88 protein-coding genes and 1 pseudogene (2 of these 89 running past the window's edge) are annotated in these 115,343 nt (G+C 66.0%); 44 read left to right on the top strand and 45 right to left on the bottom strand.

The features are described 5' to 3' along the window. On the bottom strand, positions 1–770 hold the 5' portion of the coding sequence (locus KA712_03140; GenBank protein MCG5051932.1) for a hypothetical protein. Its footprint begins 229 nt before the window's first position; 770 of the gene's 999 nt are visible here — the first part of the coding sequence; its start codon is at positions 768–770; the stop codon falls past the left edge of the window. A 309-nt stretch (positions 771–1,079) separates the two neighbouring features. Here KA712_03140 and KA712_03135 point away from each other — a divergent pair, with 309 nt between their 5' ends. Further along, a complete protein-coding gene (locus tag KA712_03135; protein MCG5051931.1) occupies positions 1,080–1,688 on the top strand; it encodes a sigma-70 family RNA polymerase sigma factor in 609 nt (202 codons plus the stop codon). Next, the gene (locus KA712_03130) at positions 1,685–2,845 is read left to right on the top strand and encodes a hypothetical protein (GenBank protein ID MCG5051930.1); all 1,161 of its coding nucleotides are present in this window, start codon (positions 1,685–1,687) and stop codon (positions 2,843–2,845) included. The genes KA712_03135 and KA712_03130 overlap by 4 nt, the downstream gene beginning before the upstream one ends. Here KA712_03130 and KA712_03125 read toward each other — a convergent pair. Next, positions 2,829–4,376 (bottom strand): glycosyltransferase, encoded by a 1,548-nt coding sequence (locus tag KA712_03125; protein ID MCG5051929.1) that lies wholly within the window; start codon positions 4,374–4,376, stop codon positions 2,829–2,831. The two genes, KA712_03130 and KA712_03125, sit on opposite strands and share 17 nt — an antisense overlap. A 12-nt stretch (positions 4,377–4,388) precedes the next feature. Beyond that, positions 4,389–6,017, bottom strand: coding sequence for an L-glutamate gamma-semialdehyde dehydrogenase (gene pruA / locus KA712_03120; protein ID MCG5051928.1), 1,629 nt, complete (start codon positions 6,015–6,017; stop codon positions 4,389–4,391). 84 nt (positions 6,018–6,101) lie between these two features. On the opposite strand from pruA, the gene KA712_03115 reads away from it, so the two are divergent. Both KA712_03115 and KA712_03110 read left to right on the top strand, forming a co-directional pair. Then, positions 6,102–7,157, top strand: coding sequence for a glycosyltransferase (locus tag KA712_03115; protein ID MCG5051927.1), 1,056 nt, complete (start codon positions 6,102–6,104; stop codon positions 7,155–7,157). 146 nt (positions 7,158–7,303) lie between these two features. Further along, the gene (locus tag KA712_03110; GenBank protein ID MCG5051926.1) at positions 7,304–8,869 is read left to right on the top strand and encodes an STAS domain-containing protein; all 1,566 of its coding nucleotides are present in this window, start codon (positions 7,304–7,306) and stop codon (positions 8,867–8,869) included. Positions 8,870–8,875: 6 nt separating this feature from the next. Here the strand turns inward: KA712_03110 and KA712_03105 are convergent, their stop codons facing one another. Next, positions 8,876–9,160 carry a DUF962 domain-containing protein gene (locus KA712_03105; protein ID MCG5051925.1) on the bottom strand — a complete coding sequence of 95 codons (285 nt, stop codon included), beginning with the start codon at positions 9,158–9,160 and terminating at the stop codon, positions 8,876–8,878. A 140-nt stretch (positions 9,161–9,300) separates the two neighbouring features. On the opposite strand from KA712_03105, the gene KA712_03100 reads away from it, so the two are divergent. Next, positions 9,301–10,464: a hypothetical protein gene (locus KA712_03100; protein MCG5051924.1), complete on the top strand. Its 1,164-nt coding sequence runs from the start codon at positions 9,301–9,303 to the stop codon at positions 10,462–10,464. 99 nt (positions 10,465–10,563) lie between these two features. Here the strand turns inward: KA712_03100 and groL are convergent, their stop codons facing one another. After that, a complete protein-coding gene (gene groL / locus KA712_03095) occupies positions 10,564–12,186 on the bottom strand; it encodes a chaperonin GroEL (GenBank protein ID MCG5051923.1) in 1,623 nt (540 codons plus the stop codon). A gap of 38 nt (positions 12,187–12,224) precedes the next feature. After that, a complete protein-coding gene (gene groES, locus KA712_03090) occupies positions 12,225–12,515 on the bottom strand; it encodes a co-chaperone GroES (GenBank protein ID MCG5051922.1) in 291 nt (96 codons plus the stop codon). 267 nt (positions 12,516–12,782) lie between these two features. On the opposite strand from groES, the gene KA712_03085 reads away from it, so the two are divergent. Both KA712_03085 and KA712_03080 read left to right on the top strand, forming a co-directional pair. Beyond that, positions 12,783–13,367 carry a hypothetical protein gene (locus KA712_03085; GenBank protein MCG5051921.1) on the top strand — a complete coding sequence of 195 codons (585 nt, stop codon included), beginning with the start codon at positions 12,783–12,785 and terminating at the stop codon, positions 13,365–13,367. Positions 13,368–13,415: 48 nt separating this feature from the next. Next, positions 13,416–14,102 carry a hypothetical protein gene (locus tag KA712_03080; GenBank protein ID MCG5051920.1) on the top strand — a complete coding sequence of 229 codons (687 nt, stop codon included), beginning with the start codon at positions 13,416–13,418 and terminating at the stop codon, positions 14,100–14,102. A 31-nt stretch (positions 14,103–14,133) separates the two neighbouring features. Here the strand turns inward: KA712_03080 and KA712_03075 are convergent, their stop codons facing one another. The 8 genes from KA712_03075 to KA712_03040 all read right to left on the bottom strand — a co-directional run bounded on the left by KA712_03075 (position 14,134) and on the right by KA712_03040 (position 23,876). Continuing rightward, positions 14,134–15,648, bottom strand: a complete 1,515-nt coding sequence (locus tag KA712_03075) for a hypothetical protein (protein ID MCG5051919.1) — start codon at positions 15,646–15,648, stop codon at positions 14,134–14,136. Positions 15,649–15,949: 301 nt separating this feature from the next. After that, positions 15,950–16,798 carry a pantoate--beta-alanine ligase gene (panC, locus tag KA712_03070; GenBank protein ID MCG5051918.1) on the bottom strand — a complete coding sequence of 283 codons (849 nt, stop codon included), beginning with the start codon at positions 16,796–16,798 and terminating at the stop codon, positions 15,950–15,952. Next, positions 16,795–17,637: a 3-methyl-2-oxobutanoate hydroxymethyltransferase gene (gene panB / locus KA712_03065; GenBank protein MCG5051917.1), complete on the bottom strand. Its 843-nt coding sequence runs from the start codon at positions 17,635–17,637 to the stop codon at positions 16,795–16,797. Before panB ends, panC begins: the two co-directional genes overlap by 4 nt. A 1-nt stretch (position 17,638) precedes the next feature. Continuing rightward, entirely contained in the window at positions 17,639–18,277 is a 639-nt protein-coding gene (locus KA712_03060; GenBank protein ID MCG5051916.1) for a deoxynucleoside kinase, read from the bottom strand. Between the two features lie 53 nt (positions 18,278–18,330). After that, positions 18,331–18,597: a hypothetical protein gene (locus KA712_03055; GenBank protein ID MCG5051915.1), complete on the bottom strand. Its 267-nt coding sequence runs from the start codon at positions 18,595–18,597 to the stop codon at positions 18,331–18,333. Positions 18,598–18,664: 67 nt separating this feature from the next. Continuing rightward, positions 18,665–20,566 (bottom strand): type IIA DNA topoisomerase subunit B, encoded by a 1,902-nt coding sequence (locus KA712_03050; GenBank protein MCG5051914.1) that lies wholly within the window; start codon positions 20,564–20,566, stop codon positions 18,665–18,667. Next, positions 20,566–22,974, bottom strand: coding sequence for a DNA topoisomerase IV subunit A (gene parC, locus KA712_03045; protein ID MCG5051913.1), 2,409 nt, complete (start codon positions 22,972–22,974; stop codon positions 20,566–20,568). Before parC ends, KA712_03050 begins: the two co-directional genes overlap by 1 nt. A gap of 143 nt (positions 22,975–23,117) precedes the next feature. Further along, positions 23,118–23,876, bottom strand: coding sequence for a DUF882 domain-containing protein (locus tag KA712_03040; protein MCG5051912.1), 759 nt, complete (start codon positions 23,874–23,876; stop codon positions 23,118–23,120). Between the two features lie 277 nt (positions 23,877–24,153). Here KA712_03040 and lspA point away from each other — a divergent pair, with 277 nt between their 5' ends. Beyond that, positions 24,154–24,675 carry a signal peptidase II gene (gene lspA / locus KA712_03035; GenBank protein ID MCG5051911.1) on the top strand — a complete coding sequence of 174 codons (522 nt, stop codon included), beginning with the start codon at positions 24,154–24,156 and terminating at the stop codon, positions 24,673–24,675. Between the two features lie 24 nt (positions 24,676–24,699). Beyond that, positions 24,700–25,668, top strand: a complete 969-nt coding sequence (locus KA712_03030; protein MCG5051910.1) for a prolipoprotein diacylglyceryl transferase — start codon at positions 24,700–24,702, stop codon at positions 25,666–25,668. A gap of 9 nt (positions 25,669–25,677) precedes the next feature. Here the strand turns inward: KA712_03030 and KA712_03025 are convergent, their stop codons facing one another. The 4 genes from KA712_03025 to KA712_03010 are packed head-to-tail and all read right to left on the bottom strand — an operon-like array spanning position 25,678 to position 29,849. After that, on the bottom strand, positions 25,678–26,991 hold the full coding sequence (locus KA712_03025) for an anthranilate synthase component I family protein (protein ID MCG5051909.1): 1,314 nt from the start codon (positions 26,989–26,991) through the stop codon (positions 25,678–25,680). Next, positions 26,988–27,551, bottom strand: a complete 564-nt coding sequence (gene pgsA, locus KA712_03020) for a CDP-diacylglycerol--glycerol-3-phosphate 3-phosphatidyltransferase (GenBank protein MCG5051908.1) — start codon at positions 27,549–27,551, stop codon at positions 26,988–26,990. The genes KA712_03025 and pgsA overlap by 4 nt, the downstream gene beginning before the upstream one ends. Then, positions 27,505–28,950 (bottom strand): AIM24 family protein, encoded by a 1,446-nt coding sequence (locus KA712_03015; GenBank protein MCG5051907.1) that lies wholly within the window; start codon positions 28,948–28,950, stop codon positions 27,505–27,507. Before KA712_03015 ends, pgsA begins: the two co-directional genes overlap by 47 nt. After that, positions 28,947–29,849, bottom strand: a complete 903-nt coding sequence (locus KA712_03010) for a lytic transglycosylase domain-containing protein (GenBank protein ID MCG5051906.1) — start codon at positions 29,847–29,849, stop codon at positions 28,947–28,949. The genes KA712_03015 and KA712_03010 overlap by 4 nt, the downstream gene beginning before the upstream one ends. Positions 29,850–29,889: 40 nt before the next feature. On the opposite strand from KA712_03010, the gene nadB reads away from it, so the two are divergent. Then, a complete protein-coding gene (gene nadB, locus KA712_03005) occupies positions 29,890–31,602 on the top strand; it encodes an L-aspartate oxidase (GenBank protein MCG5051905.1) in 1,713 nt (570 codons plus the stop codon). A 23-nt stretch (positions 31,603–31,625) separates the two neighbouring features. Here the strand turns inward: nadB and serB are convergent, their stop codons facing one another. From serB to KA712_02990, 3 genes are read right to left on the bottom strand one after another with little or no spacing between them, the layout of a single operon-like run. Further along, positions 31,626–32,816: a phosphoserine phosphatase SerB gene (serB, locus tag KA712_03000; GenBank protein MCG5051904.1), complete on the bottom strand. Its 1,191-nt coding sequence runs from the start codon at positions 32,814–32,816 to the stop codon at positions 31,626–31,628. Between the two features lie 52 nt (positions 32,817–32,868). Next, complete coding sequence (locus tag KA712_02995; GenBank protein ID MCG5051903.1) at positions 32,869–34,041, bottom strand: TRAM domain-containing protein; 1,173 nt, start codon at positions 34,039–34,041, stop codon at positions 32,869–32,871. A 4-nt stretch (positions 34,042–34,045) separates the two neighbouring features. Beyond that, positions 34,046–37,687: a hypothetical protein gene (locus KA712_02990; GenBank protein ID MCG5051902.1), complete on the bottom strand. Its 3,642-nt coding sequence runs from the start codon at positions 37,685–37,687 to the stop codon at positions 34,046–34,048. 683 nt (positions 37,688–38,370) lie between these two features. On the opposite strand from KA712_02990, the gene KA712_02985 reads away from it, so the two are divergent. The 7 genes from KA712_02985 (at position 38,371) to KA712_02955 (ending at position 43,240) form a co-directional block, all read left to right on the top strand. Then, positions 38,371–38,865 (top strand): CarD family transcriptional regulator, encoded by a 495-nt coding sequence (locus KA712_02985; GenBank protein MCG5051901.1) that lies wholly within the window; start codon positions 38,371–38,373, stop codon positions 38,863–38,865. 85 nt (positions 38,866–38,950) lie between these two features. Then, the gene (locus tag KA712_02980; GenBank protein MCG5051900.1) at positions 38,951–39,484 is read left to right on the top strand and encodes a macro domain-containing protein; all 534 of its coding nucleotides are present in this window, start codon (positions 38,951–38,953) and stop codon (positions 39,482–39,484) included. A 116-nt stretch (positions 39,485–39,600) separates the two neighbouring features. Beyond that, the gene (locus tag KA712_02975) at positions 39,601–40,422 is read left to right on the top strand and encodes an electron transfer flavoprotein subunit beta/FixA family protein (protein MCG5051899.1); all 822 of its coding nucleotides are present in this window, start codon (positions 39,601–39,603) and stop codon (positions 40,420–40,422) included. A 10-nt stretch (positions 40,423–40,432) separates the two neighbouring features. Continuing rightward, the gene (locus KA712_02970; protein ID MCG5051898.1) at positions 40,433–41,392 is read left to right on the top strand and encodes an electron transfer flavoprotein subunit alpha/FixB family protein; all 960 of its coding nucleotides are present in this window, start codon (positions 40,433–40,435) and stop codon (positions 41,390–41,392) included. 54 nt (positions 41,393–41,446) lie between these two features. Further along, a complete protein-coding gene (locus KA712_02965; protein ID MCG5051897.1) occupies positions 41,447–41,695 on the top strand; it encodes a hypothetical protein in 249 nt (82 codons plus the stop codon). 257 nt (positions 41,696–41,952) lie between these two features. After that, the gene (locus tag KA712_02960) at positions 41,953–42,198 is read left to right on the top strand and encodes a PqqD family protein (GenBank protein ID MCG5051896.1); all 246 of its coding nucleotides are present in this window, start codon (positions 41,953–41,955) and stop codon (positions 42,196–42,198) included. A gap of 124 nt (positions 42,199–42,322) precedes the next feature. Next, positions 42,323–43,240, top strand: coding sequence for a PqqD family protein (locus KA712_02955; protein MCG5051895.1), 918 nt, complete (start codon positions 42,323–42,325; stop codon positions 43,238–43,240). Between the two features lie 8 nt (positions 43,241–43,248). On the opposite strand, the gene KA712_02950 is transcribed toward KA712_02955, so the two are convergent. The 3 genes from KA712_02950 to KA712_02940 form a co-directional block, all read right to left on the bottom strand. Next, the gene (locus tag KA712_02950) at positions 43,249–43,614 is read right to left on the bottom strand and encodes a hypothetical protein (protein ID MCG5051894.1); all 366 of its coding nucleotides are present in this window, start codon (positions 43,612–43,614) and stop codon (positions 43,249–43,251) included. Between the two features lie 217 nt (positions 43,615–43,831). Further along, positions 43,832–44,188, bottom strand: coding sequence for a hypothetical protein (locus KA712_02945; protein MCG5051893.1), 357 nt, complete (start codon positions 44,186–44,188; stop codon positions 43,832–43,834). 1,385 nt (positions 44,189–45,573) lie between these two features. Continuing rightward, positions 45,574–49,638: a hypothetical protein gene (locus KA712_02940; GenBank protein ID MCG5051892.1), complete on the bottom strand. Its 4,065-nt coding sequence runs from the start codon at positions 49,636–49,638 to the stop codon at positions 45,574–45,576. Between the two features lie 240 nt (positions 49,639–49,878). Here KA712_02940 and KA712_02935 point away from each other — a divergent pair, with 240 nt between their 5' ends. From KA712_02935 to KA712_02920, 4 genes are read left to right on the top strand one after another with little or no spacing between them, the layout of a single operon-like run. Then, positions 49,879–50,808 (top strand): MoxR family ATPase, encoded by a 930-nt coding sequence (locus tag KA712_02935; protein ID MCG5051891.1) that lies wholly within the window; start codon positions 49,879–49,881, stop codon positions 50,806–50,808. 15 nt (positions 50,809–50,823) lie between these two features. Next, positions 50,824–51,975, top strand: coding sequence for a DUF58 domain-containing protein (locus KA712_02930; protein ID MCG5051890.1), 1,152 nt, complete (start codon positions 50,824–50,826; stop codon positions 51,973–51,975). After that, positions 51,972–54,251 carry a DUF3488 and transglutaminase-like domain-containing protein gene (locus KA712_02925; protein ID MCG5051889.1) on the top strand — a complete coding sequence of 760 codons (2,280 nt, stop codon included), beginning with the start codon at positions 51,972–51,974 and terminating at the stop codon, positions 54,249–54,251. Before KA712_02930 ends, KA712_02925 begins: the two co-directional genes overlap by 4 nt. A gap of 50 nt (positions 54,252–54,301) precedes the next feature. Beyond that, positions 54,302–55,606 carry a hypothetical protein gene (locus tag KA712_02920; protein ID MCG5051888.1) on the top strand — a complete coding sequence of 435 codons (1,305 nt, stop codon included), beginning with the start codon at positions 54,302–54,304 and terminating at the stop codon, positions 55,604–55,606. A gap of 31 nt (positions 55,607–55,637) precedes the next feature. Here KA712_02920 and KA712_02915 read toward each other — a convergent pair whose 3' ends face one another. After that, a complete protein-coding gene (locus KA712_02915) occupies positions 55,638–56,306 on the bottom strand; it encodes an energy transducer TonB (GenBank protein ID MCG5051887.1) in 669 nt (222 codons plus the stop codon). Between the two features lie 1,373 nt (positions 56,307–57,679). On the opposite strand from KA712_02915, the gene KA712_02910 reads away from it, so the two are divergent. From KA712_02910 to KA712_02900, 3 genes are all read left to right on the top strand, one after another. After that, positions 57,680–57,790: a hypothetical protein gene (locus tag KA712_02910; protein MCG5051886.1), complete on the top strand. Its 111-nt coding sequence runs from the start codon at positions 57,680–57,682 to the stop codon at positions 57,788–57,790. 213 nt (positions 57,791–58,003) lie between these two features. Further along, complete coding sequence (locus KA712_02905) at positions 58,004–58,957, top strand: tRNA-dihydrouridine synthase (GenBank protein MCG5051885.1); 954 nt, start codon at positions 58,004–58,006, stop codon at positions 58,955–58,957. Between the two features lie 15 nt (positions 58,958–58,972). Further along, complete coding sequence (locus KA712_02900; protein ID MCG5051884.1) at positions 58,973–59,491, top strand: hypothetical protein; 519 nt, start codon at positions 58,973–58,975, stop codon at positions 59,489–59,491. 15 nt (positions 59,492–59,506) lie between these two features. On the opposite strand, the gene KA712_02895 is transcribed toward KA712_02900, so the two are convergent. Genes KA712_02895 through KA712_02875 form a run of 5 tightly spaced genes read right to left on the bottom strand, consistent with a single transcriptional unit; the run spans position 59,507 to position 64,813 of the window. After that, positions 59,507–60,994, bottom strand: a complete 1,488-nt coding sequence (locus KA712_02895; GenBank protein MCG5051883.1) for a hypothetical protein — start codon at positions 60,992–60,994, stop codon at positions 59,507–59,509. Continuing rightward, a complete protein-coding gene (locus KA712_02890) occupies positions 60,976–62,589 on the bottom strand; it encodes a hypothetical protein (GenBank protein MCG5051882.1) in 1,614 nt (537 codons plus the stop codon). The genes KA712_02895 and KA712_02890 overlap by 19 nt, the downstream gene beginning before the upstream one ends. Continuing rightward, positions 62,586–63,962 carry a PKD domain-containing protein gene (locus tag KA712_02885; protein MCG5051881.1) on the bottom strand — a complete coding sequence of 459 codons (1,377 nt, stop codon included), beginning with the start codon at positions 63,960–63,962 and terminating at the stop codon, positions 62,586–62,588. The genes KA712_02890 and KA712_02885 overlap by 4 nt, the downstream gene beginning before the upstream one ends. Positions 63,963–63,968: 6 nt before the next feature. Continuing rightward, positions 63,969–64,277 (bottom strand): NADH-quinone oxidoreductase subunit K, encoded by a 309-nt coding sequence (locus KA712_02880; protein ID MCG5051880.1) that lies wholly within the window; start codon positions 64,275–64,277, stop codon positions 63,969–63,971. After that, on the bottom strand, positions 64,277–64,813 hold the full coding sequence (locus KA712_02875; protein ID MCG5051879.1) for an NADH-quinone oxidoreductase subunit J: 537 nt from the start codon (positions 64,811–64,813) through the stop codon (positions 64,277–64,279). The genes KA712_02880 and KA712_02875 overlap by 1 nt, the downstream gene beginning before the upstream one ends. A gap of 90 nt (positions 64,814–64,903) precedes the next feature. On the opposite strand from KA712_02875, the gene KA712_02870 reads away from it, so the two are divergent. The 7 genes and pseudogenes from KA712_02870 (at position 64,904) to KA712_02840 (ending at position 71,758) form a co-directional block, all read left to right on the top strand. Then, entirely contained in the window at positions 64,904–65,521 is a 618-nt protein-coding gene (locus tag KA712_02870) for a hypothetical protein (GenBank protein MCG5051878.1), read from the top strand. After that, positions 65,518–66,387 (top strand): annotated as a pseudogene (locus KA712_02865) (GMC family oxidoreductase N-terminal domain-containing protein). The gene KA712_02870 and the pseudogene KA712_02865 overlap by 4 nt, the downstream one beginning before the upstream one ends. A 265-nt stretch (positions 66,388–66,652) precedes the next feature. Then, entirely contained in the window at positions 66,653–67,075 is a 423-nt protein-coding gene (locus KA712_02860) for a GMC family oxidoreductase (GenBank protein MCG5051877.1), read from the top strand. Between the two features lie 96 nt (positions 67,076–67,171). Next, positions 67,172–68,773 (top strand): type IV pilus twitching motility protein PilT, encoded by a 1,602-nt coding sequence (locus KA712_02855; protein ID MCG5051876.1) that lies wholly within the window; start codon positions 67,172–67,174, stop codon positions 68,771–68,773. Positions 68,774–68,905: 132 nt separating this feature from the next. Next, the gene (locus KA712_02850) at positions 68,906–70,252 is read left to right on the top strand and encodes a sigma-54 dependent transcriptional regulator (protein ID MCG5051875.1); all 1,347 of its coding nucleotides are present in this window, start codon (positions 68,906–68,908) and stop codon (positions 70,250–70,252) included. Positions 70,253–70,485: 233 nt separating this feature from the next. Further along, on the top strand, positions 70,486–71,403 hold the full coding sequence (fliA, locus tag KA712_02845; GenBank protein ID MCG5051874.1) for an RNA polymerase sigma factor FliA: 918 nt from the start codon (positions 70,486–70,488) through the stop codon (positions 71,401–71,403). Positions 71,404–71,545: 142 nt separating this feature from the next. Then, positions 71,546–71,758, top strand: a complete 213-nt coding sequence (locus KA712_02840; protein ID MCG5051873.1) for a flagellar biosynthesis anti-sigma factor FlgM — start codon at positions 71,546–71,548, stop codon at positions 71,756–71,758. Positions 71,759–71,786: 28 nt separating this feature from the next. Here the strand turns inward: KA712_02840 and KA712_02835 are convergent, their stop codons facing one another. From KA712_02835 to KA712_02815, 5 genes are all read right to left on the bottom strand, one after another. Further along, complete coding sequence (locus KA712_02835; GenBank protein ID MCG5051872.1) at positions 71,787–72,413, bottom strand: hypothetical protein; 627 nt, start codon at positions 72,411–72,413, stop codon at positions 71,787–71,789. Positions 72,414–72,430: 17 nt separating this feature from the next. Next, the gene (locus KA712_02830) at positions 72,431–73,654 is read right to left on the bottom strand and encodes a sensor domain-containing diguanylate cyclase (GenBank protein MCG5051871.1); all 1,224 of its coding nucleotides are present in this window, start codon (positions 73,652–73,654) and stop codon (positions 72,431–72,433) included. Between the two features lie 53 nt (positions 73,655–73,707). After that, positions 73,708–74,832, bottom strand: coding sequence for a P1 family peptidase (locus tag KA712_02825; protein ID MCG5051870.1), 1,125 nt, complete (start codon positions 74,830–74,832; stop codon positions 73,708–73,710). Then, the gene (locus tag KA712_02820; GenBank protein ID MCG5051869.1) at positions 74,829–76,970 is read right to left on the bottom strand and encodes an ATP-grasp domain-containing protein; all 2,142 of its coding nucleotides are present in this window, start codon (positions 76,968–76,970) and stop codon (positions 74,829–74,831) included. Before KA712_02820 ends, KA712_02825 begins: the two co-directional genes overlap by 4 nt. 87 nt (positions 76,971–77,057) lie before the next feature. After that, entirely contained in the window at positions 77,058–78,821 is a 1,764-nt protein-coding gene (locus KA712_02815; GenBank protein MCG5051868.1) for a response regulator, read from the bottom strand. 219 nt (positions 78,822–79,040) lie between these two features. Here KA712_02815 and KA712_02810 point away from each other — a divergent pair, with 219 nt between their 5' ends. After that, positions 79,041–79,874, top strand: a complete 834-nt coding sequence (locus tag KA712_02810; GenBank protein MCG5051867.1) for a hypothetical protein — start codon at positions 79,041–79,043, stop codon at positions 79,872–79,874. Positions 79,875–79,877: 3 nt separating this feature from the next. Here KA712_02810 and KA712_02805 read toward each other — a convergent pair whose 3' ends face one another. Further along, positions 79,878–80,888 carry an alkaline phosphatase gene (locus KA712_02805; protein MCG5051866.1) on the bottom strand — a complete coding sequence of 337 codons (1,011 nt, stop codon included), beginning with the start codon at positions 80,886–80,888 and terminating at the stop codon, positions 79,878–79,880. Between the two features lie 253 nt (positions 80,889–81,141). Here KA712_02805 and KA712_02800 point away from each other — a divergent pair, with 253 nt between their 5' ends. The 3 genes from KA712_02800 to KA712_02790 are packed head-to-tail and all read left to right on the top strand — an operon-like array spanning position 81,142 to position 85,360. Beyond that, positions 81,142–82,533, top strand: coding sequence for a PQQ-binding-like beta-propeller repeat protein (locus KA712_02800; GenBank protein ID MCG5051865.1), 1,392 nt, complete (start codon positions 81,142–81,144; stop codon positions 82,531–82,533). Then, positions 82,530–84,752, top strand: coding sequence for a ribonuclease R (gene rnr / locus KA712_02795; GenBank protein ID MCG5051864.1), 2,223 nt, complete (start codon positions 82,530–82,532; stop codon positions 84,750–84,752). The genes KA712_02800 and rnr overlap by 4 nt, the downstream gene beginning before the upstream one ends. A gap of 2 nt (positions 84,753–84,754) precedes the next feature. Beyond that, positions 84,755–85,360 carry an SCP2 sterol-binding domain-containing protein gene (locus KA712_02790; protein MCG5051863.1) on the top strand — a complete coding sequence of 202 codons (606 nt, stop codon included), beginning with the start codon at positions 84,755–84,757 and terminating at the stop codon, positions 85,358–85,360. A gap of 13 nt (positions 85,361–85,373) precedes the next feature. Here the strand turns inward: KA712_02790 and KA712_02785 are convergent, their stop codons facing one another. The 5 genes from KA712_02785 to KA712_02765 all read right to left on the bottom strand — a co-directional run bounded on the left by KA712_02785 (position 85,374) and on the right by KA712_02765 (position 95,798). Then, complete coding sequence (locus KA712_02785) at positions 85,374–85,880, bottom strand: hypothetical protein (GenBank protein MCG5051862.1); 507 nt, start codon at positions 85,878–85,880, stop codon at positions 85,374–85,376. Positions 85,881–86,054: 174 nt separating this feature from the next. Continuing rightward, a complete protein-coding gene (locus KA712_02780) occupies positions 86,055–87,536 on the bottom strand; it encodes a PAS domain-containing sensor histidine kinase (protein ID MCG5051861.1) in 1,482 nt (493 codons plus the stop codon). A gap of 95 nt (positions 87,537–87,631) precedes the next feature. After that, a complete protein-coding gene (locus tag KA712_02775) occupies positions 87,632–90,322 on the bottom strand; it encodes a serine/threonine protein kinase (GenBank protein MCG5051860.1) in 2,691 nt (896 codons plus the stop codon). A 68-nt stretch (positions 90,323–90,390) separates the two neighbouring features. Beyond that, positions 90,391–93,285 (bottom strand): protein kinase, encoded by a 2,895-nt coding sequence (locus tag KA712_02770; protein MCG5051859.1) that lies wholly within the window; start codon positions 93,283–93,285, stop codon positions 90,391–90,393. 215 nt (positions 93,286–93,500) lie between these two features. Then, complete coding sequence (locus KA712_02765) at positions 93,501–95,798, bottom strand: GspE/PulE family protein (protein MCG5051858.1); 2,298 nt, start codon at positions 95,796–95,798, stop codon at positions 93,501–93,503. A 161-nt stretch (positions 95,799–95,959) separates the two neighbouring features. Between KA712_02765 and KA712_02760 the strand changes: the two genes are divergently transcribed. From KA712_02760 to KA712_02740, 5 genes are all read left to right on the top strand, one after another. Continuing rightward, positions 95,960–97,144 (top strand): DUF4388 domain-containing protein, encoded by a 1,185-nt coding sequence (locus KA712_02760; GenBank protein ID MCG5051857.1) that lies wholly within the window; start codon positions 95,960–95,962, stop codon positions 97,142–97,144. Then, complete coding sequence (locus KA712_02755; GenBank protein ID MCG5051856.1) at positions 97,144–97,626, top strand: chemotaxis protein CheW; 483 nt, start codon at positions 97,144–97,146, stop codon at positions 97,624–97,626. The genes KA712_02760 and KA712_02755 overlap by 1 nt, the downstream gene beginning before the upstream one ends. Beyond that, the gene (locus KA712_02750; GenBank protein ID MCG5051855.1) at positions 97,623–98,702 is read left to right on the top strand and encodes a hypothetical protein; all 1,080 of its coding nucleotides are present in this window, start codon (positions 97,623–97,625) and stop codon (positions 98,700–98,702) included. Before KA712_02755 ends, KA712_02750 begins: the two co-directional genes overlap by 4 nt. Positions 98,703–98,705: 3 nt before the next feature. After that, positions 98,706–100,934: a response regulator gene (locus KA712_02745; GenBank protein ID MCG5051854.1), complete on the top strand. Its 2,229-nt coding sequence runs from the start codon at positions 98,706–98,708 to the stop codon at positions 100,932–100,934. Between the two features lie 189 nt (positions 100,935–101,123). Beyond that, a complete protein-coding gene (locus KA712_02740) occupies positions 101,124–101,897 on the top strand; it encodes a hypothetical protein (GenBank protein MCG5051853.1) in 774 nt (257 codons plus the stop codon). Between the two features lie 140 nt (positions 101,898–102,037). Here KA712_02740 and KA712_02735 read toward each other — a convergent pair whose 3' ends face one another. Continuing rightward, a complete protein-coding gene (locus tag KA712_02735; protein ID MCG5051852.1) occupies positions 102,038–103,354 on the bottom strand; it encodes a hypothetical protein in 1,317 nt (438 codons plus the stop codon). A 1,222-nt stretch (positions 103,355–104,576) separates the two neighbouring features. Between KA712_02735 and KA712_02730 the strand changes: the two genes are divergently transcribed. Further along, positions 104,577–105,650, top strand: coding sequence for a hypothetical protein (locus KA712_02730; GenBank protein ID MCG5051851.1), 1,074 nt, complete (start codon positions 104,577–104,579; stop codon positions 105,648–105,650). Positions 105,651–106,649: 999 nt separating this feature from the next. Next, positions 106,650–107,114, top strand: coding sequence for a hypothetical protein (locus tag KA712_02725; protein ID MCG5051850.1), 465 nt, complete (start codon positions 106,650–106,652; stop codon positions 107,112–107,114). 369 nt (positions 107,115–107,483) lie between these two features. On the opposite strand, the gene KA712_02720 is transcribed toward KA712_02725, so the two are convergent. After that, positions 107,484–111,896: an RHS domain-containing protein gene (locus tag KA712_02720; GenBank protein ID MCG5051849.1), complete on the bottom strand. Its 4,413-nt coding sequence runs from the start codon at positions 111,894–111,896 to the stop codon at positions 107,484–107,486. Further along, complete coding sequence (locus KA712_02715; protein MCG5051848.1) at positions 111,896–112,075, bottom strand: hypothetical protein; 180 nt, start codon at positions 112,073–112,075, stop codon at positions 111,896–111,898. Before KA712_02715 ends, KA712_02720 begins: the two co-directional genes overlap by 1 nt. Positions 112,076–112,489: 414 nt before the next feature. Between KA712_02715 and KA712_02710 the strand changes: the two genes are divergently transcribed. Both KA712_02710 and KA712_02705 read left to right on the top strand, forming a co-directional pair. Next, positions 112,490–113,266 (top strand): hypothetical protein, encoded by a 777-nt coding sequence (locus tag KA712_02710; GenBank protein ID MCG5051847.1) that lies wholly within the window; start codon positions 112,490–112,492, stop codon positions 113,264–113,266. A 100-nt stretch (positions 113,267–113,366) separates the two neighbouring features. Further along, on the top strand, positions 113,367–114,275 hold the full coding sequence (locus KA712_02705) for a hypothetical protein (GenBank protein MCG5051846.1): 909 nt from the start codon (positions 113,367–113,369) through the stop codon (positions 114,273–114,275). Between the two features lie 116 nt (positions 114,276–114,391). On the opposite strand, the gene KA712_02700 is transcribed toward KA712_02705, so the two are convergent. Next, a protein-coding gene (locus KA712_02700) for a DUF1552 domain-containing protein (GenBank protein MCG5051845.1) crosses the window boundary here: on the bottom strand, positions 114,392–115,343 show its 3' portion. It continues 452 nt past the right edge of the window; only the last 952 of its 1,404 coding nucleotides appear in the window; its start codon lies off the right edge, out of view; it ends in the stop codon at positions 114,392–114,394.

The raw sequence follows: 115,343 nt of genomic DNA, 5'->3' as shown, positions 1-115,343 counted from the left end.
GGATCACCGGGACGTACGCGGATGTTGAGACCACCCTCTTTCGTCGTGAGCTTCGGCTCGACCTGCCGCACGTACTTGGTGCCGCAGGTCCGATCCAGAACCTTGTGGGCCGCAACTTTGTTGATGGCCGTGTCGGCGATGGCCTGCGCGCTCGACAGGTCCATACCCGGATCGCCCCCCTCCTCGTAGACGTCGGGGCAATCGTATTTGTCATCTGTGCCCGGGTTGATGGGCTTGTAGTTGGGACAGCGTGGCCCCGTGATGTGGCACCCGGAGAGCGCGCAGCTCTTCTTGAAGATGGGTTGCACCTTCAAATAGTCTGCGTCGAAGTTCTTCCCCTTTTTCGGATCCAGCTGCCCGCTGTCCTTCGGGCCCGGGCCCGAACCACCCTGGCCACTCGAGCCTGCAACCGCTCCGCCCGTACCGGCTCCTGCGGTTCCGCCGGCGCCGGCCTGGCCGCTCGCGCCCCCCTCCGCGCTGCTTCCGCCAGCGCCTGCCGTGGCGCCGCCTTGGCCTCCCTCGGCTTCGGCCCCGGCGGTCCCTCCCGCCGCCTGGCCGCCGCTTCCACCCTTGCCCCCGGAGCCGCCTTTACCCGCGCCCGCTTGTCCGCCTTCGCCGCCGCCCGTGCCCCCCGCTTCGCTCTCGCCTCCCATGGCGCCCATTTCGTCGTCGTCGTCGCCCTCGTCGTTGGTGGTGCCCTGGGCACACGCGACGTAAAGCCCCAGAGCGGCAACGCCAACGAACATCAGGCGTTGAGAGCGAAACAACATGCGTTCACGAACCATCCGAACCTCCAGGACGAAGCCGCCTTGGCCCCGCGGAAGCGAAAACCGAGACGAAACGTGACTCCTCCCCCGCGATCAGGGCGGGGTAAGACCCTAAATTAATCACATAGGAAATACCGTAGTCAAAGCCAGAGTGGGACCGATGCCTCACCCTCCTCGGCAACGCGAAACGCTAACGCGCCGCGCTTCCGCAGCCCAGCTCCCCTCCCCCCGCCCGGCCCGCCTGGCATCTCCCCGGATTTCATCGGGAATCCTTTTTTGATCCCGAAGCCGCCACCTGCGGTCTAATGGCCAATGAACGTGGCGGTGCGCGAAGACTCAGCCCAGGAAGGGATGGTCGATGCCGACTGGCTCAGTCGGTGTCGAGCCGGCGACAAAGTCGCCTGGCGCCAGCTCTATGACCTGCATGCGCCCCTCGTCTACCGTCTTTGCCGGCGCATGGGTTTGTCGGACGAAAGAACCGCCGATGTCTGCCAGGACGTCTTCATGCGCGTGTACCGCAACCTCGGCCGCTTCCGCGGTGACGCTCAGTTTTCCACCTGGCTTTACCGCATCGCCATCAACGAAGTGTCCCGGACTCAGCGCGAAGGCGGTGTGCGCCGCATGCTGCTCAGCCTCGTCGGCCACGAAGTGCAGGACACCGATCCCGATCCTGGCCCTGAACGCCGGGCACAGGCATCAGAAGCAGCCGAGGTTCTCGAGCAGATCCTCGCGCGCATGAAACCAAAAAAACGCTCGGTGTTCGTGCTGTACGAACTCGAAGACCTTACGACAGAGGAGATCGCGCACGTGCTTGGTTGTGGAGTGGAGACGGTGAAGTCGCGGTTGCGGCACGCACGGGCCGAGTTCGATCGCTTGCACAAGCAGCGCAGCCTGATCCTGGTCAAGGGGGGCCGCGCGTGAAGCTCACCCCCGCCGACCGGCCAGGCCGGCCCGAACACAATCCCCCCCGCCTCAAGGACGCAGGTCCCGATGCGCAGAGGGCCTTGCTGAACGCACCGCCTCCGGTGATGCCGCCTCACCTCGAGGCGTGCGTGCGCATGCGCGTCGAGAGCGGTATGCGCACGAGGCGGTTCACGCTGAACCTGACGCGCCTGGCACTTGCAGCGTCGGTCATGCTGCTCACGGGAGGTGCCTTGGCCTATGGCGTGGTCACCGTCCAGGGCTTTCGCCTGCGGGCAGAGGGGCCTCGCCCTCACCTTGCGCCCCGCCCCAGAGCGCCAGCCCCGCCTCACGTGGTCGAAATCGAACCAGCCCCCGCTCCCACCCCGGCGGCGACCGAGCCCCCGGCCGCGCCCGAGGGTCCCCGCGTGCCCCGGCGCCGGCCGCGGGCCGAGGTGCCTGCCGGGCGGCTCGCTTTGTTGACCCCGCCCGTCGGGCCGGCCGCCCCCGCCCCCGCCCCCGCCCCCTCGCCCGTCAAGGCGCCTGGACTTAGCTTTGGCGAGCTGCTCATGCAAAGCGAAGCCCCGCCCCCCCTGGAGCCCCGCAACGAGCCCGAGGCCACGCGCCTCGTGCCGAAGCCAGGGCGGCTTCTGGTGAACTGGGCCGGCCGCCGCGGCGTGAGCCTCGACGTGTTGGACCTTTCGGGGCAGGGCGATGGCTTGGCCCGCATCGTGGGCCACGTCAACCGCACGCGCTTGGCCGTCGAGATCCGCCGCGGGCTCATCGTCGGCAAGATCGGCGATGAACCCGTCAACATTTGGCTCAAGGGCGAGGAGCGCGCCGACGGCTCCATCGCAGGCCACACGGTGAGCATCAATGTCGCTCCCGTGAAAAACGGCTATCTGCTCCGAGGGACCCTGCCTGGTCACACGGCACGCCTGGAAGAGCGCAAGGGCCTGCTGCGCTGGTACCCGGGCTGCGAAAGGCCGCTCGTGGCCACCGCCGCCGGCGTTTACCAGGGTACCTGCACGGAAGGCCGGACGGCATCGGTGGTGGTTCCCCCCGCGATTCGGCAATTGCCCCCGCTCGCCCGGCTCGTGATGCTGGCCCTGGTGCTCACCGAGCGGGATCCCGTGTTCGACGAGAAAGATCCGCAGCTCTTCAACGCACGGCCCTGAACGTCCGCGGACCTAAGAGGGGTTCGGGCACGGCGGCTTCGTTCTGCCGCGCCAGCACCGCGAACGATTCGGCCTGAGCGTGCGCGCCTTGCGACGCCAGCACGGCCGCAAGTCTGCCAAGCGGCACACTCCAGCGGGGCGCCAGGCGCGCCGCGTGCTTGAAGGCTTCGAGCGCCCCCGCGACCTGTCCAGCATCGAAGCGGGCATCCCCCAAGTCGATCCACACCGAAAGCGACGTCGAAGCCCCTCGGGCCAGCCCTTCGAGACGAGCGAGACGGGTCTCGGGCTCGAACAAGGCCAGATAACGAGCGGCGGTCCCTTCGGAGGGAAGCAACGCCTCGGCCGCGCGCAGAGCCGGAAGGGCCGCCGGCGTCTGTTCGCGATCCTGGCTCGTGACGAGAGCTTCGTAGACCAGCCGTTCGTAAGCCGAAAAGCCCAAACGCACATGGTTGCCGTTCGGCTCGGCGCCTGGCCACGCGCACGCGTCCTCGAAGAGGTTGTCGGAAGGGCGAGCCGGCGCCCCCGAGGCCCACAAGCCCTCGTAGAAGGCCAGGCGCGCGTCGACGTTCTGGGACATGAGCCGCTGCGTGCTCACATAGCGGTAGGCGGACCGCGCCACTTCCCCGCGGGCCTTGGGGTCCTGGTGCAAGGCTGAAAGAATCGTCAGCAGATCGCCCGTGTCGCGAAACCCAAAACCCGTCAAACCCTCCGTGAGGGCGGCTTCGTAGGGCGCCAAGCGCTGCACCACCGGCACCGCGCCGTGGGCGGCGTACTCGAGCAGCTTCACGTCCGAGCGGCATCGGTTGAAGCCCGTGTCCATCAAGGGCGCCACCCCCACGTCCAGCGTCTGCAGGAACGCCGTGTAGCGCTCCATGGGCCCCGGAGGCACCCAGTGCAGCTGCGCCTCGGGACAAGCCGCGAACACGGGGCGAAGCTGCGGGTCGGCCATGACGGCCAGCCGCACGTCGGGGCGCTGCTTCACCCAGGCCCCGAGGGGGCCCGCCACGGCTGCCAGATCGTCACGGTGGCCCACGGAGCCCCCCCAGCCCACCACCAAGCCCTGCGCTGGCCGTGGCGAAAGCGGTGGCAATGGGCCTGGCAGATGATTCGGGAACACCAGGTGGCGGCCGTTCAGATAGCCATACCGTGCCGCCAACGCCGCTGACGAGAACTGAAGCGCATCGCAGCTGGCCGCAAGCAGCCGCAACAGCCGACGGTTTTCCGCGTTCGAGAAGAACGCGTAGAGCGGGTTGGCCGGCTGCACGAAGGCCACATCGTCGTTGAGCTCGAACACGGTGGGGCGCCCTTCGGCCCGCCGGGCGGCGACGAGGGGCAAGAGGTCCGGATCACATGACATGTTGAGCACCAGCACGTCGGCGCGCAGACACAGCTCACGCGCCTTTTGGTGCAGGAAGTTCGTCTCCACCACGCGCGCGCCGGCCGCAGCGAGCGCCAGGCCTGGCAGATGCGTTCGGTAGAACCAGTCCCCGGTGCGGCTATCGTGAGGCGACTCGACGAAGGCAACGATCATGCGGCGGAGGCCTCAAGGCGCTTGCATGAAGGGGTACCGATAGTCGCGTGGCGGGTCGAAGGTCTCCTTCACCGCGCGCGGTGCCACCCAGCGCAGCAGGTTGTGCGCACTGCCCGCCTTGTCATCGGTTCCAGAGGCCCGTGCCCCCCCAAAAGGTTGCTGCCCCACGACGGCACCCGTCGGCTTGTCGTTGATATAAAGGTTTCCCGCCGCGAAGGTGAGCGCCTGGCATGCGTGCGCGATCGCCTCTCGATCGCGCGCGAAGATGGCACCCGTCAACCCATAGGGCGACGTGCGATCCACGAGGGTCAACACATCACCGTAACGAGCTTCGTCGTAGACGAACACGGTGAAAAGCGGCCCAAAGAACTCTTCCGTCATGAAGCGCGACGTGGGGTTGTCGCTCAGCAAGACCGTGGGCGGAACGAACCAGCCCACGTCGCCTTCGCTCTTGCCCTCTGTCAACACCTCGATTTCAGGGTCGGCCTGCGCATCGGCGAGCACGCCGGACAGGCGCTCGAAAGCGGTTTGTTTGATGACCGCGCCCATGAAGTTTTCATGGTCGCAAACGTCCCCCATGCGCAAACCTGCGACCGTATCGATCAGGCGATCTCGCAGGCGCGCCCACAAACCCTTCGGCAGGTACACCCGAGAGACCGCGGAGCACTTCTGCCCCTGATACTCGAACGCGCCCCGCACGATCGCGGTCAATAGAGCGTCCTCGTCCGCCGAGGCATGTGCCACGATGAAGCCCTTGCCACCCGTTTCTCCCACGATGCGAGGAAAACCGCGATACCCATAAAGGTTCTCGGCCACCGCTTTCCACAAACTCTGAAACACCGGTGTCGACCCCGTGAAGTGTAACCCCGCGAAGCGGGCGTCCTTCACGAGAGGAGGCACCACGTCAGGTCCGTGACCCGGCAAGAAGTTGATCACACCGGGAGGCAGGCCCGCTTCGGCCAAGATCTCCATGATGACGTGGGCCGAGAGCGTTTGGCTCTCTGCCGGCTTCCACACCACCGTATTGCCCATCATGGCGGGAGCGGTGGGAAGATTGGCCGCGATGGATGTGAAGTTGAAGGGCGTCAGCGCCAGCACGAAGCCTTCGAGCGGACGCATCTGCAGACGGTTCCACGTGCCAGGAGCGCTTTCGGGTTGCTCCTCGTAAAGCCGCGCCGCGAACTCGGCATTGAAGCGCCAGAAGTCCACCGTTTCGCACGCGGCATCGATCTCGGCCTGGTGACAAGTCTTGGATTGCCCCAGCATGGTGGTGGCGTTGAGCCACGCGCGGTGGCGCCCCGCCAGCAGCTCGGCGGCCTTGAGGAACACGGCCAGCCGATCCTCCCAGCGCATGGCTTGCCAGCCCCGCCGGGCCTCCTCCGCCGCCGCAAGCGCCGCGTGCACCTCGGGCACGCCGGCTGCGTGGAAATGTGCGAGCGTGTGGCCGTGGTCGTGAGGCATGACCACCGGCACGAGACGCCCCGTGATCACGGGCTTGCCCCCGATGAGGCATGGGATCTCGCGCGGGGCCGCGGCGACGCGGGCTAGCGCCGCGGACAGGGCCGCACGTTCCGGCGTACCTGGCGCATAGCTCGACACGGGTTCGTTCTGCGGCTTCGGCACCCTTGCGATGGTCTCCATGTCGCCTCCTCTTCGTGAGAATACCTCGGAACCGCGTCCACGGCGTTCCGCGCGACGAGGCCCGTTCACTGGTATCGTGGACACATGGCACCCTCGGCTGCCAAGGACGACGTCGCCCCCACCCCGCTGCGCGTGTTTTACGTATCGCAGACGCATCCAAGCCACGCTCGGGCTGCGCTCGACTACGGGCAAATCATCAGCACGCACCACGAGGTGGTCGCCGAACCCGAACAGGCCGACGTGGCCGTGTTCCACATCGAACCTCACGCGGTGGCCGCAGCGTTGCGGGAGTACCCTGCGTTGCTCGGTTGTCACCGCATCGGGTATTTCGTTTGGGAGGCCAGCGACCTGCCCGCGGCCTACGTACCGGTGATGCGCCTCGTTCACGAGGTATGGACACCCTCGCAGTACTGCGTGAACGTGTTCGCGCGCCACCATGCCCAGGTCTGGAAGGTGCCGCACGTGGCCGCGCGTCCGCCCGTGTCCCGCGACACCGCCACAGTGGTGCGCCAGGCGCTCGGCCACGATCCCGCGCAGCTCACCCTACTCGCCATCTCGAAGCCTGCCGATCCCCGCAAAAACACTGCCCAAATCCTGAGGGTGTTTCCCCGGGTCCGCGCGCAGCTTCCCAACGTTCGGCTCATCGTCAAGAACCTGCGCCCCGAGCCGCTCGAGCGTGCCCTCGCAAGCCCCGGCGTCACCTTCGTCGAACAAGCCATCCCCGATCCGGAAATGACGGCCCTGCTGCAAATGGCCAGTGTCCTCGTCAGCGCCCACCACGCGGAAGGCTGGGGCTTCAACGTCTCGGACGCGATGTCGCTGGGCGTGCCGGTGGTCGCCACGGCCTACTCGGGCAATCTCGAGTTCACGAGCGACGAGACCGCCTTTGCCATTCCCGCGACGGAGGAGCCGATCCGCCCCGAGGATCGCTTCGGACTCTTCGACGGCTCGATGAAGTGGGGCTATGTGTCGGACGACGCCCTCACGGACCAGCTTTTGGCAGCCTGTCGCGCCGTCACCGAGGGCCGCGCGGCACAACGGGCGGCCCGCGCCCGTCAAACTGTAGAAGCGTTCTCTCTTCCCAACGTGGCAGCCGTGACGCTCGAGCGTCTCTCGGCGGTTTCTGCCCGGAGACGCTGAGGCCGAGACCGGTGGCCGGAGTGTGACGGGTCCACCTCGCGGCCCCTCTCGTTTGCGCTGGCCGTCCTCTTGCACAGACAAGTCTGCATGGGCCGGTTCGCAGGACGTGCCAGGTACGACGGTCTCGGGCCGCCGGTGGGGGGAACATGAAAGCCGAAACGCGCATGAGCCAGATGCGTGCATGGGCCTCCGACTTTCCAGCGTCGGTGGTGGTGTTTCTCGTAGCACTGCCACTTTGTATGGGCATCGCGGTGGCCTCTGGGGTGCCTCCGGCCCTCGGCCTCCTCACAGGGATCGTCGGAGGCCTCGTGGTGGGGGCCCTGGGCGGAGCGCCTCTACAGGTCAGCGGCCCCGCAGCGGGGCTCACCGTCCTGGTGTGGGATATCGTGCAGCGCTATGGGCTGGGCGCGCTCGGCCCCCTCGTTCTCCTTGCAGGCGCGCTCCAGATCGGAGCCGCCCTCCTGCGCGGAGGCCGCTGGTTTCAAGCCGTGCCGGCCTCGGTGATACACGGCATGCTCGCCGGCATCGGCGTGCTCATCGTGGCCAGCCAGTTCCACGTCATGGTGGACGACGCGCCGAGTGGCAGTGGGCTCGACAACCTCGTCAGCATCCCCGTCGCGATGTGGAAGGCAGTCTTTCCCGCAGACGGAACGCCGCACCAGATGGCGGCCGCGATAGGTTTGGAGACGATCGTGGTGATCTCGCTCTGGTCTCGCTTCGCCCGCGGGCGGTGGAAAGTGCTACCCCCGGCTCTCGTAGGTGTCGTGATGGCCACGCTGACGGCGCACCTTTGGGACCTGCCGATCGCGCGGGTCGCCGTTCCCGACAGCCTCGCAGGTTCGGCCAACTGGATCAGCCTGGCAGGCGCCCTCGAGGTGCTGCGGCAGCCCGCGGCGATCGGAGAGGCAGTGGCCTTGGCCCTCATCGCCTCCGCGGAGACTCTGCTGTGCGCCACCGCCGTGGACCGCATGCACAATGGCCCCCGCACCCACTACGACCGCGAACTCGGCGCTCAAGGACTGGGCAACATCCTCTGCGGCGTACTGGGAGCCCTGCCCATGACGGGGGTGATCGTGCGCAGCTCGGCCAACGTGCAGGCGGGCGGAAAGACGCGCGCTTCGGCCATCATGCACGGGCTGTGGCTGCTGGGCCTCGTGTGGCTGGCCCCCGGTTTGTTGCGCTACATCCCCGTGGCCAGCTTGGCGGCGGTGCTCGTGTTCACGGGGTTCAAGCTGATGAACCTGGCGGTGTTGCGAAGCCTGCGCAAATACGGCCGCTCCGAGGTAGCCATCTATCTGGGGACGGTGATCGCCATCATCGTGACGGATCTCCTGAAAGGGATTCTCTTTGGCCTGGTGTTGGCGCTCGCCAAGCTGCTGTGGCGGTTCAGCCATCTGCGTGTGCAGATGCGAGACGACCACGACAAAGGGCGCACGGTGGTGCAACTGACCGGGGCCGCCACCTTCTTGAGCCTGCCGAACCTCGCTGCGGCCCTGCAGAAGGTGCCCGAGGGGCGCAAAGTCGAGGTGCACGTCGAAGCGCTCGACTACATCGATCATGCCTGTCTCGAAGCCCTCGCAGAGTGGGAGAAACAACATCGGGCCCGCGGGGGGCAGGCTTCCATCAATTGGAAGGATCTCGAGTTCCGATATCGGGAACGCAAACCCGCCGCGGCGCCGCCGCGATGGGGAGAACGCCCGGCCTCATCCTAGAAGCTTCTAGGAGCGCTTCGTCCAGCCTTGAATCTTGTCCCAGGTCTTCTGCCCCTGGGCAACCGTCCACAGGGCCGCCACGGGGACCTGCTTCCAGCTCTTGAGGCAGGTGTCATTGCCCTCGATGAACACATGGCTGAGGTATTGGAGCGCCCAGCCCACGGCCAGCGTGGCCACCGACCAGCGCAACGAAACGAAGGCCACCGGCACCGCTGCGCCCATCAGGGGCAACGCCACGAGGTGCGCGAGGCGCGTGCCGCGACGTCGATGTGCCGCATCGTAAACCCTCAAAAACGATCCATATCCGCCCGCCGCCAAGCTCTTGCCTCCAGGTTCGGGCAGAATAGCGCGCTTTTGCCGACTTGCCTCGCACCGTGAAGCGCGGCGCGTCTGCGTCAAGGCCGGCCTTCGGGCTTCCGATGAGTTCTGACGTGAAACGCATCGGCATCCGCGTCGGCATCTCCATGGGCGCCCTGTGGCTGGGCATCGCCTGCTTCGGCGACACCGACAAACTGTTTTCCGGGCGCCTGGCCCAACAAACCACCGCAGTGGGCGGGGCCGAGACACAGGTGAGCCTGGGACGCGGGCGGGACCGTGTGGAGTTGCTCATTCCCGCAGAGGCGCTTACCACCCGGGCCGAGGTGCAGCTGAGCGTCGTCTCCGGCACCGTGCGACGCGGACGCTACCCCGTTACCGACACCGCCCTGCTGGTCGAGCCCCAGGGCCTTGCCTTTGCACGCCCTGCGCGGCTTCGGCAATTGGTACCGCCACCTCCCCTCGGCCGCCGCTACCGTACGGTGGTCGTGCCGGATGGCGGCGCCAGCTTCATCGCCAAAGGGCTGGCACGTCGTCTGGGCGGAGCCACCGCCGAAACGGAAGGCCACGAGCCCTGGGAGAGCGATTGCGAAGGCTCGGGCCTCTGGGGTCTGGCGCTCGAAGAGCCTGGTGACGAAGGCTCTGGCTCACCCATCGATGCCGGCGCGCCCGACGCCGTTGCCCCCGGCGTTCCCGCCTGCAAGCCTGCCACCTCAGAGGGCTGCAGCGCCACCGAAAGCTGCGTGGTCTCCTGTGTCAATGGTGAGGCCACGAACCGATGCGCGGCGGCTGGCCTCAAACAGCCGGGCGCGCTGTGCAGTGGGGCCGAAGACTGTGCGCCGGGCTCCGTTTGTCAGGCCAGCACGTGCGGCGTCAAGATCTGCCGCCGGTACTGCGATGCCGACGACCAGTGTCCGCAAAACACCCGCTGTGCATTGCAACTGACCTGCAGCACACCCGTCGCCAGCCCCCGCCTTTGCTCTCAAGCCTGCGATCCCCGGGGCACCGCCCGCACGGGCTGCGCGGAGGGCCTGCGCTGTCTGCTCTTCCCCGGGGAGATCACCACGTGCGGCTGCGTGTCTCCGCAAAGCTTCGGAGTCGACGGCGCCGCCTGCACCACCACGGGCAACTGCGCCCCGGGGTTCGTTTGCATCAACACCGGCAGCCCCGTGTGCCGACCGGTCTGCCGGCTGGACGAGCCCACCACGTGCACGGCAGGCCGAACGTGCCAAAAGCTCATTGCGCCCGCGTATCAAGTGTTCGGCGCGTGCGCACCGTGAGTGCCCCCACATACGACGAAGGGGACGAAACCGATTGGCTTCGTCCCCTCGTCGTTCAGGCCGCGTGCGCGGCCTCAGGCCTCACGAGGCCCGTGGAGCTCAGTGTTCGTGACCACCGCCGCCTGCGGCGGGAGCCTCTTCATGCTTGGGCCGCTCGGCGATGAGGGCCTCCGTGGTGATGAGCAGCGAAGACACCGAAGCCGAGTTCTGCAGCGCAGAGCGGACCACCTTGGTCGGGTCGATGACGCCGGCCTCGATGAGATCCTCGAAGGTGTCGGTGGCGGCGTTGTAGCCGAAGCCACCCTTGCCTTCCTTCACCCGCTGCACGATGATGCTGCCTTCCTTGCCCGCGTTGGCGGCGATCTGGCGGCAGGGTTCCTCGATGGCGCGACGGATGATGTTCACACCCACGCGCTCCTCGTCGGTCAGGTCCTCGAGCTTCTCGAGGTCCTTGACGCAGCGAACCAGCGCCACGCCGCCGCCGGGCACGATGCCTTCTTCCACGGCCGCACGGGTCGCGTTGAGGGCGTCTTCCACGCGCGCCTTCTTCTCCTTCATCTCCGTCTCGGTGGCAGCGCCCACCTTGATGACGGCCACGCCGCCCACCAGCTTGGCCAGACGCTCCTGCAGCTTCTCGCGATCGTAGTCGCTGGAGGTCTCTTCGATCTGGGCGCGGATCTGCTTGCAGCGGCCCTCGATGTCGGGCTTCTTGCCCGCGCCATCGACGATCGTGGTGTTGTCCTTGTCCACCTTGAGGCTCTTGGCGCGCCCCAGCTCCTTGAGCGTGAGGTTCTCGAGCTTGAGCCCCAGATCCTCGGTGACGGCCTGACCGCCCGTCAGGATGGCGATGTCCTTCAGCATCTCCTTGCGGCGATCGCCAAAGCCAGGCGCCTTCACGGCGCACACCTGCAAGGTGCCCCGCAGCTTGTTCACCACCAAAGTGGCCAGGGCTTCACCCTCGACCTCTTCAGCGATGATCATGAGGGGACGACCGGAACGCGCCACCTGCTCGAGCAAGGGCAAGAGGTCCTTCATGTTCGAGATGCGCTTTTCATGGATGAGGATGTAGGGATCCTCCATGCGCACTTCCATGCGGTCCGTGTCGGTCACGAAGTAGGGCGAGAGGTAGCCACGATCGAACTGCATGCCTTCGACCACGTCGAGCGTGGTCTCCATCGACTTGGCCTCTTCGATGGTGATGACGCCTTCTTTGCCCACCTTCTCCATCGCGTCGGCGATGAGGCCACCGATGTACTCGTCGCCGTTGGCGCTGATCGTGCCAACCTGGGCGATGTCCTTGTGGCCCTTCGTGGGCTTGGACAGCTTCTTGAGGCTTTCGACGATCTTGCCCACGGCCTTGTCGATGCCGCGCTTGAGGTCCATCGGATTGTGACCGGCGGCCACCATCTTCGAGCCCTCACGGAAGATCGCCTGCGCCAGCACCGTGGCGGTGGTGGTGCCGTCACCTGCCACGTCGGAGGTCTTCGAGGCGACCTCTTTCACCATCTGGGCGCCCAGGTTCTGGAAGCGGTCTTCGAGCTCGATCTCTTTGGCGACGGTCACGCCGTCTTTCGTCACCGTGGGGCTGCCCCACGACTTCTCGATGACCACGTTGCGGCCCCGCGGCCCGAGGGTCGCCTTGACCGTGTCGGCCAGGATGTTTACGCCGGCCAGGATCTGCTCGCGACCCTTGGCGTCGAAAAGAATGTCTTTAGCTGCCATGTTGGTATCTCCAGGTAGGTTGGGGTTGCGATCGCGGCTTACTTCTCGATGACGCCGAGGACCTCGTCCTCGCGCAGAATCAAGTGCTCGACGCCGTCGATCTTGATCTCGTTGCCGCTGTACTTGCCGAAGAGGATGCGGTCGCCCTTCTTCACTTCCAGCTTCCGCAGATCACCGCCATCGGTGACTTTGCCGTTGCCGACGGCCACCACCTCGCCTTCGGCGGGCTTTTCCTTGGCCGAATCGGGAATGATGATCCCGCCCTTGGTCTTCTCTTCCTCAGCAACGCGACGGACCAGAACGCGGTCATACAAAGGCCGAACTTTCATCTTATTTTCCTCCGGTTGGGCAAGGCCCGTTAGCACTCGGGCCGGCAGACTGCCAACGAGGAACGATAACCACAACCCTGCGCGTGTCAACCGCTTGGCCGGCCAGCGCTGGCACTCCAGACCTGCTCCTGCCAATTGTTTCTAGACAGTATCCATCTGATATCATTCAAGTTTTCTTGTCGTTTGGGCGATCTTTGTTTCAGACTTTAGGGGACAAGGAGGTGTGGGCCAGGGAGCCACGCCAGGACGAGCCAAGGAGGCAAGCTGATGGAAATCCGCGATTCGCTGGAGAGTTTTTTTCACGCGCACATCGACAGGGCCATGAAGCACGAGGGGGTTTCGGCCGACCCGATGACCGAGCACTACCTGGTTGTGCTGCTCACGGGATTCGCTGCCGCCCCGATCGATGACAAACCCCTCGCGCTCAAAATGCTGGGCACGCTGGATCTGGCGCCCCGGCAGCGGCGCGATCAGCTTCGAGACATCGGCGACACCTCTCTTTACGTCTCGGGATTTTGGGCGGAGAGCCTGCAACGAGGCCCCGTGGACGTGGACTACTACATCGGGATCGGTGAGTCCGCCTACGGACAGCTGGCCCACCGCACGCCGCTTGCGGCAGGTGATCCCTTCGTCAAGGTGTTTGCGGACCTTGCGATCAACTTCCCGCGCTTCGTGCGGGTGCTCGCGGCGATCAGCGAGATGGTCAACACGGAGGCCGGGCCCAAAGACATCGTTCGCCTTTACGAGCGGTGGACCCGGACGGGTAGCCGCTGGGCCCGCAACCGCCTGGCGAAGCTCGGCGTCTCTCTGCCGGACCGGGCGAACGTCGGTGCGGCCGCGAAGTTGCAGTGAAAGGGTGCCTCGCGCGGCTCACCCGCGCGCAACGAAAGGAGTTCACTCGTGCCTCATACGCTCGCGCCGAATGGGTCTGTCATCGGACGTCTGCAGCGCGGTCTCGAGACGCTCTACCGCGTCGACACCCACCTCGACGTCGAAGCGTTCATGGTGGACGAGGCGGCTCGCAACGACGTGCTTGCCAAGATCGATGGCGCCAACGGCACGGCGCGACGCCCCCGAGAGCAGCTCTTGGTGGCTCACGAAAACGATGAGCTGCACTTGGCGCTGTTCCTGGACGCGGACGCACTCGCGAACCTGGAAAAACACGACCCCTCCCACGGCCTCGCGGACGCGAATTTTCAGGACTTCTGTCTGGCCGTGGAGGGCGTGAGCCACTTCGTTTACGTGGCTGTCTGCGCGGCCGGCGATCGCTCTGTGAGCGCCCTCGAGCTCGAACTTCAAGCGGAGGTGGACAAGTTCGTCACGTGCCTTCTCATGCGAGACGACCACGCGAAGCACGCCCCCCAGGTCAGGGCAAAGCTCTTCGAGCGGCCCCGCTACGCGCCCGATCTCAGCCACGAAGAGCGCGAACGCTACGTTACCGCGCACCGGGCGGCCGAACGCTACGCCGGCTCGCTCCATCGGCGCTACCTCGCCCACCGGCGCACGCCCGACATGCTGGCCGAGCTGCGCGCGTTTTATCGCCTGGGCCTCGACGGCAAGCTCGGCCACATCGAGCGTGCCGCCTGAGAGCCGCGCGGCTCGTGGCCGCAGCTCCTGGTCAACGAAGGGTGGGCGTCTCGATGGGCGCCGAGAACGGGTGAGGCTGCGCGCCCGCCACCACGATGCTTTCCCACCCCTCTTCAGGGAGGGGCACCCAAACGAGCGAGCTGCCGGAATCGGCGATCGAGGTCCGGTACACGGTGGGCGTTGCCACCACGGCTCCGCTGGCGTCCAAGATCGTTGCGGTCTCCCGCGCGCCGCTCGGCGCCTCGGTCGTGGTGATGGGGTGCCCCCAGCGCGGCCTGCCGAGGGGACTGACCAGCAGCACCTTCCATGTGGTGGCCACCGAGAGCGCTTGGCCTTCCGGCTGGCTCTGGAGAAGGGCCGCGTACTCGAGGAACCCCTGGTAGGTGAAATCACTCACCCACGAGGGCGAGCAATATCCCATGATGTCGGAGAAGCCAGCCGGATCGATGAGCCTGTTCGAGCTTGCATCGTAGCCCCACACGCCCACGCTTCCTCGTTCGTAGGGGAAGGTGGGATCGCCGTCGACGTTGCACGGAGAGTGGAAGCGGCCATGCTGGTGGCCGAGCTCGTGGGCAAGTGTCAGCGCCGCGAACTGCCCGGTGAAGCCTACCCCCACGCCCACCCGCAGCGCCGGCTGCCGGTCCTTCGAGACATACGCGATGCCGGCGGTACACCCGCGGCCGCAGTAGGAGCTGAAGGTCGCCGCAGGGTTGATGACGCCGTAGTAGTGCAGGTCGGCGGGGGCGCGGTCTTTTTGGCGCAGCTGCCGAAGCGCATCGAGCAGGTCTTCCCACCCGGCGGCCGCGCTGACCCCGAGTTCCGTGGTGACGGTGTCGCGCACCTGCAGGGACACGCTCGTGACCGGGTACATCGACATGAGCAGGGACCGGTAACGTTCGAGCTGGATTTCGGTGAGGTCGGGTAAACGACCGGAAGCGTCGGTCTGATAGGCGATGGGCACGATCATCACCTTCAGCACGCCTGTCGCGCGGGCCCCGAGCGGCTGAGACAGGCCCGGCACCGGGACTCTGGCCGATGCGAGGGTTCCGCAGCTTGCGGGGCTGACCACGTCGAGACGCCAGGCCGAATCGGCGAAAACGGCATCGCCCGGCACCTGAAAGTTGAACGTGCTGTCGAACTGGAGATCGGTCGACGGGCGGCGAAGGTCGTTCGTGGCGTCAAAGGTGCGGGTCCCCGCGGAAGACGTCAACGTCAGGCGTGCGGTGGCCACGCCCTGCCAATCGAGCCTGGGCGTCGCGAAGGCGCGAATCAACGCAGGACGTCCCGCCACGAGGTCGGCATTGCGGATGGACGCAGGGGCCAACACGCCGTCGGGCCCGAGGCCGGCCAGAGGCACCTTGACCGCTTGGTACACGGCGACTTCGGTCAGATCGAGGGCACAGGGCCCCTCGTTGGGGATGGGCGGAGGAGCCTCCTCGAGGGGAGGCAGCGGCAGCGGCTCGCCCGGGGGCCCCCCAGGCTCCACCTGACGCTTGGCAGCTTGCCCATCACAGGCGGTGACAGCCAGGAGGCAGAGGGCCCACACGTGAACCCCATAGGGGGCCACCCTAGCGGCAACTTTCCGGAACGACGGGAGACTTGTTGCGCACTGCATCAACATAAACTGGGCCTCGCAGACATGACGCCGATTCGACACCTGGCGGGCACCGTTCGGCAGCTCACCTGCCATAGGATGCCACAAGCCCTGCCGTCGGCTTCGGGCGAGCGATCGATTCTCGCGCAAAAACGAAGGCGCTCCCGGAAGCCCAGCTCCGGGACGTTCGCCGGGGCGCAGCAAAGCTCACACCCGCACACCCTGCCACGCGCCCCTGCGAAAGACGTGAGGCTCAGGGCAAGCGCATGTTGTCGATGAGCCGGGTACGGCCAATGCCGGCGGCCACCAGGATCACGGCTGGCGCCTTGGCGGTCTCGACGGGTACAAGGGTCTCGGCATCCCGGATCTCGAGGTACTCGAGCCTGTCCACCTGGCCCGACAGCTCTGCGTAGGCGGCGGCCCGTAGTGCGGCGGCAGAGCGCTCGCCCCGGCCCCACAGGGCCACGGCGGCGGACAGTCCCTTTGACAGGGACAGGGCACGCTGGCGCTCCGCGGGCGACAGATAGGTATTGCGCGACGACATCGCCAAGCCGTCGGCCTCTCGCACGGTGGCCAGACCCACGATCTCGATGCCCAGGTTCAAGTCGGTCACGAGGCGGCGAATCACTGCGAGCTGCTGGTAGTCCTTTTCCCCGAAGACGGCCACGTCCGGCCGCACGATCTGAAAGAGCTTGGTCACCACGGTCGCGACGCCCCGGAAATGTCCAGGGCGGCGATCACCGCACAGCCCCTGCGAGACGACCTCGACGTCAACGGTGGTTTGATACCCATGCGGGTACATGGCTTGCGGTGAAGGCGCGAACACCACGCTCGTGCCCTCGGCACCTGCCTTGGCCAAATCCCCGTCCCAATCCCGGGGGTAGCGCTCCAGATCTTCGGTGGGGCCGAACTGGGTGGGGTTCACGAACAAAGACATCACGAGTTCGTCCGAGCGCCGCCGGCCCTCTTTCAGCAACGCCTGATGGCCCTCGTGCAAAAAGCCCATCGTGGGGACGAAGCCGATGCGCGCCCCGCGCGCCCGAACCGCATACGCCCACGCCGTCATGGCTTTCGGATCGTCGATGACGAGCGGCGTGTTCATTTGAACGTCTCCTCGGCGGCGGGAAAGCTCCCCTCTCGCACGTCGGCCACATAGGCAGAGAACGCGGCGCGGGCCGCTTGGCCAAGCTGGGCATAGCGGCGAGCAAAGCGTGGTTTCCAGTCCGGATCCAAGCCGAGCACGTCGTGCATGACCAGGATCTGGCCGTCGCAGGCGGCGCCCGCGCCGATGCCGATGGTGGGGATGGACAGGGCCGAGGTGATCTCGGCGCCCAGGCTCTCGGGCACGCTCTCCACCACCATGGCGTAAGCGCCGGCATCCGCCAGCGCGCGCGCGCCTTCGAGGATGCGGTCGTGAGCCTCCTGGGCTCGCCCCTGCACGCGGAAACCGCCGTACTGATGCACCCACTGAGGCGTCATGCCCACGTGCCCCATGACGGGGATGCCGAAGGAAGACAAGCGTGCAACCAGAGGCACAACCTCCGCCCCTCCCTCGATCTTGACCGCTTCGGCCCCGCCCTCCTGAAGCAGACGACCGGCGGCCCGCATTCCGTCTTCCACGCTCGCCTGGTAGCTCATGAACGGCAGGTCCGCCACGACATGCGCATGACGGACGCCGCGCACGACCGCCTTCGTGTGGTACACGACCTCGTCGAGCGTGACCGGCAAGGTGTTCGCATGGCCCTGTACCATCATCCCCAACGAATCCCCCACGAGGACGATGTCCACGCCGGATGCATCGGCCAGTCGTGCGAACACCACATCGTACGCGGTCAGGGCGGCAAGCTTGCCCCCGGCGGCGGCGGGAGCGCCTTTGCGCGCACGCACGGAGGCGGCGGTAATCTTCTGTTCGTTGTGGCTCGTGGCCGTGGTGGTCGACATGTCAGCTACGGCTCCAGTGGTTCACCCCCGCGCGCGTGTGGGCCACCACCTCGATGATCGCCTTGCGGTCGTCTTCATTCGCAACGAAATCGATGTCGGAGGTGTTCACGATGAGCAGGGGGGCCTCATTGTAGTCGAAAAAAAACCGTGCGTAGGCCTCCCCCACGTCCCGAACGTACTCGGCGTGAATCGGCCTCTCAGCCGAACGCCCGCGTCGGTGAATGCGCTCCATCAGCACCTCCGTGCGGGCCTGCAGATAGACCACCAGATCGGGCCTCAACACGCGCGGGTGCAGTGTCTCGTAGATGCGATCGTAAAGCGCCAGCTCGTCGGTCGACAGCGTCAAGGATGCGAACAGCCGGTCTTTGGCGAAGAGGTAGTCGGACACGACACCCCCCTGGGCAAACAAGTCGCCCTGTAGCAGGTCTTGCTGCTGCGAGTAACGCTGGAGCAGGAAGAACAACTGTGCCGAAAGCGCATGCCGCTTCGGATCCCGGTAGAACGGCCCCAAAAAGGGGTTGCCATCCGGATCCTCGCAGATCATCCGTGCGCGGTAGGCCTCAGCCAAGAGCCGGCAGAGCGTCGACTTGCCGGCCCCGATGGGACCTTCCACGGCGATGTAGCGGGCTTTGGGCCTCACCCCTCGGTTCTACAACCGAATGAGGCGCTCGCACGAGAAACCCGCGCGTCCCGTTACGGGCTCGTCAACAGAACCTCGACCAGCAGCGCCAAGGTGTCGCCCGGGGGAGCCTCTCCGGGAGGAGTTGGGGGAAGGCTGAGCGCCGCTGACAGGGCGGTGGCGAAGCACGCGGCCACGCGCGCCCACCCCGGCCCGAGCGGGGCTTGTCCCCGGGCCACACGGAGCGCCAGGGTCAGTCCATCCAGGTCCTGGCCACGACCAGCAGCCGAGGCGCTGCGCCCGCGTGCGGGCGTGGATGCGGCCCGCGTCCAGAACCTCATCCGATCCTGCCGCCCCGGCGGTGGTGCCCCGCAACTCAGGCGAAACCGGCAGAGGCCCGGTCTTCGTCTAAAGGTCGATCTCGGCTTGTTCCGCGCGCTCCATGATGAAGCGAAAGCGGGCCTCCACGTCCTTGCCCATTAGATCCGTGAGCACACGATCCGTTTCCTCCACATCGGCGATGTTGACACGCAGGAGGCGGCGCGAGTTGACGTCCAACGTGGTGCGCTTTAGCTCCTCGGGCTGCATTTCGCCCAACCCTTTGAAGCGCATGATCTCGGGGCGCGCGTTGGCGGGAAGCTTCTTCACGATCCGGTCGCGATCCGCCTCATCGAGAGCCCAGTAGGTGTTTTTGCCGTGGTCCACCCGAAAAAGCGGGGGCTGGGCCAGGTACACGAAGCCCTGCTCCATGAGCGGCCGCAAGTGACGGTAGAAGAACGTAAGTAGCAACGTGGAGATGTGGTTCCCGTCGGAATCAGCGTCCATCAAGAACACGATCTTGTGGTAACGGAGCCGTTCGACGTTGAAGTCCTTGCCCACGCCGCAGCCGAGGGCGCTGATCACGTCCTGCAGCTCCTTGTTGGACAGGACCTTCTGAAGGGATGCTTGTTCCGCATTCAGCACTTTGCCTCGCAGAGGCAAGATGGCCTGGTACTTTCGCTCTCGCCCTTGTTTGGCAGAGCCCCCTGCGGAGTCACCTTCGACGATGAAGAGCTCGCTCTCGGCCGGGTTCGTCGACTGACAGTCGGCCAGCTTGCCCGGCAGATTCAGCCGGTGTGAGATCGCCGTCTTGCGCGACACCGCCTGCGACGCCGCGCGGGACGCTTCGCGCGCCTTGGCGGCCAAGGCGATGCGCTCGATGATCGAGGCGCCGGAGCTTCGGTTCTCGAGAAGAAACGTCTCGAGGGCCGGACGCACGGCCGAGTCCACGAGCCCCTGGGCCTCGGGGGTGCCCAGGCGTTCCTTGGTTTGCCCCTGAAACTGAGGCTCCTGGATGTAGATAGACAGCACCGCCACGATGCCTTCGCGGATGTCTTCAGCGGTGACGTTCACGCCTTTGGGCGTGAGGTTGGCGCGCTCCATGAAGGTCCGCACAGCCTTCACGATGGCCGCACGCAAGCCTTGCTCGTGGCTGCCGCCCTGGGTGGTTGGCACGCCATTGACGTAGGAGCGAATCGTTTCCTCGGGGGCCTCCGTCCACTGCAGCGCCACCTCGATGCCAAGCGGCTCGTCTTTTTGCAGATAGAACACCTGAGGCGCCGTGGGTGACTTGGCCCGGTCCTTGACCACCTTCGCCAAAAAGTCGGCGATTCCCCCCTCGTGCTCGAACGTCTCGGTGGTGCCCGCCGCCTCGTCTTTGAAGACGATCTTGAGGCCCTTGTGAAGGTAAGTCTTGGCGTCGAGGCGGAACCGAATGGTGTCGGAGCTAAACGACTGATCGCCGAAGATCACCGCATCGGGCCGAAAGAAGATCGTGGTGCCCGTGCCGCGGGTGGTGCCGGTCTTCGTCAGTTTCGAGGTGGGCTTGCCCTGTTCGTAGGTCTGCTGCCACTCGAAGCCGTCTCGCTTGATGGTGGCTACCAGGTCCTTCGAAAGCGCGTTCACCACGGACGACCCCACGCCGTGGAGGCCACCCGAGTACTTGTACTGACCCGACGAGAACTTGCCGCCCGCATGCAGCGTGGTCAGCACCAACTCGAGTGCCGATTTGTTGTAGGGCTTCTTGATCTCGACGGGAATGCCGCGACCGTTGTCCGAAACGGTGATCGACTTTAGGTCCTTGTGAAGCGTCACCACGATCTGGTTGGCATGCCCATTGATGGCCTCGTCGACGCTGTTGTCCACCACCTCCCAGAGCAAATGGTGGAAACCTTTGTTGTCCGTGCCGCCGATGTACATACCCGGCCGCTTGCGGACGGGCTCGAGGCCTTCGAGGACTTGGATGTCGTCGGCTGTATAGGATTTTGCCATCAGTTCACCAGAACGTCGTCACCATCGGCCGAGAGCACACGCGCGATCTTGGTGCGCTTCCCAATCGCCCGACCCTTGCTGCCGCGACTGACCACCTCGTCGTGGCCCGGACCCACTTTGTGAATCTTGCCGCCGTCCGTCTCGGCGCGAACGATGGTGTCGGCGTCCTGCGCGCCCAGGCCGAAGCCCACGACCTGGTCATCGTCTTCGAGCTTGATCACCGTCACCCCACGGCCGGGGCCCGCGAGCTCGGTGACCTCGTCGGCCGCGCACAGCAAGGTGCGAGAGTCGCGCGTGACCACCGCCAGCACGTCCTTCTTCGCCACGGTCATCACGCCCACGATCTCGTCACCGTCAGCAAGCTTCGCAAAGCGGCGCCCCGAACGGGTGGACAGCTCGCGGTGGGTGTCCAGGCTGAAGCGCAGCCCGAAGCCGCCCTTGCTCATGGCCAACGCCAGGGTGCCCATCTTGATCGATTTTTCGGACAGGTTGAGGGCCCCCACCACGCGCTCACCGTCGCGGAAGTTGAACAGCTTCTGGATGGGCTCCCCGTAGCCCGTCGACGCGGGCACGTCGTTCACGCGCATCACGTAGCAGCTGCCCGCGTTGGTGAAGATGCCCAGCGGCTCCTTCGTCGAGGCTCTGACCACGGCCAAGACCGCGTCGCCGTCGCGCACCCGCGTCTGCGACGGATCTTTGAGCTCACGTACCCGCTTGAGCCAACCGTCGCGCGTGAGCACCACGGTCACATCCTCATCGACGATGAAGGCGTCGGCCGAGAACTCCAGCTCTTCGGCGCCGGCGCCGCCCACACGCGTACGTCGCTTCTCGCCATACTTCTTGGCGATCGCCTCGAGCTCTTCCCTGATCACCCGCCACAGCCGCTTTTTGTCGCGAAGAATGGCGCGGATCTCCTTCGCTCGTTCTTGCTTCTCGCGCAGCTCCTCGACGATCAGCTTGATTTCGAGCTTCGCGAGCTTGTAGAGCTTCAGCTCCAGGATGGCTTCGGTCTGATCGGCGTCGAGCGGAAAGCGGTTCATCAGCTTCGCAGCCGCGTCGGTCTTGCCCTCCGACTTTCGGATGATCTGAATCGCCTCATCGAGCAGGTCGAAAACGATCCGAAAGCCTTCGAGAAGGTGAATGCGTTTCTCGAGCGCCTTGAGCTCGTACTCGAAACGCTTGGTCACCACCTCCTCGCGGTAGACCAAGAATTCTTCCAGGATGCTCTTGAGGTTGAGCCTCATCGGGCCGCAGATCTCGCGGTTCTGCGTGGGCACGAGGCACGTCATGTTGACGTGAAAGGCGAGTTCCATGGGAGTGTTTTTGTACAGGTAGGCCATGACCAACGCCGGATCCGCCCCCGGTTTTACCTCGAGCACCACACGCACGTCCGAGGTCGACTCGTCACGCACGTCGACCAGCATGGGCAGCTTTTTGTTGATGATGATCTCGGCGATCTTCTCGACCAACGTGGACTTCGTCACGTTGTAAGGGATCGACGTGATCACCAGCTGTGACTTCCCTCCCTTCTGCTCTTCGAGCTCCCATTCGCCCCGAATGCGGATGGGGCCCTGGCCACTCTCGTAGATCTCCCGCAACTCGGAGCGCGCGTTCGTCACGAGGCCACCCGTGGGAAAGTCAGGCCCCTTGATGTGCTTGAGCAGGTCCTTGGTTTCGAGGTTGCGGTTGTCGGCCAGCGCGATGGCGGCGGCGCAGAGCTCGCCCAGGTTGTGGGGGGGGATGTTGGTGGCCATGCCCACCGCGATGCCCGTGCAGCCGTTCGCGAGCAGCTGAGGTAGACGGGCCGGCAGCACGATCGGCTCTTCGAGAGATCCGTCGTAGTTGGGACGAAAGTCCACTGTGCCCTGACGCAGCTCCTCGAGCATCTCCATGGCCAGCGCGGCAAGGCGCGCTTCGGTGTAACGCATCGCCGCCGGCGCGTCGCCGTCGATCGAGCCGAAGTTGCCGTGGCCCTCGACCAGCGTATAGCGGAGCGAAAAATCCTGGGCCATGCGCACCAGCGCGTCGTAGGCCGCCGTATCGCCATGCGGATGGTACTTGCCCAACACCTCACCCACGATGGCGGCGCATTTGCGAAACCGCGCGTCGGGGTAAAGGTGCAGGTTGTTGAACATCGCGTACAGGATCCGCCGCTGCACCGGCTTGAGACCGTCGCGTACGTCGGGCAGGGCGCGCGACGTGATCACGCTGATCGCGTAGTTCAGGTAACGCCGCCGCGCCTCGTCGGCAAGAGACGTGTCCTGCGGAGGCTCGCCGCCGCCGCCCTGGCCATCGGCACCGCCGCGGCCGCTGCCGCCCCGGCCCCCCCCTTTCCCTTGTTTCCCGCCCCCGGCTTTCGCGGATTCCTTGGATTCGTCTTCGTCGAGGTCGAGCTGCTTGTTGGCCATGAACCGGGAAATCCCTGGCGGACCCTACGAGAGACCCGAAACCCGGTCAAGAAAAGGGGAAGTGGCCAGAGGGCGTGGCGCGGATAAACGAAGGGCCCGGCGAGACACCGGGCCCCTGGCCACCTTCCCGCCTGCGCCCAAGGCTAGCTGCGCAGCTTGCGGCTCTTCTTGCGCCAGCCGCGGGGAGGACGCTTGTCGGGAGAATCCGGGTCGGATCGGCTGTAATCCACCCAACGGTACGAGGGCGGAGGCCGCACGTCGACGTGCACGAACTCGGAGCGGGGATAAAGCCCGATGCCCATGCCGCCCGCATCCAGCGACTCGACGTAGGCCCGGAGCTTTTTGGGGGGCACGCCCGGCACCCGGACGTCGGAGGCAGAGGCCTTGTAGTGGTAGCTCGTGGTCTTTCGCTGGTTGCGAAACCCCGACAAAAGCTCGATGGGCGCCTCGTAGTGGTCGTAGACGTGAGACAGAACCGTCAGCAAGCGGGGCTCGATGTCCCTCTCGACGTCGGTCCGCTTGCACCGGAACAGGTGCGTGATGGCCTTGAGAGACTCGACGTTGTACGAGCCGTCCTCGTTGTAAATGTTGACCTTCAGCTCCTCGTGCCTCGCGATGTTGACGAGGTGGAGGTTCCCCGAGGGGGGCGGCGGGGGCATAGGCCGGAGCTTCGCGTCGGATACCGCAAAGCCTTCGGCTTTTCCGTGGCGGTGACGACGGCTTTTTCCCCGGCTTTTGCTGCGGCTCCCGCGTGCCTTGCGGGCGCGCTTGTCGGTGCCCGTGGGGGCGCCCGAGTCGTCTAAGCTTTCTCCCCCGGCCTCGTGAGAGTCGGGGGCGGCTTGCACGTCGGTTGCCAGGGGAAGCCCCAGCACCACCGCGAGCGGAATCAACAGCAACCGCATGGCCTATAAGGCTTCGACAGTTTCACCACCAAAGTCAATTCGCTTGTTGCAGGGGCGACCAATATTACAGACAGGAAACAGTCGCACACCGCCGCTGATGTGCGACTGGACACTACCCAGAAACACCAGGGGCCGCTGGCCATGACAACGCATCGCGTAAGTCTGCCCGTCGCCCGGGTGCCCTCCCCTGTGAAGCGCGTGGCCCGAAGGCCGTCGTGCCGCTAGTCTATGGCCCTTCTCGGACCACCTCCCGACCGGCAGCTGCTAGGACATCCCCGTGAGCAAACCCAAGTACCTTTTGTTCTCCGCCCTGGGTCTCGTCACCATTCTGCTCGACCAGTGGACCAAGGCGCTGGCCCGTACACACCTGCGCCCCCTGCGCTTTGGGGAGAAGAAGGTGGTGGTCGAGGGTTTCTTCGACCTGCGTTATTCGGAGAACCCCGGCGTGGCGTTCGGGATGTTCCAGGACTTGCAGGGCGGTCGCGTCATCTTGACCCTCGTGGCCGCCTTCGCGCTCGCGATGGTGGTCGTGTACCTCCGGCGGGCGGACGACCGCCACTATCGCCTGCACGCCGCACTCGGGCTCATCGGCGGGGGCGCCATCGGCAACCTCATCGACCGCATCGCGTACGGCCGGGTCACCGACTTCATCGTCTGGCGTTACCAAAGCTTCGAGTGGCCGGCCTTCAACATCGCCGACGCCGCGCTGGTCGTGGGCGTGGGCCTCATGATCCTCGACATGATCCGCGCACCCAAGCGCCACGTGTCCGAAGGCGCCTCGTCCGACGCGTCTGCTTGAGCGGCTTCGCGCGGGACCCCTTGCATGCGTCCCATCCTCTACGATTTTCACATCGACCTGCCCCTGCTCGGGCCGCTCAACTTTCCGTCCTACTTCACGATGCTCACCCTCAGCTTTCTGCTGGGGTTATGGATGACGGCGCGCGAGGCCCCCCGCCTGGGCCTCGATAAAGACCGCATCACCGACATGAATCTGTGGATCGTGGTGTGGGCGATCGTGGGCGCGCGCGCTCTGCACGTCCTGGCAGACGGGCACCTGATGGACTACGTGAACCTGTGCCTGGACCCCACGCAGGTCAAGGCCCTCGATGCCAAGGTAGCCCTGTGCCACACGAGCGCCGAATGCGGCTACGACTACGTATGCCACCAGGCCACCCGCACCTGTCACCCCCCGCAGGACTGCCTGGCAGCCCTCAAGGTGTGGCGGGGAGGGCTCGCGTTTTACGGAGGGTTCTTGTTCGCGGCCACGTTTGGGCTTTGGTACGCCCACAAACACCGCATGGGCATGGGCAAGGTGGCGGATCTCACGTCCCCCTGGATTGCCTTCGGCCTCGCGCTCACGCGGACAGGCTGTTTTTTGAACGGCTGCTGCTTCGGCAAGGTCACCGACGGACGGTTTGGAGTGCACTTTCCTTTTGGATCTGCGGTCTTCGATCATCAGCGCGGCCTGGGACTCATCGGACCTTACGAAAATCCCTTGCCTGTGCATCCCACCCAGCTTTATCAGGCCGCCCTGAACCTGCTCACTTTCTTCGCGCTCTACTTCGTGGTCAGACGCCGCAAGCGCTTCGATGGTGAGGTGTTCGCGTGGCTGCTCATCCTCAAGGGCGTGTTTCGATCCCTCGTGGAGATCTGGCGTGATGACGACCGGGGGGTGTTCGCCGGTGGCACCGTCTCCACGTCGCAGCTCATCTCGCTGCCGCTCATCGCTGTGGGGATCTATCTGCTCGTGAAGAAGCCGGGAGCCAAGGCCTCGGCATCTGCCCTCACGTGATGTGACGCTTCAGGCGGACGGTTGCCAGAGGCTTGCAAAGGCTTGCGCCTTGATGGCCGTCTCGGCCAGCTCGGCGGCGGGCTCGGAGTCCATGACGATGCCTCCCCCCACCCACAGTCTCAGCACGTCCTGCTCGACCAGGGCCGTCCGGATGGCGATGGCCAGATCCAGATCGCCCGCGGCGCCCAGCCATCCCGTGGCGCCGGTGTAAGGCCCCCGGGCGCGCGGTTCGAGTTCGCTGATGATCTCCATGGCTCGCCGCTTGGGCGCGCCCGTAATCGACCCGCCGGGGAAGGTCGCCCCCAACAAGTCCTCGAAACTCTCGGCCGCGGGCGCCCGCAGCTGCCCTTCCACGGTGGACACCAGGTGATGCACGGTGGGCAAGTGAAGCAGCTCTGCGTGCTGCACCACCCTCACGCTCCCGGTCTGGCAAACGCGCCCCAGGTCGTTGCGCTCGAGGTCCACGATCATGTCGTGCTCGGCCCGGTCCTTCTCCGAGCGGGTGAGCTCGCGCGCCGCCGGATCGGCACTGGCCGCGAGGCCGGCCGTGCGGCGGCGGGTCCCCTTGATGGGACACGTCATCACGGTCCCTTGCGGCGACACGTGCAGGAAGCGCTCGGGCGAATTGCCCACGAGCCCGCGCCCCTGCTCGTCGGGCGACCACCAAAACGCAAAGGGTGCCGGTGCTTGCTCGAAGAGCGCGAGGGCCAGAGCGAGGCCCGTCGTGGTGCCGGCTTCCGCCAGGGGGGCTTCCAGCTCGCGGGCCAGATTGACCTGATACGTGTCTCCTGCGGCCAAATAAGCCTTCACGCGCGCGATCCCTGCGAGATGCGACGCCTCCGGCCATCGTCCCCGCAAGGGCCCCCGCAAAGATGCAGGCACCATCCCGGCAGGCGTGGCAAGCGCAGCCAGCAAGCGATCTGCCGCGGCCGCGTCGACCGCGAAGAGGGTGCCCGGACCGTCATCGGGCAGAGCCAAGACAGCATCGAAGAACCGAAACGAAAATCCGGGCCACCCGCTGGGCTCCTGAGGAGCGTAGCGCCCCTTCACCAGCCGCGCGCCAAGATCGTAGGACAGGTAGCCAAACGCGACGGGCACACCGGCCACCGCCCCGTCGCCCCACGCCGCGCGGGCTCGCGACCAGGCCTCGGTCAGGCGCGCCAGATCCTCGCCGGTTTCGATCGCCGTCGGTTGAGCGCCCAGGAAGTTGATGACCCGCCCGGAGCCAGGCTGGGGCGATCGGGCCCACACCGAAGGGCCAACGGAGGCCAACCGCCGAACCGCTTCATCCAGGCTGAGCGCAGGGGACGGTGCCGCGATCACGACGCCGGCGGCGCCGCTTTGTCCGGCTGCGCACCCACGGCCTTGAAGAAGAACCGGACGTATTCCGCGGCCGACAGCAACGACATCGCGAGGGAGAGGTACATGATCACGAGCCCCGCCTGGTGAAAGTCGATCGGCTTGAGATCGAGCCCCAGCATGGGGTAGCGGAAGTGGATCATCAGCATGACGGTGCCGGCAAACTGAAGAGCGGTTTTGACCTTGCCGCCCTCACTCGCCGCGATGACGAGCCCTTCGGCCGAAGCGATGCTGCGCAGGCCTGTGATGGCGATGTCCCGCGCGATGAGCAACACCACCACCCACGCGGGCATCCGCCCCATGGCCACGAGGTACACCAGCGTGGCGGTCACCATGAGCTTGTCCGCCAGAGGGTCCAGGAACTTGCCGAGCACGCTCACCTGGCCACGGCTGCGGGCGAGGTAGCCATCGAGTCCGTCGCCCGCTGCGGCGAGCAGGTACAAGATGGCGGCGATGAAGCTGCGCAGAGGGCTGAAGTTATCGATGAACAGCAGCACCGCCGGGATCAGGGCTACGCGCCCCATGGTCACGAGGTTGGGCGCGTTCGTCAGTTGGCTGGTCAAGGAGCCCATGCGTACTGACCAATAGCACTCCTTCTCCCTCGCAGGCGACCAATCTGCCCTCTGCTCGACCCGTGGGCCCTGGAATTTCGACGGCGTGCGCCACGACCCGCCCGACCCAGCCGAGCAGGCGGGCGCGTTCGACCCACAAAGAGCGGTCGGCGGGGAGCTTGAACGCGCGGAACCTTTCTTCCCCCACGTCCAACACGGCGCGGCCGTTGCCGCGGAGCTGAAGGAGGGCCAGATCGTCCCCCGGCAGGCGGCCCACCTCCCAGGCGACGTCTTGGTCGAAAGCCACCACGTGCGCCTGGCGCACGTACAGGATGTCCTGCTCGAGCGTGAGCGCCAACAAGCGGGTCGAGGGTCCCATGGGCGCCAACCAGAGCTCTCCCTTGCCTTCGCAGTGCCAAAAGGCGCCGTCGGCCAGGGGCTCCTCGAGCACGCGCCCCCGCGATCGTCGCCGTGCTGTCTGCACCCCCAGCGCACCGGTGGCCGCCAACAATGCGGCGGCCCGTACGTGCGCGTCCCCCTCGACGGCAAAGCGCAGGACCTCGCCCACGAGAGAGCCGAAAGGCGCCGTGAATTCATCTGTAGGTGGCACGTCGAGCAGACGCCCGAGCACGAAGTTCGTGAGCGACGTTCCCGCACGCTCCCCGGTTCCGGTGGGCGGCTCGTCCTCGGCCGCTGCAAAGCCCTCCACCTCGAGAGGCGCCGTCACCGGCTGGCTCGCATCCGCACCAGCCTCGTAGGGCTCGGGGCTGAAAAAACCGCTCTGCCCCCCGCCCTGGGCGGCGGACGCACGGGCAGGACTTTGCCAGGAGGGGACCTTCGCCGGGGGGTGCGCCCCTGCGTCGGGCGGCTCCTCGAGGCGAACGGCCTCGACCTCGCGAGCCAGCTCGTCGTCACCCGCCTTGCGCAAGGCCTCGGCTGCCAGGGCGTTTCTGCCGAGACGCGCGTAGGCGTACCCCAGATAGGTCCAGACCTTCGCAGGAGCCCCTGGCAGCCGGGCAGCGACCTCCAGCTCTGCGACCGCCGCTTCGGCCCAATCCATCTTGAGCGCGATCAACCCCAGCGCCATGCGGACGCCCGCGTCGTCGGGGTTCACGCGAGCCAGCACCTCGTACACCTCGCGGGCCTCGGCATAGCGGCCCTGCTTGAAGCGAACGAGCGCCAACACCTCGAGGCCCCGGGCATCCGTGGGCTTGACGTTCAAGGCGCGGAGCGCTTCCAGCTCGGCCTCGGGCAGGTGCTCGGCCTTCACGAGGGCGGCGACCTGCGCCAGGTGCTCGAGAAACAAAGCATCTTCGGCGGGCTCCGCAGCAAGGCGGGGCGCGTGGGCCAGGGGATCGTGCCCCTCGCTCACGGCGAGCCTTCCCAACGCGCGCCAAGCGCCACTTCGTCTTCGGGTGCTTCTTTTTGGAGGAACTGCTCGAAGCGCGAGAGCACGGTGGCAACGTAGGTACGCGTCGTTTGGTAAGGCGGCATGCCTCCGTACTTGTCCACGGCCCCCGGCCCCGCGTGATAAGCGGAGATCACCTTGACGTTTTCCTCGGGTGAACAGTGAAAAGCAACCTCGGCGCCACCAGCTCCCTTCGTACGGCAGTAACGGCGCGCCAGGATCTGCAGGTAGCGGCAGCCGCCCATGATGTTCTGCCGCGGGTCGAAGGGATCGGACACCCCCATGTCTCGGGCCGTGCCCGGCATGAGCTGCATGAGCCCCATGGCCCCCACGCTGGACACCACGTGCGGATCAAAATCACTTTCGGTCTTGATCACGGCGCGGGCCAAAGCGGGGGGGATACCGTAAAGCGTACGTTGATCCCGAATGTGTTCGTCGTAGCGGCCGTAGCGTTCGGGGGAGCGATCCTGAGCGGGTATACGATCGGTGGTGCCCCGCACGGAAGCCGCCTTGCCAGGCCCCGTCTTGAACAGCACCTTCCAGCGGCCCCCCACGGGGTGCAGGTTCGTGAACTCCACCACGCCATCGGCACGCTCGCGAAACCAAAACGCGCCCGCCCCCTTCGAGGCCGTCCTCACTGCGGCGGGGGGGGGAGCGGCGGTCTCCGCGCGGCCCGCGGGCGCCGGCCTCTCGCGCCAGCCAGAGCCTGCCCGCGGCACGTTCGTGAACTCGACGGTGCCGTCCTGGTTCTCGCGGGTCCACACCCCCGCCTGGCCCCTGGCTTCGTCCCCGAGGGACAGCGCCAAAAGCGATGAAAGAACCAGCGCCGCAAAAAGCGGCCAGTGCGGTCGGACCTGAGGCATCGAGGATAAGGCAGAAGCCGCAGCCGGGCTTCCGGACACCATGCTAGCAGCGTTGCCTGGCGGCCACCACGAATCGGCCTGGCGCCGCTTTCCGCCTCCTACAAACCAGGACGCGCGGCGGCCGCCTCTCCCACGGGGTGAAATTCAAGCTAGATTGTGGGTCTCCGTGGAAACCGACTATCTGGTTTTGGGGTCCGGGCTCGCCGGCCTTTATTTCGCTCTGCAAGCCTCACGGCACGGGCGGGTGGTGGTGGTGACGAAGCGCAGCCCGACCGAGGCCAACACCCGCTACGCCCAGGGCGGCGTGGCCGGAGTGCTGGGCGCCGACGACACCCCCGCCATGCACGTGGCCGACACGCTCACCGTGGGCGAGGGGCTATGCCACAGGGACATCGTGGAGATGTGTGTGGCCGAGGGCCCCGAACACATCTTGAACCTGGCCGACGAGGTGGGTGTACCCTTCGACCGCGGCCAGGACGGGGGCTTTGACCTCGGGCGCGAGGGAGGCCACAGCGCCCGGCGGATCGTGCACGCCCGCGACATGACCGGCGCGGCCATCCAGACCGCGCTCATGGAACGCATTCTCGAGCGCGCAGACCGCATCACGATGCTGTCCGACCACATGGCCGTCGACCTACTGACCACCGCGAAGTACGGCGGTCCGAACGCGGTGTTCGGTGCATACGTGTACGACCAAAGCAGCGGCGAGGTGAAGACCATCGCCGCCAAAGCCGTGGTGTTGGCCACGGGCGGCGCGGGCAAAGCGTACCTCTACACCACCAACCCCGACGTGGCCACCGGCGACGGCGTGGCCATCGCCTACCGGGTCGGCGCCAAGGTGGGCAACATGGAGTTCTTCCAGTTTCACCCCACCTGCCTTTACCACCCGAGCGCAAAGTCCTTTCTCATCAGCGAGGCCTTGCGCGGTGAGGGCGGCATTTTGCGCACGGCGGACGGCACGGCGTTCATGGCGCGCTACCACGACATGAAGGACCTTGCCCCCCGCGACGTGGTGGCCCGCGCGATCGACGCCGAGCTCAAGCGCTCGGGCAACGACTCCGTGTTCCTCGACATGACCCACCTGCCGCCCGAGTTTCTCGAGCAGCGCTTCCCCAACATCTTCAAGCGCTGTCTCGAGCTGGGCATCGACATGCGGCAGGTGCCGATCCCCGTGGTGCCGGCCGCTCACTACAGCTGCGGCGGGGTGGTGGTGGACAGCCATGGCCGCACGAGCGTCAAGAACCTTTACGCGATCGGCGAGGTGGCGATGACGGGCCTACACGGCGCCTGCCGGCTGGCCTCGAACTCGCTCCTCGAAGCCCTCGTGTTCGCCGCCCGGGCCGCCCGGGATGTGGCCACGCTCGAAACCCCCGCGCCAGCCCGCCCCGCGCCCTGGTACGCCGGCGAAGCGCGCTCACCCGACGAGGCGGTGGTGGTGAGCCACAGCTGGGACGAGATCCGACGGCTCATGTGGAACTACGTGGGCATCGTCCGCTCCGACTCACGCCTCGAGCGCGCCGCGCGGCGGCTGGATCTCATCCGCAGCGAGCTGCGGCAGTACTACTGGAACTTCATCGTGACCAGCGACTTTCTCGAGCTACGCAACCTGGCCCTGGTCGCCGATCTCATCGTCGCGTGTGCCCGCCGCCGGCCCGAGAGCCGCGGCTTGCACTACAACATCGATCACCCGGAAAAAGACGAACGCTTCGTGCGAGACACGGTCCTGGCCCGGGGTGACGGGCCCATGAGCTGAACGACGGATCGTGGCCCTGAGCGCTAGCTGATCTCTTTGATCTCCCGGGCGCTCAAGCCGAGAAGATAAAGCACCGAGTCGAGACCGCCTGCGGAGATCGCCGTGTCCGCGCGCTCGCGTAGGGTGGGCTTGGCGTGAAACGCGATGCCAAGTCCTGCCTTCTCGAGCATCAGGGCGTCGTTGGCTCCGTCGCCCACGGCGATGGTCTGGTCCAGCAACACCCCCTCGAGCTGGGCGATGAGCTCGAGCAACTCGGCCTTCCGCTGCGCATTGACGATGGGCCCCGTCACCCGCCCCGTGAGGCGACCGTCAGCGATCTCGAGTTGATTCGAGAACGCATAGTCCAGCCCCAGCCGCCGCTTGAGCGCCTCCGCAGCCTGTGAAAAGCCACCGGACAAAACGGCGATCCGGTAACCAAGCCGCTTGAGCACCCGCACCAAGATCTCGGCGCCTTCGGTGAGCGGCAGCTCGGCGCAGATCTGCTCGAGGATGCGCGCGTCCATCCCTGCCAGCAGGCTGACCCGCTGGCGTAGCGATTCGTCGTAGTCCATCTCGCCGCGCATGGCTTGCTCGGTGATGCGCGCCACCCGTTCGCCCACGTCGTACCGCCGGGCCAGCTCGTCGATCACTTCGATCTGGATGAGGGTGGAATCCATGTCCATCACGACCAGCCGCTTCGAGCGGCGGTAGAGGCTCTCGCGCTGCAGCGACACATCGAAGGCCGAGCGGGTGGCCACTGCGAGCAGCACGCGCTTGAGATTTTCGTGATCCCGATCGGCAGGCAGCTTTGCGTGAATCTCGAGCGAGGTGATCGCGCCTTCCGAGAGCCGCGAGATCTTCTCGATGTTCGCGCCTTCACCGGCCAAAGTCGATGCCAAGGCGTGCAGCGAGGGCGGCCCGAGCGAGCGGCCGATGGCGGTGATCACGTACCGCCGGCCGGTGTCTGCAGCAGCAGCCGCCGCCTCGGTGGGATCCACGGGCTTGAAGTCGAGCTCCATGTCGAGCTGCTTGGCTGCGAACAGCATCTCTTTGAGCACGTCGCTCGAGGGCGGCACCGAGATGAGCAGGCAGAGGGTGAGTTGGCCTTGCACCACCACTTGCTCGATGTCGTCGAGCCCGGCACCTCGATCGGCCAGGATCCCCATGAGTGTTGACGTGACACCGGGGCGATCGGGGCCGGTGACGGTCACCAAAATTTGAGCTGCGTCGGACACGCGCGCAGTGTAGCCGAAACACTCGCCGGCGGGGCCTGCCGCGCGAGCGCGGTCAGCGCAAACGATCGAAGCGGGCCACCACCTCGACGTGAAAGGTCTGGGGCATCAAGTCGATGGCGTCGGCGTCGACCAAATGAAGCCCGGCTTCGGCGAGACGGCGCGCGTCACGGCCCAGGGTCTGGGGGTCACACGACACGTAAACCAGCCGCCGCTGGGCACGACAGGCCAGCTCGAACCCCTGCGGGTCGAGACCCGTCCGGGGGGGATCCACGAGCACCTGGTCGAAGTGCACCTGCGGGGAGACCTGGTCGGGGCTGACCCACTTCGCCTCGGGCACGTTCTGCCGGCCGAGCGACAGCGCCACAAGGTCGGCGTCGCTGGATTCCACCTCGTATCCCCGCCGCACGAGAAAACGGGTGAAGTTCCCGGCCCCGGCGTAAAGCTCGAGCACAGGGCCGCCCGGAGCCTGGAGCGACGCCAGCACCCGCTCGACCAGCACTTGGTTGGCCAACGCCCCCACTTGAGCAAACCCTCCGATCGCGATCCGCAGGGGAGGCTCTGCAGGGGCGGCCACATCCAGGTGCTGCACGGGCTCGGTCACCCCTTCCCTCTCACGCAGAGTCTCGTCCGCGGTTTTGACACCCACGAAGCCGTCACAGCCCGCCTGAAGGTAAGCGTCGCCGGGAGGTGGCGGATGCTGCCTGAGCCAGGCCAGCCCCCGGGCAGCCACGGGTGACAAGAGGGGACAGGCGGGCACGTCGATGACCTCGTGAGACTGGCGCCGCTTGAAACCCAGCACCGTGCGCTCGCGCTCGACCGCAACGAACTTGGCCCGATCTCGGTACCCGAATGCCAAAGAGCCCGCGAAGAAGCGCACGGCCTCGCTGCGCAACGCCCGCTTCACGATGGCTTCTTTGGCAGCCTGCTGCACGGCGAGGTCCACGTGCTGCCACTGGCACCCCCCGCAGCGGCCGAAGAGTGCACACCGGGGCGTCACGCGCCCTGCGGCGGGCGTTTCCACCTCGAGCAGCTCCGCGAAGGCCACATCGCGTTTTTCCCGCACGAGCCGCGCCTTCACCACTTCACCGGGCGCCGCAAAGGCCACGAAAGTGGCCCGTCCCGCCGCAGCGCCCCCCACCTGGCGCCCGAAGGCATCGCCTCCGGGAGCCAAGGACTCGACGGCGACGCGGATGACCTCGTCGCCTGTCCTGCGGGCAGAACCCACCCTTTCAGTTCTCTTCGGGCGGCATCATGGACATCGAGTCCATGAGACACTCCGGCAGGTTGGAGGCGTTTGCGCGGCAGGTCTCGTTGACTTGGCAAGGCACGGGTTGCCCCATCCGCGAACACCCCCCGGCCCCGTCACACATGAGCTCGACGTAGGACGTCGAGGGATCACCCGCAGAGCACATCTTTCCGCAGGCCACGTCAGCGCGAAGGGTACACGCCCCCGCCCCGTTGCAGGTACCGTCCTGTCCACAAGGCATCGTGTTGATGTTCGAGGCAACGCACCGGTTGTCGGGGTCCACGCCGCCCACCCCCACGAACGAACACTCGCCCTTGTTCTGGGACCCGTTGCAGGTTTTGCAGGTGTCCGTACAGGCCGAGGTACAGCAAACACCCTGCGAACAGACCAAAGCGACGCCCGAAGTGTCGCACTGCTGGCTTTGCTCACATTCCTCGCCCTTGCCGACCTTCTTGACACAAGTCTCGAAGGTCGGTGATTGGCTCCAGTTTTGGCAGTAGTAGCCCGCCTGGCAGCCGGCATCGTCTTGGCACTTGTTTCGGCACTGGCCAGTGCTTTCGTTGCACGTGAGGCCGTTCGGGCAGTCCATCGGCTGGTTGGTGCACCCACCCGCCCCGTTGCAGGTGGAGCCCACCACGCCGGATTTGTCGGGGCTGCAGCCAGACGCGCAGGTGTTGACGGCGCAGACCCCCACGGTGCCATTGCTCGTGCACTGCCCGGTGTTGCAGGCGCGGTTCTGCATATTCGGGCTGCACAGCGGATCGGCCCCCGAGGTCACCGGCACACAATCGCCCTGGGCGTTGCACTGCTCGCAGGGGCCCTTGCAAGAGGATGCACAGCAAACGCCATCCACACACTGCAACTCCAGGCCCAGGTCCGCCGCGCAGTTCGGTTTGCCTTCGCCACACGCGCCCCCCTTGGGGGTGGGGGGATCGACACACACGCCCGTTTGACAGACCTTGCCCCCCGTACAGTGGCTGTTCTCTGAACAGTTGGAGCGGCAGCCCGTACCCTGGTCGTTGCAGGTCAGGTTGTTGGGGCAGGTCACACCGGGGTCTGCCACACACGACCCGCTGCCGTTGCATTTCGACGAGACGCTCGTGGTGCCGCTGCAGGTGGTCCCGCAGGCAAGACCCGTAGGCGCTTTTCGGCAATTGCCACTGCCGTCGCAGGCCGCGATGGTCCCGCAGATCGGATGCTCGGTGGGCCCTGGTGCGCAGGCACCGGGACCAGACTGACCCGCCGGCGTTGCGGGCACGGCTTGGCAGGTCCCGAACTTGCCCGCGACCTTGCAGCTCTTGCACGGACCACACGAGTTTTGCCCCGCTGGCACGCCGCTACAGCACACCCCTTCCACGCACCGACTACCCGTTTTGCACTGGTTTTGGCTCGTACACTCTTCCCCATCGTTCCTGCGACCCCCGCAGGACATGCTGCCTTCGTCGCAGAAGCTCGATGGGACGCACTGACCGTCGGCCATGCAGTTGGGCAGGCAGACATTGTTCGTGGTGTCGCACCGGATGAGCGGGCAGGTCGTTGCGGTCGGAGCCGGGGGACACTGCCCCTTGCCGTCACACTTCGTCTCGGGCGTTGCGCTCGAGCTCGAAGGACCATCGACACAAGTCTTCTGGCGACACACCACCGTGCTGGCGTGGAACGCACAAGCCCCGGCGCCGTCGCAGACCCCCGTGGTTCCGCAGGTCTCGGGGGCCTTCGTTTCACAGCGCCCCGCCACGTCGGGCTGACCCTGGTTGACGTTGGAGCAGGTGCCGCGTTTGCCCTCGAGGTTACAGGCTTTGCAGACCCCGTCGCACTTCACGTTGCAGCAAACACCCTGGGAACAGTTGCCGTTCTCACATTCGGCGTTGGCCTGACAGCTTCCACCCACGGGCTTCTTTCCGCACGACCCGTTGGCATCGCACGAATTGTTGTTCGCGCACTGCGCGTTGGTGCTGCAGGACTCGAAGCACTCCGTGCCGCCGGTGTTGCACTTGTAGTTTCCGCAGGTGCGGGGCGATCCCGCCTCGCAGGTCCCCGTACCGTTGCAGATCGACTCCGGCACTTCGCTTCCGTTGCTGCAGCTGGCCGCGGCACAGACCCTGCCCTTGGCGTAAAGCCGGCACTGTCCAGAGCCATCGCAGGTCCCGTCGCTGCGGCAGGTAGAGACGGTCTCGTCCTTACAGACGCCCGCGGGGTCGGGAGCCCCCGCCGGCACCGCCGTGCACACGCCCTGGCTGCCCGGCAGGTTACAAGCGAAGCACCGGCTGCTGCAGTTGGTTTGACAGCAAACGCCCTGACGACAATAGCCGCTGTCGCACTCCGCATCCTTGTTGTTGCACTTGGCGCCGTCGGGCTTTTTGCCACACGAGCCAAGGGTGCAAACGTTGTCTCCCGTACACTGGTTGTCGGCACCACAGGCTGTGGCACAAACCTTGCCGTTACACTTGTAAGGCGCACACGTTTGCGACCCCTGGGCGCGACACTGGCCGGATCCGTTGCACAGCTTCGGCTCGGAGTAGGTGTTCGTCGAGGTCGAGCACGACTCGGGAGCGCACACGGTTTTGTTGTCCCACCGCTGGCAGCCGCCGTTGCCGTTACACATCCCGTTGCGGCCACAGGTGGTTTTGTCTTGTTGGGTGCACACGAGCGCCGGGTCGGTGATGCCGGCCGCAAGACGCGGATCGGGCACACCGGCAGCGACGTTCACGCACTTGCCCTTGGCCTGTTGCGACGCACAGAAGCGGCACTGCCCCTGGCAGGCGCTCTCGCAGCACACGCCGTCGACACAGAAATTCGATTGGCACTGGTTGTTGCCTTTGCACTCCTGACCGTTGCCCTTTTTTCCGCACGACCCACCAATGCAGGTGTTTCCGCCAAAGCAGTCTGCGTCCGACATGCACTCAGACTTGCACATTCCCGCTGAGCAGATGAACGGAAGGCAGGCTGTCTGCCCCCCCGCGTTGCAACTGCCCTTGCCGTCACAGGTGCTCGCGGCCACCTCGCTGTTGCCCTCACAACGTGACGGGCGGCAGACCGTGGTGTTGCTGTACCGTGCGCACGCGCCTTCGCCATCGCATACGCCACTCGTACCGCACGTGTTGGCCCCCTCGTCTTTACACAGCATGCGTGGGTCTGGCAGGCCCTTGGCCACGGGAAGACATTCCCCCATCTTCAGAGGCTGGTTGCAGCTCACGCACGCGCCGTCGCAAGAGGTGTTGCAGCAGACCCCATCCGCGCAAAACCCCGAGATGCACTCGTCTGCGGAATCACAGGCCGCGCCGCCGGGCTTCTTGCCGCAGCTTCCGTCTTTGCACTGCTGGCCTGGCGCGCATTGGCTGTCGTTCGTGCACTCCCCGAAGCACTGGGCCGCAGCCGGGTCGCAGCTAAAGGGCGTGCAAATGGTCTTCGGCCCCGCCTCGCACTTGCCCCCAAGGCAGACTTTTTCGCCCACCACGGTGGCCACGTCGCAGGTTCCCGGCGTACAGATGGTGCCGTCTGGGTAGGTCCGGCAGCCTCCAAGGCCGTCGCAGGTTCCGTCGGTGCCGCAGGAGGACACCTCTTGCTTCGCACATTGCGCGGCGTTCTTTGGCTTGATGCCCGCCGGGATGGGCGCACACGTTCCCATGTTTCCAGGTACGTCACAGGCTTGGCAGGTCCCGTTGCAGGGGCCCGAGCAGCACACGCCATCGACACAGAAATTCGAGTCGCACTCTTCGTTGCACCCACACGCTTGGCCGCGCTCTTTCAGACGCTCCTGAGGCTCGCACCTCGGGGGAGGAGCCCCACCATCGTCGCCCGGCGTTTGCCCTTGCCCCCCTTCACCCCCGACCTGACCCGGGGTGCCCCCCGTCCCGCCTCCGCTGACATCGGGTCTGGCTTTGGGGTCGACGCCCTTGTCGGACACCGAGCAGCCTGACAGACCCTCCGCGAGAACGAGGCCACACAACAATGCGGAAACGACGACCCCGAAACGGCGCGCACAGCTCATGAACCCCTCACGTGTAAGACAACCTAAGCAACTAGCACCAACGCGCCGCGTTGTCGCGTGCGGGGCACATGTCAAGCCTTTAGATACACGTGTGCATGCCCGGGAGCAAGCTCTCTCGAATCGTCAAGTGTTTTGTCCGAGTGTGGTTGCAACGATCACAACAGCCGTGTTAGACTTGTAATGCAAACTACCGACAAGGCGTGCTCGTTGAGGAATCCTGCCAAAGTCCCCCAGCAATGACGACAGGCTCTCATGGTCGAAACGACAAGGACCAGGTCTCGAACGCCCTCGATGCCGAGTTGGGTGAAGGCACGGTGGTCATGTTCAACGTAGGCGACAAGGCCGTATACCCTTCCCAGGGCATCGCGGAGATCGTCGGGTTGGAGCGACGCGAAATTCACGGAAAAATCCAGCGTTTCTACGTCTTGCAGATGACCGAGACAGGCCTGCGCATTCTCGTCCCCGTGCACAAAGCCGAGCAGGTGGGTCTGCGACCCGTGGCGGGGCAAGACGAGATCGCCGAGGTCCTTCAAATTCTTCGGGAAAAGGACGTGCCCCTGGATCGGCACACCTGGAACCGCCGTTACCGCGGCTTCATGGAGAAAATCAAGTCGGGCTCCCTGTTCGAGGTGGCAGAGGTCTTCCGGGACCTCCATCACCTGCGCCGCACGAAGGCCCTCTCTTTCGGCGAACGGCGCATGCTGGACACGGCGAAAGATCTCATCGTTCAGGAGCTGTGTGTCGCCCAGTCAGCGGCCTCGGAGGTGGTGGAAAAAACCCTCGAGCTGGCGCTGGCCGAGGGCACGAACGAGTAGTCCCCCGCGCCGCCTGCCGTGGCGTAAGGCACGCGCGTGTGGACAACCCGCTGGGAGCCTCGACCCGCATGTGGTACGGTGAGCCATGGAAGCCCTCGTGGCGGGCAAAAGGAAAATGATAGTTCACCTGGCGCAAGCGGACATTACGGAACTCGCGGTCGATGCTCTCGTAAGTCCCGCAAATTCCTGGGGAATCATGGGCGGAGGCGTGGCCGGAGCGATCTCGCGCAAGGGGGGCCCCACCATCCAAAGGGAAGCGATGTCGCTCGCCCCCATCGCGGTGGGCGCTGCCGTCGTGACCAACGCCGGAAAGCTCTGGGCCAAAAACGTGATTCACGTGCCCACCATCGACGAGCCCGGGCAAAAGAGCACTGTGGAGAACGTGCGTCGGGCCGCGCGCGCCGCGCTTCTTGCTGCCTCTCGCTACGGCTTCGAGGTGATCGCCATGCCTGGCATCGGCGCGGGCCTCGGTGGGGTCGACCCGGGTGACGCGGCACGGGCGATCGCGGACGAGCTGCGCGCCCACAAGGGCGAAAAGCCGGCCACCGTGTACCTGGTTGATGTGGACGAAGAAACCGTCGAGTACCTACAAGAGGCCCTCGAGATCGCGACCAGCTAGGCCTCGTTCAGCGGGTCGCTCGTCTTTCGACGCGGTGAGCGCGCTTGGGCGTTCGTCACCGCGGGCGGCCCGCTACACTAACCCGGTCACGCATCCAACCTTCAGGAGACGCCACCGTGAAAATCCTCGTCCCTTGCAAACGCGTTCCCAATCCTGAGCAAAAACTGAAATTTGCGGGAGAGTCTCTGGACCTCGCGAACCCTGGCTGGCAGGTGAACCCTTTCGACGAATACGCCGTGGAAGCGGCCCTGCGCCTGACGGAAAAAGGCAAGGGCGGCGAGCGGGCGGGCGAGGTCGTGCTGGTGACGATCGCGCCAAAAGATGCGGGCCAGCAGGTGCGGGGCTTGTTGGCCATGGGCGCCGACCGCGCGCTGCTGATCGACGGCAAAGACGAAGAGTTGGACTCGAACGCCGTGGCCCAGATCCTCAAGGGTGTCGTGGAGGCGGAGAAGCCGGACCTGGTGGTCATGGGCAAACAAACCGTGGACGGTGACGACAACCAGGTGGGCCAGTTGCTGGCCGGCTACCTGGGCTGGCCCCAAGCCACCTTCCTTGCCAGCTTGAGCCTGGCGGCCGACGGCAAAAGTGTGCTGACGACCCGCGAGGTGGATGCGGGCGTCGAGGAAAAGCGCGTTCCCGTGCCCGCCGTGCTGACCGTGGACCTGCGCATCATCAGCAAGAAGGCCGTACACAACGAGGCCCTGGTGGGTCCCGACGCCGAATGGGACGAGGGCCCGCGCTACGCCTCACTCAAGGGGATCATGGCGGCCAAAAAGAAGGAGATCAAAGAGGTCACCGTGGCCAGCTTCAGCGTATCACCAGAGGTGCTGGTGAAAACCGTCTCTCACGTGGCGCCCCCCGCACGCCGGGCGGGCGTAAAGGTGAGCTCTGTGGAAGAGCTGGTTCAGAAGCTACACAACGAAGCCAAGGTGCTCTGAGGAGGTCGTCATGTCGATCGTCGTATATCTCGAGACTTCTGACGTGGCCGTTCGCTCGGCCTCCCTGCCCGCCCTCACCGCCGCCCGCGCGCTGGCGCAGCACCGCGGGGGTCCCATCGTGGGTGTGGTCATCGGTAGCGGCCTCGACGCCGCCGCCAAAGACGCCGCCCGCTATGTTGACAAGGTGCTGGCCTACGATGCCCCCGAGCTCAGGGCCCCGCTTGCGGAGACTTATGCCCCGGTCTTGGTCGCGGCTTTGAAGGCCGCCGGCGCCGATGCCCTCGTGGCGTCAGCCACCAGCACCGGCAAGGACGTTCTGCCTCGCACGGCAGCGCTTCTGGGTGCCGGCATGGCCAGCGACATCTCGAGCGTGGAAGGGGCGGCGAAGTTCAAGCGGCCCACCTACGCCGGCAACGCCGTCACCACCGTGGAGGTGACGAGCCCCACCGTGATCGTATCGGCCCGCCAAACGGCGTTCGAGGCGGCGGCCCCCCTGGCGACCGTGGGCGGCGTGGAGCTGCAGCCGGCGGGAACGGTGGACGCCAGGGGTGCGGCGTTCGTGGCGTTGCACGCGTCGAAGAGCGAGCGGCCCGACCTCACCGAGGCGTCGATCGTGGTCTCCGGAGGCCGCGGCATGAAGTCAGGCGAAAACTTCAAGGTTTTGGAGGAGTTGACGGATCTGCTGGGGGGCGCCCTGGGCGCAAGCCGCGCCGCGGCCGACGCAGGCATGGTGCCCAACGACCTGCAGGTGGGGCAAACGGGTAAGGTGGTCGCACCCAAGCTTTACATCGCGGTGGCCATCTCCGGCGCGATCCAGCACCTGGCGGGCATGAAGGGTTCGAAGACCATCGTCGCCATCAACAAGGACGCCGAGGCCCCCATCTTCCAGGTGGCCGACTACGGGCTGGTGGGGGACTGGGAAAAGGTGGTGCCGGCCATGATCGAGGAAGTGAAGAAGCTCAAGGCGTGAAGACGCGGAGCGTCGTAATTTGTTCGATGAGATCGTGTAAATTGCATGATCTGAATGTGGATACCGCGCGCTCAGGAAGAAGAATTCCGCAGGCTGGTGGCAAGCCGGCCGGTGGTGTTGGTCACGGGCGCGCGGCAAACGGGCAAAACGTCGCTGGTTCGGAGGGTCTTGCCCGGCAGGGAGTACGTATCCCTGGATCTACCCTCGGAAGCGCTCCAGGCAGAATCGGACCCGGAGGCCTTCCTGCGACGGCATCCACCCATGGGTGAAGGGGTCGAGGCGATCGGGGTGGAGGAATTGTGAGGGGTGGGTTGGGGGGCTCAGTGCGACAGGCGGATGAGAAAGGAATGGAGGAAGGCGGAGCGTAGAGATAGGTTCTGCTCGCCTTCATTGGCCTCTAGAGCCTCTTGCTCGTTTTCGGCGTAGCCGAACCTGAACCTTTTGGGCCATAGCGGACGTGGTACCGGCGAAGTCTTCGGCAGAAGAGCGACTTATTCCTCATGGATTCAAGAAATAGTCCGGATGAACTGGCACGCACGTGTCTACCCTGCGAGTCCCTCGTGTCCAAAGCAGTAGGCGACGTACTAATGCTCGTTCACATATCGTCGGGTGACTGTTACGAGCTCAACCAGGGTGGACGACGTGTCTGGGAAGCATTGTCAGCGGGTTCTTCCGTTGAAGAAGTGGTCGCGCAACTCACCTCTGATGAAGGTGTAAGCCGAGAGAGGGTACTGGCCGATGTGATTGAGTTTGTCCGCCAGCTGCAACGCGTTGGTTTGCTCAGACTTGCAACCCGGATTGAATGAAATGCGAGCGGTAACTCAAGATTGTGCGACTGCCATAGTTGGCTCATTCGCGTTCGCGCAGTTCGGGAAAGCCGACGGTGAGGGAGCTGTCCTCCTCGATCTTCAATCGGGCCAACTGTTCACGATGAACGCAACCGCCGCATGGCTCTGGAAAGCGCATCTGGAGGGGCGGACCTGTGAGGAGATGGTGGAACGACTATCGCGTGAAGCGCGTATCCACCCTGACGAGGCGCGACGCGCCGTCCACAACGCGCTGTCGTTAGTGGCCGATGGAAATTCTCAAAAGCCTGACAGAGCGTCTCCGGACTACCTCTACGGCATTGATGCCCCGGAGCACGGCCTCGTAGGGTTCCGATATGGTCAGTCACCCCTTTTCGATTTCGTTCCCGAGGAACTGCTTCTGCGGCCAAGAAGACTCCTTACAATGGACGTATGGCGGAGGCATCTCTGGACTTTGGCGCCCAATCTGTTGGCCATGATGGGATTCCCTGCGCTTCACGCGGCAGCCGTTGCGGTCGGCGGTTCAGCCATCGTTTTCTCGGGCCATAGCGGAGCTGGCAAGACGACGATGGCGAAAATGCTAAGCGAAGCCGTCGGCGGTTTTGTGCTCAGCGAAGATAAATTGGTGCTCGATAGCGGTCGCAGCCACTGCGCATTCTTCGCAGGAGCGGAGTCGTTCATCCGGGATTGGATCGATGGGGCTTGCGAGAGCCTGATTCGGGGCACCGGAACGACAAGAGCTCTGAGACTTGCCGCATCGGGGCCCGTCATCCCAATCCAGAAGGTTCTTTTCTTGCACGAGCTCGACCGCCAGAGGGATTCTCAAGACATCACGATGCTTAACATGGAGCGTCCCGAAGCTCTATCCTTCGTCCTCAAGCAGACCTTCACCGGATTGAACTCGCGGGAAGGCTGGGTACAAAAGTTCACCTGGGTACGCGACCTGATCATGGAGGTCCCAATTGCTCGACTCGTCGTCCCTTTGGGCCTCGAGTCACTGCGGCACGCCACGCGAAACTTGGCCCGGGACTTGATGGTCTGATGCTTTCGCTAGGGAGAGAAGGTAAGGACGAGGTCGTAGCTCCCGTCATCCTGCGTCGGTCCGCCGTCAGCGCCTTGGAACCAGACGTGACCGAGCTTTCCACGCCTCAACCCCAGCTTAACCGTGCGATCTCTGGAATCAGCGAACAGCAACGTCTCGAGGAGGACTTGCCGGTAGCAAGCTCCCCTGTGTCCCTCGGCCCTAATCACGCCCGCGAGGAGCCGTTCAAGAATCCTCACCCTAGGAAATCCGAGATTTCTACGCCGGGCATAGTCTATGGCCTTAACCGGCCCCACGAGCTTTTGTATGGTTCTCAAGCGGCACACGACCAAAGGGGTCTCCAACATCGACACGACGGAGAATCCGGTTGCCACGTTGGGACACCCTATAGCCCTTATCGTTAGCCCCCGAACACACCCGTTCCATCACCGTCGGTTTCCGAAAAGTCGCTTCCCGCGACCAAATTCCTGATGTTTCCAACCAGCTGCACCTTCGGAGGAGAGTACGTCAACGACGCCTCACTATGCTCCGAGGCAGGCGACGATTCGATCCGCTCCTCAGGTTCTCTTCTCATGACGCCGTGATGATACCCTAGCTCAACTTGCGAAGCCAGAGCTCCACGGCGAGAGCGGCTGAAAGCCAAAATGCTCGGCGGAGATCTGGGCTTTGGGTAAAGCTCTCAAGATCCGCTCGAAGGGCTGGAACGTCGAAGTACTCTGCAGACCGAACCCGCTGGCCAGAGAATGTATCCCTTATCAATCCAGACATTCTTTTGACATTTTCTATGACCACAGGCGTCATGTCCATTTTCGATCGTCCATAAGCCCAGTCTCCTGGAATGCGCCTCGCCAATGCCTCGCGCCATAGACTGCGCCAGTGTGGGGAGGGAAACCGAGAACTTGGGTGGAGTGCGGCGATCCAAGATATCAAGCTCGCGTCAAGAAGCACAGGACACCAACTAACCCCTCGCCGTCCCCAGGACACCCGTTTTTTGTCGACGTAGCACGTCATCGATGGCTGCGTGACGGTTGAGAAGACTAGCCGGCCCGTGAGGTTGGGGCCCGGGGCCAGTCTCACTGTGGGCTGACTGGCTGCTGGTTCCGTTTTGGTACACATAGACCATCGAGGAAGTCCGAACGAGCCGCTACTTCCAACGGCCGGAATGATCTGCCGCAAGATTTGGCCAGCTAAGGCGCGCAAGCGATGAGGTCCGCTCCCCACGGCTTGACACGCTCCCGTCACATCCCCCACGCGAAGGAGGTCGGGAACGAGTGTACGATCGTCAAAGACTTGGTCTCCGCCAAACCCACTCAATAGAGAATCCGCACCCAGTGTCTCGACCAGAGCCCGTTCGCGGTGCCCGAGGACTGCCAAGCCGGATTCGTCGGGCCAGGCAACCCCAGGCGCGGCGAACTCCGCGATCCCCAATTGGCATCCGTTCCATTCCGCTCGCTCAAGCGAAAGCAGTTGCCTGATGTGCTCGAATCGCTTGGATTCGTCGCAGGGAAGACCAGGATATCTCGCCGACACGGCGACGCCCCGAGAAGGCCCCCAGCCTTCCGAGAAGAGTTCATTCAGAGCTAAGGTCACCCCTGACGAGTCAAGACCGCCGCTCAGCTCGGTCGCCACCGTTCTTGCTCCCGCAATGTTTCGGCTTACGCTCTGCCTCAGCCGCAGCCATAACTCCTCGACAACCTCATGAGGGGATACGGACGAGCGCTCCGCATCTATTCTGAGGTCCCAATAGCGTCGTCTCGATAGGCGCCCTTGATACCAGTAAGTCAAATGGCCGGGAGCGACAGGTTGCATCTCGCGGATGAAAAGCCCGTGGCAATCGAGTCTTCTAGAAAGGAAGCGGACGATTGCTCCGGCGTCAGGGGTTACGCCCGGCGCAAGGAAAGCCGCGATGCTATGCGGATCGTCTGCGACGATAAATCCGGGATCGGTGGTCGAGCAGTAGAGTGTCGCAAACCCCATCGGGTCACGAAGAAGACTGACAGTACCCGTCTCCAACTCCCATCCGATCGCAGCTCCTGTCCCCTCGAGCGTACGTGCAAGAGTTGGCAAGTACGAAGGTCTGGCTGGCTGCCCTTCTGGAAGTGAAACCGAGCCCGTCGTCGCTATCCCGAACGACTCTCCATGCCGGAATCGCCACCTCGAGACCTCAGAAGCACCACAGACGGCCAGCAAGAAGTGGCGGCTCGTTCGCTGATCTATAAGGGGGCGAGCAGTATCGAAACCCAATCCGGAGAGACGTCGTTGAACACCAGGCAACGATCTCGGGTCTTGCCCGAACAAGAAGATCGTTCCCCGGCGTTCTGATCCTTCGCCTACTACCAAAATACGATTGTACGCCCTGGGAGTGGGTTCTGAGCGTCGTTAAGATACTCCCCGACCGCGAAGTCGGCCCAACCGTCACCGTCAAAGTCGCGAATAAGCCCGCCAGTCACCTGGAAGAACGAGGCCAGCTTCCAATCCGCGACGTAGTTCGCCAACGGCAACCTCACTGTCGCCCCACTTGCCAAATCAACATCCCCGTTCGCAGCCGATATAGCGGCTCCATCGTAGATGTACACGCTGCCAGGTTGTCCGCCACTCTCGGACCGACTGACTACGACCAGATCGCCAAGGGCGGTGTCCCTGGTGTCGCCCACGAAGGGAAGCGCGACATTGGTGCCTTCAAGAACAGACCCGAATGCAATTTGGGCAAAGTAGTCCGGCGAGGCTGCCGTGGCCGAACTCGAGACGCGTACTGATTGACTAGAGAGAGGCCCCTCGGCAACGGTGGAGAGCGAGAGCGAAACGTAACCTCGACCGAACGTTCCCGGAAGCGCCGCAGCGTAGGAGCCTGCACCGAGTCCGAAACGGCCCCCGCCCAATGCCCCTAATGACACCAGGGCCTGTCCGAAGAGCCCGGATGTTACCTGAGGACCTCCGACGGATGCTTTCGCGTCCGCGATCGTATAGGCCTGGCCGGGGGCGAGGCCGTGGAACGCGAAGACACGTCCGTACCGCTCAGGTGACTTTGGATCAAAGGTCGCGGTGGCCAGAAAGGTAGATCCCCCTCCGGGATAATAGCGACCGACACCGAGCGTGGGTCTACCCATGAAGAACGTTGCCGATGTTCCGTTAATTACGATGCGGTTGGCTCCCGTGAAACCACCTGACTCGCCCAGGATGATCTCCACGCTCCCTTGGTTGCCGTTAGCGCGCACACCACTGACGACGAAATCCGGTCGGCTGTCTCCGTCAAAGTCTCCTACCGAAGAAAGTGACTCTCCCCATCCCACTGAAGTGCCGGTGATTTCATACACATCGGTCGGACTGAGACCCAAGGTGCCATCCTTCAGCCCTGCCCACTGCGCGGGTGTTCGGCCCTTAATGACCACAACCTTACCCACCAGGGTCGAAACGGCGATGTCACGATTCCCGTCACCATCTACGTCGATTACGGCGACATCGGTGCCGAAGGCAGTATCTGCATTGCTCGGAACGATCAGTGTTTTCCGTCTATTCGCAGCCGTCTGAAGACTAGTAGTCGACGCCCCCCATAGGATGGCCATCCTTCCGACGACGTTGTCGGAGTTAGACCCGGCGGATCCGACCACAACGTCGAAGAACCCGTCCCCATCCAAATCGGCGCTTCCGTCAACCGCGGCCCCGAAGCGCTCGTTGGTCCTTGGGCTCTCTAGAGAGAATACTGCGGTTCGGAAGCTCGCTCGGACAGGCTGCATCGTCGACGCTAACGGGCTTCGATTTCCGACGGCGTCGACCGCCACGATACCAAAGTGGTAGTCGCGCTCAATGAAGAGCCCACTCACGTCTATCTGGTCAGTTCCACCCGGAGCCTGAGGAGCTCCGGAGAACACCACCGGCTGAGCTGTCGTGTAGTCTGCTGGACTCATTCCGGCGTTGGACCAACGCAAGTCGTACCCTGCGGCCGCTTTTCCGCCGTCATCGGGGGCCTTCCAAGCAGCGGTGAAGGACGTCTCGCGCCTATTCTTCTCGGTGATTAGAAGCTCCGTAGGAGCCGCGGGGGGTACGGAGTCCACAATCACGGTCCGAACCGCTAGTCCTGGGCCGGTTCCGTTGAGATCAGATGTAGTTGCTCTAAGCGTAACAGCAGTTCCGTCGGGAATCGTCAAATTGGCCAGCGTCGCTTCGCCGTTGGCCCCGATGTTGACGGCAGGCTGGTCAGCATCGCCGACCCGGAATACCACCTCGCCCGATGTTGCCGGCATAGCCGACAGGTCGACGCGAACCTTGAGGGTTCCCTGCCATCCTGGTGTTCCCGCATCGGCGTCCGGCACGCAGGTGCCCGTGTTGTTCGAAGCTGCACATAGATTTTGACTTGGGGCCGGCTCCAGCCACGTCAACACAGGAACTTCGCCCACGCGGAACTGACAAGTCGACGCCAACGCGCCTCTGTTTCCAGACACGTCCGTCGCAATGGCGGTGACCACGTTCGAGCCCAGGCGGAAAACGACATTGTTGAACTGTAGCTGCAGACCTGAGACTACCGGCGTGTCGTAGGAAACTGCTCCGCTACCATCGTTGGTGACGGTAAGTACCGTCGACAGAACCGGCTGGTTGAGGGCGAACCGTATCGGTTCGCTCGTGATGTCCACGCTCGAAGGCTTAGTATCACAGAGGACGGCTGCGCTTGGGGTGAGGAACGCAATAACCGGGGCGGACGAGTCCACCCACACTTGGGTCGGGTCACTTGTATTTTCCGCTGTGGACGAATCAGTAACCTTTACGCGCAAAATCGTAGCAGCCAGGAGTGTACCCGAGGTGTTAACCGAACTCTCAGGTAGCGTGACCCCGGTCCACTTGGCAACGAAACCGAGGTTGGTATCCGCACACTCACCCTGCGTAGCTTGTTCTACCGAAACGGTCGTGCCCACTTTGTCCAACTGCCCCCCCGCAAGGCCCACGAGCAGCTCCGCACTCGCGCCCGCCTTGTCTGTACACGCCACGACGTTCGTTTGGGCACCGTTGGTGTTGGGGTCCAAGTCCTTGAACACCTGGTCTGCATTTGCCGCCAGCAGCCGCTTCGTCGGATCCGTGAAGTCGTTGTCGCTGACCGGGGCCACGATTTCGACAGTGGGCAGCTCACTGGCACAAGCGATTTGAGTGATCGTCTGGGTGCTCACGTTGCCGGCGGCGTCCGTGAGGGTCATCGTGAGGTCGAAGGGTGTGCCGCCTGGGCAGGTGACCGGGATGCAGGTCTTCATGGCCGCCTCGCCCATCTTCACGCAGGTCTCCGCGGCCATACCGCGACGAACGCATAGGTTCAGCGCCTTGGCGAGCACGTCAGGAAGGTTGGTCGCGTCCGCGTGGGCGGCCGTGGTGGTCGCGCACACGTTGAATTGGTTTTGCGCGTTCAGCTTGAACTCGCTCTGCGAGTCGGGAGGGCCGAAGAACGTGCCGCTAGGTGGATCCGTCACGGTCAGCGCTGGCGGGGTCACGTCCACTGCGTAGTCGGCCTTAGCCGAGATGCCCACCACGCCCTTCGCGTCCTGGCAGGTGGCGAAGACCTCGAACACCGTGTCCGGAGTGGCGATAGCGGGGTCTTCGGCGGCAGCGTTCAGAGGCGAAAGCGTGGGAGAGAAAGCTGCCTTGCCTCCCATGGCCACGCCTTCCAGCGTGGTGGCGACGGAAGGGTTGTCCTTGCGGGCCACCACCAGGCGAACGGGCTGGCCGTCGGCCACGTTCGTCGTGATTTCGAAGGCCACCTGGAAAGGAGCCCCCGGGGAGCTCGAACGATCGGCGCTGTTGAGCTTGGGCTTGCCCGCGCTCAGTGCAGGCTTAGTCACCGAGCAGGTGGGAACCCCGCAATCGATTGCGATCATGGCCGAGGCCGAGCAGCCTGCCGATCCGATTTGGGCGAACAGAGTCGCCGCCCCCTGGGAAGGAAGCTGGACGTTGGGGAAACGCACGAAAGCGCCCGAAACGAGAACCGGGCCCGCTACGACTTGCTGGTTCACGATGAGCGTAACGGGCGTGCCGTCAGGCGCTCCAACGGCCAGCTCGACATCGCTTTGGAACCCGTCCGCGCAGGAGTCGCCGTTTTTGTCGTTGGCAGCGGTCAGGCTGGCGTTGGCCACCGGGGAGAGGAAGGTGGCGCTGGGGCAGCCGGCGTCGCCGCCACCCGAACCCGTCTCTGGGATACCGCCATCCATCGGTACGATGGGAGCCACAAGGCTCCTTTGCACATCGTCACCGCAGGCGGCAAACGCGAGAGGGACGGACAGCAGGGCAACGGTCTGGGCTAGTCTTCTCATGGTTTCTCCCACCGGGACTCTTTCGTTCAATCTGAGCAGCGAGTATCGAGCCAAGTTATGCGGCCGCAAAATAATACTTTGCGCCAGCCTCAGGAATCCAGCCCCTTCCATCGCGAAGGAGCACGGAAAACTTGAGGCCCACACTTTTGAATGTTGCTTAGACCCCGTGCGAGCGACTGTGGGTAATTGCTTTTCGTCAAGCAGAGGGCTTTCGTTTCCGGCGGATGTCGGATAGTGGTTCACACAACTCAAGCCATCAGGGCTTGGGCCCGAGGATAGGGGGACTGGTATAAAGTGGAGACGATGACCCGCATAGCAGCGGCCGAGGGATTCGAAGCGGACTCGGCCGAAATGATTCGTCGGCTGGAGGCGAACATCGCCAAGGTCATCCGGGGGAAGGAGGAGGCCATCCGGAGTGCAGTTTTGGCGCTGGTGGCGCGGGGCCACCTACTGATCGAGGACGTTCCAGGTGTAGGGAAGACTACACTCGCCAGGGCCTTGGCGGGATCCATTGGCGGGACCTTTCATCGCATTCAGTTCACCAGCGACCTCCTTCCTTCCGACATCATCGGCGTCTCCGTGCTCGATCAGCGCACCGGCCAGTTCGAGTTCAAGCCAGGGGCCATCTTTGCAAACGTGATCCTGGCGGACGAGATCAACCGCACCACCCCGCGCACCCAGAGTGCCTTGCTCGAGGCCATGAACGATAGCCAGGTATCGGTCGATGGGCGCACCCACAAGATCGAGCCGCCGTTCATGGTGATCGCCACCCAGAACCCGGAAGAGCACTACGGCACCTATCCCTTGCCCGAATCGCAAATGGACAGGTTCATTCTGCGCATTCGGCTCGATTACCCCCGCCCCGAGGACGAGCGCCGGCTGCTTTTGGAGATGCCGGGGCGCCAGGGGGCCGCTTTGGAGGCCGTGCGGCCGGCCGTGCTCATGCGCGATATCTTGTCGCTGCAAGAGGCGGCCGATGGCGTTCGCTTGTCTGCCGAGTTGGCGGATTACATCGTGGCCGTGGCCCAGGAAACACGTCGCTCGCCGTTTTTGTCGCTGGGCATCTCGCCACGCGGCCAGCTGGCGTGGCGAAACATCGCCCGGGCGTCGGCTTTGGCCGAGGGGCGCGATTTCGTGTTGCCCGACGATCTCAAGCGTACGGCCGTGGCAGCGCTCGCTCACCGCGTGTTGCTTGCCCATCATGCCGAAGGAGGGCGGGCGCGTGAGGATGCCGAACGGATCATCGGCGAGATCGTGAACCAGTTCCCCGTTCCCGGGTGACCGCGGGGCTCGGCCATGTCGCGGGTCCCTTCGCCGCCCCCCCAGCGCGAACGCATCGCCACGGCACGACCTTCGTCGTTTCACGGCGTCGTTGACGCCGCCACGAAGCCTCCCACCGGGGCGCTCCGGCGCAGGCGGAGCGTGCTCAAGCGGCTTCCCACCACACGCGAGGGCGTTTGGTTTTTGGGGGCCACCTTGGTGGTGGGTGCGGCCGCAGTAAACGCTGGTTTGAATCTTCTGTTTCTCGTCTTCGGGATGATGCTGTTTCTCATCCTGGCAAGCGGGGTGATGTCGGAGCTGTGCCTGCGCCGGCTCAAGGTGTCGCGACGGCTGCCCACGGGCATACATGCGGGCGCCCCGTTCCTGATGGGCATCAGCGTGCGCAACGAAAAGGCGCACGCACCCACGTTCTCGCTCGAGGTGGAGGACCTCATGGACGAGCGCCCCGTGGAACGGCGCTGCTACTTTTTGAAGATTCCGGCGGGGCGGGAGCAAGAGACGGCTTACCGGAACCTGCTTGGGCGGCGGGGCCGTCACAAGCTCGTGGGGTTCCGTCTGTCGACGCGCTTTCCGTTCGGGCTCATCCGCAAGTCGAAGGAGATCAACGCGCCCGCCGAGGTGATCGTGTACCCGGCGCTGGTGCCGGTGCCGCCGCTGGTGGCCCTTGCGGGGGCCACGCAGGCCCAGGACCGGCAAAGTGCGCGGCCGGCGCGCTCGGGCGAGTTTCATGGGCTGCGCGAGTTTCGTGTGGGGGACGACCCGCGCCAGATCCACTGGCGGAGCAGCGCACGCCGGGGACGCCTGCTGCTTCGTGAGCACGAGGACGAGGTGGGGGGGGCCGTGTTGGTGCGTTTGGAGGCCTCGCTCACGAAACTGAAGGACGAGGCCGAGGCGTTCGAGGCGGCGGTGTCGATGGCGGCTTCGGTGGCGCTTTCGTTTTTGCGCCAGGGGTATACGGTGGGGCTACAGGCGGGGCGGGTCAGCGTTCCCGCGCGCGCCGCCAGCACGCAGGCGCAGGGTTTGCTCACCGCTTTGGCGCTCGTGACCCTGGAGGACGTGCGCGCGCTCAGCCCCGAGCGGCCGAAGGCCGCGATGCTGACCACGGTGCGCATGGCGCCCGGATCTCCCATTGTCGAGGTGCAGAGACTGCGGGGGGCGGCGGCGTGAGGTTCCGGGCGGCGCACAAGCTCACGTCTTACCTGATGGTGGCGTCCGCCGTGGGCACGTTGACCGTTTCGGGAAGTCTCGCGCTGGGGTCTCTTTTGGCCTTCACGGCGGCGGCCGTGCTGTCGTGGTTTGCCGAGAGCGACGCGCCCGGTATGCGGTGGCTGCAGCGTGTGGACACGCCCCTCAAGGTGCTGGTGCTCGGGTTCTTCTCGATCACGGTGTTTGGTCTCGTGCGCGCGTTCCCGGAGCCCGACCTCACGTCGCTTTTGGACTTGGTGCTGGTGCTGCTGGCGTACAAGCTGCTCCAGCGCCGCACGAACCGAGACTATCTGCAGATCTACATCCTCGCGTTTCTCCTCGTGCTGGCGTCCTCTTGGCTTGCACAAAGCGCGCTCTTTGCCGTGGGCTTTGCCGTGTACGTGGTGGCCCTCATCTGGGCGCTGATCCTGTTTCATCTGCGCCGCGAGATCGAGGACAACTACCTGGTCAAACACGAGGCCGCTTCGGCGGCTCAACGTGTGACCGCAGCGCGGGTGCTGGATTCGCGGCGGGTCGTCGGGCGCGCGTTTTTCTGGGCCACGGGGGTGGCGGCGCTCGGCGTGCTGGCGGGCGCGACCGTGGTGTTTGCGCTCGCGCCGCGCATCGGCATTGGCTTTCTCAGCGGGGGGCTGCGCCGCCAGGGCAGCATCGTGGGCTTTTCGGACCAGGTGGAGCTGGGGCACCACGGGGTGTTGTCCACGGACAACCAAACGGTGGTCTTGCGCGTGGGCATGCCTCGCATCGCCGCGCTGGCTTCGGACGAGCAGCGTGACACCCAGATCGGGGGCATGTACTGGCGGGGCACGGTGTACGACACCTACCAAAACGGCCAGTGGCTGCGCTCGCAAAGATCTTCCACACGCACCCGGGTGACCCACACGATGGGCCGGGACGGCAGCCGCTGGACGTGGATCACGGGACCGGAGACCCCCGACGACGCCCTCTCGCATCGCGAGAGGCTTGCCGGCGCGGAACGGCAGGACATCCAGCTGATGGGGCTGTCCCACCCCGTGGCGTTCGCCCTCGACCGCGCGGTGGCCTACGAGCTGACCGAGCCGCCCGTGGGCTCGTTTTTGACCACGCTCGTGGAGCCGCGCTTTTCCGGGGAAGCTTCGCTGCGCAGCGCCCGGGCCTTTCCTTCGGGGCGAACGGTGCCCCTGCCCGACTTCGCGGGCGCGCGCTACGTGGCCTACTCCATCGACAGCCTCCGGCGGGTGCGCCCGGGGCAAGCCAAAACGATCGATGAGCTGCCCGAGGGGCTTCTCGTGCCCTATCTGCAAGTGCCGGAAGCGCTGCGCGCGCGCGTGGGGCCGCTGGTCCGGGGCATCACCGCCCGTGCAACGACACCCGCGGGCCGCGCGCAGGCCATCGTCGACTGGCTTCATGCAAACAAGCAGTACTCGCTCGAGCTCAAGCGAGATACGGCCTATGCGGACCCGCTCGAGGATTTCCTCATCGCGCAAAGCGCGGGGCACTGCGAATACTTCGCTTCGGCTGCGGCCATCATGATGCGCCTCGCGGGTCTGCCCACCCGCTACGTCAACGGCTTCCTGGGCGGCGAGTGGAACGCGCTCACCCAGCACCTCACGGTGAGAGACAATCGGGCGCACTCTTGGATCGAGGTTTATTTTTCCGGCTTCGGCTGGACGCGCATGGACGCCACGCCCGTGCTGTCGCGCCCCACCCGCATGGGCCGGGTGAAGCAGCTCCTGGACTCGATCGAGTCGTGGTGGGGCCAGTGGGTCATCGAATACGATGCCAGCCGGCAGATGGAGCTGGCCCGGGGGCTGGCGAAGTCGTTGGGTCTGAAGAAGCGTCAGGGCCCGGGTTTGTCTTTGCCCCGGCCGAGCCTGAGAACCGTTGGGGGATTGAGCGCGGCCGCTGCCCTGTCCTACCTGCTCTACCGACGGCTGCGGCGACGCCGCCCGCGCAAGGAAGAGGCCGCTGCGCCCCCACCGCGCACCGCAGGGCACCGCCTCTACGAACGCGCGCTGCGGGCGCTGGCGCCGCTGGGACTCAAGCGGGAGCCCGCCGAGACGCCCCGCGAATTTTTCGAGCGGGCGGCCAGCGTGTGTGCCGCCGTGCGGGCGCCGCTCGGAGAGATCACCCGGGCTTACGAGCAGGCCCGCTTCGCCGAGCGCCCCCCCACGGCCGCGCAGCTCGAGACGCTCCCGGCGGCCGTCGCCACCCTAGAGCGTGTGTGCCGCGAGGCCACGGCCAGGCGCCAAGCCGCCTAGGGCCCACACGACCGCTGCATCGCCCCGGTTGGCGAGCTAGGATGCGCAGCGTGCGCCCTCCCCTCGCTTTTTCCTCCCTGGCTCTTCGCGTGACCCTCGGGGCTGCCGTCGCGGCCGCCGCGATGCTCCCCCTCTTGACACCTGCGCCCGCGAAGGCACAAGGCACGGGAACGGGGGGAAGCTCGGGTACGTCGCAGGCGGTGAGCAAGGCCGACTTTTTCATGCGCCTACTCAGACCCGACGGCGAAGACAAGTGGACCATTTTCACGGAGTTCGAGCAGAAGTACTACTTCAATCGAGCGCGCTGCAGCTGTAGCGACGAGGTCGTCCGGCTCGAACTGGATCTGTCGACCACGGGCGCCGCGAAGCGCACGATGTTCGCGACCAACCAAACGGTCATCCAAGTTCTCATCGGCGAAGTGGCCTGTGTGTCAAGCGATCCGGCGGCCTTGAAGGCGGCCATCTGCAGCGACCCACCGCTTGCAACCCTGACCTTGGCTGACCTCGCACGGGCCCGACAGCGCACCACCATCGACATTCCCGTCTCCGCGTTCTACGGGCCCTCGGGCGGCGAATGCACCCGGCGAGGCCAGCAGTTCATTCGGCTCCGGGTGGACACGAACGGCGACGGGGTACCGGATCTCACGGGGGAGGCAGCGCCGGTGCTGTCTGTGGAGTACGACGGTGAGGCCCCCCCGCCGCCCGCCACGGCGGGCATCAAGGTGCGGCCCGGCAACGAGGCTTTGGAGGTGTCGTGGGAGAGGGATCAAGGTGTGGCGGACTTCCGCGGCTATGTCGTGTTCTGCAGCCGAGGCGAAGCGCCGGTGTACGCCGAGTCCTCCTACGACGACCAGTACCGCACCGCCGAAACGGAGTGTCCGAGTTCCGCGACGGTACAGCCGCTGCGTAGGGCGGACGGGCCGCAGCTGCCGCCCTTGGCGCAGGCCCAACAGGCCGACGACGGCGCGGGGGAAGTGAACGGCACGCGGGAGGCCGAAGGGCCCTTCACGGCACCCACGCCCTTTGCGACGCTCGACACACGCTTCGTCTGCTCCGAACTGTTGGTCTCGCAAGACTCGACCCGGCTCACGGGTTTACAGAATGAGATCCCCTACCTCGTAGGTGTGGCCACCATCGATCTGCACGGCAACGCGAGCCCCATCGAATCCGTGCTGTTGCAGCGGCCGTTTGCCACGCGGGACTTCTTCCGGGGCTACCGGGAGGCCGACGGCCAAGCGGTGGGCGGCTACTGCGCCATGGCCCGGCCCGGCAGCCGCGGTGGCGTCGCCGGGCTTGCGGGGTTTGCTCTCGGCGTGTGGCTGCTACGGCAAGGGCTTCGCCGACGGCGCTCCTGACGCCCGCCCGGTCAGCGATCCTCACGCCCGGTTAGCGATCCTTGAACTCGAGCGGGATCGCGAAGGACCGAGGGCCCGCACCGGGCGGCCAGTCGGTGACCGCGGCCACCTGCGCCTTCGCGGCGTCGCAGAGCAGCGGGTGGATACATGGTTCCTTGACCCCGAGGCCAGTCACGGTGCCCTGGGCGTCGACATCGACCAGGACGGTCACGGCGCCCTGCAAGCGCAAGGGCCTGGCAAGCTCGGGGTAGGTGAGCGCGGGCAAGAGCGAGGACTGGACGAGCGCGTCGAGGCGCGCGCGCGTGTCGGGGTCGAGAGGCTCCACCCCGGGGCGGGCCTCGCGGTGGGCTCCCTGGGGTGTGACCACCACGCGGGCCCCGAGGGCACGGGCCAGGTTCAAGCGCGCGGGGGCCTTGACCTGACCGGCGGGCGGGTGTGCGGCTTCCGCGGGCACGACGGAGACGGCCACGCGCCGGCCAAACAGTTCGTCGACGTTCCACGCCGAGCTGAGCGCCAGCCCGCCCAAAAGCAGGACGTGGGCAGCCACCGAGATCACCAGCACGCGCCGTTTGGTGCGGGCGCGCCGGGTGCGATCCTCCTGCCGCTCGAAGAACGAGGCAAAGGGGGCCTCGCCGGGGGCCCGGGCCAGGCCCCGCGCGGCGGCCGCACGTTGACGGTAGCGTTCGGCGGGCGTCGACATCGAAGCAATCGTAGCAGCGAACGACAGCGCGAGGCGGGAACCTCGACGGCCACCCGATTGCTCGGCGCGTTCACCTGCGCCATCATGACCGCTGCGTGGCCTCCGCCACCAGGAGTGTGCCCTCATGTTTGACGCCTTGTATCGCCGTTCATGGCTTGTGACGGCCCTTTGGGCCGTGCTGACGGTGGCCTGCGGGCGAACCTCGTTGACCAGCGGCGAAGACGAGTTCGGGGAAGGTGGCGAGAGCGGAGCCGGCGTGGGCGGCTTTCCGTTCGACGGGGGCAGCTTCGGCGGGGTCGGAGGCGAAGCAGGAGGGCAGACCGGCTTCGGCGGGGAGGGGGGATTCGGCGCGGCCGGGGGATTTGGCGCGGCCGGGGGATTCGCCGGTGAGGGAGGATTCGGCGCGGCGGGGGGCGCGGGCGGCGGGACCGGCGGCAACGGTGTGTTCGACCTGCGTGTGTCCCCCTCGTTCGTGCCCTTGCTCGTGGGCGAAGTTCTGCAGCTTCAGGCCACTGTGCCCGAAAACGGCGGACGAAGAGACGTGACGGCCGAGGCCTCGTGGGCCAGCCTCATGCCGCAGATCGCCTCGGTGACCACCACCGGACGGCGGGGGCGCATCACGGGCGGGGCCCCCGGCACGACCGTGGTCAGCGTGATGTTTCAGGGGCTCGAGGCCACCGCCCAGGTGCGGGTGGAAAACGACCGCCTCGTCAGTCTCGAGGTGGAGCCCAAGGCGCTCTCGCTCGACCCGCTGGCGCTCGGGCAGGTCGCGGCGATGGGTCGATTTGCGTCGGGCGTCCGCCGCGACGTCACCCGCATGGCCACCTGGACGAGCGACGCGCCGGACGTCGTGGCCGCAAACCATCTGGGTGTGGCCGGCCTTCTGCAGGCCGGGGCGTCACCGGGGTTCACCACCCTGCGGGCCCGCCTCGAGGGCCTCGAAGCCACGGCCGCCGTGACGGTGGTCGAAAGCCAAAACGTGACCATGGTCCTCGAGCCGGGCCAGGCAGAGCGACGTCCGGGCGAGAGCGCCTCGTTCCGCGCCACCGGGCTGTTTCCCGACGGCACGCAGCGCAATCTCACCAATTTGGCTGCGTGGCTATCCTCTGACCCTTTCGTGGCCACGGTCAACCGGGGCGTTGCCTCGTGCGTCGGGGAAGGCACGGTCACCCTCGTGGCCACGTTTCAGGGTCTGTCCGCCACGGCAGACCTCGTGTGCCGCAGTGCAACCGTGCTGCTCCTGCGGCTCACGCCGGCCGAGGCCGAGCTTCCCCCGGGAACCAAGCTTCAGTACACCGCGACAGCCTTCTTCGCGGACGGCACGACACGCAACGTGACCGAGGACGCACGCTTCGAGAGCGTCGAACGGCCAGGTGGCTCAGGTGACGAGCCGGGGGCAGGTGACCGCGCTGGCTTCGGGCACGACCACGATTCGAGCCACGTTCGACGGGGTCACGGGTGTCGCCACGTTGACCGTCCGCTGACACCGCCGCCTGCGTGGCGCGATGGTGCGGGCACGCGCACCGGGTGTGCCGTATACTGGGCCGCCCTCATGCGCGTTGGTCCTGTCGATCTTGGCCCTGGCATCGTGTTGGCCCCCATGGAGGCGGTCACCGATCTGGCGTTCCGCACCGTCTGCGAAGAGCTGGGGGCATCGATCACCTTTACGGAGTTCCTCTCGGCGGAGGCGCTCACCCGTGGGAGCAGAGAAGGCCGTGGGCCGGATGTGGCCGAGCTACGACAACCGCCCCTTCGTGGTGCAGATCTTCGGGCGTGATCCCGTGAGCCTGGCCCGGGCCGCCGAGATGGCGGCCGAGGCGGGCGCGTCCATCGTGGACATCAACATGGGCTGCCCGGCCAAAAAAGTGACTTCAGGCCTCTGTGGATCGGCCTTGATGCGCGAGCCCGAGCTGGCGGCCTCGTTGGTCAAGGCCGTTCGCCGCGCCTTGCCCGCGCATCTGCCCGTGACGGTGAAACATCGGCTGGGATGGGACGACGACAGCGTGAACGCGCCCGAGTTTGCGCTGCGGATGGTGGACGCCGGGGCGGCGCTCATCACGGTGCACGGCCGCACGCGCTCGCAGGGCTTTTCGGGCCAGGCCCGCCTCGAGCCCATCGCCGAGGTGCGGCACCGGCTGCCGCGGGAGATCCCCCTTTTGGGCAACGGCGACGTTCAGACGGTCGAGGACTACGTGCGCATGAAGCACGTCACCCGTTGTGATGGGGTGATGATCGGACGCGGCGCCCGAGGTAACCCGTGGCTCTTTCGGTCGCTTCAGGCGCTCGAGCGGGGCATGCCAGACCCCGGCACCCCCACGCTCGACGAGCGCCGCACCGTATGGCGTCGCCACGCCGGCTTGGTGCGGGAACACAGCAGCCCCCGGATGGTGCTTCACGAGCTGCGCAAGACCCTGGCCTGGTACTCGCGCGGCCTGCACAACGGATCGCACCTGCGCCAGGAGGCCTTCCGCATGACCTCGCCCGAGGCTCTCACGGAGCTGGGCGAAAGCTTCTTCGAGCGGCTCTTGCCCCTGGGAGACGACGTGGTGGCGCCTTCGGAGGATCCGGTGGCGAAGTCGCTGGCTCGCCATGGGCGGCGGCAAAGCGCGGTGGGGGCCCAGGCGCCCGCGGACGCGCTTCCCGTCTCCTGACCGGCTGTGGCCGCCATGTGCGTCCCTTCTTCGTCTCTCCCCAAGCGGCGTGGCCTCGCCCGCGCCGTCCTCACAGTCTGGGGCTTGGCTTGCGGGTCTCTGCTGGCCCTGCCGGGCTGCGAGGGTGACGTTCACAAGGACATCCACGAACAGATTTACGTGCTGGTCACCCGGCAGGACCTGTGGGCGGACAAAGCCGCTCGGGCGCTGGAAAGCCATGGGCTGCGGGCGCTGCCCCAGATCGAGACCGCGCTTCACACGGCCCGCCCAGAGGGCCGCGCGCGGCTGGTGGAGGTGCTGGCGCGCATCGAGCACCCTGACAGCGCCCACTTGCTGCGGCACGTCACCTTGCACGACGTGGATCCCCGGGTGCGCACGTTGGGCGAGCGCACGCTCAAGGCCTTCGCCCGCGCCGGCGCCCACCCCCAGCTTGCGCGCGAGGCCTCGCAGGCGCTCGCGTGGGTGGTGCAGGAGCGGGAGCTCGGGGACACCCCGTTGGTTCGCGAGGCGGATCCGCCCCCGCGCACGCCCTGAGCGCGCACGGAAGCCTCAGGGCCCGACCGCGGACACGAGCTGCACACACCAGGCGAGCCACGCCGACGGCAAAAGCCCGAAGCCCAGAACGAAAGTGGTCAGCCCGCCGATGAACAGAGCCAAGGCCGCGGGGGTGGGCTCGGACCACGCACGGGACGCAGGCTGAAAGTACATGACCGCCACGAAGCGCCAGCTCGCGTAGGCGAAGAGGATCATGCCCCCCAAAACGGCGGCCACCAGCGCACCGAGCCACGGAGACGCCGTGGCGGCTTGCAACAAAGAGAGCTGCGCCACGAACCCCACGGAGACGGGCAAGCCCGTCAGAGACATCAACGCCACGCTCATCGCAAAGGCCAGCAGCGGACGCGCGCGCCCGAGGCCGGCCCAATCGTCGAGCACGTCCTGCCCCTCCGCGGCCCGCGGCGCAAGGCTCGAGACGGACAAGGCGAGACACAACGCCATCACCTGACTCACGAGGGACGCGCCGAGCGCCTGACGGGCCTCTTTCACCTGCTGGGTCAAGGCGCAAAGGGCCACCAGCACACCGCCCACCTGCAGGGCCGCCGCATGGGCAAGCCAGCGCCGGGTTTTGTCGTGGCGAAGGCTGCCGAGGGCGCCCCCCCACACCGAAGCCAGTCCCAAGACGCCGAACGCCGCCGCCAACCCGGACCCATCAGGTGAAAGCGCCGGGTGCAAGAAGCCCACTGAGAGCAAACGAACGAAGGCCAACAGCAGCGCAAGCCGGACGACCGAGACGTTGAGCAACGCCGCGACCAGGGATCCGCCTTCGAGCAGATCGGGGACGCTCATGTGAAAGGGCACCACACCGACACGGAAGGCCAACGCCCCGAACACGAGCAAGAGGCCCAAGGTGCCCAGCGGGTCGGGGCCCGACGCAGCGTAGCGCAGAGCCAGGGCCTCGTAGCCAAGAGCGCCTCGGCTTCCGGCGTAAAGAAGCGCCAGGCCCAGCCCGAAGACGCCCACCGCCACCGCGCCCGTGACGAAGGCCTTGGCCGCGGCCTCGGCCGCCCGCCCTACCTGCGTGTGCAAGCCCACGAGCAGATGCGCGCCGAGCGCCGTGGCCTCGACAGCGAGATAGAGCACGCCGAGGTGATGGGCATGCACGGCCACGAGCGCCGCCGTCGCGGTCAGCAGGACCAGACCGGGCGCTTCTCGGGCCGCGGCGTCGGGGAAGCCCGAGCGGCAGGCCGAGACGAGCAAGGCGGCCGCAGTGAAGAGCGCGCAGGCCACGCTGGCCAGGCGCGCCGGGATGTCGACGACGAGCGTGCCCTGCATCAGCAAGGTCGGCCCCACCTCCGGGGACGCAGGCCACGAGACGGCCGCAGCCAACGCGGCGCCGAAGGCGGCCAAGCTGGTCAAAGAGCGAGGCAGAGAGGGCGCGAGGGCGCCGAGGGCCAGGACGACGAGCGCCGAGGCCCCCATCACGAGGACGGCAAGCAGGGGCTGCGCCCCGCCGAGAAGGCTCAGCGCGCTGCCGGGCATGGGCGGGTTCCGGGGCCAGGGGGGCGCGCCATCGCCAGCGGCGTGCGGGCATCGGGAAAAAGATGGGCGGGCGCTTCGGGCTGCAGGCCCGCGTGCTGCAGGCGCCGCGAAAAGTCCGTTTGGTACCTGTTCAGCGAGGCCCTCACCCCCTCGAGGCAGGGCTGAGGGCGCAGCCCGAGGGCCACGAGGACGGCGAGCCAAACCGCAAGGGGCCACCCGCGTCGGCCCGGCCACGCCCACGCGGCCGAGGGAAGCGCGCGCACAGCCCTGACGAGGGCCATGCCCAAGCCGCCGGCTCCCAGCAGCCCCAGCGCCAGAAGCCAAAGGGGGTCCACACCGTAGGCAGGCGTGGTGACCTCGAGGGCGCGCCCTGAACGATCCGCCGACGCCACACCGGAAAGAGTAAGGACCGCGGCGGTAAATCCGCCGAGCCCTGGCACGAGGGCCAGCGCGAGGGCGAAGGTGAGGGCCACCCGTGGGCCCGCGCGGCCTGCCTCGGGAGCGGCGGCGGGCGCCTCGGGAGCGGAGGGCATGCGGGCCCCTCGCAGGGTCTCGAAGGAGAGGAGCCCGATGAACGCGCCCGTGGCCACCACGAAGAGGGTGAGGGCGCCGAGGAGGCCCTCGGCCGTGAGGGAGGTCACGCCCAGAACCATGAGGGCCCCTTGCCCCAGGGCCACCCAGCCGAGGCGATCCCGAAACGCGCCCCCGAAGGCCGCGACACAAGCCGCCACGAGGGCCGTCGCGCCGGCGAGGGCCCCGACCGCCGGCAACGCATGGAACGACGCCAGGGGAAACAAGGGTGCCGCCAGGCGCACGAGCCCGTAGAGGCCCGGCCCCAAGACGAGCATCACCGCGCCCGCGGCCGGCGCCGCTTCGTGCGCGTCTTGCCACCACGCCGCGACGGGCAGGAGCGGCAGGGCCACTCCCAGCGCCCCCAGGAGGCACACCAGGCTTCGGACCTGCTGCGACAGAGGCAACATGAGGTGCGTCCAGGTCTCGTAGTCGAATGACCACGCGCCCGTGAGGGACTTGACGGCCGCCGCCTGGGAGACGAAGAGGCCGAGCAACAAGGCAAGGCTCGCGGCCCCCGAGACGCCCAGCCTGGTGGCCGCGCGGGCGCCCCGGCTACCGCCGCCCGCGCCCACCCCGAACGCACAGCAGGTCAGGTAAAGCGCCCAGCACAGCCACAAGAGCAGCATGTCACGGGCCATGAAGAGGCCTGCCAGCGAGGCCTGGCAGACGAGAAGCACCTCGAGGGCCGGGCCAGTCGTTGCGGCGTCAGGGGCGGCAGGCGGACGGCAGACGAGCGTCAAAAACACACCGAGGCCTGCAGCCGCCAAAAAGGGGAGCGACAACCCATCGACCCCCACGTCCCAGGTCGCACCGAAAACCGGGATCCAGGGCGCGCGCGCACGCTGTTGCACTTGCCACAGCACGGGATCGAAGCTGACTCCCACCACGGCGAGGGCTGCGAGCGCGCCTCCCGAGCCCAGCAGGGCCAGCGTGCGCCGCCACGCGGGACACACGGCCGGCACGGCGGCCACGGCCAGCGCGGCCAAGAGCGGCGCCCCCGCCACCCAGACGAGAGCGGTCATGGCCCGACCCACACGTCCCGCTCGAGGCGGGTGGCAGTGCCCCAGAAGGGATCGCGGACGATCACGGTGACCGCGTAAGGGCCTGGCGAGGAATAGGCATGGCTGGCGCGGGGGCCCGCCCCTGCCCGATCGATCCGATCGTCACCGTCGAAGTCATAGTCGAAGGTCAGCCGCGCGGCCGAGGCGGCGCTGCGGCCCGCGTCCGCGCGGACCCTCAGCCCCTCGGTGTGAATCTGGAGCACCGGCGCAGCCGCGGGGCGGCTGGCGGCGTACACCGCCGCTGCCAGACCCAGGACCCCGAACGCCACGTATCTCTGCACGTTTCCCGATAGCCAAAAGCGGAGCACCCTCGACGCAAGCTCTGCCAGCGCACCCAGGGTCTGAAACACCAGCCCTCGCAGCACCCAGACCTCGAGGGCGCGGACCGCTCGGCCGAGCGCCACCCCGAAGGCCCAAGCCGCTCGGGTCACCCGGCGCCAGCGCAGGGACACCGTCACGCGCCACCCCACGAGCAAGCCCACCCCCACGGCCAAGGCGGCGACGCCCCGGACGCCCCCCTCGTGACCTCGCCACAGGAACGCCGCGCGCAAGGGCAAGAGCGCCGTGGCCAAAAGCTCGACCCCTGAGGCGGCCAAAAGCGCCAGCCCCCGGGGCATGGCGCCCGCCGGACGCGTCCCCCGCACGAACGCGGCCAGCAAAAGGAGCCCCAAGGCCCAATCCGCTACCGCGAGCCCCAAAACAGGTGTGAGCAAACCACTGCTTTCGTCCTGTAGGCGCGCCGCAAGGCTTGCCCATCCCTCGGTCGCATCGAACGCAACGACCAGGACGGCCACGAGCAGCAAAAGAAGATCACACCCCCGGTTCGCCAGGGCGCGCGCGGGCGACGACGCCGCGCCTCGCGTGGCTGCAACGCCCTCCACCGCCCAGGCCGTGCTGAGCGCCGCCGCGGCCGCCACGACGAAGCCTTCCGCGAAGACCCCCGCCAGTGCAGCCAGCTGCGCCGCCAACACCCATCCGAGCGCCCCCGTACGGTCATGACGCCAGCGCCATGCCGCCGCGGACGTCAGCATCCAGACGAGGTAGGCCCCCAATGCCCAAGGGCTCTCGAGCTGGAAGCTGAGGTCGACGAACAGCTCCCCCGCGCTCACCCACACCCCAAGGCGCTCGGGCCCGAGGGCCCCGTCCACGTGGCCAAGGCCGATGGCGTTCACCAGCAAACCGCCCACCACCGCGTGCACGAGCAGCGCGAGCCGAGCGGAAGAGGAGGCCAGGGCCGTGTGACGCCCGGGCACACGGGGCCCCGCCGCACCAAAGCCGAAGCCGCAGGCCACGAGGGCAAAAAGGAGCAGCGTGCGAAGGCTGTAGCTCTCCATGCGCACTCACCCGCGCAGCAACCGCGCGTCGTCCACATTCGGCGTGCGTTGCTGCCGGTGAAGCCCCGCAAAAGCGGCCAAGCCGACGGCGGCATGACAAACCGCCACAGACAAAACGACAAACGCCATGCCCTGCCCCGCTGCATCGCCAAAGAGCGCGGCGAGCGCCGTGAACAACAGAGCGCCAGCCATGCCTTGCAGCAGAACGCCCAGCACGATGAAAAGGCCGTTACGCCTCAAGAGCAGCGCCACCAAGCCCACCAGGTAGAGGGCCAAGGCGAACACACAGGCCAACGCGACGGCGCTCGACGACATCAAAAGCCCTTCGGGTTACGAGCGGTCACGCGCGCAAGCGCCAGCGTGCCCACCACGACGATCAACGAAAGAAGCGCCAGCATCTCGGACGCCACGAGCAACGGTCCGTAAAGAGCCCGCCCGAGCGCGAGGGTGGTGCCGAAATCTCGGGTCTGGGCCTCTGTGGTCGTTCCTGGCGTCCACGCGCCTCGTGCCACGCCGAGACGGGCCACCCACCATAGCAAGCTTGCTCCACTTGCCAGCGCCAGGAGCCGACCGGGCAGCCCAAACGGCGCGATCGGCTCGGTGTCGTCCCGGTTGAGTACGACCACACCAAAGACGAAGAGGGCCAGCAGCGCCCCCGCCATCAACGACACGAGGGCCACGGCCAGGAAAGACGCCGACAGCAGCATCATGCATCCCGAAAGGCTCACGGCCGCAATCAACGCGGACACGCAGGCCGCAAGGACCGTCCTGCGGGTGATCGCCACGCTGGCTCCCACGAGCGCCACGCACCCCAGGATGAGCATGGCCACCTCGACCGACGTTGGGGCCATCGTCGTCAACGTCTCTCTTTTCTAGGGGAATCCCCGAAAGCTGTCAAAATCCAAACCTCGCACGAAACCCTCGCTTGGAAGGAACTCACGATGAGTGTGCCTGCATCTGCTGGACGGCGAAAGCTCTTCACGCTGGGACTTTGCGGCGGTGTGCTGCTTGCCGGAGGTGGCATCACGTGGGTGGGGCTGCGCAAGACGAAGCTCGGACTGCCCCCGCGGACGCCTCTGCGCTTCTTCACGTTGGAAGAACACGCGGTGCTCACGGCGCTGGCCGCGTGCATGCTGGCTGACCTGCCGGCGCCGCCCGCAGGTTCGGACGCCGAGTGGGTTCGCTTTCCCGATCCCCACGAGCTCGACTGCGCCGGGCAACTCGATCTGCTCGTGGCGAAGTTGCATCCCGAGACCGGCGCCGAATTGAAGCAGCTCATCGCCCTTTTCGAAAACGGGCTCACGAGCCTGGTGACCTCGGGGCCCTTGCGGCCGTTCACCCAGCTGCCACGTGAAGCCCAGCGGGCGCGGCTCGCAGCGTGGGGACGTTCCCGCTTCATGCTGCTGCGTTCGGGGCACCTGGCCCTCACCCGGCTGATTCACGCGACGTACTATGCGTCGCCGTCGACTTACGCAGCCATGGGCTACCCGGGCCCGCCGGAGGTGCCCGACTTCGGCGAAGACGCGCCCCGCGGAGGGGCCGCACCGGAGGCCCCATGAGGCCAGCCGCGGCCAGTGTTTCGGGCACGACGCTTGTGGGCACCCACGAGGTCGTCTGCGATTTTTGCGTGGTGGGCAGCGGGGCGGGCGGGGCCATCGCCGCCGCCACCTTGGCGGCAGGCGGCGCGCACGTCGTGGTCGTCGAGGAAGGGCACCACCACCGCCGACGGGACTTCAACATGCAGGAAGCCTGGGCTTATCCCGCGCTCTACCAGGACCACGGCAACCGGGCCACGGCCGACCTCGCCATCTTGCTCCTGCAGGGCCGTTCGGTGGGCGGTGGCACCACCATCAACTGGGGTTCGAGTTTTCGTGCGCCCCCGCGCACGCTGGCGCTCTGGCAGCGAAAGCACGGGCTCGCGCTCGACGAGGCCACGCTGGCGCCACACTATGACGCCGTCGAAGAGCGGCTGTCCGTGGGACCTGGCAACCCCGACGACGTCAACGCCAACAACGCCAAGCTGTGGGACGGGGCGCGCGCCCTTCACCTTGCCCCCGAGCTCATCCGGCGCAGCGTCAAGGGGTGCGCGCGCCTCGGGTACTGCGGCATGGGCTGCCCCCTCGACGCCAAACAGTCATCGCTCGTGACGTACCTTCCCGATGCGCTCCACGCCGGCGCTCAGCTCTTTTCGGATTGCCGCGTCCATGCCCTCGTGGCCACGGAGCGCGGTGCCGAACGGCACGTCGAAGAGGTGCTGGCCGAGGCACTCGACCCCGAGCGGGCGCGGCCCACGGGCGCCATGTTGAGGGTGCGCCCACGGCGGGGCGTGGTCGTGGCCGCCGGCGCGCTCAACACGCCGGCGCTGCTGATGCGCAACGGGTTCGCCAAGCTGCCGGCGCTCGGGCGTCGCACCTTCTTGCATCCCACCGTGCCCCTCGTGGCCCTGTTTCACGAACGCATCGAGGGATTTTATGGCCCGCCCCAGTCCGTGGCGTGCCACCACATGAGCGATCGCGGCCCCGGACATATGGGCTACTTCCTCGAGACGGCTCCCGTGCACCCCATGCTGGCCTCGGTGGCGTTTCCCGGGCTTCGCTGCGCCTCACCGCGCCCTGGCAGCCTCGCTCGCGCACGCGCAGGCCACCATCGCGCTGCTGATCGACGGGCACGGCGACGACGAAGGCGGCACGGTGAAGGTGTCGACCGAAGGCCGCGTGGCTTTGCATTATCCCTTCGCCCCGGCCCTCGTCGAGGCCGCCCGAGACGCACTCGTCACCATGGCACGCATACAGTTCGCTGCCGGGGCACGGGAGGTCGTTTCTCTCCACCACGAGCCGCTCAGGCTGCGGCATGTCGGCGAGGTGGAGCGGTTGAGAGCGGCGCCCTTCGCCGCGTTGGACCACACGGTGTTTTCGGCACACCAGATGGGCGGATGCGCCATGGGCCGCAGCCCCGCGCACGCCGTGACCAACGAGGACGGCCGCGTTTTCGGCGCGCAGAACGTGTGGGTGATGGACGGCTCCCTGTTCCCGACCTCGCTGGGGGTCAACCCACAGCTCACGATTTATGCGCTCGCCAAAGTGTTGGCCGAACGCCTCCACGCGGCGGGCTGACCAGGCTCGAAGGGGGCGTCGTCGTTCAAGTTTTGGCGCAGTCGCGTCGAAAAGACCTCTCAGCAGAGAGCCCCATCGGGGGGCCGATGGGAGCACATGGCGACTTTGGATCGTTACCTGGACGCGATGGTGAAACACCGGGCCGACGCCCTGGTGTTTCGAGCGGATTCACCCGTGGCCATGGTGCTGAGTGGAGCGGCCAAGCCGGTGTCCTCGAAGCCCGCCACGGAAGACCAGATCGTGGCTTTGCTGGCCGAGGTCTTGGGCCCGGCGTACACGCCCGGTTTGACCGGGACACGATCCTTCCCCTACCCCTCTCCGAGCGGGCCTGTGAACATCACGGTGGAAGAGGGCGTGGCAGGCATCGTGGTGATGATCGAGCCGGGACGAGCCGCTCCGCACCACGCCACGACCGCGGGGGGCACGGGCCGGCCCCGCGCCCCCTCGCCGGCGGGCATGCCTTCTGTGTCGATGAACGGACATCGCGCCGCCGCCGCACCGGCCGCCGCTGCACCTGCCGCGGCCGCACCGGCCCGCGAGCTCGCCCCGTACGACAGCGCCGAGCTGAGCGCCGTCAGCGCAGGGCCCTCGCGGACGCCCTCCCACATCGACGAGCTCTTCCACCAGATGCTCGACATGAAGGCCTCGGACATTCACCTCAAGGCCGACGTGGTGCCCATGGTGCGTGTGGATGGCGGCATCGCGCCGATGCCAGGCCGCGGCCCGCTCTCGTCAGAAACGATCGCCCGACTGGTCGAATCGATCACGCCCGAGCGCAACAAGAAGGAGTACGCCGAAACGAACGATTCGGACTTCGCCTACGAGCTGCCGGGGCGTGCGCGCATGCGCTGCAACGTCTTTCGCGACCTTGCCGGGGCCGGCGCCGTGTTTCGCCAAATCCCCTCGAAGGTGCTCACGGCCGAACAACTCGGTTTGCCGAAAGCGGTTGTGGATCTATGCCAGAACACCAAGGGCCTGGTGGTGGTCACGGGCCCCACGGGCAGCGGCAAGTCCACGACGCTTGCGGGCATGATCGATTGGATCAACAAAAACCGCAACGATCACATCATCACCATCGAAGACCCGGTCGAGTTCGTTCACAAGGACATCAAGTGCCTGGTGAACCAGCGCGAGGTGGGCGTGCACACGAAGGGCTTCAAGAGCGCGCTTCGCGCAGCGCTGCGCGAAGATCCGGACATCGTGCTCGTGGGCGAGATGCGCGATCTCGAAACTGTGGCCATCGCGATCGAGACGGCGGAGACGGGACATCTGGTTTTCGGAACGCTCCACACCAACACGGCCCCCTCGACCGTGGACAGGTTGATCGACCAATTTCCAAGCGATCGACAAAGCCAGATCCGCCTGATGCTCGCGGAGTCACTCAAGGGCGTGGTGGCGCAGACGTTGCTCAAGAAGAAAGGGGGAGGCCGGGTGGCCGCGCTCGAGATCCTCGTGGTCACCTCCGCCGTGGCCAACCTCATCCGAGAAGGAAAGACCTTTCAAATTCCGTCGCTCATGCAGACGGGGCGCAGCCTCGGCATGCAAACGCTCAACGATTCCATGATCGAGCTGGTGCGCAACAACGTGGTCGAAGCCGCCGAGGCCTACGCCAAAGCGCCGAACAAAAAAGAGTTCGGAATGATGTTGGCGCGCGCCGGACATCAGGGCCCCTGGAGCGCAGGAAAGGCTGAAGAGTGAAGTCACTCCAGCCGCTTGCTGCCACCCCCACGCCGGCCCGGATCCAGGATGGTTTCACACGGCAGGACAGTCCCGAAACCAAGCCCGCACGCTTCAGACCGGTAGGCGATCCGCCGATTCAAACGTAAGCCAATGGGCAAAAAGATCCTGGTCGTCGACGACGAATCCACAGCACGGCAGAGGCTGTGCGCACTGCTCGGCGAGCAGGGTTACGTGCCCGTTCCGGCGGCCAGCGGACTCGAGGCCCTTACCCGCCTGCACGACGAGGATTTCGACCTGTGTCTCACCGACCTCGACCTGCGCGGCACGAACGGGTTTTCGGTGCTCGAGGCGGCACGACGACGCCACCCCAGCGTGCCCGTCATCGTCATGACAGCCCAGGGCCGCATACGCGACGCCATTGCCGCGCTACGCGCCGGCGCACTCGACTTCGTGGCCAAGCCCGTCAGTGCCGTCGCCCTGGATACGGCTGTGCGCCGGCTTCTGGACAGCGCCCTGCCCTCCAACGGCTGGCGCCCCACCCAGGGCGCCGCCCTCATCGGGGAGCACCCGGCCGTACGCCTCGTGCTCGAGCGGGTGGAGCAAGTGGCCGACACAGACGCCAGCGTGCTCATTCGCGGTGAGACGGGCACGGGCAAAGAAGTGGTGGCCCGCCTCGTTCATGCGGCCAGCGAGCGCCGCACGGGGCCCTTCGTGGCGGTGAACATGGCGGCCATCCCGGACCCCCTGGCCGAGTCCGAGCTTCTGGGGCATACCCGGGGGGCCTTCACCGGGGCCGAGCGCAGCCGCCCCGGCAAGATCGTAGCCGCCGAGGCGGGAACGCTGTTTCTCGACGAGATCGGCGATATGTCGAAGGCGCTGCAGTCGAAACTCTTGCGGGTGCTGCAAGAGCGCGAGGTCCAGCCGCTCGGGGCCACGGAGCCTGTGCGGGTCAACGTGCGCATCATCGCCGCCACGCACCGGAACCTCGAACAGATGGTGAGGGACGACGAATTTCGCGAGGACCTGTTCTATCGGCTGGACGTCATCCCCATCGAGCTGCCCCCTCTGCGTGACCGGCCGGAGGACATTCCTCTTTTGGTCGAGCACTTCCGGATCGAGATGAACGCCCGCCACGGGCGCAGCGTTCCTGGATTCACGGCCGATGCGCTCGACCGCCTGCGAAGCTACGACTGGCCCGGGAACGTGCGGCAGCTGGCCAACGTGGTCGAACGCCTCATCATCGTGGCGGGGGATCGTGCGGTGGCCCTCGACGACTTACCCCCCAATCTGCGCACCAGCGTGCTCGACCTGGCCAACACGCCCCTCGATCTGCCCCCGTCGGGCGTGGACTTGCGGCTGTTGCTTTCCCAGCTCGAGGATCGCTTGATTGGCCAAGCGCTCAAGCGCACGGGAGGAAACAAAAACCGAGCCGCCGAGTTGCTGGGCCTCAACCGCACGACGTTGGTGGAAAAGCTCCGCCGTCGCAACGTGGCCTGAGCGCTTTCATCGGCCCCATAAAACCACCTGAATTCCTCACATTCCCTGGTATCGCACCCGCCGAGAGCCAGGCAGTGTCAGCCAAACCAACGCCGTCAACCAGGTGACGGGCCGAGGCGATGGAGATCGTCATCGGGATGACGGTTTCGGGCCGATCGACACCGCGACGAAGAGGCAAGTGCTGGAATTCTCGTCGACAGATTCGTGGCACGAGCCATGCAATTCGCCCGGCCATGGCCATCGTCAAGACTCGCAAGCCGCCTGTCAGCAAAGCCCCCAGCGTCAAGACACCCATCGCCTCCGAAGCCCGCAAGTCTGCCAGCAAAGCCCCCGCGCAAACGACGGCGGCCAAGACGATGGCCAAAACGACGGCCAAGGCGCCCACCGCCCCGAACAGCAAGGCGCTCGCCAACCGGAAAAAGCCGAAGCGCGCGTCCGCCGCCGAAGCGATGGCGGAAAAGCGCCGCCAGTACGCCGCTCAGTTCTTTCCCTACATCGAAAAGGTGGCCCGTCGCCTGGCCCGTCGCCTTCCCGCCCATGTCGAGATCGACGACCTCATCTCCTCGGGTGTGATTGGTCTCATGGAAGCCGCCGAGCGCTTCGATCCCAACCGCGTGGACCGCTTCGAGGCCTTTGCCGAGTTCCGCATCCGCGGCGCCATGCTCGACGACCTGCGCTCGCGTGACACCCTCTCGCGCGACATGCGCCGCCTTTCGAACGAGCTGCGCGAAGCCACCCGCAAGCTGGAATCGCAGCTGGGGCGCACCCCCGATCAGGAAGAGCTGGCCGCCACGCTCGGCGTGGAAGTGGACGAGCTCTACGCCCGCCAGCAAAAGCTCTCCGGCTCCTCGGTGGTGGGTATCGACGACGCCGGCCCCGACTTTCTCGAGCGCACCTGCGACGAAACCTCTCCCGACCCCTTCGAGATCACGTCCCACCGGGAAACGCTGGGCCGCTTGGTGGAGGGCATTGGCCGCCTGCCAGACAAGATGCAGCAGGTCCTTTCGCTCTACTACATCGAGAACCTGAATCTGAAGGAGATCGGGACGGTGCTGGGCGTGACCGAAAGCCGGGTGTGCCAAATCCATGGAGAGGCCACCCGCCGCCTGCGCGAGACCCTGACCGACCTGTCGGCAGAGGCAGCCGCCTAGGCCCCCGTCCAGGCCCCGCGACCCGCCCTCGCGCCCGCGCGCGGAGGGCTTCGGCCGTTTCAAACCGCTGATAAGGCTCGGGTTTTCAAAATGTCGTCTTTTTTTCTCAAGCGTTTCCGATTTGGCACCGATGTTGGTGTGTATGAAGGGCACAGGTAGGCTCACAACCAGGCGGGCGCCGGCGGGAAACAAGGCGGACTTTCTGGCAACCCAGTCGGGCGAGGACGTCGCCCGCGCTGCGCGGGTCGAGGACCTGCGACGGATGGTGGCTTCGGGCCGCTACCGGGTGGAACCGGATCGGCTCGCCGAACGCATCTTGCGGCGCGCGCTGGCACGCAAGCCCCGCGAGGACTGAAGCTTCGGCGCACGCGGCGCCGGCCGGCTCAGGGCGTGGCCGGCGCGGGCAAAGGTGTGGCGAGCAGCAAGGCCTGCTCGATGGGACGAAGTCCAGGCAGAAACGCAACCAGCGCTTCTTCTGGTCCTGGGACTCCCACCACATACCCGAGCGCGGTCCCCGCCCGGTCGGTGACGACCACCCGCTCCCCCTCGACGTGCGCAGCCGCCTTGAGGTCGCCTCCGGGACCATGCAGTGTCGCGGAGGCTCCGTCCCGGCGAATGCGGCCCTGGGGAAAGCCATCGGCATCACCCACCCGCAGGTGATCGTCTCGCCGTTCCAGCGTGAACTTCACCCTGCCGTCCTCCGTCATCACGAGCGCGCGGGTCTCGCTTCGCCGCAGGCTCACGCGCGCGCCCTCGAGCGACGCCGTTCCTGCGCCGCCTGCCAGGCGCTGCACCGACCCGGCCGTCTCCGCGTCCGCGTACCACGCCAGGCGCTCGTCGCCGTGATCTTCGCCTCGCCGCGCGACCTGCAGCCGTAGCTGGCCGTCAGGGCCTCGCACTTCGGCAAGCACCCGCTCGGCGGGAGCGGGAGTGGCCGACTGCTTACACGCGGTGAAGACGACGAGCCCTCCCACGAGGAGGGTGAACGAACGACGAGGCAAAAACGGCATGAGCCTCGTGTTTAGCGTCAGTCTTCCGCCTCGGCCACCTCCACGCGGTTTCGCCCCGCCGCCTTCGCCCTGTACATCGCGGCGTCGGCCAAGCGCAAGAGCACGTTTTCCCGGCGACGCTTGCTTCCCCCGGGGCCCAAATGCTCCTGGTACGAAGCCACACCGATCGAGCACTGGACCGAAGGCAGGCGTTGACCCGGGCCGTCGGGCTCGGTCTCCGTGTCGAAGAGGGTCAGCTCGCGGATGCTACGGCGGAGCTCCTCTGCCGCGCGGCAGGCCTGGCCAAGATCGCTGCCCGGGAGCAGCACGACGAACTCGTCGCCACCGTAGCGGGCCAGCACCGAAGCGGCAGGAACGTGCTCGGACAACACGCGGGCCACCTCTCGCAAGGTCCAGCTGCCCGCGAGGTGGCCGAAGCGATCGTTGATGGTCTTGAAGTTGTCGAGATCGACAAAGAGCACCGACAGTTCCGACCCGTCTCGATCACAGCGCGCGATCTCGTCCTGCAAGCGCACGTGGAAGTAGCGACTGTTGAACAGCCCCGTCAGGTGATCCAGGCGCGAGAGGGCCCGCGCCCGAATCGCATCCAGCGCGTTTTGGATCGACGAGGACATGTATCCGGCAAAGATGCGCAAAAGCTCGCTGTCCCGCGCCGTGTAGGGCCCGCCTGAACGCCGGTTGATGAGCGTGAGCACGCCGCAGATCGACTCGCCCACGATGACCGGCACACCAATGATCGACTCGACGGCGGCACGGCGGGCGCCTCGCGGGGGGCACAGCGACGTCACGGGATCGTCGTAGCCGAGGTGCGCGACCCTGCGCGCGCTTCCTGAGCGATAGACCTCGCCCACGAAGCCCCGATCACTCGGGATGCGGCGCCCAAGGCGCTCGGTGGACGCCGGGCCATAGACCGCGATGAAGGTGAGACGAGGCGTCCGTACCCCCGCCAGCTTGGCCCGGGGATCATCGAGCAGAATGCCTCCCGACTCGGAGGGCACGAAGTCGTTCGCCCGCTCGAGGATCTCGCGAAGCGCCCCGTCGAGGCGAATGTCCCAGCGCTCCCAGTCGTGGTCACGCCGCGCGCGCACGAAAAAACGGCTGATCTCATCCGAGGACACCGTGAGGATCGGCCCCGGGGGCATGGGGGGATTGGGAACCGACGTATCCTCGATGCGAAGCACCTGAGGAACGGCGCCTTCTTCACTTTCCTCGGGGCCACCCGGCCAGCTTCCGCGACTCACGACGTTTTCATCGTAATCCAAGTTGCGGGTTTTCGTCAAAGGGTTGTCGCGGGTCAGGGGGGCGGCGTGCCAAGCCCATGGGCACGGAGCATCTCTGCGAGCCGTTCCAGCGGTATGCCCGGGGCCACGTGCCCGGACTGACCTTCCATGTCGCCGGCCATACAGAGCGCGTTCACGATCGCCTCCTCGGTGCACTCGACCACGGCCTCGTAAAGCCCATCACAGGCCGGGTCGAGCAGAACATGCAAGTGAGTCGTCATGCCGGTGCTCTCGCGCGGGACTTTGTTCGCGGTGGAGAACCCCACGATGATCTCCCCCGAACCGTGCGCAGCGAAAGAGCCCGTACGCCCGATGCCGAGCGCGGCGCGCTTGCACAAACGTGAGATCTGAGACGGCAGAAGCGGGGCATCGGTGGCCACCACGCAGATGATGGATCCCGCGTTGCGCACCCGCTTGTTCATCTCGGCGAACTCACGCTCGAGCGTTTCGCCCACCGCCACGCCGGCCACGTGCAACGCCCGCATGACCCCGAAGTTCGATTGCACGAGCACGCCCAACGTGTAGTGCCCCGACTCCGCAGGCACCCGGCGGCTGCTGGTGCCGATGCCTGCCTTGAAATCACACGTGATGAGCCCCGTGCCGGCGCCCACGGCGCCCTCGGGCACGGGGCCGCTCGTGGCCGAGTCGATGGCCTTGTACACGTGCTCCGAGCGTACGTGGCGCCCCACGGCGTCGTTCAGCCAGGAGTCGTCACACTCACCCACGAGCGGGATGATCACGTCGTGCTCGGTGCCGATCCCGGGGTAACGTTTGGTCATCCACTTGACCGTGGCGTCCGAGACCTTGCCCACGGACATCGTGTTCGTGAGGAGGATCGGCGTTTCGAGCAGCCCCCACTCCACCACCTGAGTGAGGCCCGAAACCTCGCCGGCCCCGTTGAGCACGAAGGCGCCCGCCAGCACGCGTTCATCGAAGATCGGCGCGGGGGGCACGATGGCGGTGACGCCTGTGCGTACCGGCCCCTTGCCCACCACCAGCGGCCCCTGCCCCGAGATGATCGTGCTGTGGCCCACGCGCACGCCCGGCACGTCGGTGATCGCGTTGCCAGGCCCGGGAGGCAGGCGCCCGATGCCGAACCCCAGCTCGCGAAAGCGGCACCGTCCTGCCGCCCTCGTCATTCGTGGGGCTCCGGCCGGGAGGCGACGGACATCCCTGACGCGGGCGTCACGACGGGAGGCATCCGCAGCGGCTTTTCGGAAGCCCGAGGCTCGGTGGGTTCGTGACTTTGAGGCCGGCGCCGCTGGCGCATCCGCTTGAGGCCGCCAGCCAAGATCTCGCCGATGAGCTCCCGGTAGTCGATGCCTGCGGCCGCAGCGATGAGGCACAGGTCTGAATAGCCCGGTGTCAGCCCTGGCAGAGGGTTGATCTCGATGACGAAGACCTCACCCTTGGGCGTCATGCGCAGATCCACCCGGGCCACATCGCGACAGTCGAGCGCCATGAACGTCTCCCGGGCCGTTTTCTCGATGGCCTTGAGTTCGCCCGAAGACAGCTTTGCAGGACACTCGTAGGCCACGTACCGCTCCCAGTCCTGCTTGATCTGAAAATCGTAGACGGGCCGTTTGTTGCTAGCGTCCTTGAAGATGATTTCCATGGGGGGCAACACCCGGGGGCGACGCTCTCCGAGCAGCCCCACCGTGAACTCGCGCCCCGAGATATATTCCTCGATGAGCGCAGGCTGCCGGTAGCGGTCGATGATCTCCCGCACCACGGCGCGCAGCTTGGCCTCGTCGTCGACCACGGAGGCCGAGGCGCTCACGCCCTTCGACGAGCCCTCTTGGTTGGGCTTGACGATGAGGGGAAAGCGCAACCGCGGCGAAAGGCGCTCGCGACCGGTCTCCATGACCTGGAACTCGGCGGTCTTGATGCCGTGTTGGCGCAGCACTTTTTTCGACAGGGCTTTGTCGAGGGCGATGGACAACGTGGCCGCATCTGAGCCCGTGTAGGGCAGGCCCATCAGCTCGCACAGGGCAGGCACCGCGGCCTCTCGGTTTCGGCCCGCCATGCCTTCGGCGATGTTGAACACGAGATCGACGCCTGCCTCGGCCAGCGTGGGCGGCAGCTCGGCGTTGGCTTCGAGCATGACCACGTCGTGGCCGTGGCTCTCGAGCGCGCCCCGAATCGCGTCGATCGTCTCGGGCGCGTCGTACTCGGCTTCCTGGTCGTTGCCGCCCTTCGTATCGACACGCTTGACGTTGAACGTGAAGCCCACGCGCAGGCGGTCTCGGGCCTTGCTTTTTTTGCCGACGGCGGGCGCGTCAAGCCCGCGTCGCCGAAGCGCGCTGGCCGCGATCGCCACCACGGTCGCATCGTAGGACAACCCCAGGCGGGCCGTAGCGGCAAAGGTGGCAGACCCGCGGCCGAGGTTCGGAACACCGTTGGCCTCGAGAAAGTAAAGGCGACCGTCTTCGGCCACGCGGAAGTCGATGCGCCCCACGTCCCGGAGGCCCAGCACCTGCACCACCCGACGCGAGAGCGCCGTCAGCCGCGCCAGGACGTCCCGCGGCAACTCGGCCGGACAGCGAAACTTCACCCGCCCGGGCTCCCGAATCTTCAAGCGGAAGTCGTAGAGGTTGTGACGGCTCCGGGCGCCGGCATCGACGACGAGGTCCACGGGCTCGAGCACACCGTCAGGTTCGCCTTCCAGTCCCTCGATGAAAGGCACGGTCACGTCGACCCCGGGCACGAACTCTTCCACGAGCACGCCCGTGGGGTAGTTCTTGAGAACCCGCGGCAGCAACTCCGCGAGCCCCTTTTCGTCCGTGGCCACCGTATCATCGCCTATGCCCTTCGACGACCCTTCGTAGTTCGGCTTGACGATCACCGGGAACGCGAGCCGCGGCCCCCCGCCCGTTTTGAGGCGGCGGTAGGAGTCAGCGGTAACCAGCCGGGCACGCGGGGTGTCGATGCCTTCGGCGGCCACAGCCAGCTTCGTCAGCCACTTGTCGAGTGTGAGCGTCAAGACGTAGGCATCGGAGCCGGTAAACGGAAGCCCCAGTTCCTCAAAGAGCGCGGGGTAGAACGCCTCGCGCACCCGCCCCCGGCGGCCCTCGGCGGTGTTGAACACCAAGTCGGGCCCGAAGGACTCGAGCCGCCCGACCAGGTCGGGGGTCGTGCACGCCACATCGATTCTCTCGACGTCGTGCCCCGCAGACGTGAGCGCCGCCGAGATGGCGTCTACGGTCTCTCGGGTGTCGAACTCGGCTTCGTCCTCGGAATCCGACAGACGCAGGTTATACGTAAACGCGATCTTCAACGGCGCTCATCCCTCCGCCACAGTGATCGTGGCGCCGCGAGCTTAGCCGAGCGTCCCCGTTCGCGACACGAGGGAAATGCGGAGATATCAGCCGAGCAAGATGCCGCGGCTCCGCAGCGCGCCCGCCACCTTGTCTTCGAGCGCCTTCATGTCCTCCGTGGGACGCACCAGGTAGGCGTCTGCACCCACCTCGAACGCCTCCTGGATGGACTCGTACGAAGGATAGGCGGTGTAGAGCACCGACGCGCAATGAGGCAAGAGCTGTTGCGCCTGCTCGATGACCCGCTTACCTGTCATGCCCGGTAGGTTCCGGTCCGCCAGGACAACATCGAAGCGCTCCTGCTCGAGCCTGAGGAGCGCCTCGGTTCCGTTGGCCACGGCGACCACCTCGTACGTGCGCCCCAAGAACTCGGCCAGCGGCTGCCGCCGGACTTCTTGCTCTTCCACCAACAAAACCCGCGGTTTCGAGGCCGTGAGCTCCGGGAGCGGCACCCGCGACATCTGCTCGTCGCGCCGGCATAACGCGCGGCGGATGCGCTGCCGCAACAACTCGACGTCCTTGATGGGCTTTTCGATGTAGTCGAGCGCACCGGTCTCCATGGCTTCGACGGCCGAGTCGTAGGACGAATACCCCGTGATGAGCACCACGGCAGGCTCGGGCGTCAGCGTGCGGGCGAAGCGCAACACGTCGAGCCCCGACGCCCCGGTGAGGTTTTTGTCCGTCAGAACGAGGTCGAACACCTTCTGTTTGAGAAGCGCGATCGCCTCCTCGGCCGAAGCCGCCGTGGTCACGTTGTATCCCCCTCGACGAAGCGCTTCGCGAAGAACCGTCAACACGACCACTTCGTCGTCCACGACCAAGACTTCGTGTCCGCTCGGCACGAAGGGGCTGCCGCGCGATGTGACGTCGGCGATCATCCGCGCACCGAGGTCACGTGAAGGTACGGGCGCCTGGCCCCGGTGCTCGAGGAGCCCAAAGCGGGCGAGCCCTTCGATCAAACGACGGCCCGCGGCTTCGGCTTGCCGACGCGCCCCCACCAGCTTGAGGGCACGCGGCAGATCCTCACCGCGTGCACGCACGACGTAGGCGCGCGCGCCCCCGTAAATGGCCGCGAGGACACGCGCGGGCTCGGGTGCGGCGTCCACGAGGATCACCGCCGCCCCCGCTGCCCGGGTGCGCGCTTCGGCAAGCCGCGCCTCGATGCCATCGGACGCGTGGGCCGCAACCACCACCACGTCGGGGGTCGTCTCCGCAGGGCCGCCTCCCACGGCCTGAACCAGGTCCGGATCTCCCAGCACCCACACCCGCATCGCAGGGGCGGCGTCGTCGATGAGCGGCTCGAGGGCCGCCAACATGGCGGGTTCGTGGCGCTCGAGAATACCGCGATGCCGTGCCAGCAGCCCGCGCAGCAGGATGCCGCGGGAGCGCGCCCGCCGCAGCGAGATCAACCAGCGCACGTGGGCGCGCAGCAGGGCCTCGTTTTCGGGCAAGGGCCGTGGCAACGCGGCGGCCAGCCCTCGGGCGAACGCTTCACTCACCCGCTCGGGCGCCGGCTCCATGAGAAACGCGAGGTCCGCCTTGGCGCCCAGCTCGCGGAGGGCCTCGAGCGGGTCCACGTCCAGCGCCTCGCGTTCGGGGTCGAGCACCGCGAAATCGAACGGCTGCTCACCAAGCAGGGCGAGCGCCTGACCCAGCGAGTCGGCAGTTTCGATCTGCCCCTCGAGCTGCATCGTCGCCGCGAGCCGCGCCGCCTCGGCGCCCACCCTGGCGTGCAAGACGAAACGCTCCTGCCCCGAGCGAACCGCTCGGCCCAGGGCCCCGAAGAGCTCGGCAGCAGGCGCTTCAGACATGCCTTGAAATTGTAAGTCGAAAAGTGGCAGCTTTCCCGAAATTCCCCCACATCCCGCCGAATTCCTCGGGGCCCAGGGGGCCCCTTCGGCCGGGGCCACGCCGGCGTGCTTGAGATTCGCCTGCCGCGCGGTATGAATTTGAGGTGGAGCGGCCGCGTCCATCCGACAGGACCGCACCGGTCCGACGGCAGTCTCTTTGCGTCTCGGAGGAAGAAGAACATGCGGAATTCTCGCAGGTCGGGCGGCGCACCGCGCCCCGTAGGTACGGCCGGCATCGTGGGCTTGTGGCTTCTAGGCGCCTCGTTTCCCGCGGCGGCCTGGGCGCAGGAGCCGGGACCGCCGCCGGCCGAAGGCACACCCCAGCCCGGGACCGTTGCCCCTCCCCCCCAAGCGGAAGCAGCCCCCCCCGCCGGGCAGGCCGAGCCGGCGCCACCCGAAAGCGGGTCCGACCCCCGTGCCCTTCCTCCCCCCCCGCCCCGTGGATACCAGCAGGGCGGCGCCCCGCAGGCGCAGGGGTCGCCCTACGGGTACGGCTACCAGCCCAGCTACGGCGCACAGGGGCAAAGCTACATGCCACCGCCGCTGCCTCGAGGGGTCTTCCGTCCTTTTTCGTTCGGCGTGGGGGCCGGCCCTGGCGTGCTCAGCCTGCGCGGCGACAACAGCCAGACCGAAAGAGGCATCAGCTACATGGTCCGCTTCGGCTTCGGCGTCGAGCCCAACCTCAGCGTCACAGTGGCCTTCGAGGGAGCCGCTGCAACGAGCAATGGCACCCTGGCTTCGCAGGACGCGCTGCTGCTCGGGGTTCAGTACTTCGTGTCGCAGGTGCTCTACCTGCGCGGCGGTGTGGGCATCGCGAACGAAACGGAACGAGACCCGGATACCGACGTGGTGTTCGTCGACCAAAACGGCTTTGCGCTCCAGGGAGGCGTAGGTGTGGACCTCATCCAGTCGGCGAGCGTCTCGCTCGGCCTCGAGGCCAGCGCGCTTTTGGGCCAGTATCCCGACGAAACGTGGATCGGTGGCGGCCTGAACTTGGTGTTCAGCATTTACTGACAGCTACTGCAGCTGCGTCCGAAACGCCTCCTTGACGGGGCGGCCAATCATTTCGGACGGTGCGGGATGACCCAGTGCCCACAGCGCCGTGGCGGCGGTGTCCACCGTGGAGACTTCGCCCGCGATGCGGTGGCCGGGGCGAACGCCCGCCCCCCAGGCCAGCCAGGGGATGAGCCGGTCTTCCTTGCGGGCGCCCGAGTGGTTGTGGCCGAAGCCGCCGTGATCCGACGAAACGAGAACGAGCGTTCGGGACGCCAACGGAGACGCAGCGATCGCATCGATGAGGGTGGCGAGGCAGCCGTCGGAGTTCGCAACGGCGCGTTTCTGCCCCTCTGACATCCAGCCATCTTTGTGCCCCAGGCTGTCGGGATCGGAGAAGTGAACGAACTGAACCTGCGGTTCGTGATCGATGAAGTACTGCGTGGCCGCGTCCACCACCTTGCGACACAAGTAGCCCGGCCGGGCGAAGACGTCGACCACCCCGGGGCGCACCACGTGCGCCAGCTTCCACTTGCCCACGAAGGCCGCCGCGCCCTTGCCGGACCCCGCGGCCGCTTCGAGCACGGTGGGCACCTTGATGAAGCCGCGCTCGGGCCGCCACGCGTTCCAAAAGATGCCGTGGTCGTGCTCGTCGAAGCCCGACAGCATCGCCGCGTGAGACGGCAGGGTCGAGGCGTGGCGGAGGGTCATCGCCCGCAAGGAATACGCCCCCTCGGTCATGAGCCGGTGGTGAACCGGGGCGAGTTCGGGCGTGAGCAGGTCGGGACGCATGCCGTCCTCGCTGACAATGATCACGTGCTGGGCGATGGTGGGGCTCTCGACCGGGCGGGTGTCGCGCCCGGTCGGCGGCGCGCCAAGTGGCCCCTCCAGCGCTTCGCCGGCAGGCCCTTGCCCGTGCCGCCGCACGTGCCCGTGCGCCGGTGCGGCTGCGCGCAGTGAGGGCCCGCGCGCGCGCTTGCAGGCCGGAAGCGTCGACGCCATCAGCAAACTCAGGGCCAAGACGGCGACGCGCATCGCAACACTTTACGCCTGAATGCCCCTGCCGGCCAAGGTCTCGGCGCCAGCCGGTCTGGCAAAACGCGCCTCGAAGGTTGCGCACTTGCGCGTTATCTCCCACCATACCAGCGGCGAGTCAGGGAACTTTTGGAAGCGCCAGGCTCTTCCCGACCCCGCAAACGGCTCTCGGTTCCTGCCGAGGGTCCGAGGGCGAAACCCGGTTCACCCGCCCCTCGCCACGGCACCGGCTGAGCGAGCTTTGCCAAATCTCATGTCCTTCATAGCCGCAGCGTTACCCCCGAGTCCCCCCGGGGGCGGCGGCGGGCGTCGCGTTCGCGCAGAGCGGAGACACCGGGTGGCGCCCACCCTGCTCTGGGGCACGTTGGGGCTTGCGGCGTGCGTGACCCGGCCTCCCGCGGCCATCCCTCCCTGCGGGTCCGATCGCGACTGCAAGCTCGAGCGGATCTGCGAACGGGGCATCTGCGTGTGGCCTGCGCCCCTTGCTGCGCGGGCACCTGCAACGCCCACTCTCCGCCCCGACGCCGGCCTCGGCGATGCGGGCGCGAGCGCCTTTGGCCCTGCGCTCGGGGGCGGCTTCACGATGTTTCGTCAGGAGCCCCTGCACCGGGGCCGCAGCCCGCACGTGCTGCCTGAAGAGGCGCCCTCGATAGCCTGGACCTACAGGACTTCGGCCCCCGTCACGTCGTCACCGGCGCTCGCCACCGACGGTACGGTGGTGTTCGGGGGCCACGATGGAAAGATTCACGTGGTGGATCCCTCGGGCCAGGGACGCTTCACTTTGCAAACGGGCGACCTCATCTTCGGCTCACCCGCCGTGGATGAGCGCGGGGACATCCTGCTCGGCTCGGGAGATGACCACCTTTACAAGGTGGACCTCGAGCGGCGCGTTCTCGCCTGGCGCTTGAAGCTGGGCACCTGCAAGGCCACGCGCGGGGTGGGCCCCGAGGCGAGCCGCTGCGACGTGGACGGAGGCCCTACGGTGGGACCCGACGGCACGCTTTACGTCGGCGGAGATGGCCTGTTCGCCATTGCCCCCGAGGGCCGCATCCGTTGGCACTTTGCCACCCCCAGAAGGGTGCCCACGGCCCCCACCCTGCACCCGGCGGGCCTGGTCCTCGTGGGCGGCCAGGACGACACCCTCTACGCGCTTTCGCCCGAGGGCAAAAAACTCTGGGATTTTCGGGCCGGTGATGACATCGAATCCACCCCCGCCGTCGGCGATGACGGCACGATTTACTTCGGCGCGGACGATCAAAAGATCTATGCGCTCACGCCTGAGGGCGCTCTGCTCTGGGCGTTCTCGACCGGCGACGACGTGCGGGCCTCGCCCGCGATCGGCCGCAATGGTCACATTCTGGTGGGCTCGTTCGACGGGCTCTTTTACGCATTGACCCCCGAGGGAACCCTGGCCTGGAGCTTCCGGGCTGGCGATCGGATCGTCTCGTCTGCGCTCGTCGATGCGCGCGGCGCGATCCTGTTCGGATCGCAAGACGATCGCCTTTACGCTCTCGAGGGGGATGGAACACTGAGATGGTCGGTGGCGCTGGGCGGAGACATCGACAGCTCGCCCACCCTGGGACCGGAAGGAACGATTTACGTGGGTAGTGATGATGGAAACTTGTACGCGCTGAGGGCCCCATGAGACCCACACGCTCTCGCACGCAGGCGCCAACCGAAAAGCTGCAGGTCGGCCGCATCAAAGTGCACCCGGACGGCTTTGGCTTCGTAACCCCCGAGGACGGCTCGGAAGAGATCTTCGTGGGTGGCCGCAACCGCGGCAACGCCATGGATGGCGACACGGTCGAGGTGTCCTGGTGGGTGGGCCCGCGGGGCCTCGAAGGCGAGATTCACGAAATCGTCAACCGGGGCCGCTCGAAGGTCACCGGCACCCTCGTGCAAAAGGGGCGCAAGGTGCACCTGGTGCCCGACGACCCGCGGCTCGGCTTCGCCCTCGATCTTCTGGGAGAGCTCGACGGTGCCCGCGTGGGCCAGGCGGTGGTGGCGAAGATCGTGTCTTATCCCCACCATGCCGACGAGGCCATCGGGGTCGAGGTGCTCAAAGCCCTGGGCGATCCCGACGACCCGCGCACCGAAGTGGAAAAGATCCTGGCGAACGCCGGCATCGAAGACACGTTCCCCGGACCGGTGGACGCCGAGGCTCAGGCTTTGCCCTCCGTGGTCACGGAAGCCGACCGCCGGGATCGCGCGGACCTACGGAACCTTCCGTTCGTCACGATCGATCCCGAGACCGCGCGTGACTTCGACGACGCCGTCTGCGTGGAACGGCGCTCGACGGGGTATCGTTTGTGGGTGGCCGTGGCGGACGTCTCGCATTACGTCCGCGAGGGGCGCCCCCTCGACGGCGAGGCGCGCCTGCGTGGCTGCAGCGTTTACCTTCCGAACCGGGCCATCCCCATGCTGCCCGAGGCGCTGTCGTCGCACATGTGCTCGCTGGTGCCCGAGGAAGACCGGCTGGCCATGGTGGCGTGCATCGACCTCGACCGGCACGGCGTGCCCGTCGAGGCAGACTTCTCTGCCGCCGTCATTCATTCGCGCGCGCGCTTCGATTATCCCGGTGTGGCGGCGGCGCTCGGCGGCGACGTGCGGGGCAAGCGCAAGAAGTACGAACCCTTCCTTCCGGCGCTCGAACTCATGGACGAGCTCGCCTCGAAGCTGCGCGAGCGGCGCTTCGAGCGGGGCGCTCTCGACCTGGACCTGCCACAGGCCGTCGTGGAACTGGACGAAGACGATCCGCGCCGCGTCCGCAACGTGCGGCAGTCCCGCAAGGACCCCGGCGAGCGCGGCGCGTACGCCATGATCGAAGAGTTCATGTTGGCCGCCAACGAAGCCGTGGCCCGCAGCTTCACGGAGCGGGACGAGGACACGCTGTGGCGGGTTCACGATGCCCCCGACGTGGAACGGCTCGAAACCTTCGCCACGTTGGCCGAAGGGTACGGCATCGAGGTCGATCTCGACGAGACCCGCACCCCCATCGGGCTGGCGCGGGTTTTGGCTGAGCTCAAAGGACATCCAGCGGAAAAGGCGCTTTCGTTCCAGCTTCTGCGCTCGCTCAAGCAAGCATCCTACGACGTCGCGAACATCGGCCACTTCGGTCTGGCGGCAGGCGATTACGTCCACTTCACCTCACCCATCCGGCGCTACCCCGACGTGGTCGTTCATCGGCTGCTCAAGCGCAGGCTGGCCACTTTGGGCAAGCCGGCGGGCGGGTTCCCTTCCCTGGCCGCCCACCCGCCCCTGCCCACGCCCGAGGAGCTGACCGCCATCGCGGTGCAGGCCTCGTTGACCGAACGCAAGGCCATGGAGGTCGAGCGCGAATCCGTGGACGTGTACCGCACCTTCTTCATGCGAGACCGGCTTGGCGACGCCTTCGACGGCACCGTTTCTGCCGTGACGACGTTCGGGTTCTTCGTCACCATCGCCGAGCCCTTCATCGAAGGGTTGGTGCGCATCGAGGACCTGCCGAACGACGAGTACGCGTTCGATGAACGCACCTTGCGCCTTTCGGGCGCCTACAGCGGCAAGAGCATCGTGCTGGGTGATGCCGTACGGGTGGAGGTGCTGAACGTCAGCGTCCCGCGCCGCAAGATCGACTTGCGCCTGGCCGGCGAGGTCGTTCACCCCGAAGGCGGGCGCAGGCCGGAACGCACGCGCAGCCGCGCAGAGAAAAAACGGGAAGCGGCGAAGCACGACAAGAACGCCCGCGCGAAGAGTGGACGCGGCGGTCAGTCCCGCGGCGCGCGGACGGGCGCGGGCGAAGCCCGCAAAGGCGAGCGCCCCGCGCGAGCCGCCAAAAAGGCGAAGGGACGCGGCGCAAGCAAGCGCTCACGGGGGAGAAGATAATCATGGTGGCCGAGCGCCCCGAGGCCGCGCTGTCCGTGCGTGAGGTGCTCGAGGAGTGGCTTCCGCAGAGCTTTGCGGCGCGCGGCCGGCCCATGCCACCCGATTGTCCCCGCCTGCGCGTGACGGTACGCGGGGCCACTCTCGTCGATCGGGTCTTCGCCGCCTCCGAATACGAGCTGGACATCCTCGACGACACGGAAGACGCCGACTTCTGGGTGCGCCTGTCCGAAGCCGATTTCAAGGCCTTGCTGCATGGCGATCCGGATCTGCCCGTACTGCTGCCGCCCGAACGAGACCTCATCGACCTCATGGTCGTGGATGCCGCCGAGCTCGAGCGCTTCAAGGCGATCGAAGGGCGGCTGGCGGTGGAGATCACCGGGCGGAGGCGAAGGCGTTTTTGTCTGGACGTCGCTTTCGGCCCGGCGGGCTTTCGGGCCGGCAGGCCCAAGAGCACCGTGCGGCTCGACGGAGCCGCGGTGGAAGACGTTCTGGCAGGCAAAAAGGCGCCACTTCAGGCCCTGCTGGAAGGCAAGATCCGCGTGGAGGGAGATCGGGCGCTGGCCATGCAAGCCCTGATGCTGGTGGTCTCGCAGACCGCCCGTCGGTGAGCATGCCGTTCGGTCAGTCCTGCTCGGGCAGGGCGGCGTCCCCGCCCGACGCCTCTCCGCCTGCGTCCCAGTTCCCGCTGTCTCGCGCCCCATCGAAGGGCGTCGCATCGCTCGCGGCGTCGCTCGTCGAGAGCACGAAGGTGATGGTGTGCATGTGCCCGAGCTCCGAGGACGTGGGGCGCGTGACGGTCTGACCGACGTTGAGCGCCTCGAGATCCACCCGGCGCAGCTGTACGAGATGCGTGTGGCGGTTCTCGACCGTGGTTTCGAGGATCACCCCCGCTGCGGGCGGAGCCTGCACGTCGCTCAGCCAAACGAGCAGCGTATGCAGGTGCCCATCCGCGAGGGAACTGTCATAGGCAAGCAGGCGAAGAGTCCGCCGCTCTCCCCCGCCGTCGGCGCAGGCAGAGAGCCCCGTCGCAGCCAACGGTGCGCACAGGGCCCCACGGGCGCCTTGGGACAGAAATGTTCGCCGTTGTCGCTGATCAACCTTCACCCGTCGCTTCTCACTTGGTGCCATCGCCGCCTCCTTGATCCATCGCCCACGTCGCAGGTGGGGCCTTCGTCCGCCTGAACGCCCCAGCCATGACAAAGCAAGCAGCGGACCACGCCGGGCGACAGCCGTTCCCCGGCACATGCCCCCCGGCTCGTCACACGAGCCCCACGCCGCCTTCGGTCAAGGCACCCGCGCGTATCAGCCGAGACCACCCTCGCGCGGCGCGCGAGGGCTACGAGGCAAGCGCAAGGTGAACGTGGTGCCCTGCCCCGCCTCGGACCGGGCCTCGAGCGTGCCCCCGTGGCGACTCACCACCTCGCGGGAAATGAACAAACCCAGCCCCAGCCCCCGCCGGCCCGCCTGGAGGCTTCCGCGAAACGGCGCGAAGAGCTCCCGCACCACCTCGGGGGGGATCTGCCCCGCGTTCCACACCCGCAGGGTGACACCCTCCGCCTCCAGGCCCTCTAGCCACACCTGCGGCGCCGGATCGGGCTCGCCATGATGAGCCGCGTTCGCCAGGAGATTCGAGAACACCTGGGCCAGCCGGTCGCCATCCCAGTGTCCTTCGAGATTGCCGCGGGCGCTCACCTCGAAACGCACGTGGCCGTGTGCGCTCTGGACCTCGTCCACGATCTGCCTCACGAGCGGCTCGAGCGCGAGCGTGGTGGGCCTTATCTGTAAGCCGGATCCGAGGCGGATGCGCGTGAAGTCGAGGAGCTGGTCGATCATCTCCGCCATACGGCTGGCGCTCGCTTCGATCCGCGAGGCCGTACGCCGGTGTTTTTCTTCTTCGAGTTGCCGTCGGAGAAGCTGTGCGCCCGTCTTGATGGCGCTGAGGGGGTTACGCAGATCGTGGCCCAGCATGCCCACGAACACCTGGGCGAAGTGTGTGGCCCGCTCGGCGTCCGCACGGGCCTCCTGAGCACGCACGAGCGCCCCCTGCAGGTCCTGCACGTTGGTGGCCGTGCCGTACCAACGCACCACCCTGCCGGATGTGTCGCGGGCCGCGTGAGCCCTGCTGACATGCCACTCGTAGGCGCCGGATGCGCGCTTGAGGCGGTGGATCATTTCGTAGACGCCGGCCCCACTTTCGTTGGCGGCCTTCCACGCTTCGACCGTGGCCTCGCGATCATCGGGATGAACCACCGCGCCCCACTTCCATTGCCCCTCTTCGTCTTGTCTGAGGCCTTCGTACTCCTCCCGGCGGCCGTTGTAGTAATCCACCGACCCGTCCGGCAAGGCCGTCCATACGAGCTGTGGCATGGCATCGGCAAGCGAAGCAAACCGCTCGTCCTCGGAGGGCGCGCGCGGAACTCCCTCGGGCGAGGGCCGCAGCACGACGACCACCGCTTCGGGCACGCGGATGAACTCCATCGCAAAAGAACCGGGCAAGGGCGCCAAGGACCCCTCGAAGACGACGTGGGTCTTCTGCCCTGTCTCGAACGCCTTGACCGCCGCACGAAAGGCAGCGGCCCCGCTGCCGGGAAACCAGTCGAGCACGCTCCGATCGCCGCCTTCGAGGACGTGGGGCAAAAGGGCCCTCGCCCGTGGGTTCGCGTGCAGGCACGAGCCCACCAGGTCGAGAACGAACGCCGGTGCGGCCATCGCGTCGAGCAAGGTGGTTGCCGCGATCCCCGCGCATGTCTTCGGGGAACCGGCCAGCGGGACCGAGGAGATCACGGGGGCCAAGTCTGACGCGCAGGATTTGCGCAGTCAAACGAAGCTTTCGCGAGCCCGCCCTCCGGTCAGTCGGCCGCCGTGCGGCGACGGGCGGCCTAACCAACCAGGAGCTTGAAAAGCAGCGCAAGGGCCAAGGCCGCGGCGCCGCCCAGGGCCACTTTCTTCCAAACGAGCGCCTTGCTGGCCTCCTGGTGCGGGTGAATTCCATGCCGCGCCAAAAAGGCCTGACCAACGCTCGGCGCGGCCAAGAGGCCATGGAGCGCAGGTCCGGGCGGAGACCCCGAGCGCTCTGCGAAGGAGGCAGCGCGGGGCACAGGCGGAAGGGACGCCGCACTTTCGAACGGTGCCACGGGAGGGAACTCTTCCACGGTCACGCCCGCGCCGGGTTCAGCGAACTCGGGGAACAGCGTGGCCGCCGGCACGGTCAGGTCGCCTACGTCGAGGAGATTCCCCCCGCCGCGCTCGACCTCGGCCCGGGGACGGGGAACGGCTTCTTTGCGGCGCGGCGGCAGGCCCGCCAAGGGCTGCGGCGTCACGACGTTGGGCGGCGGTGTGGGGCCCTCGCCCGCCTCGATTCCCAGGAGCGCCGCCACCGCTTGACCGCGGCCACGAGCGATCTTGGTGAGCGCGTACTCGAGCTGCGCCATGCTCTGGGGCCGCCGGCCCGGATCTCGATCCAGCGCCCACATGACCACGTCCTCGAGCTCCTTCGACATCTCGGGGCGCAGCTCTCGGGGAGATCGCGGCTTTTCACGGGTCTTTTTGACGAGCACGTCTGCGTAACCGCGGCCCGCGAAGGCGGGGTAGCCCGTGACCATCTCGTACAAGATAGCGCCCACCGCGTAGATGTCCGAGCGCGCGTCCGCGGGATGTCCATCCGCCTGCTCTGGCGCCATGTACTCCGGAGTTCCGATCGGCGTTCCCGGGTTTGTGAGCGGCCGCCCGTTCTGCCCTACGGCCGACGCCTCGAGGCTACGCGCGAGACCAAAGTCGATGATCTTGACCCGATCGCCTTGCGGTCCTCCAGGCTGTAAAAAGATGTTTTCGGGCTTGAGGTCGCGGTGGATGATGTCGGCTTGATGAGCCGCCTGGAGGGCCTGGCACATCTGGATGGTGATCTGCACGGCCCGCGCCGGCTCCACCGTGCGCTCTTGCGCGAGCACCTCGGCCAGATCCACGCCCTGAAGTTGCTCCATGACGTAGTAGACCAGGCCCTCTTCGGTGGTGCCGAGGTCCGTGACGTCCACGATGTTCGGATGCCCAATCTTCGAAGCCGCCCGGGCTTCCAGGCGAAACCGTTCGACGAGATCGGGCCGTCCCGAACAGGCCGGCTGGAGCACCTTCACGGCGACGCGCTTGCCGATCTCGATGTGTTCGGCCGCAAAGACCTGCCCCATCCCCCCCTCGCCGATGGACTCGATCACCCGGTAACGTCCACCGAGCATGCGTCCCACGAAGCCGCGAGAGAAGGCCCGCGAGGGATCTTCGGAGGCATGGCGCGATTCGACCGCACCCTCGATGGATGAGGGATCACTCCTGCGCAGATCGCCGTGGCCGCGGGCGGCGTTGCCGGCACCGGGCGGTGGCGAGGGCGGCAAGCCCGGTAAAGGCACGCCCCCCAGGCCCTTGCGCGCCGGAGCCGCTGCCGGACGCGCGGCGCTCGGCCGCTTGCGCGCCGGGACCTCGCTGTCGGTCCGACCCACCCTCACCCGTGGCAGGGTGGCCGAATCTTCCCCCGCGCTTGCGGGCGCTGCGGCGGGGGGGGCAGGCCGGGGCGGCGGCGGCACGGGGCGGGTCTCGGGGCGCCCACGAAACGTGGGGATCACGTCCTGAAGGAAGCGCTCACGCTCTTCGCGCTCTTGGGCGATGACGTCGGCATAGATGCCCTCGATGAACTCGGAGATGCGATCCGCCCCCGACCGAGGCGCGATGCTGGCGATCACGTCGCCCAGCGCCTTCCGCATCTCGTCGGCGGACTGAAACCGCTTCTCTCGATCGGGCGCGAGCGCCGTCAGCACCACGTCGTCGAGTTCTTGTGTGATCCAGCTGGCGCGGGTGGAGGGCTTGACCAGTTGCGGGTGGCGTACGATCGCGAGGGCCGTGGCCGGATCCAGCCCCGAGATCTGCAGAAACTGCTGACCCGTCAGGAGCTCCCAGAGCACGATGCCCAGGGTGTACACATCGGTCCGGGCGTCGGCGACCTCACCGCGCGCTTGCTCGGGCGCCAGGTAAGCCGCCCGCCCGTAGACCACCCCGGGGGCCGTCTGCTCTTGTTTGAGCACACTGCGCGCAAGGCCGAAGTCGGTGAGCTTCACGTCGCCCACGTACGCCAGAAGGATGTTGGGAGGCGCCACGTCCCGATGCACGAGCTTCAGCTTGCCGTAGGCGTGTACGTAGGAGAGTGCCCGCGCAACCTCGCGCACCACATGCAACGCGACGTCGAGCGGAATGCGCTGGCGCGTGCGCACACAGCGATTCCACACATCGCGCAGGTCCTTTCCCTCGACGAGCTCCATGGCGATGTAGAATTCACCCTCCACCTCCCCCGCGTCGAAGGTGGTCACGAGGCAGGAGTGCGACAGCCGAAGCACCACTTTGGCCTCGTCGAGGAAGCGAATGGACTTCGAGCGATCGGCCTTCTCGGCGATCACTTTTTTGATCACACACAGCTTTTCGAAGCCGCCGATCTCGCCGCCTGCGGCCACGTAGATCTCACCCATCCCGCCCTTGGCCAACGGCTTGAGCAGCAGATACTTTCCGAAACGCCTGGGGTATCGAGCCGTCATGGAGGGAGACGAGGGCCTTGCGCTACATTACACCGGCCCCTCGAGCGGCGCGATGGTTTCCTCGGCGCTCATGGCAACCTCCGTTCGGTGGACTCGAGGTTGCTGCGTGCCGCTTTGTTGTCTGGGTCGAGCTTGAGTGCGTCGCTGTAGGCCTTCTTGGCAGACGGAAAATCCTTGAGCTTGAAGAAGGCATCACCCAGCAGCACGTGAGCGCTCACACCCGCGCCTGCACTGGCCCCCTGCTTCGCCATGCGCACCGCCTCCTCGTAGTCCTGCTGCTGAAAAGCGATCTGCCCCATGCCCAGGAGGGCCCGGCCGCGGACGGCATGCGTGCGCGCCGCTTTCTCGAAGGCGCGCTTCGCGTCGTCATACTTTTGGGCGTGGAGCATGCGCTGTCCTTCTTCCAGGAGGTCACGCGCGGCGACCGTCGACGAGCGGCGGCGGCGAGGGGCGTCCCCCACGGCAATCTGCACTTCCAGGTCCTCGGGCGCCAAGGCCGTCTCTTCACCTTCGGCCGTGCCTTGCTCCTGGGTGGCGAGGCTCCATTCGTCGGCGGGGCCACCAGGCACGGCTTCGGGCGCAGCTGCGGGGGCCGGTTCGGCCTCCGGCACGGCAGGAACCACCGGCACGGGCGGCGGCACCGTGACCACGCGCGTGGGCAGGGACTTGCCCGCAGCGACGGGGCTTCCGGGTCTCACGGTCGCCACCTTGACCACCACGAGCAGCCCCACCACGGCCAGAGCGCCGGCCGCCATCAAGGTCGAGCGACGCGACAGCCCCAGGGACGACAAACCCGTGACCGGCTCGATCGCCCCCACGAAAAAGCCGGTCTCCTTGCGAACGGGCCGTACCTCGGTGGGTGTGCGGCGCCCCACGAAGGCCTCCAACACGAGGCCGATCTCGGCGGCGAAGGCGGCCATGCTCTGGGGGCGCTCGTCCGCATGGCGCGCCATGGCCCGATCGACGAGAGCCTCGACCGTCACGGGAACGTCGGGCCGCACCTGTCGCAGGGGCACGGGAGACTCCGTGGCCTTCTTGTGCAGCACCTCCATGACGTTGTCCCCCTCGTAAGGCGGGGTGCCGGTCAGCATCTCGTAGATGATCGAACCCACGGCGTAGATGTCCGAGCGTGCGTCGGCCGACTTGCCCGCCGCTTGCTCGGGCGCCATGTATTCGGGGGTCCCCATCGCCACGCCCGGTCGAGTCAACCTGCGGCCGGCCTGATGGGTCGAGTCCTCCACTTCCGCCACCCGTGCGATGCCAAAGTCGAGCACCTTCACGAAATCGGGGCGCCCCTCCCGCGCGACGAGAAGCACGTTTTCGGGCTTGAGATCCCGATGGATGACGCCCGCGTCGTGAGCGGCCTGAAGCGCCTGACAGATCTGGTCGGCGATGCGCAACGCCCGCTTCACCGCGAGCGGGCCTTCTTTGTGGATGAGCAGGCCCAATTCCGACCCCTCGATGTACTCCATGACGAAAAAGAACGAACCGTCATCGGTCGTTCCTGAATCCGTCACGTTCACGATGTTCGCGTGCCCAATGCGCGAAGCGGCCCGTGCTTCACGGCGGAAGCGCTCGACCACGTCGGGCGTACGTGTGTAAGCCGGGTGCAGAACCTTGACGGCGACCCGCTTGCCGATTTCGACGTGTTCCGCTTCGTACACCCTGCCCATGCCCCCCTCACCACAAAGGCGGAGGATCCGGTAACGGCCGCCCAGTACCGTACCCACGATTTGGGACAGAGACTCGGGAGGCGGCGTGGGACGCGGCCCTGCGATCGCGCGGGTCTCGCCCGTGCGCTGGGGCGGCTGCCGGCTGGCCCCGGGGCTCGGAGGCGGCGTGCGCTCTCCCGGCGGGCGGGAGGGGTCCATGTGCTCGGTCGAACCCTTGCGCCGCACCAAAGCCGGGGTTGGAGCGTCGAAGTCGTCCCCGGGTTCGGGGGGACGCGGCGCCATGGGTGTCCCCACCTTGGGCAGCAGCGCCGCCCCCGAGACCTGCAAAGCCTCACGGGCGCGCTTTTCCTTGCCGATCTCGTCGCCGAACAGGCGGCGCAGGAAGGCAGCCACGTGTTCACCATCGGTCGAGGGGCTGGTCTTGGCCTGAAACGCCGCCAGAGCCGAGCGGAACTCCTCTCCGCTTTGGTAGCGCTGACCGGGCTCCGCAGCGAGGGCCCTGAGCACGATCTCGTCGAGCTCGGCGGGAACGCGAGAGGTCTTCTGCGAAGGCGGCGCGACCCGGGGGTGACGCACCCGCTCGAGCAAATCATCTTCCCCCCCCAGCCCCGCGAGGCCCGTGGAGGCCGGAAAGAGCTGCCGCCCCGTGAGCAGTTCCCACAGCATCACGCCGGCAGCGTAGAGATCGGCGCGCCCGTCGAGCCCCTCCCCGCGCGCCTGCTCCGGGGCCATGTAGCTGACTTTGCCGTAAATCACGCCCGGGGCGGTCTTCTCGAGCTTCAACGTGGACGAAGCCAACCCGAAGTCGGTGAGCTTCACCTCGCCCGAGTACGAAAGCAGCAAGTTGGGCGGCGAGACATCGCGATGAACCAGGTTGAGCCCGCCGAACGAGTGGGCGTAGCCGAGCCCCCGCACCAGCTCCTTCGTGATGTGCACGGCCACGTCCACAGGGAACGCGATGCCCTTTTGCGCGCAGCGGTTCCACACCGCGCGCAGATCCTTGCCTTCGATGAAATCCATGGCCAGGAAGAGCTCGCCCTGGATCTGTCCGGCATCGAAGACGGAGACCAAATTGCCGTGCGAAAGCCTCACGACCACCTTCGCTTCGTCACGGAAGCGCTGCAGGTACCCTTTGTCGGCCAGGTGATGCAGGGCCGTCTTGATCACGCACAGCTTCTCCATGCTGCGCTCGCCCGAAAGCGCCAGATAAAGCGCACCCATCCCGCCCCGAGCCAGCGGCTTGAGCAGGATGTAGGGTCCAAATTTTCGCGGGAACTCGTCCGCGTTCATGAGTTTCCGGGGTTCGCCTTTGCTGGCCGGAGCTGTGGAAGCTGCCGTCTTCATTTTTTCAGCGCACGCCCCCTTCCCTTTTCATCGACCGCTTGCGCGGCTTACTGATGCTGGGCACGTCGAAGCGACACGTTCGTGCCCGATGGCCCTTGCACAGAGTCTGCTACATCGTGGTACCTACTTCGACATCGTCGTTTGCCCCCCGAGGGTTGAGGTTACCGGCTGCACACGGCCAAGATCTGTTTGACGTCCGTTCGGCCCGCCACGGCTTTTTCGATGCCATCCTGGAGCAACGTGGTCATGCCGCCTGCGATCGAGGCGTGGCGAATCTCCTCGACAGGTGCCTTTTTCATGATCGCCAGCTTGAGTTCATCGTTGTTCACGAGCAGCTCGTGTACGGCCACACGCCCCTTGTAGCCGCTCTTCCCACACGAATCACAGCCTGCGCCGTGGTACAGGGTAAGCGTGTCGCGGCGCCACCCGCGTCGTGCCAGCCCCTCCTCGCCGAAGGCCTCCGCGATGGCCCCCCACTCGTCGTCAGTCGCCGCATGCTGGACCTTGCACTTTGGGCATACGGCGCGCGCGAGGCGCTGCGCCAGAACGCCCAAGAGCGCGTCGGCAAATGAGAACGGATCGAGGCCCATGTCCATGAGCCGCGTCACGGTTTCGGGGGCGCTGTTCGTGTGAAGGGTGGAGAAGACCAGGTGCCCCGTGAGCGAGGCCTCGACCCCCGTGCTGGCCGTTTCTTTGTCACGCATTTCACCCACCATGATCACGTCGGGATCGGCGCGCAGGAAGGCGCGCATCGCCGCGGCGAAGTCGAAGCCGATCTTCGGCTGCACCTGCACCTGGCGAAGGCCGGGCTGCGTGATTTCGACGGGGTCTTCGGCGGTCCAGATCTTCGTATCCGGCGTGTTGATGTACCCCAACGCCGAGTGCAACGTGGTCGTTTTACCCGAACCGGTCGGGCCCACGACCAGCACCAGACCGTAGGGCTTCGAGACGAGCCGCTTCAACTCCGAAAGATTCCGGTCGCTCATCCCCATCTTTTCGAGTGGGATCGGCTTCGACGCGGCCAAAATACGCATGACCACGTCTTCGTTGCCGTTGACCGTGGGAATCGTGGCGACACGCAGCTCGATCTTGCGATCTTGCATCTGGAAGCGAATCTTGCCGTCTTGCGGCTTGCGGCGCTCGGAGATGTCGAGCTTCGCCATGATCTTGAGCCGCGCCACCAGGGGCAAGCGAATCGACGAGGGAATCTCCTGGTAATTGACGCACTCGCCGTCCACGCGGAAGCGGATCGTGGTGTTGCGCTCGCGACCATTGGGCTCGATGTGAATGTCGGAGGCGCCCCGGCGGTAGGCGTCGATGATCACCTGGTTTGCCAGCTTGATGACGGCGCTATCGGACTCGCCACGGATCGATTCGTCTTCCCCTGCATCCTCGACCGCGCCCGTCGACTCGTCAGCCGAAAGTTCCTTCAGGATGAGGCCAACGTCGCCGGTCTGCTTTTGGCCGAAGGAGTGTTCGATGCACCCCAAGATCTCGTCGCGAAACCCGAGGCGGATCACCAGCTCGCGATCCGGATCGAGCGACCGGAGGGCGTCCGTGCGCATGATGTCCGAGGGATCGTCGATCACGATCGTGAGGCGGCTCCCCTGGACCTCCACGGGCACGGCGCAAACGTTCTTGAGAAAGTCGATCCGAAGCCGGGCTTTCAGCTCGGCCGGCACGGTTTCGTTCCCCGCGAAGCGGAAGAAATCGACGCCGAAGTGCTCGCAGAGGGAGCGCTCCACGTCACCGCGGCTCACGCCCACCTTTTCGATCAGGTACCGGGCAGGATCGACCCGGTTTGCCGCCGCGTCTTTGAGCGCCACCTCGAGGGCGTCCTTGGTGAGGCTGCCGCGCTCGAGGAGAAAATCCCACTTGCCCGCGCGCCGCTCTCCGGGCTTGAGGCGATCGTTCAAGCGCTTGACGGCGGGGGCCAGGATCTTGGTGACGTCCTCGGCCGCGGCCACATCCCGCGGCATGAACGACAGGCCTTTTTTCTTGTTGAGCGCCTGCACCACACCTACCAAAGCGCCCTCGTGGATGAGGGGCAAGGTCAGGATGGACTTCGTGGTGAACTGCGTGAGCTGGTCGAGGTGGTCATTGAAGCGCAGCTTGGCGTGTATGCGCGCAAGCTCGGCAGGGTCGTAGGCGTTGCGCACGTTGACGGCCACCTTCGCGAGCGCCACGAAGCCGGCGAGGCTTCCCGGGGCAGCGGGCACCCGGATCTCCTTGACGTCCTTGCCCACGGTCGCCAGGGTGACGAGCTGACCCGAGGCCGCATCGAGCGCGTAGAGGTACGTGCGCTGAGAGTCGAAGATGGGCGACAGACGTTCGTCAGCTTCACGCATGAGCTGGTCGCGGCTGCGCACCTCACCGACCGCTGTCGCCAGATCCTCGAGCCGTTTTTGCGCCTGAGCGGCGGAATCCTCAACCGTACGAAGCCACGCTGCGGCATCCATTGCGAACCGTCCTCGGGGTTTCCCCATCGGCAGGCTTGCAGAAAACTCAATGGATCCGAGCCGCTTCTCGGCATGGCGGAGGAGGTGCTGGTTTGAGCGCCGCCGCCGCCGTGGTAGCATGTCCGGCTGGTTCCGAGTTGCGCGTTGTCTCGGGGAGTTCCATGTCTGCGCAGACCATCTTGGTGATTGACGACAGCCCCACCCTGCTCAAGGTGGTGCAGCTCGTGCTCGGCGAAGCCGGCCTACATGTGGTCGCCGCACCGAACGCAGACGCAGGTCTGGCGGCCGTGCGCGCCGAACGCCCCGCCCTCGTACTGCTCGACGACGTGTTGGGCGACACACCCGCGCTGCCTTTGTGCGAACACCTGGCCGACCAGAAGGATGCCCCCAAGGTCGTGCTCTTGCGCAGCGGCCTTCACCACGACGATCCCCTCAAGTGGCCGGGCGTTGTGGACGCCATCGCCAAGCCCTTCACGCCCGACGCCCTCCGGGCGGTGGTGTCGCACTTCGTGGCCCCCGGCGCCGCGCCCCGTCGCCGCCTCTCGCTGACGCCTGCCCCCCAGGCGCCCGCATCAGCCCCACGCACAGCGGCGCCGGACCTCGCGGGGAGCCTGGCGGTCTTCGGGGTGTCAGACGTCTTCGCGCTGCTCTGCGAGGCACGCAAAACGGGCGACGCCTGGTTTTCGCGTGGCGCGAGCCAGGTGCGCGTGCGCTTTGCGGCCGGGCGGGTGGCCTTTGCGCGCGCCGAACGCGTGCCAGAGGAATTTTTGCTTGGCCGTTTCCTGTGCGAGCGGGGCTACATCGACACCAACACCCTCGAGGCGGTCGCCACGCAGAGCGCGAGCGCGAGGCCTGCGGGGGCCACGTTCCCACGACTGGGACAGGCCTTGATCGCGCGAGGCCTCATCTCCCGGGACCAGCTCGACGAAGGCATGCGGCTTCAAACGGCTGCCTTGGTCTACGAGCTTCTCCGATGGGACACGGGAGGCTTTACGTTCGTCGCCACCCCTGCGGCCTCAGGTCCCACCGCGGAGCCTTCGCTCGACCTTTCGGTGGACCATCTGGTCATGGAGGGGCTGCGGCGCATCGACGAGTGGCGGCTCATCGAGCAGGCCATCGACGACTTCGACGCGATCTATCTGCGCGAGGACGATCGCATGGCCACGCTTGGGCCCGGCAGGCTCCTGCGCGACGAGATCGCCGTGGCGGAACAGCTCAACGGGCGCAACACGGTTCGCGACGTCATCTTTCAAACCCACATGGGATCGTTCGAGGTCTGCCGCGTGCTTTACCGGCTGCGGAAGAGCAAGCTCATTCGGCCCCGTGTCACCCCGGCCGCGCCCTGATGGACTTCGTTCAGTTCTTGATCGGCGATCGGCGCTGCGCGCTGGCGGTGGGCGCGGTGCTCGAGATCGTGGACGCCCCCACGGTGACGCCCGTTCCCCTCGTGGGTCATGTCGTGCGGGGGGTGTTTCCTTACCGGGGGCAACCGCTGGCGATCATCGATCTCGAGCCCGAGCTCTTGGGGGGTCGAGCCCTTGGCGCGGCGGCCGACGCCAGCGAGATGCACCGGGCGGCGGTGCCTTTTGCGCTGGTGCTCGAGGCGTCACTGCATACCGATCCCCAGCCCGTGCGGGCCGCGCTGGCTGTCGATCGGGTGAGCCGGGTGCGCACGCTCGAGGCCCCGCACGTGCGCCCTCCCATGCACAGCCCGCGCTTCGTGACGGGAAACGTGCTCGACAGTGACGGTCCCGCACTGCTGCTCGATGCCGGGTTCGTCATTGAACACGCCATGGCTACCGTCAAACAAGGGCCTCGCTCCCCATGACCCCTCGGCAGAACACCTGGCTCGTGACCGTGCAGGGCCTGCTCTTGGCGGCCGCCGTGGGCCTCGTGGCCTTGGGGCTGGCCCCCTCGACGCTCACCCTCTTGCTGGTGGTGGCGTTTGGCGGCGCCACGGCGCTGCTGGTGGCGGTGCTGGGCTCCCGCGAGGCGGGCGCGGCAACGAAGGCCGCTCGGCCCTCTGCGGGCCCCACGCGTCCCGACGCAGCCGAGACCGAACGCCTGCTGGCCCGCGTTCGGGCCCTTGCCCTCGGCGATCTGGCTTCACGGCTTGGCCCCCTCACGCCGGGCGATCCCCTCGGGCCGTTGGGGGAGGCGCTCGACGAGGCCGCCCGGTGCTTGGAGCACGTGGCCCGCAATGGGCGCAGCGCCGCGGTCACCCTGGCCACGGCAGGCGGCGAAATCGAACGCTCGGTGCAAGCCATCGCGAGCGGCGTGGCCCGCCAAAGTCACGCCATCGTGGATGTCTCACGGCGCTTGCAGGCGCTGGCTTCGCGATGCGAGGAAGTGAGCCAAGTGGTGGAGGTACTCGACGATCTGGCCCGCCAAACCAATGTACTGGCGCTGAACGCCGCGCTCGAGGCCTCGCGGGCGGGTCCTTCGGGGCGAGGCTTCGCGATGGTGGCCGACGAGGTGAGAAAGCTGGCCGAGCGCTCGGCGGCGGCCACGAAGGACGTGGGGGCTTTCGTCCAGACGCTCGAGGCGGGAAGCGCCGACGCCAGCCGCAACCTGGAAGAGGTTCAAGGGCTCACGAAGAGCTTGCAAGACGGAGCCAAGGGCACGGCCGCGGTGGCCACCGCGATGGTCACGACCACCGAGGGGCTCTTGCACACCCTGGAGAAGCTGCGCGTGGAACCGGAGCAAGACGAGGCGGTGCGGGCCGTGCTTCGCCGCAACCAGGTGGCGGTGGCCGCGCTGGTCGATGAGCTGCGCCCCTTGCTCGCAGAGGCTCACACGCCGCTCACACGCGCCTTGGCCGCGCTGGTGACCACGTCCGAGTCCAGCGCCTCGGCCGTGCCACCCGATCGCGCGCCGGGGGTAGCGTCACCACACGAGACCTGAACCATGTCCGCGCCTCCCCACGGGCCCTACCCTGCGGGGCCGAGCGAACCCATGGATGAATGGGCACCGGCCGACGCCGAGGCGCTACGCAACCTCTTTCTCGACGAAGCCGCCGGGCATCTACAGCGGGCCGACAGCGCGCTCGCGCGGCTCGGCCACACGCGGGGCGATGCCACCGACGAAATCGACACTCTCTTTCGTTCGTTGCACACGCTGAAGGGGGCGGCGGGCACGGTGGGGCAAGCGGCGATCGCCGACGTGGCCCACGGGCTCGAAGAGCTATGCGCCGAGCTGCGCGAGGGACGTTTGGCGCCCACGGGTGGCATCCTCGATCGCATGGGCGAGGACATCGCCACGCTCAAGGCTCTGCTCGAGGGCGCGCGCCAGCGGCTCGTGCCGCGCGAAGCGGGCGAGCCTGCCATCGTCCCGAGCCCGGCGTTCGATGCGCCCCCCCGGGACGAACGGCGGCGCAGTGATCGGCGGATCGAAGCCGACCGGCGGCTCACGATGGACAGCGGCGCCATCGAGGCGATGAGCGATCACGTAGGCGATCTCATCGTTTTACGCACCCGGATCGAACGCAGGTTGTCGGAGCTCGATGGGCTCAAGCGCGAGCTGAACCAGGGACGAAGCGCCATGCGCTACGCCTTGGCGACTTTGCACGCCCATATCGACGATGGGCGCATGACGGAAGCGCCACCCACACGCAAAGCGCTGACCCGGCTTTCAGAGCTCGAGTGGGAGACGGCCACCGTGGTATCCCACCTCGACCGCGCCAACGCGGGGCTGCTCGCAGACACGCTGGCGATTCGTCGGGCCACGGACACGTTGAACGAGGATCTGCGCACGGTGCGCCTGGTGCCCTTCCAGTGGCTGTTTCGACGCCTGCATCTGGCGCTGGGTGAGCTTCAGGCCAGCACGGGAGCCCAGGTGAAGCTCAGCACGGAGGGCGGCGAGCTCGAGCTCGACCGCGCGGCGCTGGATCAGCTCTTCGAGCCCTTGCTGCATCTCCTGCGCAACGCGCTCACCCACGGGATGGAGACGCCCGAGGCGCGCAGGGCGGCCGGCAAACCCGAAGAGGCCACACTGCGGGTGCACGCCCGGCTGGAAGGCGATTTCGTGTACGTGACGTTCGAGGATGATGGACAGGGCGTCGACCTCGCGCAGGTCGAGGCCGCGCTCTTTCACCGCAAGGGCGTGCCTTTGGGAACGCTCACGAGCGAAGCGTTGCTGGAGGTGTTGTTCGAGCCTGGGTTCTCGACGCGGGCGACGGTCGACGCTTTGGCAGGGCGAGGCATGGGGCTCAACATCGTGAAGACGGTGATTACCCGCCTTGGGGGACGGGTGGCGTGCCACTCGCAGCGGGGCGTGGGCACTTCGTTCTCGCTCTGCGTGCCGATGGGGGCGGCCATCGCACAGGCACTGCTGTTCAAGCTAGGCGGGCAGGTTTATGCGGTGCCGCTCGGGCACGTGGTGGGCGCGCTGCCGCCCACCAGCGACCAAAGCCCCGCGGCGCGGGCCACGCTGTCTTCACACGTCACGCTGACTTCGGGCGAACGGCTGCCCGTGCTGAGGCTTCAGAGCTTGCTTGGTCTCGAGACGCCACCCGATCATCGGCTGGCGCTCATGCACCTGCGCTTTGGCGAGCGTGCGTTCGCCGCCACTTGTGATCGCATCATCGGTCCGCGCACGGTGGTGATCCGGCCGCTGGGAGCCATTTTGTCGCTGCTGCCCTATTTTTCGGGCGCAACGGTCTCGGGGGCCGGCAAGGTGCAGTTGGTGGTGGACGTGGCAGCGCTTGCGGAGATGGCGTTCAGCCCGAAGACGCCGGCGCCTCTTGCCCGCCGGGGGCCGCCGCGCGTGCTGGTGGTCGACGATTCACGGTTGGCCCGCGAGGCGGCCGCACGGGCTTTGACGGGGGCGGGTTTGCAGACCTCGACGGCCGAGGATGGATGGGAGGCGTGGGAGCTTCTGAACGAGCGACGTTTCGACGCGGTGGTGACGGATCTCGAGATGCCGCGGGTGGATGGGTTCCAGCTGATCCAGCGCATCCGCCGCGATCCCACGCTCCGCCACATGCCGGTGGTGGTGTTGTCGTCGCGCACGGCTCAGTCGACCCAGGAGCGGGCGCGCCGGCTTGGGGCGAATGCCGTGGTCGTGAAGGCGCCCCAGCGGCAGGTGCTGGCGCGCACGCTCCAAAGGCTGCTCACGGCGGCGCGCGGCCCGCTGTGAGGTGAAGGGTACCGGTGGGAGCCGCAGCCGGGCATTCATGACGCAGTGCGCATTCAGAAAAACCCTGGGGCCGTCATCGCGCTTCCTTAATGGAAGAGAGGCCCGTAGAATGTGCGGCCTTGTAGTAGTGCTGGCGGCTCGGGCTCGTCGAGTGACGGCTGCGGACGCCCCCTAAAGGAGTCGTATTCGATGAAGAAGCATCTTCGTATTGGTTTGGCCGTCTCCGCGATGGCATTCATGGGGCTGACCGTTTCCAACTGCGGTGGCTCAGATTCGACTGAGGACGACGGAGGCGATGGTGACGAGGGCGGATCCGGCGGCAGCGTCGGCGGATCCGGCGGCAAGGGCGGCAGCGGCGGTTCGGGCAGCGGCGGCTCGAGCGGCAAGGGCGGCAGCGGCGGCTCGGACGGCAAGGGCGGTTCGGGTACCGGTGGTTCGGGCAGCGGCGGGTCGGACGGCAAGGGCGGTTCGGGCAGCGGTGGGTCGGGCAGCGGGGGTTCGGGTAGCGGCGGCTCGGACGGTAAGGGCGGGTCGGGAGGTAGCGGCGGCATGGGCGGCATGGGTGGCACCGCGGCAGGCGGCATGGGCGGCAGCAACGCCACGGGCGGCATGGGCGGCAACGCGGCGGCTTCCCTGACGTTTAAAGCGGATATCTTTCCGTTGTTGAAGATGAACTGCGCGGGTGCTCAATGCCACGGCAACGCTTTCGGCCAAATGACGGACACCGACGCCTGGAACTTCGTACAAGGGACGACTTCCAAGTGCGAGAAGTACAACGGCAAGAAGAGGGTCGAGCCCATGATGCCTGGCGACAGTATCCTCCTCTCGAAGATCACGGGAGGGAGTACGCTCTTGCCCATGGGCTGCGGAAACCGAATGCCTGCCGGTGGAAGGGATCCGCTTGACGCCACGGAGATCGCAAAAGTCGAGCAGTGGATCCAGCAGGGAGCCAAACGAGAGTAGAGGCCTGCCGTTCTTCCAAGGTGCCTTCGCCCGAGCGGAGGCGCCTTGGAGCGGAAACCACGCCCTTTCCGCATGTAGCGAGCGCCCAAAGGAAGCCGATGGCAGTGAGGATATCAACTATCGCCATCAGGCCAGAGACTCTAAAATGAGTACCGGCTGACGAAGGTCGCGTTTGTAAATGAGTAGATTTCCTTCGCGCTGCCCGGATGAAGATCGGTGGGTAAGCCATCGATAAGATACCCGAGCAGTGCAAAGCCTCGCGTGCTCGACCAGATCGAACTTAGACCCGATGCTGCACTACCAAAAAAGGTAAGTTTCGAGAGGTTCATCTCCTCGTCGAGGTAGCCTACGAAAAGTCTTCCGTCGGCAGCAACGTGTACTCCACCGCCGATCTCGCCGAAGTCGACAATGTCACCAAAGGTACCAGTCGCGATGACCTGGCCACCCGGTCCTGCGATCGGACGTATGTCCACGTTGCTCGGAATCGCCTTTCCGAGGACAAACTCAGCCCCTGAGAGGCGCATAAGAAATGAAGTCACATCCTTCCTAACGAGCCGTGATGCGCTGGGGTCAAGATCGATCCAACGTCCGTCCTTCCCTGCACCAACACCCCCAGAAAGAACGATATGTCCGCTGGACGTTGTAGTGGCGCCATTCAGGTCGAGGCCGCTCCCCTCAAGAGACCACCCCTCTACGAAGTTCGCAGAGTTGTCTACCGCTACGCCGAAGATTTGTTGTGACTCGGCGACGTCGCGAACGAAAACTCCCGGACCGGGGTCGAGGTCAATCTTTGTCCAATGGGTACCAATCAGCCAAGCTCCACCTTCGACGCGGGGCAAAAGTATCTTCCCACTCGCGCCTGAACTCTGAACGCCTTTGCCTGTCGACGGAAAAAGTTGCACGCTGGAGAACGTTCCGTCCATGCGCATCAGGGCCAAATAAGCGTCTGACTCGGCTCCCGCATTGAAGCTTTGACCACTAGAAGAGGCCACTTCTCCCTGGATGCTCCCTGCGACCGCAAACCCGCTCGCGAAGGGAAGAACTGTGTAAGCGTAACATGAGCTGTCGGGGCTTGAGCCTCCCAGCGTCTGAACACTGACACGCCGTTGCGAATCGTATCGAGCGATGAAGCAGAGGGGAGGCCCTGCACTACGGGTGACTGCCCCGGCTGTACCCTCGAAAACTGCCGTTGTGGAAAACAGAGTCCCCACGATCACAAATCCATCTTGCAATAGCGCCAAACTCGAGATAGCGACACCTAAGCTCTCACTCGATCTCCTAATCGGGAGCACCCATTCAACTGTTCCCGCCTCCGAAAACTTTGTGATGGCTATACCCTTGCCCACTGCTAGCGACTCTCCGGGACCAGGATCCAAGTCAGCGCCGTCGGAGAATTCAACCATTGCCAGAATGCCGCCGTCGTTGTCTATCGCAGCGGAGACGGGACCAGCAAACACGGAACTTGAACTGTCGTATGGCCATACAAGACTCCGTTCGTAACGGGGTGAACAGGACCCTAGGGAGCAAGCTTGCCAGGCCTCGCACTTTCTGCCGCATGCGCCGCAGTTTTGATCGTCTTTGCCAGCGATATCGGTCTCACAACCGGCGCTGTCATTGCAGTCTCCAAAGCCTTGGACGCATACGATGCTACATTGCCCCGCAACGCACGAACTCGCCCCGTTGACAGTAGAGCAGGCCTTGCCGCACTGACCACAGTTGAACCGGTTCGACATTGTGTCTACGCAGGTGGTCCCGCACACAGTGGGCTCTGCCGCTGAACAGCTCGCTTGGCATTGATAGATGCCGTTCGCGCTACCACAAAGCGAAGCGTCCGCGCCACACGATACGCTGCAGGAACCACAGGTCGAAGCCTCGCTCAAATCGGCTTCGCATCCGTCGTCTGGGTCAGCCGAGCAATGTGCTTTTCCTGGTCGACACGCGGCCTGCGGGACGACGCACGCACCTTCCTTGCAGCCAACCAAATTCGGTGACGCCACATTGGGAAGCGTTGTGCAATCGTGACCACAATACCCACAGTTGTTGGCGGACTCAGTGGACCCACAGTCAGGGCTCTGCGCCCCCCCTGCGTCGCTTGACGGCGAGGCATAATCTCCGTCCGGAGCACCGTCCAGCATGGCCGCAGGGTTCCCTGTACCACCTCCCCTCAGGTCAGAGCATCCCAGCAGGAACACGAAGAACGCGCTCGAACATCGCAACCGTACGCGAAGCGCTACACCAAGGCGCCGGCAATCAACCTCAACGGGCCACTTTTTGCTGTCGCGCTTCATCTGGCGTCAGGCTAAGCAAGCAGCACCCTCCCCGTCAAGTCGTTCGGATGGGAATGGTCACGCCGACCTCGACTGGTAGCGGGCGTTGTGGGGCGCTGCAATGGGATCGATGTCACGAGCTCGAATTCCTCTGCCCGGGCAGTCGAGCTCTGCGGTACCTCCGCGTACGTGACTCAGGAGTTCACAACTGCAAAGACCCGGGGCGCAACAAACAAGCGACCCGCATCGGGTGTAAACGGAGCCGGTGCCAGCGTCGAGCGGGACTCGGCAGGATGCAACAGCCCGTTCGTCCGATCTGGTCCTGCTCGACAACACCCCGCGCCACGGATAAGGATACTCGTCCTAACCTGTGGGATACCAGCAGCCACCGAGAAAGAATCCGATGAGAAGCATGGTTCCTAACTTCGTCTTCAAAGCCCCTCGTGCCAGAGCCGAGGCGAGAGCGTTGTCCCCACGGCTCGCAGCCCTCGTACTCTTGCTCTCGAGTCTTCGATTTAGTGCTCCCGCGGACGCAGCGCCCGATCCTAGCGAGCTGCTCATTCGACAAGGCGTAGAACTGCGACGTGCAAGCCGAGATACCGAAGCTCTCGAAAAATTTCAGCGCGCCTACGACATGGCGCACACGCCGCGTGCCGCTGCACAGCTCGGCCTTTGTGAGCAGGCGGTCGAAAAATGGCTAGACGCCGACGGACATCTCACGGAAGCGCTGACCGCCGAAAGCGACCCCTGGGTGTCGAGAAATCGCCGCACACTCGAGACGGCCATCGAAGACGTACGAAAACACCTGGCCACGCTCAGCATCTTCGGATCCCCAGGAACTGCGCAGGTGAGCGTCAACGGTACGCTCGTGGCCATTCTGTCCGACAAACCCTCCGTGCGGGTGCCTCCCGGCCACAGCGCGCTGTCGGTAGCAGCCCCCGGGTTCGAGAGCTTTGCTGCCACCTACCAGTTGGAGCCGGGACAAACGCGCGCCGTGGAAGTCAACCTCGTCTCCCCGGTCCAATCGCAGGTATCAGCCCTGACTCCGCCCGACACCTCACTCTCTCCAAGCATCCCAGCGCCGCCTGAGTCTGCCCCCTCCAAACCCGCGGCGTCTTGGACCAAGTCCGTTGGAATCGGGGCGCTGGTAGCGGGAGGACTTGGCCTTACCTTGGGAGTCGCTTCCCACATTGCACGTGAAGGAAAAGCAAGCGACTTCAATGCTGCGACCAGCGGATGCGACCGCACCAACGGCATCGTGACCGGCGGGGCTTCGTGCGACCAGCTTGCACAGGACTATGACGCCCTCGGCACCCGCATGGTCCTTGGTTACGCCATCGGGGGCTTGTTTGCAGCCGGAGGCACCGCTCTCCTCTTGTGGCCTCGCGGCGATAAGAGCCAGGCTCCGACGCCGGGGACCGATCAGGCGCTCACCTGTGGTCCCGGCCTGGCATCTTTCTCGATCTCCTGCACCGGCACCTACTAGATTAGGGCGCCGCAGCCGTGTCAGCGAAGAGTCGCCCTTCTTCCAAAGCTTCTTGCGTTCGTAGCGATAGATAGTGGAGGACCTCATTGAAGTGGGCAGCAACCTTCTTTTGGTGTCGCACGTAAGATGCAGATGCACTTTCGGACAAGGTCTTTATTTTCGGGGATCGAAAGGGAAACGGCAACGGAACGGAGGTTGGAATCAGTTCCAAGGGCGTCGACCTTCGGAAGAGAGCGGAACAAGCCGGTTGGGACTCGTCGAGGGATCCAACAAGGACAAATATGTTGAGGCCAACCATCATCTCGACGTCTACGGCGGCTCCTTCGCGGTGGTACCTGACTCTGATGGATGCATCTCTGGTGGCAAGGTCGCTACTATGCAATGGGCATCGCTGAAAACCATTACTCTCCAGGAATTGAAATGCTTCTGTAACCCGCTGTTCAAAACGCAGGTGCGGTTCGGCTTCTCTAGAACCCTGGGTCATGCTGAATCACCTCCACTTCACCTTTCCAATTTTTGTACAGGCTCCGCTTCTCCACCTCGTAGAACGGTCCGTCAGGCTTTGCGGACGGCCCTGCAGGCTGTGATCCAATGTCGACAACTAGGCCCTGCGTTGTTAGCTATCACGTAAATCCCCGATTCCCCAGGAAGGCTTTCACGGTCTGAGCCCTTGGTGATTCCCCTGAGGAGGGGGCAGACTGCGGGAGGGCCGCGGGGTGGCTTTTTGCGGGAAACCGGGAACTGGGTAAGGCTACCTGCCGACAGGCATGACGCCTGCCCTTGGGACCCCAGATAGAGGTTGGGCCCGCCACGCAGTGCAACCGTGCGAGCCCTTGGCCGGTCGTGCAGTTGCGCCAAGCGACGGTACTGACCAGCGAGGAATACGTTAAGCAGGAAGGCTGGCGACAGGCAAGGCTCAATCAGTGCCCGGAGCATGGGTCTGGTGCCAAATGTGGCTTTCGCAGCCTTGGGACCTACGCCCGGGTGGAGCCAGCTGGGATGCGGGTGGCCCGGTACTACTGCCCGACGGCCCATCAGACCTTCTGCCTGTTGCCCGACTGCTTGGCGGCTCGGCTCAGTGGCTCCCTGGACGAGGTGGAGACCGTGGTGGCCGCGGTGGAAGCCGCGCCGTCGATAGAGGCCGCGGCCGACGGGCTGCGGCCAGACATCGAGCTGCCCGGAGCGGTGCGATGGGTACGCCGCCGCTACAGCGCGGTCCGGGCGGCCCTCCTGGTGCTGGTGACCTCGACGCCCGCGCTGCTCGGCAAGTGCCAGCCCACGCTCGCTGAGGTCAGCGAGCGTGTGCGCCCTCCGGTGCTCCGGCACGTACGAGCTGAAGTCGAGAAGCAGCTTGGCGCCTTGCCCGCGCCCGTCGGATTCGCCCCCCGCCTTCGAGCTGTCCCTCGAGGCCGGACACCTCGCGAACACGAAACGGGGCCAGACCCGCCAGCGCGGCCCCTGTAGTGGTCGAGGCATAGGCGCCCCTAAGGCTTGAGGGGTCGCGGGAGAAGAAAAAGCCTCACGGCGGCCTCTGTTGCTTCCTCCTTCGTCTTGTAGTCGCGTCGCCACAGTACAGAACCGCGCTCCTGCATTAGTAGCACCCACCTTGGTCCGCTCGGAACAATGTACAAGCCGTCTTCTGACCCTAATTGCCAATGCACCCATGAGCTCGACACGCCTCGAGCCCGTGCTTCGTTAAGAACGTCTACCGCGGTCACAGTCCACATCTGGTCGAGCGCATCAAGATCCCCACCGGTATATCGGCTTGCCAAAGCACCGATTTCTCCCTCTAGGATCGCTTGGATTTGCTCGTCGATTGGAATATCCATGGGCCTATGGTGGCAAGGAGCGAACAGGGCTAACGAACTTTACGAAAGGATCTGCTGGGTCGTACTCCAGAATCTGGATTTGCGTCCGTCCCCCAGGATACAACACTCCATTTTCCGTTTGCGGTCCAACTGTACTGACTTGTGCCCTTACGGGCCGGACGACTTCTACCGTCCGCACACCTGCAATCTCTCCCTTGAAAGACGGGATGACCGCGAGGTCATTCCTCACGAATCCGACGGATGTGATCGTCTCGTTCGTTCCGAAAGCGCCCGGTGCGGCTTGATTTGGCCCCACCGCCTGCTCAAAGCGGTAACCAACCGGCAACTCTGCTCCGACGATCGGCTTGGTCGGATCCTCCGGAGGCCGTTTTGGCCCGGGCGGAAGTAGCTTAGTACAGGACTTCGACAGCCCCAGAGGATCAGCTTCCTTTGATACATCGCTGCAATATCCGAGCGGCCGAAGTCCCCCCATCAACCCGATAGGGTCTTGGCTCACATACTGGCCCGCCTCCGGTGCGTAGTACCGAAACCGGTTGTAGTAGAGCCCCGTCTCTTCGTCCTCGTACTGCCCTGGCCACCGGAAGGGGCAGGCCCCCTTCACGCCCTGAACGTCTTTTAGGTCTCCCCACGTCCCGATCTGCGCTTGCCACACCACCCGCCCGAGCTCGTCCACCATGCTGGTGGGCACACCCAGGTGGTCGGCCACGATGCTGAACGTCTCGTCGCCCACGAGCTTCGCCATGGGCGTGAAGCTCTCGGGCTCGAACAGCCACGTGATGGGCTGTTCAGCAGTTCCTTCTGCAGCCGCCGCTTGTTGAAACGGCTTTACAGCCGCTGGCGGCCCCTGCGCCGGCTGCGACACAAGCAAGGCCGCCCGTTGCGCCTGCGCGGCCGTCTCCCCGCCCTCCACCTGCACCACACCTCCTCGCTCCTCTACCGCCTCCACCCACTCGTGCAGCGGCACATTCCCATCCCACACCCAACGCGTGCGCTTGCCCTTCCACTGCTTCCATACCCGCCGCCCGAGCGCATCGTATCCAAACGTCACCGCCGTCCCATCCGGCCGCACCACGCGCACCAGACGCCCCGCCCCGTTCCACTCGTACCTCCACTCGCCTTCCGGCCCCACCTTCTTCACCAGGTTGCCTTCCACGTCATACGCATACGTGGTCACCCCCTCAGCCCCCCGCGCCTCGAGCAACTCACCGCTGGGACCGTATTTCCGATCGTCACGCTCGCGCGTGCGGAACAGGTTGCCCACGGCATCCGGCATCCGCAACTCCCGCAATGTACGTTCCGCGCTGTCCTGAAACGTCGCGCTCATCAGACTTCCCAGGGCGTCGTGTTCGAATGTGATCGGTCCCGACACCGAATCCGAAATCCGCTTGAGCCGATCGTTCGGCTCCCACTTGTAAACGCGCGCCCGCACCTCCTGTCCGCGCACCTCTAGGCTCTGCCGCACCGGCCGCCCTAGGTTGTCGCGCTCCCAGCGCGCACTGACCCCACCCGGCAGATGCCGCGCGATCTCCAGCCCCACGCTGTCGCGCTGGAACTCGGCCTCATAGGCCCGCTCCCCGGCCCCATCCACGTGCGCGAACTCGAAGGGCAGGTCGTGCCCTCCCGCTTCCACATACGCCGATAACCCCAGCACGTCCCCCATCCCATTGCGCCGGATCGTGTGACGCAGCCCCTTCGACGAGCGAATGCCCGTGCGGAAGCCGGCCCCGTCGAATGACGACGCCACCCATTCTTCCCCCTGCACCTCCTTCGTCACACGCCCCAGCACATCGCGCTCGAACTTCACCACCACGTCGGCATTGCCAGCCACCAACATGGCGCCATCCACGCGGTACGCGAAGCTCTCCTTCGTTCCGTCGCTGTGCTCGACCTCCACCACCCGTCCCGCCACGTCGTACGTGTACGCGATCGTCTCGCCCTGCGGCCGTATCACCTGCTGCACCCGCCCTACCGGATCCCGCAGGTACGTGCGCTTGAGTCGGTCGAATCCCCACTCTTCTTGCACCAAGCCCGTTGGTCCCAGCACGAACTGGTACACCATCCCGTGTTCGTTCTGCACCCCCAGAAGCTGCTCTTCCGTGTCGTACGCGAAGCGCACCGCCGTGCCTGCCTCTTCTCGCTTCCGCAGCCGGTTCATGCCCTGGTACGTGAACCGTACGTCGTGGTGCACGTCCTTCGCATGCACCACGTTGCCTTCGGCGTCGTAGGCCAGCCTCCGCTCGTTGCCGTCGGGCTCGCGCACCCGCACCAGCCGTCCCAGCGCATCCCACTCCCGGTGTTGCACGTTGCCCTTGGCGTCTGTCGCGGCGACCACGCGGCCCCACGGGTCGTGCGCCCAACGGGTCGTGGTGCCGTCCGGCGCACGCAAAGACGCCAAATTCCCCTGTGCGTCGTACTCGAGGCGGCTCTGCTGGCCCAAGGCATCCGTCACACCCACCAGCTGGGGCCCTTGCCACTCGAACTGTTGCGCGCGGCCCAGCGGATCCCGGCGCCCCACCAGGTGCCCCAGGCCGTCGTATGACCAATGCCACGCGGCGCCCTGTGCATCCACCACCTTCGTTGGCAGACCCAAGGGCCCATGCTCGAGCTTCAGTTCGGCGCCGTCGGGGCCTACGATCGAAATGCAGTGGCCTTGCTCGTCGAAGACCCAGCGCGTTTGGCTGCCATCCGGCAAGATCTCCGCCGTTTGTTGGCCCGAGGTTTCATCGTACGCGTACTTCGTTTCCGCGCCCGTGGCATCGATGATCGAGACGACCTGACCCGTTTCGTCTTGCTTGTAGACCGTCACGTGGCCCAGGGAGTTCTCCACCACCGTGGTGCCTTCGGCATACGTGATCTCGTGGTCGTAGATGCCGTCGTCACCCCAGGTCCGCACGCAGCGGGCGCCTTCGTCGACGCCGTCGTACACGAAGTAGAACGACAGGCCGTTGCGGTTCGACTCCTGCACCATCAGGTGACACTGGTAGGCGTAGCGCCAGGTGCCGCCCAGGGCGTCGGTGGCAGAGGTCAGGTCATCGTTGGCGTCGTAGGCATACGTCACCACCGTTTGGGGTGCCGCCTCGGCGGTGGGCTGCACCGAAACTTTCTGCAACCGTCCCCCTCGATCGTGGGTCAACAAGACCTTGCGCCCCGTGCTGTCGACCACGTGCTCGAGAAGCCCTCCCGCATCGTAGGCAAAGCGAATCGCCGCGCCGTCGCGACGACGTTTCTCGATCGCTTTCAGCTCCGGCGTTCCCGCGACCGGACCAAAACTCCAGATGAGCCCGTCCGCCGTTTCCAGCTCGAACTTCTGGCGGCCCACGCAGCGCAGGGTGCTGCGCTCGATCGGGTGCCGCACGCTGGTCCCGACTTGGAACACGTGATCCGGTAGTTCCCAGGTTGAAAACTCGATCTCGCGCCCATCCTCTGCGCGCAAAACCATGGCGCCCCGCTTGGGGTAAAGCGCCACGTCCAAGCTGTGGAACCAGCCATGTCCGAGCGGCCCCCGCCGGTACGAAAGCGACGTATCGTAGACGCGCTCGAAACGTAGGGGCAAAGGCCCCGGCAACTCGAAGTCCACGTTGTCTGTGAACATGCGGCCCGTGGCCACGTCTACGGGGTGTCCCGTGACACGACACACCTTGCGGTTCCACATCGACCGCAGGCCCTTGTCGTCCTTGCGGCATCGCACCTGAACGACGGCGCTCAGCTGCTTCCAACGCAAGCTGCGCTTTTGGTGCTTGCGAAACTGCTTGAAGAGCTTTCGCTTGAGCTTCGCGGCGACCTTCTGCAGCTTGCCCTTTGCCCAATCTTTGATCTTCTGGGCGATGAGCTTCAGGTCGGGCACCGGAGGCCGCGGCACCAGCACCAAGGGGCCCTTCGGGATTGCCAGCACCGTCGATACGGGAGCCCGCCCCGTGGGGTCGAAACAGCTCATGGCGATGTCGCCCAGGCGCACCACCATGGCGTCCTCGAACGCCACCATCAGCCCCCCGAAGAGCAGCTCCGCATCGTTTGAGGGCGGCTTCTGGAACGGACCTGGCACGGGAGGGTGTGGCACCAGCAACTTCACGCCGTCGCCCGTGTGGGTCACCGGCAGCTGGTTCACCTGGACCTTGCCTTTGCCGATGTTCGCGAACTCGCCCAGGCTCTCGGAGACGATCTCGTCCTCCATCGCGGAGATCTCTTCCTCGAGGGCGTTGCCCCCCTGAAAGAGCTGCTTCACGGCCGCTTTTCCCAGCCGTTTGGGCGCCTCCTTGATCATCTTCTTGAGGATGGCCACCGGGTTTCCCGGTGGCTTCCACACGACCCCCACGAAGGGGAACGGCAAGGGCGTGGGCACGGGGCCCGCGGGGGTCGGCACCAACACGATGTGGATGTCGAGCCCGATCACGGGATCGAAATGCGTGGAGACAAGCATTATGCCGTCTGCCCTTCTGCCGGTTGTGCCTCGGCCGCCGCCGCTTCGAACGCTTGGCGCAGCGGCTGTAGACGCTGGGCAAACGAGCCGGCGTCCCAGGCACCCACGCTGACGCCCGAGGCCGCCCTCAGGGTGGGACCCTTGCTCAAGTCGGTGAATGCACTCTTGAAATCAACCATGGGGCTCCGTCGGCTCCCGTTCCGGTTCGACTGGCACTCTGCATCGCTGCGTCGGGACATGCAACCCAGCTCGGGCGAGGTCTGGTTTAGGATCGATCGTCGCTCGGGAAGACTTATCGGCTTGGGGCGCCGGGTTGTTGCCTGGATTGTGGCGAGGGCGCGCAAGATGGCGGGGATTCCCCCTGCCTGATTTTAACGGGGCCAATGCCGTCCCACTCACGGAACCCGTGTGCCCACTGAAGGGCAGAGACTTCCTGGCTCCGCGGGCCGATGACCAGCTTACAAGCGCCAGGAACTGGCGTCCAAACTCAGGCTGATGCTCCCCTTCGACCGTCGAGTGGGGCAGGGGCCTATTCTGGCTTGTCCAGGGCAGGCCGCAGCCTGAAGATGGCCGAAGTCACGAGGATCCTACAGATGAGCGCAGCCAGCCAGACCCCTCGCCCCCCCCCCGCAGAACGCGGGGACACCGCCCGGATTGAACTTCACTTTTACCCTGGCCATTTTCCTCCCACCCATGTGGGCACCCGATCCGGAGCGCAGCTCGGGCCCGGTCTGCTGGTCCTGCTGAGGGGCCGCACGATTCTCTACCGAACGGAGGCCTATGGCGGGCCGTCTAAAGTCCTCAAAGATCAAGACGGCGGGCCTGACTTCACGCCAACGCCCGCTGGTCGCTACTTGCTGCTGAAGCCGGAACCCTATACGACGCACTCATGGGCGGGATCAGAGATTGCCTGGGGAACGCCAATCAAACCGAGCCCGACCAACCCGCGAGATGTCCACTACCTCGTGCGCCGTAAGGAAGGCCGAGAGGTGTGGGGATCGCTGCTGAAGGATTTCGGCTTTGACAGAGACAAGGTCGAAACTATGTATGACGCCCTGTACGGCATCAAGAAGTTGCCAACCACATGGGTCTTCAACGCCTTCGGCCCCATTGCGTTTCGATTCTTCCAAGATACGAACAGAAACGGGCGTCTCGATGGAGCAGAACAAAAATCAGGCGCCATGTTTCACACCACCGCCGAAAACGAAGCCGAAACTGCGCAGGGTAAGGTGCCGGAGATGACAAACTCTCACGGCTGCATTCACCTGCGGCCAAGAGACCGCGACCACCTGATGAGCATAGGCGGTCTGAAAAAAGGGGTTGTCTTCGTGGTTCACCCTTACGAGGCGAAGTATGTTGGGCCGCGATAGCAGATTGTCCGCCTGTCGTATCGCAGCTCTGTTCTTGGCCGTCTCCTGTGCACCGTATCCCGCTGCTAAGACCGCCGAGGCGAAGGCGCCACAGGCCAAAATGGCGATACCCGCGCAAGCCGCTCCCGCCCCCACCCCATTTGTCCCTTCGTTGCAGCAGCGCCGGGACGCCACGCAGCTTCGAGTTTTTCACGACCGGAGCTTTGTGCTCTGGAACGGCCTCTTTGTCGCCACAGGCGACTGGGCATCGGGGAAACCGCGCTTCACCTCGAACAGCCCCTTTGCCGCAACCGGCACCGTCGACCTCTTCACCGCGGAGACCGGCGCTCGGTTTCAGTGGCTGCGCGTTGACGAAGCCGTAGAAGACGGTTGGATCGCGCGGGATAGCGTTGTGTTCTACGGCCGGGAGGGAAACAAACTCGGCCAATGGAACGCAGGAGAATCCCTTTCTTCCGTCTTCTTCGGTAGGCCCACTTTGGCGATCAAAGGCAAGCAGCTGGTGGAGGTCACTCACGTTGCCGCCAAAGTCATTCTTGAGGACGTGGGTCGCGCAAGACAGATCCTCTCCGCCGGGTACGTCCTTTGCCGCGAGCGGTGGGCCTCCGAGTCCTTCGATCTCCGCGTCAACGCTTCAGCGGGCTGCGAAAGCAGCGCAGGGTGGCGGTTCGAGGGCAATTGGTTTTCGCACCCACCGTTGGCCTGCGATGGAAGGCTCATCGAATTCCTGACCCCCTCTGGAAACAAGCAGTGGAGTCGGATGATCATTCGCGATCTCGGCACCGGCGCCATCCAGGCTACGGTGCAAGAGCGGGGAATGGACGCGACATGCATGCATGATCGCGTGGTGGAGGTGGCGACGGGGCGGTCTTGGGCGGCAGTTGATGGGCGCAGGCTACCGCGCCTCACGTGCGGTCAACGCAAGCCCAAGTTGTGGGCGGCGTCGAAGAACCTGGCGTTGTGCATGGATCAGGCGGGCGAGCTGCACGAAGTGAAAATCACGAGTTTTTGATGGCGAAGTTGCTGAAGAACGACCTTCGTGCCGGCGCCGGCAAATGCCCCCGCGGATATCGGAACGCCTACCCCCGATTTCGGCGACCGTGCAACAGTCAGAATGTGACGCCCCCGTCAGCCCACCAACTGCGGCAGCGGGCGTTGGTTGAACTTCGGATCGCCAAAACCACTGTCGGTGATGCCATAAGCCTTCTGGACCTGTGCCATCACGTCGTTGGTGGTGGCTATGGGCATGCCCTTCTCGCGAGAGAACCGCAAATGTCGACCCGTCTTGAAGTGACCGCCTGCAGAGCCAGCAAGCATCACAGGGATCTGATCGTCAGAGTGAAAGCAGCCCCACGTGAGGCCGTTCATCCACAGCACCAGGGTGTTGTCCCATACGGTGCTCTCACCCTCAGGCATCTGCTTCAGCCGATCGATGAGCACGGCTAGCACCTTGGCGTGCCAGTTGCCTATCGCGGCGATGTGGTCGTAGTTCTTTTGGTAGTCGGCAGCATCCGGCTTCGTGTGAGACAGGTCGTGATGGCGAATGGGAACCTGCAGCCAGGGGTGGGTCATGTTCGACCCCTCATGGCCAATTTGGAACGTGGCCACCCGGGTGAGGTCGCAAGCAAACGCCAGCGTGAGAAGTTCGACCTGAGCCTGCGCCACGTCAGGCGTGGCTTCCACGGGAATGTTCTTGGGAAAGGGTCCAAGCGCCGGTGACGCGGGTTTGCTGCAACCCAGCGCGGCGTTGATCTTCGTCAGCCGCATTTCCACCTGACGGACGGAATCGAAATAGTTTTCAAGCTTGGCCTTGTCCGCAGCGCTGGCCTTTTGCTGCAGAGTCTTGGCCTGTGCCATCGCTGCGTCCAGCACGGACTTGCGTCGTGCGATCATCGCTTCCAAGGCGCTGTTGTCAGCGCCCCGGTCAGGCACCTCCGCAAACACGCGCTTGTATAGCTCGATCGGATTCGGCTCCGCGGGAGCGGGTTGGCCCGACGCGTACCAGGATAAACACGCGTACTTGCCCGTGCCGGAGTTCTGCACGCCCACTTGAAGAGAGGAGAACTTGGTATCGCCACCA

The sequence above is a fragment of the Myxococcales bacterium genome (assembly GCA_022184915.1).
In the GTDB taxonomy this organism is placed as follows: Bacteria; Myxococcota_A; Polyangia; order Fen-1088; family Fen-1088; genus JAGTJU01.
The sequence above is the reverse complement of the archived record's forward strand: the minus strand, read 5'-3'. Positions and strand labels throughout refer to the sequence as shown.

Coding starts and splice junctions, on each gene's coding strand:
- KA712_02755 (MCG5051856.1), top strand. CDS start 97,144: ATGGACTTCGTTCAGTTCTTGATCGGCGATCGGCGCTGCGCGCTGGCG.
- KA712_02805 (MCG5051866.1), bottom strand. CDS start 80,888: ATGCGCGTCGCCGTCTTGGCCCTGAGTTTGCTGATGGCGTCGACGCTT.
- panC (MCG5051918.1), bottom strand. CDS start 16,798: ATGAACACGCCGCTCGTCATCGACGATCCGAAAGCCATGACGGCGTGG.
- pgsA (MCG5051908.1), bottom strand. CDS start 27,551: ATGGGGCGCGTAGCCCTGATCCCGGCGGTGCTGCTGTTCATCGATAAC.
- KA712_02800 (MCG5051865.1), top strand. CDS start 81,142: ATGTCCTTCATAGCCGCAGCGTTACCCCCGAGTCCCCCCGGGGGCGGC.
- KA712_02985 (MCG5051901.1), top strand. CDS start 38,371: ATGTTCAACGTAGGCGACAAGGCCGTATACCCTTCCCAGGGCATCGCG.
- rnr (MCG5051864.1), top strand. CDS start 82,530: ATGAGACCCACACGCTCTCGCACGCAGGCGCCAACCGAAAAGCTGCAG.
- KA712_02720 (MCG5051849.1), bottom strand. CDS start 111,896: ATGCTTGTCTCCACGCATTTCGATCCCGTGATCGGGCTCGACATCCAC.
- KA712_02875 (MCG5051879.1), bottom strand. CDS start 64,813: ATGGCCCCAACGTCGGTCGAGGTGGCCATGCTCATCCTGGGGTGCGTG.
- KA712_02740 (MCG5051853.1), top strand. CDS start 101,124: ATGAAGAAGCATCTTCGTATTGGTTTGGCCGTCTCCGCGATGGCATTC.
- KA712_02840 (MCG5051873.1), top strand. CDS start 71,546: ATGAAGGGCACAGGTAGGCTCACAACCAGGCGGGCGCCGGCGGGAAAC.
- KA712_02890 (MCG5051882.1), bottom strand. CDS start 62,589: ATGACCGCTCTCGTCTGGGTGGCGGGGGCGCCGCTCTTGGCCGCGCTG.
- KA712_02835 (MCG5051872.1), bottom strand. CDS start 72,413: ATGCCGTTTTTGCCTCGTCGTTCGTTCACCCTCCTCGTGGGAGGGCTC.
- KA712_03050 (MCG5051914.1), bottom strand. CDS start 20,566: ATGGCAAAATCCTATACAGCCGACGACATCCAAGTCCTCGAAGGCCTC.
- KA712_02760 (MCG5051857.1), top strand. CDS start 95,960: ATGTCTGCGCAGACCATCTTGGTGATTGACGACAGCCCCACCCTGCTC.
- KA712_03125 (MCG5051929.1), bottom strand. CDS start 4,376: ATGATCGTTGCCTTCGTCGAGTCGCCTCACGATAGCCGCACCGGGGAC.
- KA712_02715 (MCG5051848.1), bottom strand. CDS start 112,075: ATGGTTGATTTCAAGAGTGCATTCACCGACTTGAGCAAGGGTCCCACC.
- KA712_02785 (MCG5051862.1), bottom strand. CDS start 85,880: ATGGCACCAAGTGAGAAGCGACGGGTGAAGGTTGATCAGCGACAACGG.
- KA712_02885 (MCG5051881.1), bottom strand. CDS start 63,962: ATGGAGAGCTACAGCCTTCGCACGCTGCTCCTTTTTGCCCTCGTGGCC.
- parC (MCG5051913.1), bottom strand. CDS start 22,974: ATGGCCAACAAGCAGCTCGACCTCGACGAAGACGAATCCAAGGAATCC.
- pruA (MCG5051928.1), bottom strand. CDS start 6,017: ATGGAGACCATCGCAAGGGTGCCGAAGCCGCAGAACGAACCCGTGTCG.
- KA712_02810 (MCG5051867.1), top strand. CDS start 79,041: ATGCGGAATTCTCGCAGGTCGGGCGGCGCACCGCGCCCCGTAGGTACG.
- KA712_02915 (MCG5051887.1), bottom strand. CDS start 56,306: ATGTCGACGCCCGCCGAACGCTACCGTCAACGTGCGGCCGCCGCGCGG.
- KA712_03110 (MCG5051926.1), top strand. CDS start 7,304: ATGAAAGCCGAAACGCGCATGAGCCAGATGCGTGCATGGGCCTCCGAC.
- KA712_02990 (MCG5051902.1), bottom strand. CDS start 37,687: ATGGGAACGTGTGCGCCCATCCCGGCGGGCATCAAGCCAAAGAACGCC.
- KA712_03010 (MCG5051906.1), bottom strand. CDS start 29,849: ATGCCTCAGGTCCGACCGCACTGGCCGCTTTTTGCGGCGCTGGTTCTT.
- KA712_02870 (MCG5051878.1), top strand. CDS start 64,904: ATGAGTGTGCCTGCATCTGCTGGACGGCGAAAGCTCTTCACGCTGGGA.
- KA712_03085 (MCG5051921.1), top strand. CDS start 12,783: ATGGAAATCCGCGATTCGCTGGAGAGTTTTTTTCACGCGCACATCGAC.
- KA712_03135 (MCG5051931.1), top strand. CDS start 1,080: ATGAACGTGGCGGTGCGCGAAGACTCAGCCCAGGAAGGGATGGTCGAT.
- KA712_02745 (MCG5051854.1), top strand. CDS start 98,706: ATGTCCGCGCCTCCCCACGGGCCCTACCCTGCGGGGCCGAGCGAACCC.
- KA712_02965 (MCG5051897.1), top strand. CDS start 41,447: ATGTGGATACCGCGCGCTCAGGAAGAAGAATTCCGCAGGCTGGTGGCA.
- KA712_02725 (MCG5051850.1), top strand. CDS start 106,650: ATGCGGGTGGCCCGGTACTACTGCCCGACGGCCCATCAGACCTTCTGC.
- KA712_02790 (MCG5051863.1), top strand. CDS start 84,755: ATGGTGGCCGAGCGCCCCGAGGCCGCGCTGTCCGTGCGTGAGGTGCTC.
- KA712_02750 (MCG5051855.1), top strand. CDS start 97,623: ATGACCCCTCGGCAGAACACCTGGCTCGTGACCGTGCAGGGCCTGCTC.
- KA712_02825 (MCG5051870.1), bottom strand. CDS start 74,832: ATGACGAGGGCGGCAGGACGGTGCCGCTTTCGCGAGCTGGGGTTCGGC.
- KA712_02815 (MCG5051868.1), bottom strand. CDS start 78,821: ATGTCTGAAGCGCCTGCTGCCGAGCTCTTCGGGGCCCTGGGCCGAGCG.
- KA712_02850 (MCG5051875.1), top strand. CDS start 68,906: ATGGGCAAAAAGATCCTGGTCGTCGACGACGAATCCACAGCACGGCAG.
- KA712_02855 (MCG5051876.1), top strand. CDS start 67,172: ATGGCGACTTTGGATCGTTACCTGGACGCGATGGTGAAACACCGGGCC.
- KA712_02955 (MCG5051895.1), top strand. CDS start 42,323: ATGAACGCAACCGCCGCATGGCTCTGGAAAGCGCATCTGGAGGGGCGG.
- KA712_03040 (MCG5051912.1), bottom strand. CDS start 23,876: ATGCGGTTGCTGTTGATTCCGCTCGCGGTGGTGCTGGGGCTTCCCCTG.
- KA712_03115 (MCG5051927.1), top strand. CDS start 6,102: ATGGCACCCTCGGCTGCCAAGGACGACGTCGCCCCCACCCCGCTGCGC.
- KA712_02900 (MCG5051884.1), top strand. CDS start 58,973: ATGTGCGTCCCTTCTTCGTCTCTCCCCAAGCGGCGTGGCCTCGCCCGC.
- KA712_02880 (MCG5051880.1), bottom strand. CDS start 64,277: ATGTCGTCGAGCGCCGTCGCGTTGGCCTGTGTGTTCGCCTTGGCCCTC.
- nadB (MCG5051905.1), top strand. CDS start 29,890: ATGCTAGCAGCGTTGCCTGGCGGCCACCACGAATCGGCCTGGCGCCGC.
- KA712_02710 (MCG5051847.1), top strand. CDS start 112,490: ATGAGCGCAGCCAGCCAGACCCCTCGCCCCCCCCCCGCAGAACGCGGG.
- KA712_02935 (MCG5051891.1), top strand. CDS start 49,879: ATGATTCGTCGGCTGGAGGCGAACATCGCCAAGGTCATCCGGGGGAAG.
- KA712_03055 (MCG5051915.1), bottom strand. CDS start 18,597: ATGAGGTTCTGGACGCGGGCCGCATCCACGCCCGCACGCGGGCGCAGC.
- KA712_02765 (MCG5051858.1), bottom strand. CDS start 95,798: ATGGATGCCGCAGCGTGGCTTCGTACGGTTGAGGATTCCGCCGCTCAG.
- KA712_02730 (MCG5051851.1), top strand. CDS start 104,577: ATGGTTCCTAACTTCGTCTTCAAAGCCCCTCGTGCCAGAGCCGAGGCG.
- KA712_02930 (MCG5051890.1), top strand. CDS start 50,824: ATGTCGCGGGTCCCTTCGCCGCCCCCCCAGCGCGAACGCATCGCCACG.
- KA712_03030 (MCG5051910.1), top strand. CDS start 24,700: ATGCGTCCCATCCTCTACGATTTTCACATCGACCTGCCCCTGCTCGGG.
- KA712_02770 (MCG5051859.1), bottom strand. CDS start 93,285: ATGAACGCGGACGAGTTCCCGCGAAAATTTGGACCCTACATCCTGCTC.
- KA712_02705 (MCG5051846.1), top strand. CDS start 113,367: ATGGCGATACCCGCGCAAGCCGCTCCCGCCCCCACCCCATTTGTCCCT.
- fliA (MCG5051874.1), top strand. CDS start 70,486: ATGGCCATCGTCAAGACTCGCAAGCCGCCTGTCAGCAAAGCCCCCAGC.
- panB (MCG5051917.1), bottom strand. CDS start 17,637: ATGTCGACCACCACGGCCACGAGCCACAACGAACAGAAGATTACCGCC.
- KA712_02895 (MCG5051883.1), bottom strand. CDS start 60,994: ATGCCCGGCAGCGCGCTGAGCCTTCTCGGCGGGGCGCAGCCCCTGCTT.
- KA712_02980 (MCG5051900.1), top strand. CDS start 38,951: ATGGAAGCCCTCGTGGCGGGCAAAAGGAAAATGATAGTTCACCTGGCG.
- KA712_02970 (MCG5051898.1), top strand. CDS start 40,433: ATGTCGATCGTCGTATATCTCGAGACTTCTGACGTGGCCGTTCGCTCG.
- KA712_02775 (MCG5051860.1), bottom strand. CDS start 90,322: ATGACGGCTCGATACCCCAGGCGTTTCGGAAAGTATCTGCTGCTCAAG.
- groES (MCG5051922.1), bottom strand. CDS start 12,515: ATGAAAGTTCGGCCTTTGTATGACCGCGTTCTGGTCCGTCGCGTTGCT.
- groL (MCG5051923.1), bottom strand. CDS start 12,186: ATGGCAGCTAAAGACATTCTTTTCGACGCCAAGGGTCGCGAGCAGATC.
- KA712_02940 (MCG5051892.1), bottom strand. CDS start 49,638: ATGGAAGGGGCTGGATTCCTGAGGCTGGCGCAAAGTATTATTTTGCGG.